Genomic DNA, 113,982 nt, shown 5'->3' on the forward strand with positions numbered 1-113,982 from the left:
GGGTGGACGAAGGGGATCGAACCCTCGACAACGGGAGTCACAATCCCGTGCTCTACCAACTGAGCTACGCCCACCATCTAGCGCTACTTGTGCCAAAGCTGCCTAATGGCGCACCCGGCAGGACTCGAACCTGCGACCATCCGCTTAGAAGGCGGATGCTCTATCCAGCTGAGCTACGGGCGCCTTATTAATCTGTACTCTTTGAGGATTACAAACTAAGTGCTTTCCAGCCTTGCAAAATAACCATTCTGCTCGACCTTCTTAACCAGTGCTAGGCTGTGCCCGACAAGTGCGACGAATAGTATAGAGGGCCTCGAAACCCGTCAAATCTTTTTTGAAAAAAATTCATTTTATTTAAGGGGTTAGGCCAATTTGCAGACCAAGCGCCTTTGCCCTCACGTCATGGCGTGCGAGAATGCGCGCACTTTTCTTCCCCCTCTCGATGGTTAATCACGCGTAATGACTGCACAACTTATCGACGGCAAATCAATCGCCGCCAGCCTGCGCCAGCAGATCGCCAAACGAGTCACCGAGCGCAGCCAGCAAGGCCTGCGCACGCCTGGCCTCGCGGTGATCCTGGTCGGCAGCGATCCTGCCTCTCAGGTTTATGTCTCGCACAAGCGTAAAGACTGTGAAGAGGTTGGCTTTATTTCCAAGGCCTACGACTTGCCTGCCGACACCACCCAGCAGGCCCTGGCCGACCTGATCGACAGCCTCAATGATGATCCGGCGATGGACGGTATCCTCCTGCAACTGCCGCTGCCCGAGCACCTGGACGCGTCCAAGCTGCTGGAGCGCATCCGCCCGGACAAAGACGTCGACGGCTTCCACCCCTACAACGTCGGTCGTCTGGCCCAGCGTATTCCGCTGCTGCGCCCCTGCACGCCGAAAGGCATCATGACCCTGCTGGAAAGCACCGGTGTCGACCTGTACGGCCTAGACGCCGTGATCGTCGGCGCGTCCAACATCGTCGGTCGCCCGATGGCCATGGAACTGCTGCTGGCCGGCTGCACCGTGACCGTCACCCACCGTTTCACCAAGGATCTGGCCGGCCACGTCGGCCGCGCCGACCTGGTGGTGGTAGCAGCCGGCAAGCCGGGCCTGGTCAAGGGTGAATGGATCAAGGACGGCGCCATCGTCATCGACGTGGGCATCAACCGTCAGGCAGACGGCAAGCTGGTTGGCGATGTGGTGTACGAAACCGCCCTGCCCCGCGCCGGCTGGATCACTCCGGTGCCGGGCGGCGTTGGCCCGATGACCCGTGCCTGCCTGCTGGAAAACACGCTGTACGCCGCAGAGACTCTGCACGGTTAATAACCAGGCGTACTTAAAAAGCCCTGCCTTAGCGCAGGGCTTTTTATTGCCCGCCAGAAACTTGTTTTTTCTTAGTTTTTAAGCACTTTCGTCTGGATATAGAAGAACATTCGACAGTTTCTGATCCATACTCCTAAAATGTAACGTCATTTTTCACAAAATCCGTTTTCCAACGGTATTCATTACTTTTTTAGCGAGTTCATCCGCGTGAAAATTCGTCTTTCCATTGTCAGCCTGTTTTTTGCGTTCACCGGCACCTTTGCGCACGCCGCCGAATCCACCCTGGCGCCGCGTGATCCCTCCAAGCTGCAAATCGCGTCCGGCAGCGCCATGCTGGTCGACCTGCAGACCAACAAAGTCATCTACGCCAGCAACCCCGACGTGGTGGTGCCGATTGCATCGGTGAGCAAATTGATGACCGGCCTTATCGTGCTTGAGGCCAAGCAGAACATGGATGAGTACATCGACATCAACATCACCGACACCCCAGAGATGAAAGGTGTGTTCTCCCGCGTGAAAATCGGCAGCCAGATGCCGCGCAAGGAAATGCTGCTGATCGCCCTGATGTCCTCGGAAAACCGCGCCGCCGCGAGCCTGGCGCACCACTATCCAGGCGGCTACGCAGCGTTCATCGCAGCCATGAACGCCAAGGCCAAGGCCCTGGGCATGACCAGCACCCACTACGTCGAGCCTACCGGCCTGTCGATTCATAACGTGTCGACCGCCCGCGACCTGAGCAAGCTGCTGGCCTATGCACGCAAGTTTCCGATGCTCAGCCAACTGAGCACCACCAAGGAAAAGACCGTTTCGTTCCGCAAACCCAATTACACCCTGGGTTTCTCCAACACCGATCACCTGATCAACCGCGCCAACTGGGACATCAAGCTGACCAAGACCGGCTTTACCAACCAGGCCGGCCATTGCCTGGTGCTGGTGACCAGCATGGGTAATCGCCCGGTGTCGCTGGTGATCCTCGATGCGTTCGGCAAGTTCACCCACTTTGCCGATGCCAGCCGTATTCGCAGCTGGGTCGAAACCGGCAAGGGCGGTTCGGTGCCGGATGTGGCATTGCGCTACAAGGCCGACAAGAACCTTAAAAGCCGTCCGAATACAGCGGAAGTTCGTCGCTGACCGACACACCTATTGAACCCAACAGGTCCAATGTCAGCGGGAGGGAGCTTGCTCCCTCCCATATTCTCATTTGTGTTCCGCCAGCACCTTGAGCGCCTGCGCCGCCGCCCGCTCCTGCCCGGCCTGGGCCGTCGCATTCGCCGCCTCGCGCCAGCGCTGCGCATCCACATTCGCCGGCAACTGGCTCGGCCGCTGGGTAAGAATCGCCCAGTGTCCGGCGCTCGCCCACTTCGATTCAAAGTCGCTGAAGCTCATCAACAAACGCCGGTCCATGCCCGAGCGCAACAGCACCGTGCTTTTCTGTTGGTTGAAACCCACCACGACCACGTAGCGCGCGTCAGACCACAGCCCACCGCCCAGACGCGCCATCACCGGATAACCCGCCGCCACTTGCGCCAGTACCGCCGTCAGTTTGGCGTCCAGCGGGTACACCATCAGCCCGTATTCACGCGCCAGCACCTGCATGTTGCGCTCCAGGTCCGCTTCGCCGCCCGGTAAACGCAGCGGTTTATCCAGCAAGCCCGGTGTCATCACAATGCCTTGTTGCGACAGCATGCTGGCCAAAGCCGTAGGACCGCTCTGATAAGCCTCGCTACGAAAGGTCGGCACGCCGTTGAGTTCGACGCGTTCAGGCAGGCCGGGCAGTTTCGAAGGGTGCCCGGAACAGGCGGCAAGCCCCAGGGTGCAGGCCAGCAATAGGGAAGTTGTAACGTTCGACCGTAACCGCAATTTTTTACTCTCTATGATCAACTGCCGGTAAGGGCCCTGATCATAGGACGCTCCGTCACGCGGGTATAGCCCAAAGCCATGGTTCGCCGTGCGGCATAGAGCAAACAAGTTGGACGAACACGACCATTGGTCAATAGCAGGCAACCGTCAGGTAGCTAGACTGTCCATTGAGAAGACTGTGTGTGCCCCGTGCGGGGCGAAAGGAGGCCCGAATGAGCCTTGTAACGACGATCATGATGTTGATCCTGGGCTGGCTGGCGGTCGCCGGCGCCATGTTGTGGGGGGTGTTGCGCATTACCCGTCGGCACCATCACCCCCACGTCAAATCCGCCAAGCCGCATAAGGCGACGGCGCACCATGCCTAGCCAGGCATGCAATTGAAGTCCTGCGTCGCCGCAACTTCCTTGCCGTGGCCATCCTTCAAGGTTGCGCGCACGGTGGTGCCCAAGCTGGATTCTTCCAGGGTGTAGTGCTCACCCGCCTTGAAGTGCTTGTACTCGACGCGGCCCTGGCAATCCTGCTGGTTGTCGTCACCGGGTTCCTCCTCAAACAACGTCACGTCCAACCGATGATCGCCCGGCGGCACTTCAAAGAAGCGCCCGTCATCCACGCGCTTGCCATCCAAGCGTTCGGCCATCAGGTCGTTCGGCGCTTCCTCCTTTAAACCAATCCAGGCTTCGCTCGGGTCCGCCTTGGGAATCGGGCCGGCGCACGCCGACAGCAGCAGGACGGCACCGAGTGCGGGAATCAACAACAAGGGTTTAAGTGACATGGCAGGGCTCCAAAAAGACGATGTGTCCGATGGGCGACAAGCTTGGCGAGCGGTCCTGTGTAGAACAAATGAATACCTATGAAACGTTCTTCAGCCTTGACCTAAATGTTCCTTCACCTGGCTGAAAGGTGCGTGTTAGGTGGGTCGGGCAAGACTGCCGGGGTTTGCAATCCTGCTTTTTCCGGAGATCACGCATGCTCGGGCTGGTAAAGACCGCACTGCAAAAGCCTTACACGTTTATCGTGCTGGCTATATTCATCTGCATCGTCGGGCCGATGGCGGCCCTGCGTACCCCCACTGACGTTTTCCCCGATATCGGCATCCCCGTGGTCGCCGTGGTGTGGCAGTACAACGGCCTGTCCCCGGATGCCATGGCCGGTCGGGTGATCTACACCTACGAACGCTCCCTGAGCACCACCGTCAACGACATCGAACACATCGAATCGCAATCGCTGCCCGGCATGGGCATCGTCAAGATCTTCTTCCAGCCCGGCGTGGACATCCGCACCGCCAACGCCCAAGTGACCGCCGTGTCACAAACCGTGCTCAAACAGATGCCGCCGGGCATCACGCCGCCGCTGATCCTCAACTACAGCGCGTCCACGGTACCGATCCTGCAAATGGCGTTTTCCAGCCCCAGCCTGTCGGAAGCCAAAATCCGCGACCTGGTGCAAAACAACATCCGCCTGCCCCTCAGCGCCCTGCCCGGCCTGGCCATGCCCACCCCCATGGGCGGCAAACAGCGCCAGATCACCCTCGACCTCGACCCCCAGGCGCTGGCCGCCAAAGGCTTGTCGGCACAAGACGTGGGTAATGCCCTGGCGTTGCAGAACCAGATCATCCCGGTGGGCACCGCCAAACTCGGCCCCAACGAATACACGATCCTGCTCAACAACAGCCCCAAGGCCATCGATGAGCTCAACGACCTGCCGATAAAAACCGTCGACGGCGCCCTGATCACGATCGGCCAAGTGGCCCATGTGCGTGACGGCTCACCGCCACAAACCAACATTGTGCGCGTCGATGGCCACCGCGCCGTGCTGATGCCGGCGTTGAAAAACGGCAGCATTTCCACCCTGTCGATCATCGACGGCATTCGCCAGATGCTGCCGCGCATCGACGAAACTCTGCCGCCATCGCTGAAGACCTCGCTGCTGGGCGATGCCTCGGTGTTCGTCAAGCAATCGGTGGGCAGCGTGGCCCAGGAAGGCATCATCGCCGCGCTGCTGACCAGTGCGATGATCCTGCTGTTCCTCGGCAGTTGGCGCTCCACCCTGATCATCGCCGCGTCGATTCCGCTGGCGGTGCTGTCGGCCATTGCACTGCTGGCGGCCACCGGGCAAACCCTCAACGTGATGACGCTCGGTGGGCTGGCGTTGGCCGTGGGGATCCTGGTGGATGACGCCACGGTGACGATCGAAAACATCAACTGGCACCTGGAACAAGGCAAGGCGGTGAAGACCGCAATCCTCGACGGCGCCGCGCAGATCGTCGGCCCGGCGTTCGTCTCGCTGCTGTGTATCTGCATCGTGTTCGTGCCGATGTTCCTCCTGCAAGGCATCGCCGGTTACCTGTTCCGGCCGATGGCGCTGGCGGTGATCTTTGCCATGGCCAGCTCGTTCGTTCTCTCGCGTACCTTGGTGCCGACGCTGGCGATGTTCCTGCTCAAGCCGCATATACCCGAGCAAGGCGCAGGTCATCACCCGGAAGATGCATTCATCAACCACCATGAGGGTGAGCAGCACAACAAACCGCGTAACCCCGCGCTGCAAGCGGTGCTGAATTTTCAGCAGGGCTTCGAGCGCCATTTCTCGAATATCCGCGATACCTATCACGGCCTGCTCACCCTGGCGCTGGGCCAGCGCCGCCGCTTTATCATCGGTTTCCTGGCCTGCGTCCTCGCCTCGTTCGTGTTGCTGCCGAGCCTGGGCCAGGACTTTTTCCCGGCCACTGACGCGGGCGCACTGGCCCTCCACGTTCGCCTGCCGCTGGGCACACGCATCGAAGAAAGCGCCGCCGCTTTCGACCGCATCGAAGCGCGGATTCGCGAGGTCATCCCCGCCGACGAGCTGGACACCATCGTCGACAACATCGGCATCCCGCTCAGCGGCATCGACATGGCCTACAGCAGCAGCGGGACTATCGGCCCGCAGGATGGCGACATCCAGGTCACGCTGAAAAAGGCTCATGCTCCGACAGCCGACTATGTGAAAAAACTGCGTGAAGCCCTGCCGCAAAGTTTCCCCGGCAGCCACTTCGCGTTCCTGCCCGCCGACATCAGCAGCCAGATCCTCAATTTCGGCGCACCGGCCCCGCTGGACGTGAAGATCTCCGGGCGCAACGACGCCGAAAACCGTGCGTACGCCGTCGAACTTGAACGCCGTCTGCAACACGTACCGGGCATCGCCGACCTGCGTATCCAGCAGTCCACCGGCTACCCGTCCCTGCAAGTGAATGTCGACCGCCTGCGCGCCGAAGGCCTGGGCATCACCGAGCGTGACGTGACCAACAGCATGGTGGCCTCGCTGGCCGGCAGCTCCCAGGTCGCACCGACGTTCTGGCTCAACCCGGCCAACGGCGTGTCCTATTCGATCGTCGCCGCCACCCCGCAATACCGCCTCGACAGCCTGCCGTCGCTGGAAGCCTTGCCGGTCACCGGCGCCGATGGCCAATCGCAGATCCTCGGCGGTGTGGCCAGCATCTCTCGGGTACAAAGCCCGGCGGTGGTTACCCACTACAACATCGAACCGACCCTGGACCTGTACGCCAACGTGCAAGGCCGCGACCTCGGCGGCGTGGCCCGCGACGTGCAAAAGGTGCTGGATGACACCGCGCACCTGCGCCCCAAAGGCGCGACGATCAGCCTGCACGGGCAGATCGATGCACTGCATGAAGCGTTCAGCGGCCTGAGCCTGGGCCTGCTCGGCGCGGTGGTGCTGATCTACCTGCTGATCGTGGTCAACTTCCAGTCGTGGGTCGACCCGTTCGTGATCATCACGGCATTGCCGGCCGCGCTGGCGGGGATCGTATGGATGCTGTTCCTCAGCGGTACCTCGTTGTCGGTGCCCGCCCTGACCGGCGCGATCCTGTGCATGGGCGTGGCCACCGCCAACTCGATCCTGGTGGTGAGCTTTTGCCGCGAACGCCTGGCCGAACATGGCGATGCGCTCAAGGCCGCGCTGGAAGCCGGCTACACGCGCTTTCGCCCGGTGTGCATGACCGCCCTGGCGATGATCATCGGCATGTTGCCGCTGGCCTTGTCCGAGGAACAAAACGCGCCGTTGGGTCGTGCGGTGATCGGTGGCCTCATCTTCGCCACCGTCGCCACCTTATTGTTTGTTCCCGTGGTCTTCAGCCTGGTCCACGGTCGTCACCCTACTCGCGCAGTTGTTGGAGAAACCCCACATGTCGTCTGATCACACCCCCTCGCGCAAGCGCCTGATGCTCCTGGGTATCGGTGGCCTGACCCTCGCCGCCCTGCTGGTCGCCAACGGCCTGCACGCCCGCACCTTGCACGAACAATCCGTCACTGCCTGGACCGAAACCGCAGCCGTGCCCCAGGTAATGGTATTCCAACCCAAACAGAACGCCGCCGGCGATACCCTGCGCTTGCCCGCGCACCTCGAGGCCTGGAGCAAGGCGCCGATTCATGCACGAGTCAGCGGCTACCTCAAGGATTGGAAAGTCGACATCGGCAGCCCGGTCAACGCCGGGCAAATCCTCGCCGAAATCGACAGCCCGGACCTGGACCAACAGCTTGCACAAACACATGCAAGGCTGGTGCAGGAACAGGACAATGCGCGCCTGGCGCAAACCACCGCCACGCGTTGGCAGAACCTGGTGGCCAGCCATTCGGTATCGCGCCAGGAAGCCGATGAAAAAACTTCCAACGCCGCAGCCGCCAAAGCCAACGCCGAAGCCGCCGCGGCCGACTTCGCGCGGCTCTCGGCACTGGAAAGCTACAAGACGATTCGTGCGCCGTTCGCCGGCACCATCACCGCGCGCAACACCGATATCGGTCAGTTGATCAAGGCCGATACCGACAGCGATCCGGAGCTGTTCAACATTGCCGACACCCACCAGTTGCGCCTGTACGTGCCGGTGCCGCAGAACTACGCGGCGGTGATCCACCCCGGCCTGGAAGCCGAGCTGACCGTGCCCGAACACCCCGGCGAGCATTTCAAGGCGCGCCTGATCGGCGACTCCACCGCCATCGACCGCCGCTCCGGCACACTGCTCGCGCAGTTCGTGGTCGACAACCCCAGCGGTGAGTTGCTGCCCGGTGATTACGCCGAAGCCACCCTGCCGATCCCCGCCGACACCCACGGCGTGAGCATTCCGGCCAGCGCCTTGATCTTCCGCGCCCAGGGCACCCAGGTTGCGGTGTTGGATGCGCAGAATCATGTGCACCTGCAAACCATCCACATCGGCCTGGACCTGGGCGAACGCCTGGTGATCGACCAAGGTTTGAAACCCGCCGACCGTATTGTCGACAACCCGCCCGACGCCCTGCGCGAAGGCGATCCGGTGCAACTGGCCGACGCCTCGGGAGGTGCGCATGCGCCCAAGGCTTAAACCTCTCGCGGCGCTAGTGCTGCTGGCGCTGCAAGGCTGCTCGATGGCGCCGGCCTATACAGCGCCGTCGGTTGAACTGCCCGCGAGCTATCGCGAACAGACCAGCGATGGGCCATGGCACAGCTCGCAACCGTCCGACTCACTGGCGCCCGCATGGTGGACGCTCTACAACGATTCACGTCTCGACAGCCTGCAACAGCAATTGCTCAAGGCCAACCCGGACTTGGCGGCGGCACTCGCGCACTTCGACGCCTCACAGGCCTACGCCAGCCAGCTGCATGCAGGGTTGTTCGCGCAAATCACCGCCAGCGCGCAGCCACTGCGCCAGCGCCAATCGGACTCGCGGCCGTTGCGCGGCACCACCCAGCCGTCGGTGTACAACAGCAACACCGCCGGTTTTTCATTGAGTTACGACCTGGACCTGTGGGGCAAAATCCGCAACCAGGTGGCGGCCGGCGATGCCCAGGCGCAAGCGAGCGCCGATGACCTGGCGGTGGCGCGCTTGAGCCTGCAACACCAATTGGCGAGTTTGTATGTGCAGCTCAATGGGTTGGACGCGCAGAGCCGAATCCTGAGCCGTTCGCTGGAGGATTTCAGCCAGGCGTTGCAACTGACCCGTAGTCGGTACGAGGGCCAGATCGCGTCGGAACTGGACCTGACCCGTGCACAAAATCAACTGGCCGAAGCCAAGGCGCAGCTGGATGAAGTGCAGGGGCAACGCAACCTCACCGAACACGCCATCGGCGAATTGGTGGGCGTGGCGGTCAGTGATTTTTCATTGCCGCCAAGCCAGGGGTTGATGGTGTTGCCGGGCATTCCTTCACAACTGCCAAGCCAGCTGCTGCAACGTCGCCCGGATATCGCAGCGGCGGAGCGACGCGTGTTTGCCGCCAACGCCACGATCGGCGTGGCCAAGGCCGCATGGTTCCCGGATTTCAGCTTGACCGGCTTGATCGGCGGGCAGACGCAGGGCGTGGGCAACCTGCTGTCCGCCGGCAATCGGTACTGGGCGCTGGGGCCGCTGATGAATCTGCCGATCTTCGACGGCGGGCGCCTGAGCGCCAATGAACGCCAGGCCAGGGCCGAGTTTGAAGAAGCGTCGGCGCAGTACCGCAGCCAGGTGTTGAAGGCCGTGCGCGAGGTGGAAGACAACCTGGCGCAACTGCGCGATTTGCAGCAGGAAGCACAGGACGAGCAAGCAGCGGCGGATGCGGCGCAGCACACCCAGGCATTGGCGATGAACAGCTATCAAGCGGGCGCAGTGAGCTACCTGGACGTGGTGACGGCGCAGACGGCGGCATTACAGGCGCAGAGGACACTGCAGGCGGTGCAGACGCGGCAGTTGCAGGCGAGTGTGGGGTTGATCACCGCACTCGGCGGCGGCTGGCAGCCGGGGGCCTGACATCTAACGACGCTGTGATTGAAACACCGCCATCGGGGGCAAGCCCCCTGTGCCAGACACACCTTGCATGAACACCGCTGATCCAGTGTGGGAGGGGCTTGCTCCCTCCCACATTTTTACTGCATTTCAGGCCGCGAGTTTGCCGCTGGCGATGGCTGCCGATGCAGCAACCATCGCACGCAACAACACCGCGCACCCCGCCGCCAGGTCATCCGGGTTGGCATTCTCGATTTCGTTATGGCTGATGCCGCCTTCACACGGCACGAAAATCATCCCCGCCGGGCCCAGCTCGGCGACGAAGATCGCGTCGTGCCCCGCCCCGCTGACGATGTCCATGTTCGACAAGCCCAAGCCATTCGCTGCATTCCGCACGGCGTCCACGCAGCCTTTGTCGAAGTAAAGCGGCGGAAAATCGGCGGTGGGTTCCATCTCGAAGCTCAACCCATGCTTGGCACAGGTGTCGTCGATCACCTTGCGCACCTGGGCGATCATCGAATCCAACCGCGCCGGTTCCAGGTGACGGAAATCCAGGGTCATGCGCACCTCACCGGGAATCACATTGCGTGAACCGGGGTACGCCTGCAGGCAACCGACCGTGCCGCACGCATGGGGCTGATGCCCCAACGCCGCCGCATTCACTGCCGCAACCACCGCCGCCGCGCCTACCAGGGCGTCCTTGCGCAAGTGCATCGGCGTCGGCCCGGCATGGGCTTCGACGCCGCGCAGTTTCAGGTCGAACCATTTTTGCCCGAGCGCGCCGAGCACCACGCCGATGGTTTTTTTCTCATCCTCAAGAATCGGCCCTTGTTCGATATGCGCTTCGAAATACGCACCGACTTTATGCCCACTGACAGGCCGCGTCCCCGCATAGCCAATCGCATTCAGTGCCTCACCCACGCTGACACCGTCCACATCCCTCTTGGCCAAGGTGTCCGCCAATGTGAATTTCTCGGCAAATACCCCTGATCCCATCATGCACGGCGGAAAACGCGACCCCTCTTCGTTGGTCCACACCACCACTTCCAATGGCGCCTCGGTTTCGATCTTAAGATCATTCAGGGTGCGCAGCACTTCCACGCCGGCCAGTACACCAAAACACCCGTCGAACTTGCCGCCGGTGGGCTGGGTGTCGATATGGCTGCCGGTCATCACCGGCGGCAGATCGGGATTGCGCCCCGGACGGCGCGCAAAAATATTGCCGATGCCATCCACCGTCACGGTGCAGCCGGCCGCCTCGCACCACTGCACAAACAGATCGCGGGCCTTGCGGTCCAGATCGGTGAGCGCCAGGCGGCACACACCGCCCTTGGGCGTGGCACCGAGTGTGGCCAGGTCCATCAGCGACTGCCACAAGCGGTCGCGGTTGACGTGCGGGTGGCTCGATTGCAGAACGTCGAGGGCAGCGTTCATGGGGGATCTCCTCAGGCTACATTTTTTATGGATAGACTTCGATTCCACTTTTTTACAACGGCGATTTGGCGGCGACCGGACTGACTCCACGCTTGGCATTCAACCCGTAATACAACACCCCACCCAACGCCGAACCGGTAAACCAGCCATAGCTGTAGAACCAACTGAACACATCGCTGCCCAGCGACAGCAAGGTCAGCACCACCGGCACGCCAAAGGCGATAAAGCCCGTCCAGTTCCACGCCGGGTACACGTCGTCGCGGTAAAGACCGGCCAGGTCCAGTTGCTGTTTGCGGGTGATGAAGTAGTCCACCACCATGATCCCGGCAATCGGTCCCAGCAGGCTCGAATAGCCCAGCAACCAATTGGAATACACCGTCTCCAGGCTCACATCGGAGACGATCAGCCCGAGTTTTTTCAGCAGTTCATGCCCCATCAACACCAGCCCCACCAACCCGGTGAGGATCACCGCCGTGGTGCGGTTGATCAGCTTGGGCGCGATGTTCTGGAAGTCGTTGGTGGGCGAGACGATGTTCGCTGCCGTGTTGGTGGACAACGTGGCCACAATGATCAGCGCCATGGCCACGGCCACCCATACCGGGCTCTGGATATGCCCGATCAGGGTCACCGGGTCGGACACGCTCACGCCCACCAGTTTCACCGACGCGGCGGTCATTACCACGCCGAGGGCGGCGAACAGGAACATGGTCAGCGGCAAGCCGAAAATCTGCCCGAGGATCTGGTCCTTCTGGCTTTTGGCGTAACGGCTGAAGTCGGGAATGTTCAGCGACAGGGTGGCCCAGAACCCCACCATTGCGGTAAGGCCGGCCATGAAGTAACCGGTGAGGCTCGCGCCTTCGGGACGCTTGGGCGGGATCGCCATCAGTTCGCTGAGCGACACACTGGGCATCGCCCACACCAACAGGCCAATGCCCACCGCCACCAGCAACGGCGCCGACAGGGTTTCCAAGCGCTTGATCGATTCGGCGCCACGCAGCACCACCCACAAATTGAGCGTCCAGAAAATCATGAAACCGATCACTTCCCCGGTACCGCCAAGGGCCTTCCATCCCTCGAAAATCGACCCAAGGAACAGGTGAATCGCCAGCCCGCCAAACATCGTCTGGATGCCAAACCAGCCACACGCCACCAGCGCCCGAATCAAACACGGCACGTTGGAGCCGAGAATGCCGAACGATGAACGCAACAACACCGGAAATGGAATGCCGTACTTGGTGCCCGGGAAGGCGTTGAGTGTCAGCGGGATCAGCACGACGATATTGGCCAGCAAGATCGCCATCAGCGCCTCGCCCACCGACAACCCGAAATACGCAGTGAGCACCCCGCCCAGCGTGTACGTCGGCACGCAGATCGACATGCCAACCCACAGCGCGGTGATGTGCCACTTGTTCCAGGTGCGTTCGTGCACCTTGGTCGGTGCCATGTCGTGGTTGTAGCGAGGGCTGTCGAGGACGTCGGGGCCGGCGTCGAGTTCGTACAGGCCGTTGCGTTCAATGACTTGCGATCTGTTCTGTTGCATGGCTGCTCCACGGTTTTTTCGAATTATTTTTTGCTCACCTGCGGGGTTAACGCAGCTGGCCGGAGTACCTCGTAAACAACATGACATCACGGGACCGGCCAGTCGGCATCGCACTCAATAACCGTGCCGAAAACCACCAGCGCACCCGCACCGCTTATATAACGTGCTGATATCCATCAGCTTTCCGATCACACCTTGGGAACTTGCAACGTCACTCAGGCTGGATGACGTGGAAGTTGCCCGAACTGTCAGGACTCAATCTGGTGCAACACAATTATTTTTATTTCCTACTGCCGTCAAGCGGCATATCTCAAGCACCTGATTTGCAATAAGAAATGTTGCTCATATTGGGAACCTGTCAAGTGCGTCAAAATGGTGAACGCACGCCGCATTTTGGTGATTTTTATTTTTTATGTTTATAAATCAATAAGTTAATACATGAATAAGCTTATAAAAAATCTTCTTGCCCAATCTAAAAACTCGGGCTAGTTTCTATTCCTGTCACCGATGACAGGAATTAATCCACTCATCGGCAAGCCACATCAAAACACTTAGAACTGGCATAAGCCGGTCAAGCCTGTGAGGAACTCGACATGTCGCTGTTGATCCGTGGCGCCACCGTTATTACCCATGATGAAAGTTACCGCGCCGATGTTTTATGCGCGGGCGGTCTGATTCGCGCCATCGGCACGGACCTGGATATTCCCGCCGGCACCGAAGTACTCGATGGCAGCGGCCAATACCTGATGCCCGGCGGCATCGACCCCCATACCCACATGCAACTGCCCTTCATGGGCACCGTGGCCAGCGAAGACTTTTTCAGTGGCACGGCGGCGGGTTTGGCGGGGGGCACCACCTCGATCATCGACTTCGTGATTCCCAACCCGCAGCAATCGCTGATGGAAGCCTTTCACCAATGGCGTGGCTGGGCCGAAAAGTCCGCGGCCGACTACGGCTTTCACGTGGCGATCACCTGGTGGAGCGAGCAAGTGCGCGAGGAAATGGCCGAGCTGGTCAGCCATCACGGCGTCAACAGTTTCAAGCATTTCATGGCCTACAAGAACGCGATCATGGCGGCGGACGACACCCTGGTCGCCAGCTTCGAACGCTGCCTGGAACTGGGCGCGGTGCCCACCGTGCATGCGGAAAACGGCGAGCTGGTGTACCACCTGCAACGCAAGCTGATGGCCCAGGGCATCACCGGGCCGGAAGCGCATCCGCTGTCGCGCCCGTCCCAGGTAGAAGGCGAAGCAGCCAGCCGCGCGATCCGTATCGCCGAGACCCTCGGCACACCGTTGTACCTGGTGCATGTGTCCACCAAAGAGGCGCTGGATGAGATCACCTACGCCCGCGCCAAGGGCCAGCCGGTGTACGGCGAAGTGCTCGCCGGCCACCTGCTGCTGGACGACAGCGTCTACCAGCACCCCGACTGGCAAACCGCCGCCGGCTACGTGATGAGCCCACCGTTCCGCCCGCGCGGGCACCAGGAGGCGCTGTGGCATGGCCTGCAAGCGGGCAACCTGCACACCACCGCCACCGACCACTGCTGCTTCTGCGCCGAGCAAAAAGCCGCCGGGCGTGACGATTTCAGCAAGATCCCCAACGGCACCGCCGGTATCGAAGACCGCATGGCGCTGCTGTGGCACGAAGGGGTCAACAGCGGGCGTCTGTCGATGCAGGAATTCGTCGCACTCACCTCCACCAATACCGCGAAAATCTTCAACCTCTACCCACGCAAAGGCGCCATCCGCGTGGGGGCCGATGCCGACCTGGTGCTGTGGGACCCCGAAGGTACGCGGACCATCTCCGCCAAGACCCACCACCAGCAAGTCGATTTCAACATCTTCGAAGGCAAGACCGTGCGCGGCGTACCCAGCCATACCATCAGCCAGGGCAAACTCGTGTGGGCCGACGGCGACCTGCGCGCCGAGCACGGGGCCGGGCGCTATGTGGAGCGGCCGGCGTACCCGCCGGTGTTCGAGCAGTTGAGCAAGCGGGCGGAGCATTCCAGGCCCACTGCGGTGAAACGATGAGACCGCTATCGGAAGCAATTACAGGCAACACAAAAACCAATGCCCATCAGAGGCAGCACCTCAATAACCGTGAGGCCACCACCGTGATCCAGACCCTGACGCACCTCCCCCACCCCCGTGAAGATGGCGCAACCCTCGCCGGCCATTTCACCGACCTGGCGCCCCCACTCAACGCCCGCCAGGCCCAACTGGAAGCCTCGCGCTGCCTGTATTGCTACGACGCACCGTGCGTGAATGCGTGCCCCAGCGAGATCGACATCCCTTCGTTCATCCGCAACATCCACACCGAAAACGTGCAGGGCGCGGCGCAGAAAATCCTCTCGGCCAATATCCTCGGCGGCAGTTGCGCACGGGTGTGCCCCACCGAGATCCTTTGCCAACAGGCGTGCGTGCGCAACAACGCCGAAGAGTGCGCTCCGGTGCTGATTGGCCTGCTGCAACGTTACGCCATCGACAACGCGCACTTTGGCGAACACCCCTTCCAACGCGCCGCGCCGACCGGCAAGCGCATCGCCGTGGTCGGTGCCGGCCCCGCCGGTCTGGCTTGCGCTCATCGCGCCGCCTTGCACGGCCACGACGTGGTGATTTTCGAAGCACGGGAAAAGGCCGGCGGCCTGAATGAATACGGGATCGCCAAGTACAAGCTGGTGGACGACTTCGCCCAGAAGGAGCTGGAGTTCCTGCTGCAAATCGGCGGCATCGACATTCGCCACGGCCAGCGCCTGGGTGACAACCTCACCCTGAGCGAACTGCACCAGCAATTCGATGCGGTGTTCCTTGGCCTGGGTCTCGCCGCCAGCAAGCAACTCGGCCTGCCCCATGAAGACGCTCCCGGCCTGCTGGCCGCCACCGACTACATCCGCGAACTGCGCCAGGCCGATGACCTGACCCAACTGCCCCTGGCCGACCGCTGCATCGTGCTCGGCGCCGGCAATACCGCCATCGATATGGCCGTGCAGATGGCCCGCCTGGGTGCCCGCGACGTGAATCTGGTCTACCGTCGCGGCCTGGCGGACATGGGTGCCACGCACCACGAACAGGACATCGCCAAGGCCAACCAGGTACGCCTGCTGACCTGGGCCCAGCCTGAAGAAGTGTTGCTCGACGACAACGGTCATGTGCGCGGCATGCGCTTTGCTCGCACACGCCTGGAAAACGGTCGCCTGAGCGCCACCGGGGAAACCTTCGAACTGGCCGCCGATGCGATCTTCAAGGCCATCGGGCAAGGCTTCGATAACGCGGCGTTGCACGACCCGCTGGCCCAACAGCTGCACCGCGTGGGCGAGCGGATTTTCGTCGACGAGCAGCTGCGCACCAGCATTCCCGGGGTCTACGCCGGCGGCGATTGCGTGAGCCTCGGCCAGGATCTCACCGTGCAGGCGGTGCAGCACGGCAAGCTGGCCGCCGAAGCCATGCACGCTCAACTCGTGCTTAATGTGGAGGCTGCGTAATGGCCGATCTCTCGATTGTGTTCGCCGGTATCAAAGCCCCCAACCCCTTCTGGCTGGCCTCCGCGCCGCCCACCGACAAGGCCTACAACGTGGTCCGTGCCTTTGAGGCCGGCTGGGGCGGCGTGGTGTGGAAAACCCTGGGTGAAGACCCGGCGGCGGTCAACGTGTCGTCGCGCTACTCTGCGCACTACGGCGCCAACCGCGAAGTGCTGGGCATCAACAACATCGAACTGATCACCGACCGCTCCCTGGAGATCAATCTGCGGGAAATCACCCAGGTCAAAAAGGACTGGCCGGATCGTGCGCTGATCGTGTCGTTGATGGTGCCGTGCGTTGAAGAATCGTGGAAAAACATTCTGCCGCTGGTGCAAGCCACCGGCTGCGACGGCATCGAGCTGAACTTCGGCTGCCCCCACGGCATGCCCGAGCGCGGCATGGGCGCGGCGGTGGGCCAGGTGCCGGAGTATGTGGAACAGGTGACGCGCTGGTGCAAGACCTATTGCTCACTGCCGGTGATCGTCAAGCTCACGCCGAATATCACCGACATCCGGGTGGCCGCCCGTGCCGCGTATAGAGGCGGTGCGGATGCGGTGTCGCTGATCAACACCATCAACTCCATCACCAGTGTCGACCTGGAACGCATGGTTGCCCTGCCCACCGTCGGTACGCAAAGCACCCACGGCGGTTATTGCGGCTCGGCGGTCAAGCCGATCGCGTTGAACATGGTCGCGGAAATCGCCCGCGACCCGCAGACCCAAGGCCTGCCGATCTGCGGCATTGGTGGCATCGGCAACTGGCGCGACGCGGCCGAATTCGTCGCCCTGGGTTGCGGCGCGGTGCAGGTGTGCACAGCGGCGATGCTGCATGGCTTTCGCATCGTAGAAGAGATGAAGGATGGGCTGTCGCGATGGATGGACAGTCAGGGCTACACCCGCCTGCAGGATTTTTCCGGGCGAGCGGTGGGCAACACCACGGATTGGAAGTACCTGGACATCAACTACCAGGTGATAGCCAAGATCGATCAAGAGGCCTGCATCGGCTGTGGCCGTTGCCATATTGCCTGTGAGGACACCTCGCACCAGGCCATCGCCAGCTTGAAACAGGCGGACGGCACGCATGCCTACGAGGTGATCGATGATGAATGCGTGGGCTGCAACCTGTGCCAGATCACCTGCCCGGTCGCGGACTGTATCGAGATGGTGCCGGTGGACACGGGTAAGCCGTTTTTGAACTGGACACAGGATCCGAGGAATCCTTACCGGGAGGCTGTGTAGTCCTTCAGACCGCTATCGGGAGACTTGCTCCCGATAGGGCCATCAGCCTCGCCACAGGGCTCAGGGCTCCAACCCAATCCCCCGCAAAATCACACTGGTCACCGTCTGTATCGCCCTCTCGAACTGCATATCCGACAACGGCTGGTGATCATTCAAGATCTTCACCTGGTGATCAAAGTCGGCATAGTGCTGGGTCGAGGCCCAGATCATGTACAGCAGGCTCGACGGCTCCACCGGCGAGATGCGTTTGTCTTCCACCCACTGGCGAATTTTCGCTTCTTTCATCTTGGCCCAGTCGTACAGGCTCTCATCCAATGCCTCACCCAGTGTTGGCGCGCCGTGGATGATCTCGTTGGCCCAGACTTTGGAACCATACGGCCGCGTGCGCGAACGCTGCATCTTGGCGCGAATGTAGCTGCTGAGCACCACACGGGGATCATCGAAGGTTTCAAAGCTCAAGGCATCCTGCTTCCACACATCGAGCAGGTCGAACAGCACCGCACTGTACAGCTCGCTCTTGGTGGTGAAGTAGTAATGCAGGTTGGAGCGCGGCAGCTGCGCTTCCTTGGCGATGTCGGCCATGGCGGTGCTGCCATAGCCTTTCTCGGCGAAGACTTTCTCCGCCGCCAGCAGGATTTTCTCGACGTTGACCCGACGAATTCCGATCTTGTGATTGCCCATAAGGGCTCCCTGACAACAACTTGGCTCAGAGACTACCATCCGCTCTAGATCGGGGCGACAGGCGCAGTCGAAACTTCGTACACTGCCCGCTCCTGCCCATTGATTGGTATTGAACGATGTTGATCAAGAACTCCCTCGCCACCCTCGCCCTGCTTGCTTCCTTGCTGGGTGCCTCGGCGGCCTTTGCCCACGCCCATCTGAAAAGCTCGCAACCCGCCGCCGACAGCAGCGTCACAGCGCCGAAGAAGCTGCGCCTGACCTTCAGCGAAGGCGTCGAGGCCACCTTCACCAAGGTGTCCCTGAGCAAGGACGGCACCGAAATCGCCATCAAGGGCCTGGAAACGCCGAACGCAGACAAGAAAGTCCTGGTGGTCACACCTGCCGCTCCGCTGGCAGCCGGCAACTACAAAGTCGTGTGGAACGCAGTGTCGGTCGACACCCATAAAAGCAGCGGTGAATACAGTTTCAAGGTCGGCCAATAACCTATGGCAACGCTGCTGGTGCTGTGCCGCTTCGTGCATTTCATCGTGGTGTTGCTGATGTTCGGTGCCTGTGCGTTCAGGCCCTGGCTGTTGGGCGCTGCGCCGCAGCCGCCACTGGACCGCACACTGCTGCGCACGATCCGGGCGCTGGCCTGGGTGGCACTGATTTCCGGCGTGGCATGGCTGCTGTTGATCACCGCGAGCATGGCCGGCAGTTGGCACGCAGCGCTGCAACCGGCCACGGTGCAACTGGTGCTGGGCAAGACCTTTTTTGGCCAGGTGTGGATCTGGCACTTGCTGCTGAACCTGCTGCTGGTGATCGTGCTGGTCAAACCCTGGCCGGCCGTGCGCCTGCCGTTGCTTGCGCTGTTGCTGGCGACCCTGGCCCCGGTCGGCCATGGCGCCATGCTCGACGGGCTGAGTGGGCAACTGCTGATCCTCAACCAGGTGGTGCACCTGGCGTGTGTGGGTGCATGGCTGGGTGGGTTGTTGTTGCTGGTGTTGATCCTCAGGCAAATGCCCGGGTTTGCGCTGGCGCCGATCCTGCGGCGCTTCAGCGGTGTGGGCTATGGCCTGGTTGCCGGCCTGCTGGTCACCGGGCTGATCAACGTACGCGTGCTCACCGGACAACTGTGGCCCACGCCGCTGTTCAGCGGGTTTGCGCTGATTCTGTTGATCAAGGTGATGCTGGTGCTGGGCATGGTGGCGCTGGCCTTGCTGAACCGGTTGCGCCTGGAGCAGTGCGAGCAGCGCCTCGCCGCCCTGAAGACCAGTGTGATGCTGGAATGGGGGCTGGGTGTTTGTGCGGTAGCCGCCGTTTCAGTGCTTGGCACCTTGCCTCCGATGGTCTTGGCTGGCTGAATCCCACCGATCTCAAGTTTGAATGCAACTCCATTGAGCCTGCCCACTTTAGGTCATCTCACATTTAGTCATCGTATAACTTCCGCTTGACACTCCACGGAAACCCCGTAAATATCCGCTCAATGTTGTACGACGACGTATAACAAATAATAAAAACAACAAAACAGAAGGGAGCACCGCTGTGAGTCAATTCGTCCGCAATTCCTCCTCACGCCTGGGCCTTATCGGCCTCGGCAGCCTGGCCTTCACCCTGCCTCTCGGCGCGCATGCCGATGGTTTTGTCGACGACGCCAAGGCCACGCTCAACCTGCGCAACGCCTACTTCAATCGCAATTTCACCAACCCGGCCAACGCCCAGGGCAAGGCTGAAGAGTGGACGCAAAGTTTCATTCTCGACGCCAAGTCCGGCTTCACCCAAGGCACCGTGGGCTTCGGGCTGGATGTGCTGGGCCTGTATTCGCAGAAGCTCGATGGCGGCAAAGGCACCGGTGGCACCCAGTTGCTGCCGATCCACGACGACGGCCGTCCCGCCGATAACTTCGGGCGCCTGGGCGTGGCGTTGAAGACCAAGCTGTCGAAGACCGAACTGAAAGTCGGCGAATGGATGCCGGTGCTGCCGATCCTGCGCTCCGACGATGGCCGTTCCCTGCCCCAGACCTTCCGCGGCGGCCAGGTGACGTCCAACGAGATTGCCGGCCTGACCCTCTACGGCGGTCAGTTCCGTGGCAACAGCCCGCGCAACGACGCGAGCATGGAAGACATGTTCATGAACGGCAAAGCCGCGTTCACCTCCGACCGGTTCAACTTCGGCGGCGGCGAATACAGCTTCAACGACAAACGCACCCAGGTCGGCCTGTGGTACGCCGAACTCAGCGATATCTACCAGCAACGCTACGTCAACCTGACCCACAGCCAACCCGTGGGCGACTGGACCCTGGGCGCCAACCTCGGCTTCTTCAGCGGCAAGGAAGACGGCAGCGCCCTGGCCGGCGACCTCGACAACAAGACCACCTTCGCCCTGCTTTCGGCCAAATACGGCGGCAACACCTTCTATGTGGGCCTGCAAAAACTCACCGGCGACAGCGTGTGGATGCGCGTCAACGGCACCAGCGGCGGCACCCTGGCCAACGACAGCTACAACTCCAGTTATGACAACGCCAAGGAAAAATCCTGGCAGGTACGCCACGACTTCAACTTCGTGGTACTCGGCGTACCGGGGCTGACCCTGATGAACCGCTATATCAGCGGCAGCAACGTGCACACCGGGGCGATCACCGATGGCAAGGAGTGGGGGCGCGAATCGGAACTGGCCTACACCGTGCAGAGCGGCGCGTTGAAGAACCTCAACGTGAAGTGGCGCAACTCGACCCTGCGTCGGGATTTCAGCACCAACGAGTTCGATGAGAATCGGATTTTTGTCAGCTATCCAATCTCCTTGCTTTAAAGGTTGATGATCGTTCCCACGCAGAGCGTGGGAACGATCATCTCACTCGTCGGGAAGAACGTTGACAACCTGGGGCTCCCTAACAATACTTCGACACAGTCATACGACAACCTACAACAAAAAAATTGGAATTCCCATGACCACCACTACCCCAGTTCCCTTCAACCGCCTGCTCCTCACCGGCGCCGCCGGTGGCCTTGGCAAAGTGCTGCGCGAACGCCTGCGCCCCTACGCCCAGGTATTGCGCTTGTCGGATATCGCCGATATGGCCCCGGCCGCCGATGCCTCGGAAGAAGTACAGCCTTGCGATCTGGCCGACAAACAAGCCGTGCACCATCTGGTGGAAGGCGTCGACGCCATCCTGCATTTCGGTGGTGTATCGGTAGAGCGTCCGTTTGAAGAAATCCTCGGCGCCAATATCAGCGGCACCTTCCATATCTACGAAGCGGCGCGTCGCCATGGCGTGAAGCGGGTGATCTTCGCCAGTTCCAACCATGTGATCGGCTTCCACAAACAGACCGAAACCATCGACGCCCACTCCCCGCGCCGCCCGGACAGCTACTACGGCCTGTCCAAGTCCTATGGCGAAGACATGGCCAGTTTCTACTTCGACCGCTACGGCATCGAGACCGTGAGCATCCGCATCGGCTCCTCGTTCCCGCAGCCGCAGAACCGCCGGATGATGCACACCTGGCTGAGCTTCGATGACCTCACCCAACTGCTCGAACGTGCGCTGTACACGCCGAATGTGGGCCACACCGTGGTCTACGGTGTGTCGGACAACCTCGCCACCTGGTGGGACAACCGCTACGCCGCGCACCTGGGCTTTGTGCCCAAGGACAGTTCCGAAGTGTTCCGCGCCCAGGTCGAAGCTCAACCGCCGGTGCCCGCCGATGACCCGGCAGCGGTGTATCAGGGCGGCGCGTTCTGCGCGGCCGGGCCGTTCGGTGACTGAGTTCATACCAACCCAAGGGAATGTGTTGCCATGACCGCTGAATTGATCGTCGACGCCCGCAATGCCGTGGGCGAATGCCCGGTGTGGGTGCCGGAGGAAAACGCGTTGTACTGGGTGGATATCCCCAACGGCGGCTTGCAACGCTGGAGCGCCGACACCGGCCACCTCGCCGCGTGGAAAGCCCCGCAGATGCTCGCCTGCATCGCCCGCACCGATGCGGGCAATTGGGTCGCCGGGATGGAAACCGGCTTTTTCCAGCTCACCCCGCACCACGACGGCAGCCTCGACACCGCGCCCCTGGCCAGTGTCGAGCACCCGCGCGAAGACATGCGCCTGAACGATGGCCGCTGTGATCGCCAGGGTCGCTTCTGGGCCGGCAGCATGGTGTTGAACATGGGCGAAAATGCGGCCGAGGGCATCCTCTACCGCTATGCGTCAGGCGCGGCGCCCCACGCCCAGCTGGATGGCTTTATCACCCTGAACGGTCTGGCCTTCAGCCCCGATGGCCGCACGATGTACGCCTCCGATTCGCACCCGCTGGTGCAACAGATCTGGGCCTTCGACTACGACATCGACACCGGCACGCCGTCCAACCGCCGCGTGTTCGTCGATATGCACCACCACCTCGGCCGCCCCGACGGCGCAGCAGTGGACGCCGACGGCTGCTACTGGATCTGCGCCAACGACGCTGGTTTGATTCACCGCTTCACCCCTGACGGTCGCCTGGACCGCTCCCTGAGCGTGCCGGTGAAAAAACCCACCATGTGCGCCTTCGGCGGCAGTCGCCTGGACACGCTGTTCGTCACCTCGATTCGTGACGACCAGAGCGCCCAGTCCATCGCCGGCGGCGTGTTCGCCCTCAACCCCGGCGTTACCGGATTGCCGGAGCCTAGGTTCACCCTCTAGCTGCATCGCTGTGCCTTGAATAAAAAAATAACAAGACAGGAGACACCCCCCATGGACTTCAAACGCACCTTGCTGGCCGCCGCACTTCCACTCTCGTTCGTCTTCGCCAGCGCCGCCCACGCGCTGGAAATCAAATTCGCCGACATCCACCCCGCCGGTTACCCCACGGTGGTCGCCGAAGAGAACATGGGCAAGGCTCTGACAAAAGAAACCAACGGCGAACTGACCTTCAAGTATTTCCCGGGCGGTGTGCTCGGCTCCGAGAAAGAGGTGGTCGAACAGGCCCAGGTCGGCGCCGTGCAGATGACCCGCGTCAGCCTCGGCATCGTCGGCCCGGTGGTGCCGGACGTGAATGTGTTCAACCTGCCGTTCGTGTTCCGTGACCAGGCGCACATGCGCAAGATCATCGACGGTGAAATTGGTGATGAAATCCTCGCCAAGATCACCAACTCCGAGTTCGGCCTGGTGGCCCTGGCCTGGATGGACGGCGGCACGCGCAACCTCTACACCAAGAAACCGGTGCGTAAGATCGAAGACCTCAAGGGCATGAAGATCCGCGTACAAGGCAACCCGATCTTCATCGAAGCCTTCAACGCAATGGGCGCCAACGGCATCGCCATGGACACCGGCGAGATCTTCAGCGCCTTGCAGACCGGCGTCATCGACGGCGCGGAGAACAACCCGCCGACCATGCTTGAGCATAACCACTACCAGAACGCCAAGTACTACACCCTCACCGAACACCTGATCCTGCCCGAGCCCATCGTGATGTCGAAAATCACCTGGAACAAACTCACCCCTGCCCAGCAGGACATGCTGAAAAAAGCCGCCAAGGCCGCCCAGGCCGATGAGCGCACGCTGTGGGACGCCAAGTCCGCCAGCAGTGAGGAGAAACTCAAGAAGGCCGGCGTCGAGTTCATCACTGTCGATAAAAAACCCTTCTACGACGCCACCGCAGCGGTACGTGCCAAATACGGCGCGCCTTATGCCGACCTGATCAAGCGTATCGACGCGGTGCAGTAACGCCCTCCTCCTGACAAGGCCCGGCGCGGCAGGTACTGACGCGCCTGGTTACGGTGAACGCCATGAAGAATTTACTGCTGCGCATCAACGACCGCATCTACATGACCTGCATCTGGGTCGCCGGCCTTTCGGTTCTCGGCGTCGCACTGATCATCCCCTGGGGCATCTTCGCCCGCTACGTCCTCGGCACCGGCTCCAGCTGGCCGGAGCCCACCGCGATCCTGCTGATGCTGGTATTTACCTTTATCGGCGCCGCCGCCAGCTATCGCGCCGGCGCGCATATGTCGGTCGCGATGGTGGTTGACCGTCTGCCGGCCACCCAACGCCGCATCGTCGGCATCTTCTCGCAACTGCTGATGGGCACCATTTGCCTGTTCATGGCGATCTGGGGCACCAAGCTGTGCCTGTCCACCTGGAACCAGTTCATGAGCGCCATTCCCACCCTGCGCGTGGGCATCACCTATATGCCGATCCCGATCGGCGGCGTGCTGACGCTGATCTTCGTGGTGGAAAAACTCCTGCTCGGTGACCAGAGCAACCGGCGCGTGGTGCGCTTTGACCTGGTGGAAGAAAGCGAAGGGGCTGCCTGATATGGACGCATTGATTCTGTTGGGCAGCTTTATCGCCTTGATCCTGATCGGCATGCCGGTGGCCTACGCCCTGGGCTTGTCGGCGCTGATCGGCGCGTGGTGGATCGACATCCCCTTCCAGGCCCTGATGATCCAGGTGGCCGGCGGGGTGAACAAGTTCTCGCTGATGGCGATCCCGTTCTTTGTACTGGCCGGGGCGATCATGGCCGAGGGCGGCATGTCGCGGCGCCTGGTGGCGTTTGCCGGGGTGCTGGTGGGCTTTGTGCGCGGTGGCCTGTCCCTGGTGAATATCGTCGCCTCGACCTTTTTCGGCGCCATCTCCGGCTCGTCGGTGGCGGATACCGCCTCGGTCGGCTCGGTGCTGATCCCGGAGATGGAACGCCGCGGTTATCCCCGTGAGTTCGCCACGGCGGTGACGGTCAGCGGCTCGGTGCAGGCGCTGTTGACGCCGCCCAGCCACAACTCGGTGCTCTACTCCCTGGCGGCCGGCGGCACGGTGTCCATCGCCTCGCTGTTCATGGCCGGCGTAGTGCCGGGGCTGTTAATGAGCGCGTGCCTGATGGTGCTGTGCCTGATCTTCGCCAAGAAACGCGACTACCCCAAGGGCGAAGTCATACCCCTCAAGCAGGCGTTGAAGATTGCCGCCGATGCGCTCTGGGGCCTGATGGCCATGGTGATCATCCTGGGCGGCATCCTCTCCGGGATCTTCACCGCCACTGAATCGGCCGCGATTGCCGTGTTGTGGGCGTTCTTCGTGACTATGTTCATCTACCGCGACTACAAATGGAGCGAACTGCCCAAGCTGATGCACCGCACGGTGCGCACCATTTCCATCGTGATGATCCTGATCGCCTTTGCCGCCAGCTTCGGCTACATCATGACCCTGATGCAGATCCCGGCGAAAATCACCACGCTGTTCCTGACCCTGTCGGACAACCGCTACGTGATCCTGATGTGCATCAACGTCATGCTGCTGTTGCTCGGCACAGTGATGGACATGGCGCCGCTGATCCTGATCCTCACACCGATCCTGTTGCCGGTGGTGCTCGGTATCGGCGTCGATCCGGTGCACTTCGGCATGATCATGCTGGTCAACCTCGGCATCGGCCTGATCACCCCGCCGGTGGGCGCGGTGCTGTTTGTCGGCGCGGCGGTGGGCAAGACCACTATCGAGAAAACCGTGAAGGCGCTGGTACCGTTTTATGCGGTGCTGTTCCTGATCCTGATGGCGGTGACCTACATCCCTGCCCTGTCGCTGTGGTTGCCGAGCGTGGTGTTGTAATGATTGAACTTGAAGATAACCTGACCCACCTCAGCCTTAAACCGGCCGTGGGTGGCAGCCTGGTCAATTGGACCGTGCGCGCCAGCGGGCAACCGTTGTTGCGGCCTAACGACCCGCACAGCGAGCTGCCCGGAAAGCTGGGCTGTTATCCCTTGGTGCCCTGGTCCAACCGTATTGCCGAAGAAGGATTCGACAACCCCCACGGCTGGCTGGCCCTTGCGCCCAACAGCCCCAACGACCCGTTTCCGATTCACGGCTCGGCCTGGCAGCAAGCGTGGCAGGTGGTCAGTCAAACGGCGGATGAAGTGGTGCTTGAGGTGCTGTGCGAGACACCGTTTACCTATCGCGCCGAGCAGCGGATTCGGTTGAGCGACGGGACATTGAGTATCGAATTGCGCGTCACCCACCTGGCGGAGAAAGCCGCGTGGCACGGGCTGGGGTTGCATCCCTACTTCCCGCGACGGCCGGACACACGATTGCAGGCGTCGGCGGCGCAGGTGTGGTTGAGTGATAGCACGAAGTTGCCGACAGGCTTGGCGCCAGTACCGCCCGAATGGGATTTTCAGGTATTGAGCGAGCTGCCCGAAGGCCTGGTGGACAACGGCTTCTGCCAGTGGGACGGCCATTGCCGGATCGAACAGCCGGAGTTGGGTTACGCCCTGGAATGCCAGGCCAGCGGCGCCGATTACTTCCTGCTGTACTGCCCGCCGGGGCTGGGGTTCTTTTGCATCGAGCCGGTGAGTCATCCGGTGAATGCCCATCACTTGCCGGGGCGGCCGGGCCTGAAACTGTTGGAACACAATCAATCGGTCCAACTCGATTTCAACCTGAAATACATTCCAAATGTGGGAGGGGCCCCCCGATAGCGCTGAATCAGTCATACATCAGCTGACTGACATACCGCTATCGGGAGCAAGTCGAATCGTCGCACCGCCCCTCCCACAATTTGCTCCTGCGTGTATCAGGGCGGACTGTTTTTCAGGCGCCCCGCTGTATCAATACTGACCACCACCGACAACCCCGGCCGCAGCCGTTCGCTCTCGGCCTGATCCGGGTCGACGGTAATCCGCACCGGCACCCGCTGAGCAATCTTCACAAAATTGCCGGTGGCGTTGTCCGCCTGCAACAGGCTGAACTCCGAACCTGTGGCCGGGGAAATATGCTGCACCGTGCCGTGAAACTTGCGGTGGCTCAGCGCATCCACGGTGAAGGTCACCGGTTGGCCGACCTGCACGTTGTCCATCTGGGTTTCTTTCATGTTCGCGATCACCCACAGTTGCTTCGGCACCAGTGCCATCAACTGCGCGCCGGAATTGACGTAGGCCCCCAGACGCACGCCGATCTGCCCCAGTTGCCCGTCACGCGGCGCGGTAATGCGCGTGTTGGACAGGTCGATGCGCGCCAGCTCCACCGCCGCGTCGGCACTCGCGACCGCCGCTTCCAGGGAGCCGCGATTGACAATCACCGTCTGCAAGTCCTGCCGTGCAATTTCCAGGCTGGCCTGGGCTTGGGCCACCGCTGCAATGGTCTGCGCATTGGCGGCGCGGGTCACGTCCAGCTCGCGCCTGGACACCGAACCGTCGCTGATCAGCTCTTCGTTGCGGCGCAAGTCGGCGGTGCTCTTGCGCGCCTGAGCCTGGCTGTCCACCAAGGCCGCCTGGCGCAGCTTGATGGTGGCTTCGGCGCTGTTGCGTTGCTGCACCACATTGGCCAGCGCGGCCTTCTGCACCGCCAACTGTGCCAGGGCCTGGTCCAGGCGCTGCCGGTAGATGCGGTCGTCCAGGCGCACCAGCAGATCACCGGCCTTGACGTACTGGAAGTCCTGCACCGGCACCTCGAACACGTAACCGCTGAGCTGCGGGCCGATGATCGTCACCTGGCCGCGCACCAAGGCGTTTTCGGTGGTTTCCACCGCGCTGCTGAACGGCGGCAGTTGCCAGGCATAGAGCACAATCAATACGCCGACGACGGCAATCGCGGCAAAGCCCAGGGACGAGAGAATACGCACCCGCAGCGAACGCGGCTCGGTGACCGTCGCGCCCGGCGGTGTAGTGCCTTCCGGGGTGGAAGCGATGGCGTTGGTGGTCGTGGTCGTGGGTTCGGTCATGAAGGGGCGCCGCTGGGTTGAACGGGAGTGGTTGCTCGGGTGGTGCTCATCAGCCACAGACTGCGGATAAAGATCCAGGTCATGGTCAGCATCGCGATAATCGCGATCAACATGAAGACATCGTTGTAGGCCATCACGTTCGCCTCACGCGTCGCCGCCGTGGCCAGGCTGCGGATGCCCATGAGGTTGCGCAGTTCCGGGTCGGCGACAATGCCGCCATAGGCCGAGCCACCGCTCTGCACTCGCGCGGCCATACGCGGATCGAGCAGGCTGAGGTGTTCGACGATCATGCTGGAATGATATTTCTCGCGCACAATCTGGAAAGTACCGAGCAAGGCTGCGCCAATCAGCCCGCCGAGGTTCTGGCAGATGCCGAACATCACTGAAAAACTCACCAGGTTGCGCGGGTTGGCCAATACGTTTTTCGTGCCCAGCACCATGGTCGGCCCCAAGAAGAACGTGCCGCCAAAGCCTAGCAGGAACTGGCTGATGTACAGGTTCTGCGGCCGGGTGAGGTTGCTGGAGAAACTGTCCATCACCGAGCCGGTTGCCATCAGCGCCAGGGAAATCACCAGCGGCATCAGCAGATGCGCCGGGTTAATCGTCAACGCGCTGACCACCAAGCCACTGATCGCGCCGGCCAGCATCACCACGTACAGGGTGTGCATCTGCTGGTAGCTCATGTTCAGCATCTGCATGAACCCCACCGCTCCGGTGGATTGCTCGGACAGCACCATGCGGATCAGGATCACCGCCAAGGCCAGGCGAATCATGGTGCCGCTGCCCAGCCAACGGGTCATCAACATCGGGTTGGCGCGGTTATGTTCGATTGCCAGGCCGGCCATGATCAACACCAGCGAACAGGCCGAGGCGACTCCGATCCATGGCGCTTCCAGCCACCAGTCGATACGCCCCAGGGACAGTACCGCGCAGAGCAGCGCGACGCCGCTGGCGAGAATCGCGAAAGTGAGAAAGTCGAGCTTTTCAAAGGTCTTGAAGCGGTCGCCGGGCGGCAGCTTGAGCAAAAACACACAGCCCAGGCAGATCAGCGCCAGGCCCAGTTCGAACAGATACAAACCGCGCCATTCGGCGATTTGCAGCAGGTCTTCAGAGAACAGGCGCGCCAGCGGCAACGCCAATTGCGCCGTGCCCAGGCCCAGCACCAGCGACTTCAAGCGCCATTTCGCCGGGAACGCCTGGATCATGTAGTACAAGCCCAACGAACTCAGCGTCGCCCCCACCATCCCATGCGCCGCGCGCACCGCGATGGCTGAACTGAGATCGTTGACGAACAAATGGCCGAAGGTCACCAGTGCATACAGCACCAGGAACACCTCGGTGAACGCACGCAGGCCGAACTGCTGGCGGAACTTCACCAGCAGCAGGTTCATGCACACGTTGGTCATCACATAGGCGGCGGGCAGCCAGGCCATTTCCGCCGTGGTCGCGCCGAGGGCGCCTTGCAGGTATTGCAGGTTGGCGATCACCAGGGCATTACCCAGGCCGCCGGTGATGGCGACCAGCACACCCACCAGCGCATACAGCCAACGCTTATGCGTGGGGTGCAACGGCGTCGACGGCGAACCCGGCAAGCTCGGACGCTCGTGGGGTTCCCAGGTGTGGGGGGTGTATTTGTCCATTCGATGACCTGGATGAGCCGGCGGGTTGGGTCGCCGGGGGGCTTTACTCAGGGAGTAGTAAACCTGAGTGGAGTTCATCTTGTCATGTTGGGGATGGAATTGAGATCAAAAGCCGGAGCCAGAGCCAGAGCCAGACTGAGGCCGATCTGATGTATGGAGATCAAAATTGTGGGAGGGCTTGCCCCTCACCCACACTGGATATCATCGGTGTCTAAAGCGCATTCCAAATCAGACCCAACCGAGCCAACTCCAGTAGGTCGCCGCAAACACCAACATCAACCCGTACCCGATCAGCGTCACCAGGATGCCCACCTTGGCAAACTGCCGCGCCGTAAACGTCCCCGTGCCCAGGCACACCATATTCTGCGGCGCATTGATCGGCAGGATAAACCCGTAGCTCATCACAAACCCCAGCAGCATGGTCATCCCCAACCGGCTGAAATCACCGGGCAAGGTCTGCAGCACCGCAATCAATATCGGCAGCAACGCCGAGGTCAAGGCGGTGGCGCTGGCGAACCCCAGGTGAATCACGATCAAAAACGCTGCGAGGATCGCAAACACCCCCAACGGGCCCACCTGATCCAGCCCCGTGTGGGCCACCACCGTAGCCCCCAGCCACTGCCCGGCCTGGGTGGTCAGTAACGCCGTGCCCAGGCTGATGCCCACGCCGAACACAATCACCGTGCCCCACGGAATCCGCGACTGCACGTCCTTCCAGGTCATCACGCCGATGCCCGGCAGCAGCAGGAATACCAACCCGGCGTAGGTGGTCGAGGTGGTGTCGAAATGATGCAGGCGCCCTTCCGTGGCCCAGGCCAGCAGCAGCAACAGCGACACGCTCAGCAGGCGTTTCTGTGGGCCGGTCATGGGGCCGATGTCAATCAGGGACTGCGCCACCGCCTCCTTGCCACCGGGGATGCTGTCGGTTTCCGGGGGCAGCAACTTGAGCACCAGAAACAGCAGCACCGCCGACATGATCAGCGCCCACGGCGCGCCGGCGATCAGCCAGTCGATCCACGACACGCGCTGGCCGAGCATTTTGTCCATGAAGCCCACGGTCAGCAGGTTCTGCGCGGCGGCGGTCTGGATGCCGACGTTCCAGATGCTGGTGCCCTGGGCCACCACGATCATGATCCCGGCGGCGATGTTCGAGCGTTTGTCGACGCCGAACGCGGCGATCACGCCCATCATGATCGGTACCACACAAGCGCTGCGTGCGGTGGCGCTGGGCACCACCAGGCTGAGCAGGATCGTTACCGCAATCGCCCCCAGCAGGATGCGCCGGGTGCTGGTGCCGACGCGGCTCAAGGTAACCAGGGCGATGCGCCGGTCCAGGCCGGTGTGGGTCATCGCGGCGGCGATAAACAACGCGCCCGCCACCAGCGCCAGCGCCGGGTTGGAAAACCCGGTGAGGGCCATGCTGATCGCCGGGCTGCTGCCGATCAGGTGCGCAGGGTCTTGCAGCGACGGCGCGGTGCCAAGCAAAAACGCCATCAGCGAAGTGATCATGATCGCGCTGGCCTCATAGGACACCGCTTCGGTGATCCACACCACCACCGCAAACGCGAGGATCGCCAGCATCCTCTGCCCCGCCACCGGCAAGTCGGCAGGCAGCGGCAACAGCAGCACTCCGGTCATCACCAGCACGGCGACCACCAGGCCCAGGGGTAATTTGAAGGATGCCGCGCTCATGGGGTGCTCCAAGGCTCTAGATCAGGCCTTGAGCATGAGGCAAAGCGCCGCGCCGCGTGTTGACAGGTGTCAATGAGCTAGCCCAATAACTGGCTCAACACCGCCCGCAACTTGCCGGGCTTGACCGGTTTGTTCAACAGCGGCGCATCCAGCCGGCGCAGTGCGCGACGGCACTGGTCGGTGCGGTCGGCGGTGATGATCACCGCCGGGATCTTCTGCGCGAAATGCTCGCGCAACTGCCGCACCACCTGGCAGCCCAGCATTCCGTGGTCCAGGTGATAGTCCGCCAGGATCAGCTCCGGCGCCCTGCCCTGCAACGCCAGCAACGCGCCGGCCTGGTCGGTGGCGATGACCACGTCGCAGCCCCACTGGCCGAGCAAGGCGCGCATGCTTTCGAGGATGCTGGTTTCGTTGTCGATCACCAGCAACCGCCGGCCCGGCAGCGGGTTACCCGTGGTCGGTTGCACCGGCAGTTGGCTGATCGCCGCCGGCATCTCGGCGCTCAGCGGTACTTCGATGCTGAACATCGAGCCCCGCCCCGGCCACGAACGCACGGCGATGCAATAGCCGAGCACCTCGGCGATACGCTCGACAATCGCCAGGCCCAGCCCTACACCTTTGCGGTCGGACGCTCGGCCCACGTCCAGTTGGTTGAACTCGAGGAAAATCGCCTCCAGCCGGTCGGCCGCGATGCCGCGCCCGGTGTCCCACACCTCCAGGCGCAGGTAATCACCGCGACGGCGTGCGCCGAGCAGGATGCAGCCCTCGTCGGTGTAGCGGCAGGCGTTGCTGAGGAAGTTACGCAGGATGCGTGTGAGCAGGCGCAGGTCGGTACGCACCGCGTAGTGCCCCATGCGCACCCGCAGGTTGAGCCCGGCGGCCTGGGCCACCGATTGAAATTCCGAGACCAGCGGCGCAAACACCTCTTCCAGCCGATACAGGGCCACATCGGGCTTGACCGCCGCCTGGTCCAGTCGCGAGATATCCAGCAAGTCCGTCAGTAAATCCTCCGCGCCCTCCAGGGCCTGGTGGGTACGTTCCACCAGCACCTGTTCGACGCTGGGCAAGCTGCGCTCACGCAACGTGGCGATCAGCAGCCGCGCCGCATTCAGCGGCTGCAGCAGGTCATGGCTGGCGGCGGCGAGGTATTTGTCCTTGCTGCGGTTGGCGGCCTGGGCGGCATCGCGGGCGTCGCGCAGGGCCTGCTCGACCTGTTCGCGCTGGGCGATCTGTTGTTGCAGGTTACGGTTGGCTTCCAGCAGCTCGTCGGTGCGCGCGGCCACGCGCTGCTCCAGTTCATCGTTCAGCCGGATGTAGCGCTTGCGCTCGTCCTCCAACTCATCCAGGCGCGCCGTCAGCTCCGGGTAGTGGCTCTTGCGCGCCGACTGGTCGCCCAGCCCCAGCAGCCCGGCGAGGGCGCGTTGCTGCTCGTCAGAGCGCTTCGCCATACACGACCTCGACGTCACGCTGGCTGGACTCACGGGGGTTGGTGAGGATGCACGGATCGTCCATCGCATGCTCGGACAAAAACGGTATATCCGCCACACGCACCCCATGCAGGCCGAGGGTTTCGTGGAAGCCGATGGCGTGCTTCAACGCGATCAGGTGCTCCACCAGCCGGCCGCAGATCTGCCGATGGTTGAGGCCGCGGCAGTCGATGCCGAAGGTCTCGGCAATCACCTTGAAGCGCTCGGGCGCCGAGTTGTAGTTGAACGCCACCACATGCTCCACCAACACCGCGTTGCACAGCCCGTGGGGCAGATCGAGAAAGCCGCCGAGGCTGTGGGACATGGCGTGCACCGCGCCGAGGATCGCATTGGAAAACGCCAGGCCCGCCTGCATGCTGCCGAGCATGATTTTTTCCCGCAGGGCGATGTCGCTGGGGTTGGCGATCATCTGCACCAGGTTGCCGTTGATCAGGCGCATGGCTTCCAGCGCATGGGGGTCGGTCAATGGGCCATGGCCGGTGGACACGAACGCCTCGATGGCATGCACCAGCGCATCAATGCCGGTACAGGCCGACAGGAACGGGTCCATGCTGGCCGTGGTCTCCGGGTCGATCAGCGACACGTCCGGCACCACCGCCTTGCTGACGATGGAAAACTTCATGCGTTCCTGCTGGTTGGAAATGATCACGAACTGCGACACATCCGCCGAAGTGCCGGCGGTGGTGGGGATAAGGATCAGCGGGGGGCTCGGCACGCGGATGGTGTCCACCCCTTCGAATTCAAGGATGCTGCGCCCGTGGGCGACTACAATGCCGATGGCCTTGGCGCAGTCCATGGGGCTGCCGCCGCCGATGGCCACGATCACGTCGCAATGGTTTTCGCGATACACCTCGGCGCCGAGCATCACTTCTTCGACACGGGGGTTGGGCGACACGGCGCTGTACAGGCAATAGTCGATGCCGATGGCGTGCAGGCTGGCTTGCACATCCGCCACCCAGCCGGCGGCGATCACGCCGGGGTCGCTGACCACCAGCACCTTGCGCGCGCCGAAGGTCTTGGCGTAATTGCCGACGTTATGCCGGCAACCGGCACCGAAGATGATTTCAGGCGAGACGAATTTACGCAGGAGGCTCAGATTGGGGCTCATTGGAAAGCCTGTTGTTATTATTTTGGAAGATGCGCTCCACACTAACCGATCCGGCTGCGAATGCAATCAGACCAAAGAGGCATCCTCCGTGCAGTGCCCGCGATCAGCGGCTGGCGAAGTACATGGTCACTTCGAAGCCGATACGCAGGTCGGTGTAGGTCGGTTTAGTCCACATGGGGGTAGTCCTCTTGTTGTGCCGGAGGGTTCCGGTAGAGGCATTAATGCATGAGCGGATGAGGGAGCGAATGCTACTTTCGAAGGAGTGAATGCACTGCATTAGTCGCGAATGTACATAGAACAAAATGTGGGAGGGGCTTGCGCCCTCCCACAGGGGACCGCGTTGTAATCAAGGGATCAGAAGAACCCCAGCGGATTGATGTCGTAGCTCACCAGCAGGTTCTTGGTCTGCTGGTAATGATCCAGCATCATCTTGTGGTTCTCACGCCCCACCCCCGACTTCTTGTACCCGCCAAACGCCGCGTGGGCCGGGTACAGGTGGTAGCAGTTGGTCCACACGCGCCCGGCCTTGATCGCCCGGCCCATGCGGTAGGCGCGGTTGATATCGCGGGTCCACAAACCGGCACCCAGGCCGAACTCGCTGTCGTTGGCAATCGCCAGGGCCTCGGCTTCGTCCTTGAAGGTGGTGATGCCCACCACCGGGCCGAAGATTTCTTCCTGGAACACACGCATCTTGTTGTGCCCCTTGAGCAGGGTCGGCTGGATGTAATAACCGCTGGCCAGGTCGCCGTCCAAACGCTCGGCCGCGCCGCCGGTGAGCAGCTCGGCGCCCTCTTCCTGGGCGATCTTGAGGTAAGAGAGGATCTTGTCGTATTGCTGCTCGGACGCCTGGGCGCCGACCATGGTCTCGGTGTCCAGCGGGTTGCCGCGCTTGATCTTGACGATCTTTTTCATCACCACTTTCATGAAGTCGTCGTAGATCGACTCCTGCACCAGCGCCCGCGACGGGCAGGTGCACACTTCGCCCTGGTTGAAGAACGCCAGCACCAGGCCTTCGGCGGCTTTTTCGATGAATGCAGGCTCCGCCCGCATGATGTCTTCGAAGAAGATGTTCGGCGACTTGCCGCCCAGCTCCACGGTCGACGGGATCAGGTTCTCGGCGGCCGCATGCATGATGTGCGCGCCGATCGGGGTCGAGCCGGTAAATGCGATCTTGGCGATGCGCTTGCTGGTGGCCAAGGCCTCCCCCGCTTCGCGGCCAAAGCCCTGGACGATGTTCAGCACGCCCGGTGGCAGCAGGTCATTGATCAGTTCGGCAAACACCATGATCGACAGCGGCGTCTGCTCGGCCGGCTTGAGCACGATGCAGTTACCGGCGGCCAGGGCCGGCGCGAGTTTCCAGGCGGCCATCAACAGCGGGAAGTTCCACGGGATGATCTGCCCGACCACGCCCAGCGGCTCATGGAAGTGGTAGGCGGCGGTGTGTTCGTTGATCTCGGCGGCGCCGCCTTCCTGGGCGCGGATGCAACCGGCGAAGTAGCGAAAGTGGTCGGCGGCCAGCGGCACGTCGGCGTTGAGGGTTTCGCGCACGGCCTTGCCGTTGTCCCAGCTTTCGGTCACGGCCAGTACTTCGAGGTGTTGCTCGATGCGGTCGGCAATTTTCAGCAGCACCAGGGAACGGTCCTGGGGCGAGGTCTTGCCCCAGGCATCGGCGGCGGCGTGAGCGGCATCCAGGGCCTTATCGATATCAGCGGCGTTGGAGCGCGGGAACTCGGCGATCGCTTCACCGGTGACCGGCGAGGTGTTGGTGAAGTATTCGCCGCTGAGCGGTGCAACGAACTCGCCGCCGATGAAATTGCCGTAGCGCGACTTGAAGCTGACGATAGCGCCAGGGGTGCCAGGTTGTGCGTAGATCATGTTGAAGCCTCTGTCTGGGTCCGGGCCTGTCGGTCAACAGGCGATGACCCGATAGTAAAGAGCCCCCGCTGCCGGGCGAATGCGCCGTTGGCAGGGGGGTAACGGTCATTTGGTCGTAGATTCAGTGTTTGGCGACCAGCTCTTTGGGCAGCTTGAAGGTCCAGAGCATGCCGCCCTGGTTGAAGTCCTTGATGCGCTTGGCTACTTCGCCGCCCCACAACGGCACCGCGCCGCCCCAGCCGGAGAGCACCGACACATACTGTTCGCCGTCCATTTCCCAGGTGACGGGCGAGCCGAGCACGCCGGAACCGGTCTGGAATTCCCAGACTTTTTCGCCGGTCTTGGCGTTGAACGCCTGCAAGAAACCTTCCGGCGTGCCGGTAAACACCAGGTTGCCCTTGGTGGTCAGCACGCCACCCCACAGCGGCGCGAAGTTCTTGTGGCGCCAGACTTCCTTGCCGGTCTTGGGGTCGATGGCGCGCAGCACGCCGATGTAGTCTTCGTTCAGTGGCTTGATGGTGAAGCCCGCGCCCAGGAACGCCGCGCCTTTCTTATAGGCGATGCCTTCGTTCCAGATGTCCATGCCCCACTCGTTGGACGGCACATAGAACAGCCCGGTGTCGCGGTTGTAGGCCATCGGCATCCAGTTTTTCGCGCCAAGGAACGCCGGCGCGACGAACACCGAAGTGCCCTTGGTTTCGCTGCCCGGCGCGCCGGGACGGCTGGCTTCGTTGTAGATCGGCCGGCCGTCCTTGTCCAAACCGGTGGCCCAGGTGATCTTGTCGACAAACGGGAAACCACGGATGAACTTGCCGTTGGTGCGGTCGAGCACATAGAAGAAACCATTACGGTCGGCGGTGGCCGCCGCTTTGATTTCCTTGCCGCCTTCGCTGTAGTTGAAGGAGACCAGCTCGTTCACGCCGTCATAGTCCCAACCGTCGTGGGGCGTGCTCTGGAAATGCCACTTGATCGTGCCGTCGTCCGGGTTCAGCGCCAGGCGCGAGGAGGAATAGAGGTTATCGCCGGGGCGCAGGTGCGAGTTCCACGGGGCCGGGTTGCCGGTGCCGAACAGCAGCAGGTTGGTTTCCGGGTCGTAGTAGCCGCCCAGCCAAGGGGCCGCACCGCCGGTCTTCCACAGGTCGCCGGGCCAGGTCTTGCCCGCCTCGCCACCGGAGATACCGTTTTCCACGGCCTTGCCGTCCTTGTAGACGTAGCCCATATGGCCTTCGACGGTCGGACGGCTCCACAACAGGTCGCCGTTTTTCGGGTCATAGGCTTCAATCTTGCCCACTACACCGAACTCGCCCCCGGCCACGCCAGTGATCAGTTTGCCGTTGATCACCAAGGGCGCGGCGCTGATCGAGTAGCCTTCCTTGTGGTCGGCGACCTTCTTGCTCCACACCACTTTGCCGGTGTCTTTGTTCAGGGCCACCAGCTTGGCGTCGAGGGTGCCGAAGAACACCAGGTCGCCATACAGCGCCACGCCCCGGTTGATCACGTCACAGCACGGACGGATGTCATCGGGCAGGCGCGCATCGTATTGCCAGAGCTTCTTGCCGGTGCGCGCGTCCACCGCAAACACCCGCGAGTAGGAACCGGTGAGGTACATCACCCCGTCCTTGACCATGGGCTGTGCCTGCTGCCCACGCTGTTTCTCGCCGCCAAACGAAAACGCCCAGACCGGGCGCAGGTCCTTGACGTTGTCGACGTTCAGGCTGTCGAGCGGGCAGTAGCGCTGGCCCTGCACGCCCAGGCCATTGGTGACGATCTGCCCGGGGTTTTTCGGGTCCTGGAGGATGTCCTCATCGGTGACCGAGGCCATGGCCTGGCCGGATAACAGGATGGCACCGAGCAACACACTCAAGGCGAAGGGTTGGCGACGTGCGGGTTGGGTCATGACGGCTACCTCTGCGGTTTTTTGTTATACCCGGGAAATTTTCCCGGTCTGGTGCCGATTCTTGGGCGCAGGGGGCATTGTCACAATTGACCGCAGTATCGAGATTGCTAGTTCCTTAGTAGCGGGTATCCAGCCGCTGCATCTGCGCGCGCTCGTAGCGCGGGTACAGGTGGCTGACACTGCGGATCAGTTCGTAGCGGCTCAGGCTGATCGCGGCGAAACGCGCGGGGATGGGGCTGCGGATCATCTCGGCCATGTCGCTGCCATGGGCGGCACCGTCGCGCAGCAGTTGGTCGAGCCAGGTGAGGTAGTCGCGCATCTGCACGAAAGGCTGGGCGTCGCTGGCCACCGGGCCATGGCCGGGCACGACCAGGGTCCAGGGCAAGGCTTGCAGGGTGTCGAGATCGGCCAGCCATGCCGCCAGCCCTGGACTATTGGGGGTGGTGAGGGCGCGCTGATAGAACACTAGGTCACCGGTAAACAGCACGCCGGTGCTCGGGTCGAGAATCGCCAGGTCGGCGCCGGTGTGGCCGGTGAGTGCGAGCAAGCGCAGGTCGTGGCCGCCCACGCTGAGCACGCCGGGTGTCAGCACCTGGGTGGGCAACACCACTTCGGTGCCACGCATCCAGTCGCCGACCATGCGGTAGAGGTTTTCCGCCATGCCGTCGCCCTGCTCGCGCAGCAGCCGCGTAGTGTCGGCCAGGGCGCCGATGGGCACGTCCTTGAAGGCCTGGTTGCCCAGCGCGTGGTCGGGGTGATGGTGGGTGATCAACACCTGGACCACCGGTTTGGCCGTTACCTTGGCGATCGCCTGGCGCAGGGCTTCGCCGTAGCGCCGTGACGGGCCGGTGTCGATCACCACCACGCCGGCTTCGGTGACGATAAAAGCGGTGTTGACGATATTGCCGCCGTTGGCCTTGGCGAAGTTGTCGGTGCTGCCTTCGAGCAGCCAGGTATCGTCGGCGATCAACCGTGGCTGGAGGGCGTAGTCGAGGTCTGCCAGGACGGGCAGGCTCAGGCCCAGGCACAGCAAGAGGATCCAGCGCATGCCGCGCTCCTTCTGGTCAGGGGATGGCGGCGTCGAACTGGTTGCCGCTGTTGTCACGCAGCACCAGGCGGGTGGGCCCTGGAGCATCGATGTCGAAGGCCAGGTTGGGGTTTTCGCTGACCGCCGGGAACAGCTCCAGCTCGGCCAGCACCTGATCGTCCTGGCCACGCAGTTGCGCATGGTTGATAAAAAATTCCGGAATGCCGCTGACCATGCCGTTGTCCATCGGGTGAGCAACCTGGACCCGCACCCGGCTGAATTCGCCACGCGGGTAACGGCCGCCGAGCACTTCGCCGATATGCTCCTCCCACCCGGGTTGGGTGCGCACCACGCTGGGTGCGGTGCAGCCACCACCGGCGGCGTCGATCAGGGTAGAACCGACGTGCCACAGCCCATCCTCGGTGAGCACCGCCGCGCGCAACGGCGTGGCCTGTTCGATGCGGATGCGGATCGACAGCCAGGGCAACACACCGGCCTTGGGTTGGAAGTCGACGATTTTCGGCAATGGGTTGAGTTCGGCCCAGGCGAGGATTTTCACCACCTGCCCTTTGAACGCACGGGCGTCGATTTCCAGCGGCACCTGGCGCGCATCTTCGGCGAAGGGTGGCGCCAACAGCTTGACCCGCTCATCGAACACAAACGGCGCATCCGCCAGGAACTGCTTGTGGTAGAAGGCCCACATCACCGACGGCACCGGGTCGACTTCCACGGCGTGAGCCGCCAGCGGCAGCCAGCAAGCCAGGATGCAGCTCAATCGCCAGTTCATCGCCTGCTCCTATTGATACATCTGCGGCACTTCGTACTGCAGGCCGTAACGGGCATAGATCGCTTGCACCGCACCGTCGCGGATCAGGCCTTCCAGCGCCTCCTCTACCGCATAGGCCAACTGGCGATTGCTCTCATGCACCGCCATGCCGATCTCCCAGCGCTGCTTGCCCATATTGGGGTAGGCGTTTTGCGCCAGGGCCAGTTGCGGGTCGTGGGCCTCGTGCACCTGCCAGTCGATTTCACCGCGCATGGCCATCACCGCGTCGACCTCGCCGGCCTTCATCGCCGCAAAGGCCTGGGGCACGTCGGGGTAGTGGCGGGTCTTGCCGGCGAGCATGCCGTTGAACACCGAGGTGAGGTAGAACGACGGCACGCTGTCGACTTCGACGCCAATCGGGTGCTGCTCGAACACCGCCACGCTGGCGACCTTGTCCAGCCGTCGACGGTCGTAGGCCACCTGCCATTGTTCGTTCTGGTACGGCCCGAACATCACCACATGGCCGTTTTCCAGTTCGCCCTGGTCATTACGCTTTTGCGCATAGGCGTGGTCGTAGGGGGCACGCATCATCAGGTCGGCCAATTGCTGGTTGTGCAATGGGCTGCCGCGCCAGATGTAGTCGCGCAGGTCGTCGTCGAGCTTCTCGCCAGCCGGCGCCCAGATCAGTGTGAGCTGCACCCCCAGCGCCTTGGCCAAGGCCTGGGCCAGCTCCACGTCGACACCCCGTGGGGTGCCGCCGTCCTGGAAGCTGTAGGGGGCAAAATCCTTATAGACCGCCACCTTGATCTCACCGGCGGCGATCATCTGGTCGTAGCTGCGCACCTGCGCCTGTGCCGTCTGGCAACACAGCAGGGCCAGGCCAAGCACATACGCGAACAGGCGCATGGCTTACTCCTCGACGCGCACGGAGTCCAGGTAGGTACGCACCGCCCACAAGGCTTCCTGGCTCAGGTAGTCGGCCATTTTCGGCATGTACACCCGGCCGTCGCGCACGGCGCCATGGCGCACACGCTCGACAAACCACTCATCACCGGCCTCACCCGCATCCAGCATGCGCAGGTCCGGGGCGATACCACCGGACTTGGCTTCCAGGCCGTGGCAGGCGGCGCAGTTCTGGTTGTAGGCGGACGAGCCGATTTCCACTGCCTTGTCATGTTCCGGCGAGGTGCGGTACGGGTTCACCGCCGCCCAGCCATCGGCGTCCACCGGTACTCCGGCGTCCTTGACCGAGGTCAGGCCCTTGGTTTCCACCGCTTGCGGAACGACGTTGCCATGGGCCCAGGCGGAGCCGGCACCGATCGCACCCACCAACAGGCCAGCCACGAGCCAGGCATTGTGTTTTGTTGTCATTATTTTGCCCTCAGGATTGCACGCAAAACCTCATTGCAGAGGCTATGGCAACCATCTTAGAAAGCCCTGGGCATGGCCCGTATGCTGCTTTGGTGGCCGCCCTATCCTCCCTTGGTAGTAGGGCTTGTGGGGCACGCCTAAAACAGAGGCGGTCCGGGAAGTCTTCCCGGCCACAGCGGGACTTTTTCCGTATCCGCCCAATGCCGCGCGCTCCACCCTGTGCAGGCCAAAACCTCCACTGGGAACCGCAACCATGACAATAAGATCGCTACCCGCCCTTTCACCGTTGAGCCTTGCCCTGCAGGCCTTGCTGCTGGTCGGCAGCCTGTCGTTGAGTGCGACAAGCTTCGCCGCCGCCGAACCGACCCCTTCTACTCAAAAGCCGACGCGCAACGTCACCTGGGAAGACATCGCCAACGACCACCTGACGACCAAGGACGTGCTGCAATACGGCATGGGCACCAACGCCCAGCGCTGGAGCCCGCTGGCCCAGGTCAACGACAAGAACGTGTTCAAGCTCACCCCGGCCTGGTCCTATTCGTTCGGCGACGAGAAGCAGCGCGGCCAGGAATCCCAGGCCATCGTCAGCGACGGCGTGGTCTATGTCACCGGTTCCTACTCCCGCGTGTTTGCCCTCGACGCCAAGACCGGCAAGCGCCTGTGGACCTACAACCACCGCTTGCCCGACAACATTCGCCCGTGCTGTGACGTGGTCAACCGCGGCGCGGCGATCTTCGGCGACAAGATCTACTTCGGCACTCTCGACGCGCGCCTGATCGCCCTCGACAAAAACACCGGCAAAGTGGTGTGGAACAAGAAATTCGGCGACCACGCCGCCGGCTACACCATGACCGGCGCGCCGGTACTGATCAAAGACAAAGTCAGCGGCAAGGTGTTGCTGATCCACGGCAGCTCCGGCGATGAATTCGGCGTGGTCGGCCAACTGTATGCGCGCGACCCGGACACCGGCGAAGAAGTGTGGATGCGCCCTTTCGTGGAGGGCCATATGGGCCGTCTGAACGGCAAGGACAGCACGCCGACCGGCGACGTAAAAGCACCGTCGTGGCCGGACGACCCGACCACCGAAACCGGCAAGGTCGAGGCCTGGAGCCATGGCGGTGGCGCGCCCTGGCAGAGCGCGAGTTTCGATGCCGAGACCAACACTATTATCGTCGGCGCCGGCAACCCCGGCCCGTGGAACACCTGGGCGCGCACCGCCAAGGACGGCAACCCCCACGACTTCGACAGCCTCTACACCTCCGGCCAAGTGGGTGTCGACCCGAGCACCGGCGAAGTGAAGTGGTTCTACCAGCACACCCCGAACGACGCCTGGGACTTCTCCGGCAACAACGAACTGGTGCTGTTCGACTACAAGGGCAAGGACGGCAAAGTGGTCAAGGCCACCGGCCACGCCGACCGCAACGGTTTCTTCTACGTGGTCGACCGCAACAACGGCAAGCTGCAGAACGCCTTCCCGTTCGTGGACAACATCACCTGGGCCAGCCATATCGACCTGAAGACCGGTCGCCCCGTGGAAAACCCCGGCCAGCGCCCGGCCAAGCCATTGCCGGGTGAAACCAAGGGCAAGCCGGTGGAAGTCTCGCCGCCGTTCCTGGGGGGCAAGAACTGGAACCCCATGGCCTACAGCCAGGACACCGGGCTGTTCTACATCCCGGGCAACCAGTGGAAAGAGGAATACTGGACCGAAGAGGTCAACTACAAGAAGGGCTCGGCGTACCTGGGCATGGGCTTTCGCATCAAGCGCATGTATGACGACCACGTCGGCACCCTGCGGGCGATGAACCCGACCACCGGCAAGGTGGTGTGGGAGCACAAGGAAGCCTTGCCGCTGTGGGCCGGCGTGCTGGCGACCAAGGGCAACCTGGTGTTCACCGGCACCGGCGATGGTTTCTTCAAGGCTTTCGACGCGAAAACCGGCAAGGAACTGTGGAAGTTCCAGACCGGCAGCGGCATCGTCTCGCCGCCGATCACCTGGGAGCAGGATGGCGAGCAGTATGTCGGCGTGACCGTCGGCTATGGCGGCGCGGTGCCGCTGTGGGGTGGCGACATGGCCGAGCTGACCAAACCGGTGGCGCAAGGCGGGTCGTTCTGGGTGTTCAAGATTCCGAGCTGGGATCAGAAAACCGCCCAAAAATAGCTCTGGATCATGCGGAGCGGCTTTTGTGGCGAGGGAGCTTGCTCCCTCGCCACAGGTATCACAGAGATCTCACGATGAACTACCTGCCCTTGTTACTCCTGCTCTCCCTGCCCCTGGCGCACGCCGACGATGGCGACGACGCCCCGCTGATCATCAACGGCTGCACCATCGCCGAACACAGCCAATGCCCCGGCGCCAACCTCAAGGACGCCAACCTGCGCAACCAGAACCTCGGCAAGATGAACCTGGCCGGCGCCGACCTGCGCGGAGCTGACCTGCGCCACGCCAACCTCGACCTGGCCAACCTGGAAAAAGCCCAGCTGCAAGGCGCCAACCTCACCCGCGCCAGCCTGCAACAAAGCAACCTGCGCCTGGCCGACTTCACCGGCGCCACGTTGATGGCGGTGCAAGGCTGGGGCCTGTTTGCCCAGGGCGCGCAGTTTGAAAACGCCAACCTCAGCGCGGCGTACCTGCAATTTGCGCGGCTGTCGGGAGCGAAGATGCACAAGGTCAACCTGCGTGCGGCGGATCTGGAAATGACGTGGTTGAGCAAGGCGGATTTGCAGGGGGCCGACCTGAGTGATGCGAATTTGCAGGAGGCCAAGTTTGGTGAAAGCAACCTGGAAAATGCGAAGCTCACCGGCAGTCGCCAGCACTATGCGAACTTTCAGGACGCCAATATGGAAGGCTGCATGGACTGCCCCACCACCTGGGACCGTTAGCACACCGCCATTCAAATGTGAGAGGGGGCTTGCTCCCGATAGCAGTACATCAGTTGCCGATACGTCAACTGACCCACCGCTATCGGGAGCAAGCCCCCTCCCACAGGCGTTACGCACTGGCCCGCCTATCCAGCCACCCGCACCACCCCCATGTCGATCCCCAAATGCACCAATTCAGCATGGGAACTCACCTGCAACTTGCTCTTGAGCAGGGTCAGGTGGTTGGACACGGTCTTGCTGCTGATATTCAGCCGGTCGGCAATCGCTCGGGTAGGCGTGCCCCTGGCCAGCATCAGGAAAATTTCCAACTCCCGCGGCGTCATGCCCTGCAAGCGTTGATCGCTGGGCGTATAGGCCAGTTCGGTAGCCAGCGCCTGTTCGATGTAGGCGTGGCCGTCGAGGATGCGCCGCACCGCTTCAATCAACACCTCAGGCGCCGAGCTTTTGGTCAGGTAGCCTGAGGCCCCTGCGTCCAGAGCCTGGCGTACCAGCGGCAATTCGTCGTGCATGCTGAAAAACAGCACACGCAACTGCGGCAGGCGCTGGCGCAGGCGGCGGGTGGTTTCCAGGCCACTGATGCCCGGCAGGCCGAAGTCCATGATCACTAGGTTCGGCACCGCTTCCTGTACTCGGCTCAAGGCCTCTTCGCCACTGGCCGCCTCGCGCACCTCGATAGCCGGCAGCAATGCGCGCAACAGGCTGGCGTAGCCCTGGCGCACCACCGCATGGTCATCCACCAACAGAATATTCATGTGGCCTCCAACGGCATGTTCACTGCCAACGCCCAGCCGGCGCCGGGGTGGCTGAGGATCTTCAATTCGCCGCCCAGGCAGCGCGCGCGCTCAGCCATGGAATACAGGCCCACGCCCGGACGCTGGGGCGTCTGTGCACCGCGCCCGTTATCGCGCACCCACAGGCGCAGACGCGAACCGCGATGCTGCAGGCGCACGTGCACCTGGCTGGCGTTGGCATGCCGCAGGATGTTGGTCAGGGCTTCCTGGAGCAGGCGATACAGGTGGGTCTTGCTGGCGCCGGATAACGTCGGCAAGTCGCTACTGACCTGCAACCGGCACGGGATGCCGTGGCTGGCCTGCCACTGCGTGACCAGCATGGCGAACGCCTCGGCCATCGGCAGGTGTTGCAGGGCCACCGGGTAAAGGTCGTGGACCAGCGCGCGGAACCCTTGCTGCAACTGTTCGCAGTGTTCCTCCAGCTGCCCTACCGTGCGCGTAAGCACCTGAGGCTGATCGGCCACCAGGCGCAACAGGCACGCCTGGGCGCGGATACCGGCCAGGTACTGGCCGAGGTCGTCGTGCAGGGTCTGGGCCAAGTGGGTACGTTCCTGTTCCTGCACCGCCAGCAAGGTTTGGGTAAGTTGGGTGTTGTCGGTGCGCGCCTGTTCCAGGGCGTCAGTCATGCGGTTGAAGTGCAGTGCCAGTTGCCGCGCTTCCGGCGAGCCATGCGTGTGCAAGCGCACATTGAGCCGGCCGGCGCACACCTGTTGCAGGGCGCGCAGCAGTTCGTCCAGCACGCCCATGCCACGGCGCACCGCCCAGCGGATGGTCAACAGGCTCAGCGCCAGCGCCATGATGCACAGGCCCAGCAGTTGCTGCAGGGAGTCCCAGACCTCGTCGATTTCATCCCGTGGGTCGACCGCGATGGCGACGCGCCGACCGTCCGGCAAGTCCAGCACCTGGGCCGTGCGCCGGGCCTCGACGAACAATAGGCGCCCGAGCCAGGCATCCAGGCCCTGCGCCGTGGGCGTGCGCACGGTCTCGCCCGGCTTGAGCCAGTGCACGCGCACATGGCGCAGGCTGGCGGTGAGTTTGGGTTGCAGGCTGGCGGGGTCGCGCGCGGCGGTCTCGCTCAGGTAGTGCACCACCGCTTCGGCCGACTGCAACTCGCGCTCCACGTCCGCCAGCGCCTGGTGCAACAACAGCGCGGTGCAGGCGCAGGTGACCAGGACGAAGAAGCCGCACACCCACAGGTTGATCCGCCACAAGGCCGACAAGACGCGCATGCTGGTGTCACTCCTGTGAAAAGGGCCTCTGGTGTTCCATGCTAAAACCGCACGGCGCGCGTGGGGCTACTACCTTGGTACTGGCCCGGCGGTACTTTCTGCATATTTGCAGCGCCCCCAAGGCTTCCTATGCTGGCGCTACCTGTCATGGAGTGCCTTATGCGCCAGCTCGCCCCTTATGCCGTGGTCTGCCTGATGGCGATCGCCTGGGCCACCACCGGCCAGGCCGCCGAGACGCCGTTGCAGGTGCAGATCGGCTACCTGGGCTATCGACCTGACCCTGGGCCGCTGCTGTCGAATGTGATTGCCGAACCCGCCGATGCCGGGCAACGCGGCGCCGAACTGGCGATCATCGACAGCAACAGCACCGGCGCCTTTCTCAATCAACGCTACAGCCTGGCCACCGCCACGGTGGACACGGCCGACGCGCTGCTCGCCGCCGCCAAGGCCCAACACGACCAGGGCCTGCGCCTGTTCGTGGTGAACGCCCCCGCCGCCAGCCTGCGCCAACTCAGCGCCGCCCTGCCCGACAGCCTGCTGTTCAACGCCGGCAGCCCCGACGACAGCCTGCGCAGCACCGACTGCCTGAACAATGTGCTGCATACCTTGCCCAGCCGCGCGATGCTCGCCGATGCCCTGGCGCAGTTTCTGGTGCTGCGCAAATGGCAAAAGGCGCTGCTGATCGTCGGCCCCACCGACGATGACCACGCCTATGCCGCCGCCCTGCGCCGCGCCGCCAGACGCTTCGGTGTGCAACTGGTGGCGGAAAAATCCTGGCGTTTCGATAACGACCAACGCCGCAGCGCCCAGGCGGATATGCCACTGTTCACCCAGACCGCCGAATACGATGTGGTGCTGGTGGCCGACGAACGCGGCGACTTCGGCGAGTACGTGCCCTATCAAACCTGGTACCCGCGTCCCGTCGCCGGGACCCAGGGCCTGACGCCCACCGGCTGGCACAAAACCGTCGAGACCTACGGCGCGGCCCAATTGCAAAAACGCTTCGAGGCCCTGGCCGGGCGCTGGATGAACGACCGCGACTTCGCCGCCTGGATGGCCGTGCGCAGCGTCGCCAGCGCGGTGAGCCGGTTGCGCCAGGCCGATGCCATGGCGATCCGCCAACTGGCGCTCAGCGAACACCTGCCGCTGGACGGCTTCAAGGGCCGCAAGCTCAGCTACCGCCCCTGGAACGGCGAGCTGCGCCAACCGATACCCCTCGTACAACCGCGCGCCCTGGTCAGCACCTCACCCCAGGACGGTTTCCTGCACCCCACCAATGAAATGGACAGCCTGGGCTACGACAAGCCCGAGGTGACTTGCCGCTTTCCCTGATCGCCGTCCCACAATAATAAGGAATCCGCCATGCGCCGCACCCTGCTCTCATGCGCCCTGCTGCTCGCCGCCGGGCACGCGGTGGCCAGCACCGCCTGGGTCTCCAACGAGAAAGACAACAGCCTGAGCCTGATCGACCTGCAGACCCTGCAAGTCACCGACACCCTCAAGGTCGGCCAGCGCCCGCGGGGCCTGCTGCTGTCCCATGACAACAAGCTGCTGTACATCTGCGCCAGCGACTCGGACCGGGTGCAGGTGATGGACGTGGCCACGCGCAAGATCATCAAGGAACTGCCCTCCGGCAAAGACCCCGAGCAGTTTGCCCTGCACCCCAATAATCGCTGGCTGTATGTGTCCAACGAAGACGATGCGCTGGTCACGGTGATCGACACCGAGACCGCCAAGGTGCTCGGCCAGATCAACGTCGGCGTCGAGCCCGAGGGCATGGCGGTGAGCCCGGACGGCAAGTGGGCGGTGAACACCAGCGAAACCACGAACATGCTGCACTGGATCGACACCAGCACCCAGACCCTGGCCGACAGCACCCTGGTGGACCAGCGCCCACGCTTTGTCGAGTTCAACCACGACGGCTCGCAGCTGTGGGCGTCGGCGGAAATCGGCGGCACCGTGACCATTCTCGACGTGGCCAGCCGCGCGGTCCTCAAGACCCTGACGTTCGCCATCAAAGGCGTGCACCCGGACAAGGTGCAGCCGGTAGGCATCAAGCTCAGCGCCGACGGCAAATACGGCTTTGTCGCCCTCGGCCCGGCCAACCATGTGGCGGTGATCGATGCCAAGACGTTCGAGATCCTCGACTACCTGCTGGTGGGCCGCCGCGTGTGGCAGATGGCGTTTACCCCGGACCAGAAACAACTGCTGGCCACCAACGGCGTGAGCGGTGATGTGTCGGTGATCGACGTGGACAGCCTCAAGGTGATCAAGTCGGTGAAAGTCGGGCGCTACCCCTGGGGCGTGGTGGTGACGCCATGAGTGCCCTGGAGGTCCGTGCGCTGAGTTTCGCCTACGGCTCGCGCGAGGCCTTGAGCGCGGTGAGTTTCAGCCTGGCCGCGGGACAGTTTGCGGCATTGCTGGGGCCCAACGGCGCGGGTAAATCGACATTGATTGCCCTGCTGACCCGCCTGTATGACCTGCAGACCGGCGATATCCGCGTGTGCGGGCATTCCTTGCGCGGGGCACCGCGTGCCGCCCTCCCCCAACTGGGCGTGGTGTTCCAGCAAAGCACCCTGGACCTGGACTTGAGCGTGGAACAGAACCTGCGCTACCACGCCGCGCTGCACGGCTTGTCGCGGCGCCGGACCGACGCACGGGTCGAGGCCGAACTGGCGCGCCAGGGCCTCACCGAGCGGCGACGCGAGAAGGTTCGCGAACTCAACGGCGGGCACCGTCGGCGCGTGGAAATTGCCCGGGCGTTGCTGCATGAGCCGCGCGTGCTGCTGCTCGACGAAGCCAGCGTCGGCCTCGACCCCGCCAGCCGCCTGGCCCTGAACCAGCATGTGCGCAGCCTGTGCGCCGAACACGGCATCAGCGTGCTGTGGACCACCCACTTGCTGGATGAGGTGCAGGCCAGCGACGCACTGATGATTCTGCATCAGGGCCGCTTGGTGGCCAGCGGGCAAGTCGATGTGCTCACTCAACAACAGGGCGATGATCTGGGCAGCCTGTTCGCCCGGCTGACGCGCCCCGCCATTGCGGGGGCCGCGGCATGAGCGCTTATTGGCAATGCCTGCGCGGCATCGTGCTGCGTGAATGGCTGCGCTTTGTGTTGCAGCGCACGCGGTTTCTCAGCGCCCTGGTGCGCCCGCTGCTGTGGCTGGTGGTGTTTGCCGCCGGGTTCCGCGCGGCCCTGGGTATCTCGGTGATCGAGCCCTACGACACCTACATCCCCTACGAGGTCTACATCATCCCCGGCCTGGCCTGCATGATCTTGCTGTTCAATGGCATGCAAGGTTCGCTGTCGATGGTCTACGACCGCGAGATGGGCAGCATGCGCGTGCTGTTGACCAGCCCGTTGCCGCGTACGTTTTTGCTGTGCGGCAAACTCTTGGCCACAGCGTTGATCTCGTTGTTGCAGGTATACGGCTTCCTGGCGATTGCCTGGGTGTATGGCGTGCAACCGCCGGCCATGGGGCTGTTGCTCGCCCTGCCCGCGTTGCTGCTGGTGGCGTTGATGCTCAGTGCCCTGGGCTTGTTGCTGTCGAACGCGATTCGCCAATTGGAAAACTTCGCCGGGGTGATGAACTTCGTGATCTTCCCGTTGTTTTTCATGTCTTCGGCGCTGTACCCGCTGTGGAAGATGCGCGACTCCAGCGAGTGGTTGTACTGGCTGTGCGCGATCAACCCGTTTACCCATGCGGTGGAGCTGGTGCGCTTTGCCCTGTATGAGCGCTTCGCCGGGCTGGCACTGGCGGTGTGCCTGGGGCTGACCGTGCTGTTCACGCTGTTGGCGGTGCTGACCTTCAACCCCCAGCACGCGGCGCTGCGCAAAAAAGGTTGAGGGCGGCAAAACTACTACTTTAGTACTGGTTTTGCTGTCTATCGTCGCATTCCCAAGGCAGCGCGACTCACGTGTAATGGCGGCATAACGATAAGGACTACACCGTCATGCTGCCTTCACGACTGCCCCTGTTGGCGTTGCTGTGCCTGCTCTGCGTCAACGCTCAGGCCGACACCCCGCTGTTTTCCATCGACGGCTATCGCATCGGCCTGTACCGCAGCCCCACGCCCGACCACCTGCCGGGCGCCACGATTGTCGACACCCCTGCCCTGCAAACCCTGCTCAACCAAACGCCGCCACCGGTGCTGATCGACGTGTACCGCCGCCAGTGGCTGCAAGGTCGCTTCATCGAAGACCAACCCCACGCCAACCTGCCCGGCAGCCACTGGCTGGCCAACACCGGCGATGGCAACCTCACGCCCGAGTGGCAAGGCTACTTCGTGCGCCACCTGTACAGGCTCACCGGCGGCAACCTCGCACGCCCGCTGGTGTTCTACTGCCGCTCCGATTGCTGGCTGAGTTGGAACGCGGTAAAACGTGCCGCCAACCTGGGCTATACCTCTGTGTATTGGTATCGCGATGGGTTGGACGCGTGGGAAGCGGCAAAGCTGCCGGTGACGGCTGCGACACCCGAGCCTTTTCAATAAAAACCCACAACAAGAAGGTGAACGGCCATGTACAAAATCCTGATAGCCGACGATCACCCGCTGTTTCGCGAGGCGATCCACAACGTCATCAGCGACGGCTTCCCCGGCAGCGAGGTGATGGAAACCGCCGACCTGGACAGCGCCCTTGTCCTGACCCAGGAACACGATGACCTCGATTTGATCCTGCTGGACCTGAACATGCCCGGCATGCACGGCCTCAACGGTTTGATCAACCTGCGCAACGAGGCACCGACCATCCCGGTGGTGATCGTCTCGGCCGAGCAGGACAAGCAGATCGTGCTGCAAGCCATCACCTATGGCGCGGTGGGCTTTATCACCAAGTCCTCGCCACGCCTGCAAATGACCGAGGCGATCCAGCAGATTCTCAACGGCAATGTGTACTTGCCGCCCGACATCATCCGCACCCAGAAAACCGGCACCCACAGGCGCCTCAACGAAAACCCGGGCTTTGCCCCTGAACTGTTGCAGGCCCTGACGCGCAAGCAGTTGCTGGTGCTGGAGCGCATGACCAAGGGCGAGTCGAACAAGCAGATCGCGTACACCCTGGAAATTGCCGAGACCACGGTGAAGGCCCATGTGTCGGCGATCCTGCGCAAGTTGAATGTGCATAACCGGGTGCAGGCGATCCTAAGTGCCGGGGATATCGATTTCGGCTCCTACCTGCGCCGCTGATCCCCAGACACAACACAGGTCAAATGTGGGATCTCCATTGGAGGGTACTTCGCTGTTCACTTGCCGAGCAGGTGGCTTATCGCGATTTTGAGCTTCATCGGGCGCACCGGTTTGTGCATCAAGGTGTGCCCCAACTCGCGGATCTGCTGCTTCAATTCGTTGCTGTAGTTGGCGGTGATCATCAGCGCAGCTATCGCGCGACCGCGTCGGGCGTTGATGCGGGCGACGGCGTCAACGCCGTTCTGGTCGTCGTCGAGGTGGTAGTCGGCGATCAGCAAATCCGCCTCGGCATGGTAGTTGTCCACCTGCCGTGCCAGGTCTTGCTCGGACAATGCGGTAATCACCTGGCAGCCCCAGCCTTCGAGCAAAGTGCGCATTCCCGCGCAGATCGCCGCGTCGTTATCCAGCACCCACACCCGTGCGCCTTGCAGGCGTTCGAGCATCGGTTCACTCATGGCCAGCGTCGGCAGCGACTTGGGCGCGGTGGCGCTCAAGGGCACCTCCACCGAGAACATCGAGCCCTTGCCCGGCCAGGATTTGACACTGATGCGATGACCAAGAATCCCGGCGATTTTCTCCACGATCGCCAACCCCAGGCCCAAGCCACGATCCTGGTCTGGACGCTGCACATCGCCACGCTTGAACTCCTGGAAAATCTCTTCCAGACGCTCCTCGGCGATGCCCATGCCGCTGTCCCACACCTGGATCGACAAGCGCTGATGCTGGCGTCGACACCCCAGCACAATGCGCCCTTGATAAGTGTAGCGGATCGCGTTGCTCAGCAGGTTGCGCAGGATCCGCGCCAATAGCTGGATGTCGCTGCGCACCAGCGCGGAACAGCCGATGAAGTGCAGCTCCAGCCCTTCGCTGCGGGCCAATTCGGTGTACTCGGCGGCCAGGTTATCGAGCAATTCGCTCAAGGCGAACGGCGCGATATCGGCCTTGATCACCCCGGCGTCCAGCTTGGAAATATCCACCAGGGTGCCCAGCAGGTTTTCCACGTCTTCCAGGGAATTGCTCACGTTGCGCACCAGTTTTTCACTCGGGCGCTCCAACAAGGCGCTGGTGAACAGCCGTGCGGCGTTGAGCGGTTGCAGCAGGTCGTGGCTGACGGCCGCGAGGAATTTGGTTTTTGACAGGTTGGCCTGTTCAGCCTCCAGCTTGGCCTCGCGCAGGCGGCTTTCCATGCGCCGGCGCTCGTCGATTTCCTTGAGCAATTGGTCATTGAGCGCCGTGAGTTCCGAGGTGCGCTGGGCGACGCGCTGTTCCAGGTGCTGATAGGCCTGGTGCAGGGCTTCGGCGGTGCGGCGGCGTTCGGTGATGTCGCGGATCAACACAAAGATCCCCACCACTTCGCCACTGGCCAGCATGTTCGGCACGTAGGAGCGCAGCATGTAGCGTTCCTGGTTATTGATATTGGTCTCGGCGAATTCGAAGGTCACGCTCTCGCCGGCCAGGGCGCGGGCGACGTAGGCGTCCAGGCGCTGGCAGTGCTGTTCGCTGTGCACTTGGCGCAGGCTCTGGCCGAGCATCATGCCGCGCGGCCAGCAGTACCATTCTTCGTAGACTTTATTGGTGAACTCATAGACCAGGTCGGCATTCAGGTAGCCGATCAGCGCCGGTACGTTATCGGTGATCAGGCGAATCCAGCGCTCGCTTTCCTGGGCTTTCTGCGCCGCCACTTGTTCGCCGCGCAGGGTTTCGGCGCGCAGCCGGGCGTTGATCAGCAGGTGGTTGCTGGCCTTGAGTTCGGCCATCGCCTGGTTCAGCGCATCGGTACGTTCGCGCACTTGCTCGGCCAGCACCACCGAATGCTGGAAGGTGGTGTACGGGTTATTGCCCTGGCTCATGCCGGACTCGATGCGCTCGATCAGCGCCGCGTTGATCCGCGCCAGCTTGTGATTGTCCTGTCGCAGCTGGGCCAACTGGGCGAGCAGTTCAGCGCCGGCCGCGGGCAATGGCGACCCCGGTGAAGGTCTGGTTGATATGCATGCCATTGAACTGTTCTCCGTAGGTGTTGAAACCCATCACCCGCTTGGCTTGCAGGAAGCTGCCGATCTGCTCCAGGTCGCCGGCGTCTTCCAGCTCCAGGCGGCGCAGGAAGCAGTCGCAGCCGAGGGTCAGCAGCAAGTCGCCAAGGCGTGAGTGCAGGCCGTCGAACAGGCTTTCCAGGTTGGGCAGGATCGGGCCGGGCGTCATCACGGTCAGCACGATGCCGTTTTCCACCGCACAGTAGAAACTCAGGCTCAGGTCTGCGTGCACCTGTTGGATGGCGCGCACGTAGTACTGGTCATGGATACGCACCGCCAGCGGGTGGGCGGCGAAGGTGCGGTGGTCGAGGTCGGCCACCGCCACGCCGATATGCCGGGCATACTCTTCGGCGGCGGGTTCGGCGTTGAGTTCATAGACCCGGCGCGAGGGGCTGTCGGCACCGGTCACCACCAGTTTCTCCGCTCGCGGCAGGATGTGGTGGGTGGTGAACACCTCGAAATCCAGCCAGGTATTGACCAACACCACCACCGCCGCGCCGCTGTGGAACGCGCCGTTGAAGTAAACGTGGGTGTGGGTGAGAAAGTTGTCATCGCCAGCCGAGCCGCCAAAGTGCGGGATATCGCCAAGGGCGGCGCTGAGGGCGGCGAGCACCATCTCTTCGCGGCTGGACAGACCATCGAGCAGGGTCAGGGCAAACGTGTTGCCTTTGATGGGGGCCAGGGTATTGCTGCGGCAACCGCCGACCAGCCGTTCGACCATGTGCTGGGCGTCGATCAGGCTGAAGTGCTCGACCTGGTCGATCAGCTCGGTGGCGATGGAAAAGTGCGCATGGTTGAAACCCATCGCGGTAATGCAATTGCGGCCGTAGCCTTGGGGCGTGATCTCGCCGGCGCTGGTGCAACCCACCACGCGCACATTGCCGAAACACTGTTGCAAGGCCTGGCCCAACGCCTGCAAATCGTAGGAAGCCGAACAGAAAAACAGCACAAACCCCAGGTAGGGGTGCAGCAGTTGGCGGGCCAACTCCTCAGCCGCCTGCCCCGCGTCGGTGGCCTGGGACATGGCGCTGACTACGCCTTCACTGTTATGCATCGTTGGTTCCCCCTCTGAGGCATGAGTGTACGAAGGGCTGGGGGCGGGACCTATGCTACTTGTGTACTGGGTAGGGGGATGCGATGGGATGACTCTCTCAAGACTGATGGAGATCAAAATGTGGGAGGGGCAAGTCGAATCGTCGCACCGCCCCTCCCACAGTTAACCGCATTACCAAGTCAAGACAGCACCGACGGCGAAGGTATCGGTGTCTTCATTCTGGGCGCTGGTGTCATGCCCCTTGATCTGGAACTGGTTGTACTCGGCCACCAGCTTCAGGTTGTCGTTCACGTCATGAAACAGCGCAACCCCGCGCGTCTCATAATCCGCGCCACTGCCCACCACGCCGTTGCCGTCATCCTTTGTTTTACCGTAGGACAGCGCCAGGCGGTTCTTGCCCAGTTTGTACGAGCCCTGCACCAGGTAGCCGTTGCTGTCCACATTACGCAGGGTGGCCTCCCCGGCATTGTTGGTGAAGAACGGGTTGATGCCCTTGGCCTGGAAGCCGGAACCGGTCAGCGACAAGCCGCCCATTTTGGCTTGCACGCCATAACCCAGGCCCTTGGAGGTGACCGAGGCCACGGAGGAGTCGGTGTTATCGGAGGTCTGGTAGCTGCCGTTGAGCCAACTGTAGATCTTCGCCCCGCCCAGGTCGAACTGGTAGGTGACCTCGCTTTCGGTGCGCGGGTTCTCCTGGTAGGCCTTGCCCACGGCGCTGCTGTCGTTGGTGTCGACCGGGTCCATGATGCCGACGGCCACGCGCAGGCCGTCCATCACCGGAGTGCGATAGGTGATCTGCGAGGTGGGGAACGGGTATGGGTAACCGCTGCCGATATTGCCGAACGACGCCCCGCCGCCGTCCACCAGGCCGAGGCTGTCGCTGACCTGGCCGTAACCGGCTAGCAGTTCATCGAGCAGGATGTTGGAGCGGGCGAACAGGCCGAAGTCCTTGCCGATCAGCACTTCGCCCCACTCGGGGTTGGCCACGGTGCCGTAGAACTGGCGCACGTCGATGGCGGTGTCGGTGCCGTTGGTTTCGCTGTCGTTGATGGTGACCCAGAACGAGGCGCGGGCGCCGAGCTTGAGGTCGTCGACCTGCTTGCTCATGTTGAAGCCCAGGTAGTTGGGCAGGAAGCCCATCTTCACGCGGGATTGACGGCGGTCGTACTGGTCGCCGGCGCGGTCCACATCGCTGTTGACGTAGAAAGCGTTGATGTAGCCGTCGGTGGAAAAGGTGGTTTCGTCCTTGTCGTACAGCATGATTTCGGCGCCAGCCAACGGGCTGAGGCTCAGGCCGACGATAAACGCAGGTAACAGACGCAGGGGGACATTTTTATTGTTATGCATAACGCGCTCCGCAACGGGGACTTGATGTCGGAGGCGATTATCGAAAGGCGCCAGGCCACGGCCTACGCTGCCTTGGCCGTGGTTTGAAGGTGCTTTGGGTGGGCAGCGGGTGCCCGGCAATTCTGGCGTAAGACGGGCCCGCTCGCAGGCCCGGCACTTAATGCGTAAGACCGGCCTTGGCCAACATGCCCACGGCAACCAGTACACAGAGGCCGGCAAACCCCACCTGCAAGGCGCGCGCGGGAATCACCGAACACAGGCGTCGGCCGACCAGCATGCCGACGATGCTCGCGCCGATGAACATCCACCCGACCGACTCGATGCGCACGCCCGCACGCAACGCCCCCGCCACGCCGATCAGCGAAATCAGGCTGATGACCATCAGCGACGTGGCGACGATGCCGCGCATCTGCACGTCGGTGAGCTGCTTGAACGCCGGTACGATCAGGAAACCGCCACCCACGCCGAGCAGGCCGGACACCGCACCGGTCACGGCGCCCAACGCGGCCAGGGTGGCGCTGCACTTGGCGGTCCAGGCCAGGCGCCCGGTCTGCTGGTTGAGCATGCAGTTCTTCTGACCCCAGGACGCGGCGCCGTGGTCGCTCGGCCCGACCTCGAGCTTTTCGCGCTGCAGCATGCGCCAGGCCACCAGCACCATCAGCGCACTGAACAGGCCCATCAGCAGTGGTTCCGGCAATTGGTGGGCAAAGAACACGCCCAGCGGCGAAAACAGCCCGCCCAGCAACGCGATCAACAACGCGGCGCGGTAACGCACCAGGCCATGGCGCAAGCCGTCAATCGCCCCGACGGCCGCCGCCGCGCCCACCGCGAGCAGCGAGATTGGCGCGGCCTGGGTCATGCTCAACCCCAGGCCCAGCACCAACGCCGGCACCCCGAGGATGCCGCCGCCCGCACCGGTCAGGCCCATGACCAGGCCCATCAACAACCCCAACACACTGGCCAGCAGCATTCAGTCCACCTTGCTCAGGCGGGTCAGCCACTCGCGGCCCTTGAGCATGCCGTTCCAGTAGAACCACGGCAGCAAGGTGGCCTTGAGGAACCACATCGAACGCCGCGCACGGGTCGCATCGAGGGGGAACGTCGGCAGCAACTTGCCGCCGTAGCCGAACTCGGCCAGTACCACCTTGCCCTTCTCCACCGTCAACGGGCAGGAACCGTAGCCGTCGTACTTGAGCGGCAGCGGCGCCTGTTTGCGCAGGGCCAGCAGGTTTTCGGCAACCACCACGATTTGCTTGCGCACGGCGGCGGCAGTCTTGGCATTGGTGGTGCCGCACACATCGCCCAGGCCGAAAATGTGCGGGTAACGCAGGTGTTGCAGGCTGTGGGGGTTCACGTCGCACCAACCGGCGGCGTCGGCCAGCGGGCTGTGGCGGATAAAATCCGGAGACACCTGTGGGGGGACCACGTGCAGCATGTCGAAGGATTTCTCCTCGACGGTGCCATTGCCTTCGGCATCCTTCACCTCGAACCAGGCCTTGCGCGCCGGGCCATCGACCTTCACCAGGTTGGAATTGAACGCCAGGCGCGCGTTGTATTTTTCCACGTACTTCATCAGCGGCGGCACAAAGGTCGCCACGCCGAACAACGCCGCGCCGGCCAGGTTGAATTCGACGTCGATGTGCTTGAGGTTGCCCTGCTTGAGCCAGTGATCGCAGGACAGGTACATGGCCTTTTGCGGCGCACCGGCGCATTTGATCGGCATCGCCGGCTGAGTAAACAGCGCCTTGCCGCCCTTGAGTTGCCGCACCAGTTGCCAGGTGTAGGCCGCGTGTTCGTAGCTGTAGTTGGATGTGACGCCGTGCTGGCCCAGGGTGTTTTCCAGGCCTTCGATTTTTTCCCAGGCCAGGCGCAGGCCGGGGCAGACAATCAGGTTGTTCCAGGTGACGCGCTGGCCGCTGTCGAGCACCAGGGTCTGCTCGTCCGGCAGCAGCTCAGTGACGGCCGCCTGCACCCAGGTCACGCCATTGGGCAGCACGTCAGCCAGGGGGCGACGGGTCTTTTTCACGTCATAGGCGCCACCGCCGACCAGGGTCCAGGCTGGCTGGTAACAGTGATAGTCGCTCGGTTCGATCAGGGTGATGTTCAGGTGCGGGTCGCGCTTGAGCAAGCTGGCCAGCAGGCCGATGCCCGCCGAACCGCCGCCGATGACAACGATATCGCCACTGATGGTTGGGCCCCAGTGTTGGTCGGTCATGGTCTATTGCCTTTTATCGTCAATGCACACAAGGGTCGCTGCCGTATGGCGTCACGCCCAGCTTTTTATCACCGCGCCGCAGTACAGGCCGGACAGGGTCTTCATCACTTGAATCACTTCGTGGCTGGCCAATCCGTAGAAAATATATTTGCCTTCCCGACGGGTGGCGACCAACCCTTCATCGCGCAAAATGCCCAACTGTTGCGACAGCGTGGGCTGGCGTACGCCCGTCAGGGCTTCCAGCTCGCCGACGTTGCGCTCGCCCTGGGTCAACTGGCACAGGATCAGCAAGCGGTCCTCATTGGCCAACGCCTTGAGCAACGCGCAGGCCTTGGACGCCGACGCACGCAACTGGGCGACTTCGCCTTCACTCAGAGTAGATTCCATTTGCCTCGGGTCCTTTGCGTCACTTAAGCTCGAAACATTATGTGTAAATGTAAAGTGATTGTAATCACTTTTTTCCGCAGCAGGGGTAGCCGTCATGTCAGCGTTGATTCATTCCTTTTTGGACGAGGCGTCGTCGACCTACACCTACGTCGTCTATGAAACAGACGGCGGCCCCTGCGCCATCGTCGATTCGGTGCTCAACTACGACCCGGCCTCCGGGCGCACCGACACGCGCCAGGCCGACAAGGTTATTGCCTTTGTCCGCGAACACCAGCTGCAGGTCGAGTGGTTGCTGGAAACCCATGCCCACGCCGACCACTTATCGGCCGCGCCGTACCTGCGTCGCACCCTGGGCGGCAAGATCGCCATCGGCCAGAGCATCAGCAAGGTGCAGGACGTGTTCAAGCACCTGTTCAACCTGGAGCCGGAATTTCGCGTCGACGGCTCGCAGTTCGATCACCTGTTCGCGCCGGATGAGGTCTTCCACATCGGCAATTTGAAGGCTCAGGCCCTGCATGTTCCGGGACACACCCCCGCCGACATGGCCTATTTGATCGACGGGCGCTTGATTCTGGTGGGTGACACGCTGTTCATGCCCGACGTGGGCACCGCCCGCTGCGACTTCCCCGGTGGCGATGCCCGGCAGTTGTATGCGTCGATGCGCACACTGTTGGCCTTCCCGCCCGAGACGCGGTTGTACGTGTGTCATGACTACCCGCCCGAAGGTCGCGAGGCCCAATGCTTAACCACCGTGGCGCAGCAGCGCGCGGGGAATATTCATGTGCATGACGGTGTGGATGAGGCCGCGTTCGTGGCGATGCGCACCCAGCGGGATGCGGGGCTGGGGATGCCGACGTTGCTGCTGCCGGCGATCCAGGTGAATGTGCGGGCGGGGAATCTGCCGCCAGCAGAAGAGAACGGCGTGACTTACCTGAAGATCCCGCTCAACCAACTTTGAAATGCGGTTAAAACTGTGGGAGGGGGTTTGCTCCCTCCCACAGTTTTTAACCGAGTTGAGTCAGGAACCGAGGCTGATGCCGTTGGCCGGCAGGGGCAGCGCGGTTTTATAGCGCACCTGCTTGAGCGCAAAACTCGACCGAATGTTCGCCACCCCCGGCACCTTGGTCAAAAAGTCCATCATGAAGCGCTCCAGCGACTGGATCGTCGGCACCAGCACACGGATCAAATAGTCCGGGTCGCCCGCCATCAAATAGCACTCCATCACCTCGGGGCGGTCGGAAATCGCCCCTTCGAACTGCTGCAACGCCAGCTCGTTCTGCTTTTCCAGGCTCACGTGGATGAACACGTTGACGTGCAGCCCCAGCAGATCGGCGTCGAGCAGGGTGACCTGCTCGCGAATCAGCCCCAACTCTTCCATCGCCTTGACCCGGTTGAAGCACGGCGTGGGCGACAGGTTGACCGAGCGGGCCAGGTCGGCGTTGGTGATGCGGGCATTCTCCTGCAGAGCGTTGAGAATGCCGATGTCGGTACGGTCCAGTTTGCGCATGAGACAAAATCACCTGTTTATTATGTTTATGCAGTTTTTTTATCCGCAAATGATCCCAAGCGCAACGAAACACAGATAAATATTCTTCTACGCCCCGCCTATGATTGTTGTAGGACAGGATTTCTTCTACCCGAAGACTGACTGTCAGCTAGCGCGCCCACTACAAGAAATTCACAAGATCGAGCGTAGAAGCCATGAACCAGCCGTATGCACCATTGCGCCTGCACGTCCCCGAACCCTCGGGACGACCAGGCTGCAAGACCGACTTTACCTACCTGCGCCTATCCGACGCCGGCCTGGTGCGCAAACCCGCCATCGACGTAGAACCCGCCGACACCGCCGACCTGGCCAAGGGCCTGATCCGTGTGCTCGACGATCAGGGCCAGGCCCTGGGCCCATGGGCCGAAGGGGTTCCGGTAGACATCCTGCGCAAGGGCATGCGCGCCATGCTCAAGACGCGCATCTTCGACAACCGCATGGTGGTCGCCCAGCGTCAGAAAAAAATGTCGTTCTACATGCAGAGCCTTGGCGAAGAAGCCATTGGCAGCGCCCAGGCCCTGGCCTTGAACATCGACGACATGTGCTTCCCCACCTACCGCCAGCAAAGCATCCTGATGGCCCGCGACGTGCCGCTGGTGGACCTGATCTGCCAGTTGCTGTCCAACGAACGCGACCCGCTCAAGGGCCGCCAGTTGCCGATCATGTATTCGGTGAAAGACGCGGGTTTCTTCACCATTTCCGGCAACCTCGCCACTCAATTCGTACAGGGTGTGGGCTGGGGCATGGCCTCGGCGATCAAGGGCGATACCAAGATCGCCTCGGCCTGGATCGGCGACGGCGCCACCGCCGAGTCCGACTTCCACACCGCCCTCACCTTCGCCCACGTGTACCGGGCGCCGGTGATTCTCAACGTGGTCAACAACCAATGGGCCATCTCCACCTTCCAGGCCATCGCCGGCGGTGAAGCCACCACGTTCGCCGGACGCGGCGTCGGTTGTGGCATCGCCTCTTTGCGCGTGGACGGCAACGACTTTATCGCGGTGTACGCGGCCTCCGCCTGGGCCGCCGAACGTGCGCGCCGCAACCTCGGCCCGACCCTCATCGAATGGGTCACCTACCGCGCCGGCCCGCATTCCACCTCCGATGATCCGTCCAAATACCGCCCCGCCGACGACTGGAGCCACTTCCCGTTGGGCGATCCGATTGCGCGCCTCAAACAGCACCTGATCAGGATTGGCCAGTGGTCCGAAGAGGAACACGCGGCAGTCACCGCCGAACTTGAAGCCGAAGTCATCGCGGCGCAAAAACAGGCCGAACAGTACGGCACCCTGGCCGGCGGCCAGATTCCAAGCGCCGCGACCATGTTCGAGGACGTCTACAAAGAGATGCCGGAGCACTTGAAGCGCCAGCGTCAAGAGCTGGGGGTTTGACATGAACGATCACAACAACAGTATCGAACTGGAAACCGCCATGACCACCACCACCATGACCATGATCCAGGCCCTGCGCTCGGCCATGGACGTGATGCTCGAACGCGACGACAACGTGGTGGTGTTCGGCCAGGACGTCGGCTATTTCGGCGGCGTGTTCCGCTGCACCGAAGGCTTGCAGACCAAGTACGGCAGCTCGCGGGTGTTCGACGCACCGATTTCCGAAAGCGGCATTATCGGCGTGGCCGTGGGCATGGGTGCCTATGGCCTGCGTCCGGTGGCCGAAATCCAGTTCGCCGACTACGTCTACCCCGCCACCGACCAGATCATCTCCGAAGCCGCGCGCCTGCGTTACCGCTCGGCCGGCCAGTTCACCGCGCCGCTGACCATGCGCATGCCCTGCGGCGGCGGCATCTACGGCGGCCAGACCCACAGCCAGAGTATCGAAGCGGTGTTCACCCAGGTCTGCGGCCTGCGCACGGTGATGCCATCCAACCCGTATGACGCCAAAGGCCTGTTGATCGCCTCCATCGAAAACGATGATCCGGTGATCTTCCTGGAGCCCAAGCGTCTGTACAACGGCCCGTTCGACGGCCATCACGACCGCCCGGTAACCCCGTGGTCGAAACACCCGCAAGCGCAAGTGCCGGACGGTTACTACACCGTGCCGCTGGACGTGGCCGCCATCGTGCGTCCGGGGTCGGCCGTGACGGTGCTGACCTACGGCACCACCGTGTATGTGTCGCAAGTCGCCGCCGAAGAAACCGGCATCGACGCCGAGGTCATTGACCTGCGCAGCCTGTGGCCGCTGGACCTGGAGACCATCGTCAAGTCGGTGAAGAAGACCGGCCGTTGCGTAGTGGTGCACGAAGCCACGCGTACCTGCGGTTTTGGCGCCGAGTTGGTGTCGCTGGTGCAGGAGCATTGCTTCCACCACCTGGAAGCGCCGATCGAACGCGTCACCGGCTGGGACACCCCCTACCCGCACGCGCAGGAGTGGGCGTATTTCCCAGGGCCGTCCCGAGTGGGCGCGGCGTTGAAACGGGTCATGGAGGTCTGAATGGGCACGCACGTTATCAAGATGCCGGACATCGGCGAAGGCATCGCGGAAGTTGAATTGTCGCAGTGGCATGTGAAGGTCGGCGACCTGGTCGTCGAAGACCAGGTGCTGGCGGATGTGATGACCGACAAGGCGATGGTGGACATTCCCTCGCCCGTGCACGGCAAGGTGATTTCCCTCGGTGGCGAGCCGGGCGAGGTCATGGCCGTGGGCAGTATTCTGATCAGCATTGAAGTGGAAGGCGCCGGTAACGCCAAGGACGCGCCGGTGGCGGCTGAGCCGCCGAAGGCCGCGCCTGTGGTTGAAGCCAGACCGGCACCGGTCGAACACAAACCCGCGCCGGTCGCGGTGAAAGCCCAGGCGCCGCAGGCCCGTGCAGCCGATGAACGTCCGCTGGCCTCGCCGGCGGTGCGCAAGCATGCGCTGGATGCGGGGATTCAACTGCGCCTGGTGCAAGGCAGCGGCCCGGCGGGCCGGATTCTGCATGAAGACCTTGAGGCCTATCTGCAACAAGGCTCATCCACGCCCTCCACAGCGGCCAACCCCTACGCCGAACGCAACGACGAAGAACAGATCCCGGTGATCGGCATGCGCCGCAAGATCGCCCAGCGCATGCAGGACGCCACCCGCCGCGCCGCGCATTTCAGCTATGTGGAAGAGATCGACGTCACCGCGCTGGACGAGCTGCGCGTACACCTCAATGAGAAACACGGCGCCACACGCGGCAAGCTGACGCTGCTGCCGTTTATCGTACGGGCCATGGTCGTGGCGTTGCGCGACTTCCCGCAGATCAACGCGCGTTACGACGACGAAGCCCAGGTCATCACCCGACTCGGCGCGGTGCATGTGGGCGTCGCCACCCAGAGCGACGTCGGCCTCATGGTGCCGGTGGTGCGTCACGCCGAGGCACGCAGCCTGTGGGGCAATGCCGAGGAAATCGCGCGTTTGGCCACGGCCGCGCGCAACGGCAAGGCCAGCCGCGATGAGCTGTCGGGCTCAACCATCACCCTGACCAGCCTGGGCGCCTTGGGCGGCATCGTCAGCACGCCGGTGCTGAACCTGCCGGAAGTGGCGATTGTCGGCGTCAACCGCATCGTTGAGCGGCCGATGGTGATCAAGGGCCAGATCGTGGTGCGCAAGATGATGAACCTCTCCAGTTCGTTCGATCACCGCGTGGTCGATGGCATGGACGCGGCGCAATTCATCCAGGCCATTCGCGGCCTGCTCGAACAACCCGCCAGCCTGTTCCTGGAGTAAGGGCATGACCCAGACATTGCAAACAACGTTGCTGATTATCGGTGGCGGCCCCGGCGGCTATGTGGCGGCGATCCGCGCCGGCCAGCTGGGCATCCCGACCGTCCTGGTGGAAGGCCAGGCGTTGGGCGGTACCTGCCTGAACATCGGCTGCATTCCGTCCAAGGCCTTGATCCACGTGGCCGAGCAATTCCAGCAGACCGTGCACCACAGCCAAGGCTCGCAACTGGGCATCGAAGTCGACGTGCCGACCCTGGACATCCGCAAAAGCGTGGAATGGAAGGACGGCATCGTCGACCGCCTGACCACCGGCGTCGCCGCGCTGCTCAAGAAGCACAAAGTGCAGGTGATCCACGGCTGGGCCAAGATAGTCGATGGCAAGACCGTCGACGTCGGCGACCAGCGCATCCAGTGCGAACACCTGCTGCTGGCGACCGGTTCGACCAGCGTCAACCTGCCAACGCTGCCGATTGGTGGGCCGATCATCTCGTCCACCGAAGCCTTGGCGCCGACGCGGGTGCCCAAGCGCCTGATCGTGGTGGGCGGCGGGTATATCGGCCTGGAACTGGGGATCGCTTATCGCAAACTGGGCGCCGAGGTCAGCGTGGTCGAGGCGCAGGATCGCATCCTGCCGGCCTACGACGCCGAGTTGACGCAGCCGGTCAGCGAATCCCTCAAACAACTGGGGGTCAAGCTGTACCTCAAGCACAGCGTCACCGGTTATGCCGACCACTGCCTGCAAGTGCGCGACCCGAATGGCGACACCTTGTCGCTGGAAACGGATCAAGTGCTGGTGGCCGTTGGTCGCAAACCCAACACCCAGGGCTGGAACCTCGAAGCGCTGAACCTGGACATGAACGGCGCGGCAATCAGGATCGACAGCCGTTGCCAGACCAGCATGCGCAATGTGTATGCCATCGGCGACCTGAGCGGCGAGCCGATGCTGGCGCACCGGGCCATGGCCCAGGGTGAAATGGTGGCCGAACTGATCAGCGGTCAACACCGCGAATTCAACCCCGCGGCGATCCCGGCAGTGTGCTTCACCGACCCGGAGCTGGTGGTGGTCGGCAAGACCCCGGACGAAGCCAAGGCCGCCGGACTGGACTGCATCGTGTCGAGCTTTCCGTTCGCCGCCAATGGCAGGGCCATGACCCTGGAGTCGAAAACCGGCTTCGTGCGGGTGGTGGCGCGACGCGACAACCATCTGATTGTGGGCTGGCAAGCGGTCGGCGCCGGCGTGTCCGAGCTGTCCACCGCCTTCGGACTGAGCCTGGAAATGGGTGCGCGCCTGGAAGATGTGGCCGGCACCATTCACGCTCACCCGACGTTGGGTGAAGCGGTGCAGGAAGCCGCACTCCGGGCGTTGGGCCACGCGCTTCATCTGTAGCTTTTGTGGCGAGGGCGCTACAGGGGATGCGAACGGGCCAGCGAATGAAGTATTGTTGCGCCCATTCAGAAAAAATCCGACTTGACCAGAGATAGAGGGTGTCATGGGTAACGAAAGCATCAATTGGGACAAGCTGGGTTTTGACTACATCAAGACCGACAAGCGGTTTCTCCAGACCTGGAAAAACGGCGAATGGCAAGCTGGCACCCTGACCGACGACAACGTGCTGCACATCAGCGAGGGCTCCACCGCCCTGCACTATGGCCAGCAGTGCTTTGAAGGCCTCAAGGCCTACCGCTGCAAGGACGGTTCGATCAACCTGTTCCGTCCGGACCAGAACGCCGCGCGCATGCAGCGCAGCTGTGCCCGCCTGCTGATGCCGCACGTGTCGACCGAAGACTTCATCGACGCCTGCAAACAAGTGGTCAAGGCCAACGAGCGCTTTATCCCGCCGTACGGCAGCGGCGGCGCGCTGTACCTGCGCCCGTTCGTGATCGGCACCGGTGACAATATCGGCGTGCGCACCGCGCCGGAATTCATCTTCTCGGTGTTCTGCATCCCGGTCGGCGCCTACTTCAAGGGCGGCCTGGTGCCCCACAACTTCCAGATCTCCACCTTCGACCGCGCCGCCCCACAAGGCACCGGCGCCGCCAAAGTAGGTGGCAACTACGCCGCCAGCCTGATGCCGGGCTCGGAGGCGAAGAAATCCGGTTTCGCCGACGCGATCTATCTGGACCCGATGACCCACTCGAAGATCGAAGAAGTCGGTTCGGCCAACTTCTTCGGGATCACCCACGACAATAAGTTCATCACGCCGAAGTCGCCTTCGGTGCTGCCAGGCATCACTCGCCTGTCACTGATCGAACTGGCCCAGACCCGCCTGGGCCTGGAAGTGGTCGAGGGCGAAGTGTTCATCGACAAGCTGGATCAATTCAAGGAAGCCGGCGCCTGCGGCACCGCAGCGGTGATCTCGCCGATCGGCGGTATCCAGTACAACGGCCAACTGCACGTGTTCCACAGTGAAACCGAAGTGGGCCCGGTCACCCAGAAGCTCTACAAAGAGCTGACCGGTGTGCAGACCGACGATGTTGAAGCGCCAGCCGGCTGGATCGTAAAAGTCTAACCCAGCAACACTGCAATACCCTGTGGGAGGGTCGCACCGCCCCTCCCACATTGGATTGCCTGCGTCTTCAAGACCGTTTGGGGATATTCTCCGCAATCTTCTTGCCCATACTGATCCTCGGCTCCACCCCATACCCCAGCGCCTCATAAAACCCCACCACCGCCTCATTGCCGCCGCTGATCTGCAGGTTGATCTTCATGCAGCCCAACGCCGTCAACGCCTGCTCCGCATAGCGCACCAGCGACGACCCCAGGCCATGACGCCGATAGTCGGCGTGCACCGCCACCGAATACAGCCAGCCACGATGCCCGTCGTACCCGGCGAGAATTGTGCCGATCACGGTTTTTTTATCGGTTGCAACAAAGAACAGCCCATCATCGACCGCCAACTTCTTATCGATCGCCAGGCTCGGCAGGTTATGGGCGGTGTCATAGCCAAACGCCTCCTGCCACAACGCGACCACCTGTGCGCGGTGTTGACGGTCGCGATACGGCCCGATGGGATGGCGCGACAGCAGCGTCTTTTCCATCACCAGCGTGCGCTCGTTGCCGTGGTAAACGTCACGCACCGTATGAAACCCCAGCTTGGCGTAGAACGGCTCGGCCGTCAGCGAGGACGGCACGCTCAGTACCGTCACCCCGGCTTCGCGGGCACGCAATTCGATTTCAATCATCAATAGCCGGCCGATGCCTTGCCCCTGCAGCGCCGGGTTGACGAACACCGAGCGCACCACGTTCGCATCGAGGGCGGCCGTGGCGACAATCAATTGATCCTGGATCGCTACCAGTACGACACGGCGCTTGAGCAGTTCCAGTACAGCGTCGGCGGTGAAGTTGCTCGCCACTCGGGCGATCACCTGCGCCGGGTAATCCCGCGCATTGCTGCTGTGCAGGGCCGCGAGGATGACTTGGCTGATTCCCTCGGCATCGGTGGGCTGAGCGAGACGAACGGCGGTAGACATGACTCCTCCAGGCTGACGGCACTTTTACAGTGGCCACTGTACCAATGTGGAAGGGGGCGGTGCGACGATTCGACTTGCCCCCTCCCACAGTTTGACCGCATTTCAATCCGGCAGCCGATTCGGCCGCCGAACCCACCGTTTCAGCTTTCCCGGCTGAGCCACTTCGCTTTTTCAGCCGGGATTCACCCCGTATAACGCCCAGAATAGCGGCACAAGATCCCCCATGGACCCGTGCCCCCATGCAAACCACCAATACCGTCCTGATGATTCGCCCGGCGCGCTTTGCCTTCAACCCGGACACCGCGATCAACAACCGTTTCCAGCGCCCGCCCCTGGACCCGCTCAGCGCGCAGCAGAAAGCGCTGGAAGAATTCGACGGTTACGTCGACACCCTGCGCCGGCACGGCGTGGAAGTACTGGTGGTGCAGGACACCCCGGCGCCCCACACCCCCGACTCGATCTTCCCCAACAACTGGTGGAGCAGTCACGCCGACGGCAGCCTGGTGCTGTACCCGATGGAAGGCCAGAACCGACGCCTGGAGCGCAACAAGGGTGTGCTGCAAGTGCTGGAGCAGCGTTTTATGGTCAAGAACACCATTGACCTGAGCCATCTGGAACAGCACGACATCTTTCTCGAAGGCACCGGCAGCATGGTCCTCGATCGCCAGCATCGCATCAGCTACGCCTGCCACTCCGGGCGCACCCACCACGACGCGCTGCGCCAATTCGCCGAACGCCTCGACTACCAGTTGTGCGTATTCCACGCGGTCGACCGCCATGACGCGCCGATCTACCACAGCAATGTGATGATGAGCGTCGGCCGCGATCTCTCGGTGGTGTGCCTGCAAGCGCTGCCGGACGAAGCTGAACGCCTGGCCCTGGAACGCTCCCTGCGCGACACCGGCAAGGACATCCTCGCCCTCGACTTCGACCAGTTGGAAGCCTTCGCCGGCAACATGCTCGAAGTGCACGACCGCGACGGCCAGCCGCTGCTGGTGATGTCCGCCAGCGCCTGGGGCGCATTGCAACCGACGCAGCGCCAGCATGTGGAGCGCCATACGCGACCGGTGGTGGTGAATATCGACAACATCGAACGCATCGGCGGCGGCAGTGCTCGCTGCATGCTGGCGGAAGTGCATTTACCCGCCCGCCCCTCATTTCAATAAGGAGTATTGCCATGACCCGCTATATCGACGTCAACGACCTCAGCTACCTGGTTTCGCAAAAAGGCCTGCAAACCTGCATCACCGAGATGGCCGAGTACATCCACGCCGACTACCTGCGCTGGCAGGATTTCGAAAAATGCGCACGCCTGGCCAACCACTCGCCGGATGGCGTGATCGAACTGATGCCGGTGTCCGACGCGTCGCTGTACGCCTTCAAGTACGTCAACGGTCATCCGAAGAACACCCTGGCTGGCATGCTCACCGTGATGGCCTTCGGCGCGCTGGGCGATGTCGACACCGGCAAGCCGGTTTTGCTGGCGGAAATGACCCTGACCACCGCCATTCGCACCGCCGCGACCTCGGCGCTGGTGGCACGCTACCTGGCCCGCGACAACAGCCGCAGCATGGCGTTGATCGGCAACGGCTCGCAGAGTGAATTCCAGGCCCTGGCCTTCCACGCCATGCTCGGCATCAATGAGATTCGCCTGTTCGATATCGACGCCAAGGCCACCGCCAAGCTGGCGGCCAACCTCAAGGCGTTCCCGGCGATCAAAGTGATCCTGGCCGCCAGCGTGGCCGAAGCGGTCAAAGGCGCGGACATCGTCACCACTGTCACCGCCGACAAGGCCTACGCCACCATCCTCACCGACGACATGATCGAACCCGGTATGCACCTCAACGCCGTCGGCGGCGACTGCCCGGGCAAGACCGAGCTGGACCGCCGCATCGTCGAACGCGCCCGTGTGATCGTGGAGTACGAACCGCAAAGCCGCATCGAAGGTGAAATCCAGCATATGCCGGAAGACTCGCCGGTAACCGAACTCTGGCAGGTGATCAATGGCCAGCAACCCGGCCGCGAAAACGCGCGCCAGGTCACGCTGTTCGACTCGGTGGGCTTTGCCATCGAAGACTACTCGGCCCTGCGCTACGTGCTGGACGTGGCCGAGGCCCTGGATGTAGGCAGCGAGCTGGAACTGGTGCCTGAACTCGCCGACCCCAAGGACCTGTTCGCACGCCTGGCCCACCAGCCGGGCGCACAGCACAAAAAGCGCGCCTGAGACCGCTCTGGCCTGCCGCTTTGCGCCCAGGCCAGGGCAGATTTCGATGCGTAAAAAGCCGATTTAGCGCGTGCGGCAGCCGATTCCGCTGCATTGCGCTTTTTAACAGCGCAATTAGCACTTTGCGCACCGGGTAAACGACACAAAAAACGCACCATCATAAAGCATTCTGAGCCCGGCCAAAGCGTCACCCACTGAATGCATGCCGCACCCTTTTTTACTGCCCTGACATCAATTACAAAATATAGGGACTACACCATGACTCCATTGCGATCACTCTTCGCTGCGTTGCTGTTGCCACTGTGCGCCACCGCCGCCCACGCCCAGGAATGGAAAGAAATCCGCTTCGGCGTGTTCCCCGAATACCCTCCCTTCGAATCCGTCGCCGCCGACGGCAGCCTGCAAGGTTTCGATATCGAATTGGGCAATGCGATCTGCGCCAAGCTCGAAGTGAAATGCACCTGGGTGCACAACGAATTCGACGGCATGATCCCGGCCCTGCGCGCACGCAAGTTCGACGCCATCATGTCGTCCATGGCCGTGACCCCGGCCCGCGAAAAACAGATCGACTTCACCGACCGCCTGTTCCTCAGCCCGACGTCCGTGATCACCCGCAAAGGCACCGACTTCGGCGACACCCCGGAATCTCTCAAGGGCAAGCAGGTCGGCGTACTGCAAGGCTCCCTGCAGGAAGCCTATGCCCGTGCGCATCTGGCCAAGCTCGGTGCCCAAGTCAAGGCGTACCAGTCCCAGGACCAGAACTACGCCGACCTGCAGAACGGTCGCCTCGATGCCACCCTGACCGACAAGCTCGAAGCCCAGCTCAACTTCCTGTCCAAGCCTGAAGGCGCCGACTTCAAGACCGGCCCGGCCTTCAAGGACCCGACCCTGCCGCTGGACATCGCCATGGGCCTGCGCAAGAACGACCAGGAACTGCGCGATCTGATCAACAAGGGCATCGCCGCCGTACAGGCCGATGGCACTTATGCGCAGATCCAGAAGAAGTACTTCGGCGACCAGGACATCTACCACGAGTAAGTCCTCACAATTCCCTGTGTGAGGTGGCTTATGAGGGAGGGGGCAAGTCGAATCGTCGCACCGCCCTCCCACACAAGCCTGCTCCGACACGGACTGTCCGCGCCTTCCTTTTAGAGATATCCCCGATGAACGACCTCCTCAACCTGCACGGCTACGGCCCGATGCTGGCGCAGGGTGCCTGGATGACGCTCAAGCTGGCGTTCCTCGCACTGGCCCTGAGCCTCACCCTGGGCCTGATCGCCGCCGGCGCCAAGCTATCCGCCGCCAGATGGCTACGGGTACCGGCCACGCTGTACACCACGCTGATCCGCAGCGTGCCGGACCTGGTGCTGATCCTACTGATTTTCTACAGCCTGCAACTGTGGCTGAACGACCTGACCGAAACCTTCGGCTGGGACTATTTTGAGATCGACCCGTTTACCGCCGGGGTGATCACCCTGGGCTTTATCTACGGCGCGTATTTCACCGAGAACTTCCGTGGCGCGATTCTCAGCGTGCCGGTCGGCCAACTGGAGGCCGCCACCGCCTATGGCCTGAGTCGCTGGCAGCGTTTTCGCCTGGTGTTGTTCCCGCAGTTGATGCGCTTTGCGCTGCCGGGCCTGGGAAATAACTGGCTGGTGCTGCTCAAGTCCACGGCGCTGGTGTCGATCATCGGCCTGTCGGACCTGGTCAAGGCCGCGCAAAACGCCGGCAAGACCACCAGCGAGCCGCTGTACTTCCTGATCCTTGCAGGCCTCGTGTACCTGGTGATCACCACCCTTTCCAACCGCATCTTCAAGCGCCTCGAACGGCGCTACAACCTCGGCATCAAGGGGATGGCGCGATGATCGAACTGTTCCAGCAATACGGCCTGGCCTACCTGTTCAGCGACGGCGCGGGGTTGTCCGGCGTGGCCATGACCCTATGGCTGTTCATTATCTCGGTGGTGCTCGGCTTCTTTCTGTCGATCCCTTTGGCGCTGGCCCGGGTCTCGGCGCATTTCTGGCTGCGCTGGCCGGTCGAGATGTATACCTACCTGTTCCGTGGCACGCCGTTGTATATCCAATTGCTGATTTGCTACACCGGGCTGTACAGCCTGGAAGTGGTGCAGGACAACGCCCTGCTCAACCAGTTTTTCCGCAATGCATTGAACTGCACCCTGCTGGCCTTTGTGCTCAACACCTGTGCCTATACCGTGGAAATCTTCGCCGGGGCGATCCGCAATATTCCCCATGGCGAGATCGAAGCCGCGCGCGCCTATGGCCTGCACGGCTGGCGGTTGAACCTGTTTGTGGTGGTGCCGGCGGCCTTGCGTCGCGCATTGCCGGCCTACAGCAACGAAATGATCCTGATGCTGCACGCCACCTCCCTGGCGTTCACCGCCACGGTCGCCGACATCCTCAAAGTGGCCCGCGACGCCAATGCCGAAACCTTCCTGACCTTCCAGGCCTTCGGTATCGCGGCCCTGCTGTACATGCTGCTGTCCTTTGCACTGGTGGGCCTGTTTCGACTGGCCGAACGTCGCTGGATGCGCTTTCTCGTTCCTACCCGAGGCTAACCCATGAATCAGTCCGCGCAGGCCCTGGCCGCTTATCCTGTCGATACTCCCGTTGCCAACAGCGCAACCGCTGCCGTCAAGCTTCAAGTCGAAGGCATCCATAAACGCTACGGCGAACATGAAGTGCTCAAGGGCGTGTCCCTCAACGCCCGCCACGGCGATGTGATCAGCCTGATCGGCGCCAGCGGCTCGGGCAAAAGCACGATGCTGCGTTGCATCAACTTTCTGGAACAGCCTGACGCCGGGGTGATCACCCTGGACGGCATCAGCATCGAAATGCAGCAAGGCCGCGCCGGCACCCGCGCGCCGGACCAGGCGCAATTGCAGAACCTGCGCACACGCCTGGCGATGGTGTTCCAGCACTTCAACCTGTGGAGCCACATGACTGTACTGGAAAACATCACCATGGCCCCGCGCCGGGTGCTGAACGTGAGCGCCGCCGAAGCAGAGAAACGCGCGCGGCTGTACCTGGACAAGGTCGGCCTGCCGAGCCGCGTGGCGGACCAATACCCGGCATTCCTGTCCGGCGGCCAGCAACAGCGCGTGGCCATCGCCCGCGCCCTGGCGATGGAGCCGGAAATCATTCTGTTCGATGAGCCGACCTCAGCGCTGGACCCGGAACTTGTAGGAGAAGTCCTCAAAGTCATACAGACGTTGGCCGAGGAAGGTCGTACCATGCTGATGGTCACCCACGAGATGGGCTTTGCCCGCCAGGTGTCCAGCCAAGTGCTGTTCCTGCATCAGGGCCGTGTCGAAGAACAAGGTGGCGCCGCAATCCTCGACCACCCCAACAGCGAGCGCTTGCAGCAATTTCTTTCCAACCGTTTGAAGTGAAACCCATGGATACCAAGGCCAACGGACCCCATACCTCCCCCGCGCTGGACCGCATCGATGAGGCGATCATCGAAGTGCTGCGGCATCAGGGTCGGATCACCTACGAAAAACTCTCGTCGCTGGTGCACCTCACGCCACGCCCCTGCCTGGAGCGGGTGCGCAAGCTGGAGCGACGTGGGGTGATCCGTGGGTACGGGGCCATCATCGATGTGCAGATGGTTTCGCCAGGGCTGTCGCTGCTGGTACTGGTGGCCTTGTCCAACCAAAGCGGGCGCTCGGCGCAGAGGGCGTTCGAAGCCTGCGTGAAAGCCTGCCCCCAGGTGTTCGAATGCCAGCTGATCAGCGGGCCGTTTGACTACAGCCTGAGGATGCGCTGTCGGGACATGGAGCATTACCGGGTGCTGACCGAGACCTGGCTGAACAATGATGAGCTGCATATCGACAAGCTGGTGGCGCATCCGGAGCTTGCGGTGGTCAAGAACACCGCCACTGAACTGACCTGATGGCCTTTCCCAAAACACTGGAAATTTAAAAACCGAGTACATATCCATTTCTGCGGTAACGGCTTCTTATGGTTCCGCTCTTACAGCGGCTCACTTTTGGAAAGACCCAAAAGTAAGCAAAAGGTCTTCGCCCCAACACTCGGCACCTCGCTTAGGCTCGGTGTGCCCGCAATTCGACATTGATTTGGGGGGCCGCCGCCACGCGCCATCCATGGCGCGGGGCGGCTAAACCGGCATCCCTGCCGGTTTACCCCCCAAATCAATATCGAATTGCGGCCAGCGTGTTTGACGGGGCGCCTGACATCAAGATCAAAAGCCAGAGCAACAGCAACAGCCAAAGAGCAAGCAGTTGTGTCGATACCTCTGGCCATCCGGGGCAAACCGAATCGTCGCACCGTCCCTCCCACTTTTCTAACCGTGCCCACTTGAAATACGTTTGCCGGGTTTAGTGCCAATCAGCTTCGCCTGTCCATCCTTCTGCTTGCCCGTGCGGGCCTCGCTGATCAACCCCGGGATCAACTTACCCTCCGGCAGATTCTTCCAGAACCGGCTCGGCAGGTGCCCCTCCATTACCTTGGGATTGAGCCGCGCCGGGTTGAAAATATGGCTGTAGTAGGTCAACCACATGGCGCTGTGCGGGTCTTCGACACTCTGCGCCAACTGGCGCCAGGCCTCAGGGCATTGGCGCTGATGAATCAATTGCTCACCGTCGTGATACACCCCGTCCAGTGGCGTGGCGATCATCCAGCGATGACGCCCCATGCGCCCGACAAAATGCTGGCTGGCGGACTTCAGGATGTCATGGGCCGGCTCATGCCAGGCCACATACTCCGGCAACTCAGGCCCCGCCTCGGGCGGCAGCGCAATAAACCGCACAAACGCATGCAAATGATGGGCTTCACGGCTCACCTGCTTGATACGCCGCTGCAACTCGCTGCCCAGTTTGTCGCCCGCCAGCATGGCCGTGCGGTCGCCATGGCTGACCCGCCACAGCACTTCATACAACAGGCTCCAGCGCTGGTCACCGTGATAACAGGCGGCCGACTCCAGCAGTTCCAATAGCGCCTTGGGAATACGTGCCTGGAACGGCCCAAGCCCGGTGGGTATCGGTTCGTCGGTGGCAAACAGGTCCGCCACTTCGGCCTCGCCCCAACTGACCTGGCTGGGGTCGACCTGATGGCTGAGCAGCCAGCGCGCCTGTTCGCGCCAGGTGCTGAACAGGTTGTCGCATTCCAGGCTGATCATCCCCACAACCCCATCTGCTGCGGCTGCGGACGGTCGCGCAGTTGCTCGCGCAACAGCACGCTGGTGCTTTCAGCCTGTTGCGGATGGTAGTCGCTGGTGATGAAAAACGGCTTGGCCTTGGCCAGCACGCAACGCATGCGCGCCAGGTCTTCGAAGCGGATCTTGCGCTCGCGGCGCAGGTCCACCAGACGCTGGGTGGTGCGCAGGCCGATACCGGGGATTCGCGCGATCAGGGTGGGTTCGGCGCGGTTCAGGTCCAGCGGGAACACCTCGCGATGCTCCAAGGCCCAGGCCAGCTTGGGGTCGATATCCAGCGCCAGGTGGCCAGGGCCTTCGAACAGTTCATTGGCGCTGAAGCCGTAGCTGCGCAACAGGAAATCCGCCTGGTACAGACGATGCTCGCGCATCAGCGGCGGCGCGGCCAACGGCACGCTTTTCGGGCTATTGGGGATAGGACTGAACGCCGAGTAGTACACGCGACGCAGCTTGAAGTTGCCGTACAGCGCCTCGGCACCATGGAGGATGGTGCTGTCGTCGGTGTCGTCGGCGCCGACGATCATCTGCGTGCTCTGCCCGGCCGGGGCAAACCGCGGGGCGCGGGGCTCGTTGAGCACGGTCTGCTCGCCGGTGTAGATGGTCTGCATGGCCTGCTTGATCGAACCGATCTGCTTCTCGGGCGCCAGGGTCTGCAGGCTGGCGTCGGTGGGCAACTCGATATTCACGCTGAGGCGATCGGCATAACGCCCGGCCTCGGCAATCAGTGCCGGGTCCGCTTCGGGAATGGTCTTGAGGTGGATATAGCCGCGAAAGTCATGTTCTTCGCGCAGCAGCCGGGCCACCCGCACCAGTTGTTCCATGGTGTAGTCGGCCGAGCGGATGATGCCCGAGCTGAGAAACAGCCCGCTGACGCAATTGCGCCGGTAGAAATCCAGGGTCAGGGTGACCACCTCTTCCGGGCTGAAACGCGCACGGGGCACGTCGCTGGAGCGGCGGTTGACGCAGTATTGGCAATCGTAGAGACAGAAGTTGGTGAGCAGCACCTTGAGCAGCGATACGCAGCGGCCGTCGGGCGTGTAGCTGTGGCAGATGCCCATGCCGTCGGTGGACCCCAGCCCCGCCTTGCCCTCGGAACTGCGCTTGGGCGCGCCGCTGCTGGCACAGGACGCGTCGTACTTGGCGGCGTCGGCGAGGATGCTGAGTTTTTCGATCAACTGCATTAAGGGCTACCGATACTGGTTTTTTGTACAGTATCAGGCAGCCCTGTGGGTCACAAGTGCAGTCTGTCAGCTGGCGGTGGCCAGCAGCAGGTCCTGCATCGCACGCGCCTTGTCACGCCCACGGTCCAATGCGTGCAACGACGCCGCAATTTCGTCGGCGCGAATCGGCAATACCGACAGTAACGTATCGCTCAAGCCATGGCTGGCCTGGCTGAAGCCCTGAATGTAAATGCCCGCCTTGCAGCGCTCGTCAGTGACGATGCGGTAGTCGCGCGCCACCTCGAAGTCGCCCATGTAGGCGTGCAGCGGGGCGAGCAATTCACGGTGCATCCGGCGCTCGTAGCCGGTGGCCAGGATCACTGCGTCGTAGTGGTGGGTGCTGGTGGCGCCGGTGGCGTTGTTGCGCAGCACCAGTTCGATGCCCAGCGGGCCGGAGGTGGCTTTCTCGACCACGGTCATCGTGCGGAAGGCATGGCGGGCGATGCCGGAGACTTTCTGGCGATAGAAAATCCCGTAGATGCGTTCGATCAGGTCCAGGTCCACCACCGAATAGTTGGTGTTCTGGTACTCGGCCACCAGACGCTCACGTTCGGCACCGACTTGCTGGAACACCAGGTCGGTAAACGCCGGCGAGAACACTTCGTTGACGAACGGGCTGTCATCCGCCGGCTTCAATGCCGAACCGCGCAGGATCATGTCCACTTGCACCGACGGGAAGCTGTCATTGAGGTCGATAAAGGCCTCGGCCGCGCTCTGGCCACCGCCGATGATCGCAATGCGCATCGCCTTGCCGTCGACACAGGGCTGGGCGGCCATGCGTTCCAGGTACTGGCAGTGATGGAATACCCGGCTGTCGCCCTTGAGCGCCTTGAATGCCTCGGGAACGCGCGGTGTACCGCCGGCACTGACCACCACCGAACGGGTGGTGCGCACATGCTGCTCACCCAGGGCATCGCGGGAAATCACGCGCAGCGCCTCGACCTGCTGCTGATGCAGGATCGGCTCGATGGCCAGCACTTCCTCACCGTAGCGGCTCTGGGCCTGGAACTGCCCCGCCACCCAGCGCAGGTAGTCGTTGTACTCCATGCGGCACGGGTAGAAGGTGCCCAGGTTGATGAAGTCCACCAGACGGTCGTGGGCCTTGAGGTAATTGACAAAGGAGTACGGGCTGGTGGGGTTGCGCAGGGTCACCAGGTCCTTGAGGAAGGAAATCTGCAATTCACTCTGGGTGACCAGGGTGTTGCCGTGCCAGCGATAGTCGGCCTGTTTGTCGAGAAACAGCACGTCCAGTTTGCCCTGCGCCTTTTCACGCTCCTGCAGGGCGATGGCCAGCGCCAGGTTCGAAGGGCCGAAACCGATACCGATCAGGTCGTGAACCGCGGGCGAAGCAATTGCCTGTGTCATTCCAGTGTCCTCTGGATAAGCCCCATGGCGGTCGGGGCGGGAATACCTTCAAGACCTGCAAAACAGATCATGTGTTGATAGGAAACGAGGACAGCGAAATAAAATTTAACTAACGGCTCATCAGCGCGCGTCCGATTCGCCCATTGCGTAATGGCAGTTTGAGCATGTGCCGGCCAGCATCGCTTTGTACAAGGCATCGGGTGGCGGCTGGCAAAGCTGAATCCGATAAACAAAAATCCGTTTTCGTACATCAGTCGCCTGCTAAGCCTACATTCACCGCCCAGGGTACTTGGTAAAAAAGCCGCCACCACACGGCCGCCCTGGACCTTTTGATGACGCTTGCAAAACACCTCGCGTGCAGCGGCCTCTGGCTGGCAGCCAGCCTTGGTCATGCCGAGCCGCTGATCAAGCCCACCGCTATCGATTGGCAGTTGGATTGCTCGCTGCCTGGCGTTGAACGCCTGGACCCAAGCGTACTGGAGCGCACCCAGTGCGGCCTGGTCAGCGTGCCGCGCAATTACGCCGCGCCAGGGCAAGGCAACCTGCGCCTGCGGGTGACCCGCGTCGGCGCGCGCCAGCCGCTGAGCCGCGAGGGCCTGATATTCGTCCAGGCCGGCGAGGCACCGTCAAACAAAACAGCCGGTACCTTCGCCGTGCACCTGGCCAGCCGCTGGGGCAGCTACGCCACCCAGGCCTATCGCACCCTGCTCAACCGCTACGACATCATCGAACTCGACCCGCGCAACCTCGACCAGGCCAACGCCGTGGAACAGGCCGCGCAAGACATGGAGTTCGTACGCGCCCAACTGGGTGACGCGCAACTGCATTACCTGGGCAACGCCGAGGCGACTCGCCTGGGCAGCCGCTACGCCGAGCTGTTTTCCGAACGTGTGGCGCGCATGGTGCTGGTCAACGCCGCCCCGTTCGCCCCCAGCGCCGCACAGGTGCAACAGGTGCATCTCAAGGGCGCCAACAACTGCGTCATGCAATGGATCGGCGACTTTCTCGCCTACGGCAAACAGCCGCCGCCGTCCACGCGCTGCCTGGATTCGAGTGGTGGAAATGACACCCTGCGTTGACACCTGGCTCAGCGCGGTTCTCGCGCCATCAACGTTTTCCGGAGTTTTACGCAACGTGCTCCCGATAGCCTTGCGTGTAGCATTCCAATTCCTAACCTTTACACTGTCGCCCATTCTTCTCCGGGGGCTTCATGGACATCGAACTGGCACGCACTTTCCTCGAAATCACCCGCTGCGGCAGCCTGGCCGCGGCGGCTGAGAAACTGCACGTCACCCAGACCGCCATCACCGCACGCGTCAAGAACCTGGAAAACCAGCTGGGCTGTACGCTGTTCGTGCGCAACCGCGCCGGCGCCCGGCTGACGGCCGACGGCGAGGCCTTCGTGGTTTACGCCAATCAGTTGCTGCAAACCTGGGAAGCCGCGCGCCGCGACCTGCCGTTGCCCGATGGCTATCGCAATGTGCTGCATATCGGTGGCGAGGTGAGCCTGTGCAACCCGTTGATGCTCGGCTGGGCCCAGGCCCTGCGCGAACACATCCCCGGGCATGCGCTGCGCACGGAAATCCGCGAAGGCGAATACCTGCTGCGCCAGCTGGAGCTGGGCGTGCTCGACGCCGCGCTGGTGTTCCAGCCGCAATACTGGCCGGGGTTGCAGGTGGAGCAGGTGCTGGAAGAAAAACTGATCCTGGTGCAGTTGGTGAGCCAGCCCGAGCCCTACGTGTACATCGATTGGGGCCCGGGCTTTCGCCAACAGCATGACGCCGCCCTGCCCGACAAAGCTCGCGCGGCGGTGAGTTTCAACCTGGGGCCGTTGGCGTTGCAGTACATCCTGGAAAATGGCGGCGCCGGTTACTTCCGCACACGGGTGGTGCAAAGCTACCTGGACAGCGGCGTGATGCGGCGTGTGCCCAAGGCCCCGGAGTTCAGTTTCCCGACGTACCTGGTGTACTCGCGGGCGCGGGATTCGGCGGTGTTGCAGCGTGCGCTGGAATTGCTGCGCGGGGTGGTCAAGGCCGAAAGTGACTGGTCGCAACGCTGGGACCCGCTGATGTGAGCCCCATAGCCCGAACCACAGTGCCTACGTTGCAGGTTTGCCGAGGTCAATTTTCATGCGACTCACCCCAGGAATACTCACCCATGAGCCAGTCTTTCGTTGAGCGGTAACTGACATCATCACCCCATCATTGGTTATAAAGGTCGGCCGCGCCATATTGCCGCCTTCGAGGCTAGTGGAGAACGCATTTTTAAAGGTCAGTGCTCGCTCCTGCGGGCCTGTATCCAGATCATTATCCACAGTCAATTTGACGGTCAAATCGCCAGAGGGCGAAACGCTCCAACCTGTAACCTGCTCAGCGGAATAATCCAGTTTGACCGTACTGCTGCCAGGGTCATCAATTGTCACCGCCTCGTGGTGCTTGTTGACGATATAAGTATTTGTCCCGCCCTGCCCGGTGACATGGGCGCCGCCGTTTATAGTCACGAGGTTGTTGCCTTGGCCCGTAAAGACCTCATCCTTAGTGCCGTTGAGGACAAACCAATTATTCTCATGATTGCCCTGGATGTAGCTTTCCCCTTTCTCAACCGTAGCCACATTGGAGAAGGATTGGAAATGAGCGATTTTTTTCACGCCCTGTGTATTTGAACGCTCGGTTTTAACCGATACCGTATTGTTATTCATATCAATCACATGCCCCTGGTACCTCGCCGCTTTTTTCTCGCCATTCTCCTCATAATCGACACTCAAAGCGCCCGAAAAAGACAGCGTATTGCGTCCCCCACCGCCATTGAGTGAAGTTTGCCGTGGGCTGAAGCCCGCCTTTTCGGTTTCAGAGACTTGCTGAGCCTGTTCAAGTACCTGCCGCGCATCGGCATTGAGGACCACCGTGTCGTCCGCGTCCCCTCCGTTAATTCCTTTCTTGCCTGCTCCCAATAAAAAGTAATTTGGCTTTTTCTGCATGCCTGTGACCCAGTCATCGCCGTCGCCCAGATCCCAGAGCGTGGCCTTGTTCTCCCCCGGTTCGCCTTCAACGGCGTTAACAGGCTTACCGTTCCATGATTTGAAAGGACTTGAAATATGGTCGTTGCCGCCAGTGATGCCAACACTCGGCACCTCGCCGTCAATTTCGCCCAGGTTCAGCACCCAAGTAATGGGTGAGTACCAGAGGAAGGGCGTCAGCGGAACTTTGCCTGGGACCAGCTTTGCCTCGACGTCGGTGGAACCAAAGACAACGCGTTCAAAATGCTGGCCGGCCGGGCCTTTCAAGAATGTTTTGTGGCGAATCCAGTTTCGAGACTCGTGTTCCTTGGAATACTTCGCTTCCAGATAGGGTTTTATGATGTCGAAGCCCGGCTCAAATCCAAGAAATGACTTCATGCCAATCGAGAATTTCTGCTCATCCGTAAGCGGTGTATGTTCATCAATGTCCTCAACCGTACGCACCGCCGAGTAAATCGCTTGGGCAGCCATCAAAGTGCCCGCCACGATAAGTCCCGCCGGTCCTGCTGCACCGGCACCGGCCAAAAATGCAGCCCCCAGAGCAATCGACGTGACTGCGTTGACGACCGCAGAAGCTCCGTGGACATAATGATCCTGAGCTTCCTTGCCGGTGCTGCGGCCCGCTTTATTGAATGAATCGATGGCATTGTAGGCATCAAAGGGAATGCTGATGGCGGCTCCGGCAACGCCGGCGATTTTACCGATCATCTTGCCAAAACTGGACGACTTGAAGTCGAGCACGGTCGACGCGCTGGCGTTGACCACCTTCTGCGCCAACTTATTCGCGCCAACCTCTATCCCTGCCCCGACAAAATCCGATGCCACTGCGCCCAGACCTAGTGCGCCTGCCGTCGTATCACCACGCTGAAGCGCCTCTATGGAAGTGCGCAGTCCCTGAAAACTGCTGAACGCCTGAAAGGCGAGTCCGCCCGCCCTGCTACCTGCCTGTGGACCTGGATTACCCGAAGAGAAAAAATGCTCAGGCATCGGTTGCTTACTGTGCTTCAGCGCCTTTATCGAAGCGTGATGCTCGCGCAGTTCATGGACTTGCTTTTGCAATGCCTCAGCGATCGTCGACCCATCGCCCCGCTGGATCAGCGGTTCCGAGACCGGTGAACGGTGCGCCGCGATCTCGGCGAGTACATTGGCCACACGATCGGCGGCCTCACCCGGCTCCGCTCGCAGGTGGGCCGCAAAACGGGGATAGTCGATCTGCAACTGGCTGATCAGCTTGCTGCCATCGGTGTCACCGGCCAGTGCAGCTTCAACCGGACGGCCGTTGATACTGCCCCCCATTTTGTAGAGCTCGACACGGCTGACGTCCAACTCGCCGATTCGGAGAGGGCCGTGGCTCGCATCGAGTTTCTGTAGATGCTTCACTTGCGCTTCGTCAATCGGAACCACTCCAGGGGTCGTTGGTTTTACCGGAACTGGCTTCGGGTCTTTTTCTGCGCGAGGGGACAATAGTTTTTTGCGTGATTCCTCGGCAGAACTGTCGAGCTTTCCATCGTAAAGACCGGCGACGAAAGACTCCTCCAAAAAATCAAACTGACTTCTGGAGGCCCGAGCACTGAGTTGATGGCCGCCGTCGCGAAACGGTTCAGTGTTATTCATCGCGCTCAGGAATTCTTTGGGCGTGGCCTTGTAGTAACCCACCATTCCCAGCTTGCCGGCGATCATCGCGGCTTGCTTTTGGGCCGTACCGTCAGCGCCCTTGGCCAGAGCCTCGGAGCCGACTCGATCAGCAACAGTGTCGCCGCGTGCAGAGGCAGGGGCAAAGAAATCGTCACCCACAATTAACGTGGGAGGGTTGTCCAGACGCAGCTGCGACTGCGGTTGATCACCAGGGTTGGCAATGATCACCTTGATCTCTTTACCCACAGACTTGGCTGCGTCGGGGTCACTGTGTTGAAGTTTCAATAGCGCTGCCCGAATGGCATCGGTCACTTTTTCTGGCCGGTTCGGGTCGCCGTCATCATGGCTTGATATCTGAACCTTGACCCCCGCGATATCCTCCACATGGAACCGTTTTGGCTCATGAATACTGTCGCGGGCAAGGTTTGTGCGCTCGCGCTCCATACGCTCGAATACAAAAGGGTATTGCGCGGGCGCGGCGGACTCGTTGATCACATTGACCAAGCGTTGTTGAAGATTTTTCGTGACAGATACAAGCGGGGAGTTTGGGTAGCTGGCAATAAAAGTCTTGACCGAGTCGAGTACCTCCAACGCTTGGTGAAACTGGGGCATCCCCTTGGCGTCGTGCAGCTTTTTCAGTCCCTGTGTCACACGATCGTAATCGGCCTTTTGCGCAGGTTCAGGGGCCGGCGACTGGGCACGAAACTCGTCAAGCGTAGGCAGGCGGGAAGCATCGATCACCTTGACGGTATCGAGCCCTGCAAGGGGAGCGTCGTACATGAATTTGATGCTGTTGGAGGCACCGTTCACCTCAGGGACATGGTTGGAATTGAACACACTGATCAAGTACTTGGGGCCGCCCGGTCCGCTTTGTACAGGAGAGGTCAGATGACTAAGTTCGGGACTGGTAAATATCTTTTTCAACCCTTGCTCAAAGGCTTTGAGAGACGAAAACTCAACCAAACCTATATTGGGATCGCTGTAGTAGTAAGTGCGTTTACCCTGCGGGTCGACAATTACACCGGCCGACAAGCGGTGGCCTTTGCTGCTGATCAATAATGTTTGGGTGGCGGGCGCGTCCTGCAATCGCGAAGCGATGGTGGCATAGGCTTCCAGCTTCACCGTCGCAGGATCATGTGCGATACCACGCTCCTTGACTCGGCTCTGGACCTTGGCTATCTCGTTGAAAAACGCTTGGGATTCGGGAGTGTCCGGGTGAGCGATCGCCTGATAAGCGTTGCTCATGAACGTGTGATGTTTACCTTCCGCCACGGCCAACGACAGCAGATGTGAGAACCCTGCGCATTCCCCACCGGACAACTGATTGACCATGCTCAGAAAGTAGCTTTGAGGTAAAGGGGTCAGCTTGACCCCTTCGCCCGACACAATCTTCGAGAACACGCGGACATTATTTTGAACGCTGGAGATAATACGCTGCTCGACGATGCGCTGCAGAGCACCCAATTGCTCCGGACTGAAGTGTTGATCCAGCGCCAACCTCATGAGCTGCACGTCATTCATCGATTTGACGTAGCCAGGCAGATTGACTGAGGAGGGTGTCTCATAGCCGTTTCTGTAGTCTTGGCTTTTAACCCCTAACTTGCCCTGACTCATCTTGGCTTGATAAATCATGAGAACCTCCTCATCCGACATGCCTGCGGTAAAAGCCGGCTGCCCAGGCCCTTGCGCGCGCGGCACTTGCCTGCGGGTGCGATCCATGACCGGAGGGTCTTGCTGCTCTTGGGGTGATGTCAACGTGTCGACAACCGGGGCGGGGGGCGGCAGAGAAGTCGGTATCGGAGGTTGAACGGTAATTGAATTCATGGATACATCTGCCCTAATGCAAGACTATCAATCCAGGCATCCTTGACGCAGTGAGCATCCTTGCCAGGCAAACGTATCAACTCAGTGAAAAAACAAACTATCAGACTTATCCGGCAAAACTTGAAACGTGCATTGCGGTGCAGCCTGTGCCAACGCCAAAAGTTTGAAATCAGTGCGGGCCTGCTCCACCGCTTTTTCGGCAGCGTCTACTTCCTGTGAGACGCATCCGAGTAACGCCATGGGTCTTGAGACAATTTGAATAAAAAAGGGGCAGCCGGTTCAGGCTGCCCCTTTTCATTTACCGCGCTGTATCAGTGTTTGATGTCCTGGGTGCAGATATGCCCCAGGCTCACGTAGGGAACGTTATCACCGCCCACCCCCACACCTGGGAACTCGTCCAGCTCGATCCGCCAGCCGCCGAAGTTGAAGGTGGTGTCCCAGTTGTACGCCACGCCGGTGCTGCTGTCCGGGATCACCACACGGTAATCGCCGAAGCACTCACCCAGGCCGGCACTGGCCAAGGTCGCGCCCGCGCTGTTGGTGGTGGCCTTGAAGTCAGTCCAATGGAACTCGGCACCGTCAAAACGCTTGTCGACGCGCAGGATCGGCGTCACACCCAGCAACGGCACGCCCGTGGAATCGGCCCATTGGGTCGACCAGTTCAGCGTACGCGCAGTCTGTGTTGCCAGCGGGAACACCGACACCGGCACGCGCACAATGTGGTCGCCCTTCACATCGAAACTCTTCAAGCTCGGCGCCGACCCCAGGGTCAGTTTGTATTGGGCATTCGGGTCCTGGGTGACGCCAGGGTTGGCACGGATGCGCACCTGCGCCACAGCGCCTGGCGCCAGACCGGAGGCAACCAGGTTATCGCCGGCCGGTACCTGGACCCAGTTGTTACCTTCCAGACGCTCGAAAATCCACTGGTCACGGACGCCTTTCTTGTCATCGCTGAGGGACATCGCCACGTTCTGTCCACGGGTGGCCTGGAACGCGAAATAGTCGACATCGTTGGGGTTATCGAGGTTGCCGGTCACCTTGTTCAACGCGTCGGGCAGCACGAACGAGGCTTGCGGGGTGTCGTTGGGTTCGTAGGCGTCGATGTTGGTGTCCACCGCCACGCCAAAACTGAACTGCGCGTTGCTCGCCTCGTTGGCCACCATGTACCAGTAGTAATCCCCCGGCGGCAGCACGCCGCCCAGGAACTCATCGGCATTGCCCGCGTTGTCGGAAGTATCGACCAGCTGCGGATTGCCCTGGCCGTCATCCCGGAACAGGCTCAGCGACATATTGGCACCGGCACTTTGATCGATCAGTTGCACCAGCACGCGAGCGCTTTGCGGCAGGTTGAAGTGGTAGGGAAATTCCTGGCCTGTCTGCACATCGGTGATGGTGTAGAGGGTGTTGACGTCCAGCGTCGGGAACAGCGGCACGAACTCGGCAACCGCCGTTTTCAGCTGGTCCTGGGCGGGTTTCTTCAACTCGCTGTCAGCGCTGACAACCTGGGTGGTTTTGGCCGGTTGCCTGGCCACGGCCTTGGATTTTGCGGCCGCCTTGACCGCCATCGCCGCCTTGAGTTTTTGCTGCAACTGCGCGGAGATGGGCTTGGCCTGGAGCGTGCCGCCCGCCTTGAGGGCTTTTTGCGCGGCCTGCTTGACCGCCTGCGCAGTCAGCTTGGGGGTGGGTTGCGAAGGGTACTGCTCGGCCAGGGCAAAGGCCGAAACGAAGCAGGAGGCCGCCATGGCCGCGCCCAGCATAAAGGCTTTTTTCGATTTCATTTTTTATCCATCCATAGTTAAAAACTGAAGGTCAGGTGACATCCGGTCACCTGGGATGGAATCTAGCCAAATACTGTATGCATGTCCAGTATTTTTGTAGGAAATTTTACCTCTTCAATACCCGGTCATTTCCAGATACCCCACCCCCCCGTCGAACCGCACCGGCCCTTCCCAATACGGAACACTCAGGTTCATCCAGGCATTCGGGTTGACGGCTTCGGTGGTGATATCCAACTGTTTGCCGGGAATCTTCAGCGACCAGCGCGTCGGCAGCTTGCGCCCCTCGATGGCCGTGGTTGCCAGCGGTGCCAGTTGAATATCGGCGTTGTGCAACGTCTGCGCATGGCCTTGCGGGTCGATCCAGGTGCCGGTGAGGTAACCGGCGCCGTCCTCCTGGCGCACGCGGAACAGCATCAGTTGCGCCCCGCTGTCCAGGTGCAGGGAGAACCAGTCCCAACCGGTCTGGCTGGCGCTCAGGGGTTGGCTGCTCCACTCGCGATCAAGCCAGGCGGGGCCGGTGACCTGATACACCTTGCCATCCAGGCTCAGGCTGCCGCTCGCGCTGAAGAACGGCTGGCTGTAGTAGTACGACGCCTGGCCCTGGTCGGATTTTCGGCTGTAGCCGTTGTCGCCTTGCAGCACCAGCGGACGGCTGGAGGTCAGGTGCAGATCGTAGGCGAATTGCGCACCGCTGGCCTTGAGTTGCATATCCGCCAAGGCACTGGCGGCACCGGGACGACTGGCAAAACGCCAATCGTCGATCCAGGCGTTGAAAGGCACCGCCTCGGCGCCGGCCTGGCCGACGCCGCCGCGGGCCAGGCGTTCGGCGGCGTAGTGGCGGCTGGCGGAGGTGACGGCGGCGTGGCCAAGCCACACGGTGGAGTCACGCCAGCCCGCTTGCGTCGGCCCGGCCTTGAGCGCGTTGCGAAACAGCGTCCATTGCACGCCGAACTCATTGCCCTGGGCATCCTTGAGGTTGGCGGTGACGTACCACCACTCGATGCGAAAGCCATCATGGGGCCCGTGATCTTCGGGAAAGCTGAAGACTTTGCCCGGCACCACCTGGGCAAAATCCGCCGCATCACTGCCCAGACCCGCGAAGCTCTGCGCCGGCGCGGGGGCTTTGTCGCAGCCGGCCAGCAATAACACCGCGCACAGCAAGGCTTTAATCTTCATGGGCGAACGTCCTCAACAAGTCCGCCGGACGGCTGCGGTACAGCTGCCACAGCGGCCACGCCGATGCCAGCAATGTCGCCAGCAATGCCAGCCCGAGCAACTGCGCCAACTGCCACGGGAATACCTGCAACGGCAGGCGCCAGCCAAAGGCTTGCACGTTGATCACCGCATCCAGGCACCATGCCAGCAGCAGGCCCAACGGCACCGCCAGCGCCAGGGTGAGTACCGCCAGCAACCAGGTCTGCCCCAGGTTCAACAGCATCAATTGCCGGCGCGTCACGCCCAGCGCCCACAGCGGTGCGAGTTGGCCCAGGCGGCTCTGGCTCTGGGTCAGCAAACTGATGAACAGCGCCACGCCGGCCACGCCGAGGGTGAGACTGTTAAGGGCACTGGTCGCGGCGAACGTACGCTCGAACACCTGGCTCGACCAGCCCTTGAGTTGCTGTTGATCGACGATGCGGCTGTCCTCCAGAGCAAAGGCGCGCTGCACCTCGCGCACCAGCGGCGCCACATCGGTCGGCGCGACGCGCAGGTTGAAACGCGCCGGCGAAAGGTTCGGCCAATGCGCGAGCAGGTGCTCGGCGTTGACCAGCAGGTGGCCCTTGGGATTACCGTAATCGGCGTAGATCCCCACGATCCTCGGCGACCACACGCCCTGGGGCGTAGGAATGTCGAGCGTATCGCCGAGCGTGATGGATAACCTGCGCGCCAGCTGCTCGCTGAGCATCAGGGTGTCGTCTTTATGCAACCGGTCCCACGGTTCGTCCACCGCCGCCAGCAACGGCCAGTGCTGACGGTAGGTCGGGTCGTCGACCACCCCGAACATGTCCGCCGGCCAGCCGCGCACTTGCACGTCGACCTGCCAGGTGGGCAGTACCCTGCGCACCAACGGCTGTTGCGTCAGCCAGCGGCTGAGTTGCTCCGCCTGGGCCGGGCTTTGCGGGTTCAGGTACAGCTCGGCGGTGAGGCGTTGTTCCAGCCAGTGGTTGAAGGTCGAACGGAAGCCGGAAGTCATGGAGCCCGCACCGATGTTCGCGGCCAGGGCCAACAGCAGCGCCATCAAGGCCAGGCTCAGCGCCGGCAATTGCTGGCGACAATCGGCGAGAAACCACTGGCCGAGCACCGAACGGCTGCGTCCCAGCACGGCCTTGAGCAAAGCGTTGAGCAGCACCGGCAAGCCCAGGGCTGCGCCGAGCAGCAACGCCGCCATCAGCACAAAGCCTGCGACCAGGCTATCGCCCAGCCACAGCGCCAGCAGCGCGATGAGCAATGCCGCGCCCGCCACCCAAGCCTGACGTCGCAACCAGCGCCCATGGGCCTCATGCCAGGCCTGGGCATTGGCCAGCGCCAGCAACGGCAAACGCGCCGCGCGCCACAGGCTGCCGGCACCGGCGAGCAGCGCACCCAGCAGGCTCAAGCCCAACCCCGCCAGCCACCACCCTGGGCTCAGGCTCAATTGCCCCGGCACCTCAGCCCCATACAGCCCACGCAAACTGGCGGCCACATCCGGCAGCAACGCGCCGGCCAGCAGGTAACCGCTGGCAACGCCAAGCACGCCTCCCAGCAGCGACAACGCCCCCAATTCCACGCCCAGGCTGAGAATCAGCAAGCGCGCACTCACCCCACAGGCGCGCAACGTACGCAACAGCCCGCGTCGCTGCTCCAGGGCCAGGCCAATGGCGGCATGCACAATAAACAGCCCCACCACAAAGGATAAAAAACCCAGCGCGTCGAGGTTCAGGTGAAAGCTTTCGGTGAGACGCGCAAGGTTGTTGTCCTCGCCCTGCTGCAATTGCAGCCCGGCAGGTGGCGTGGGGTGGCCGGCGGCGAAGGCGTTGTCGAGCAGCAAGCGCGACACCTGCCCCGGCATCTCCAGCAACGGTTGGGCGAAGCCGATATCGGTGAGCAACAGGCCCGGCGCCATGTCCGTTTGCGCCTGCAGCGGCGGCAGGCGTTGCCCATTGAGCAACTGCGGTTGCTGGCCCTCCCGCAGCCCCAGGGCCTGCAGGGTCTGCACGGCGATCCAGGTGCGGCCCGGCGGCTCGAAGAACGCCAACAGTTGCGCCTGGCTCAAGCGCTGCCCCGCCACCGCGCCGCTGCCGGGCAATGACAGCGGTTCGATACCCATCAATTGCAAGCGTACATCCGCCTGCCCCTGGAGCTGCACACGCCCCTGCACCACCGGCGACACCGGCCAGCCCGCTCGGCGCAACTGGGCGAACAGGCTTTGCGGCAAACGCGCAGCGTCCGGCGCGGTGAGGCTGGCCTGGGGTTCGCCGCCGATCAGTTGGCTGGCGCGGGCATAACTGTCACGTGCCTGGCTATTAAGCGCCTGCACCCCGGTCAACAGCGCGGTGGCCAGCCACAGGCCGGTCAGTACGCTGAAAAACTGCACCGGGTGGCGCCGCCAATGGCTGAGCAGTGCACGCAGCGCCCAATAAAACACCGCCATCTCAGTGCGCGTCCGTGGGCATGACATGGCCGCGATGCAGCACCATCTGGCGGTCCAGGCGTGCCGCGATGCGCGGGCTGTGGGTGACCATCAACAGGCTGGTGGGGCTGTCGCGCAGCACCTCCAGCAGCAGTTGCAGCACCTCGTCGCTGGTGGCTTCGTCGAGGTTGCCGGTGGGCTCGTCGGCCAACAACAATCGCGGGCGCGACGCCAGGGCCCGTCCCACCGCGACGCGTTGTTGCTGGCCGCCGGAGAGTTGTTCCGGATAACGCTTGAGCAAGTCGCCCAGGCCCAGGCGTTCCACCAATTGCGCCTGCCACGCAGGGTCAAAGCGCCGCGCCAGGCGCGCCTGGAAGGCCAGGTTGTCGTCGACGCGCAGGCTGCCGATCAGGTTGAACTGCTGGAACACCAGGCCGATTTCGGTACGCCGCCAGTGGGCCAGCTGCGGCTCGCTCAGCCGGTCGAGGCGCTGCTCGCCGACGCGAATGCTGCCGCCGTCCACCCGGTCGAGCCCGGCCACCAGGTGCAACAGGGTGCTCTTGCCACTGCCCGACTCCCCCATCAACGCCAGGCTGCTGCGTGCGGCCAGGTGCAAATCCACACCCGCCAACACCGCCAACGGGCCCTGCGGCGTGGCATAGCTTTTGAACACTCCTTGCACCTGCAACATGGCAACACTCGTTTGATGGGCGGCAATCGAGAATAACGGCTGCGGATTGAAGCCACGCAAATTTTTCACATGGATTTCACCGGTTGCCCACCCACCGAACTCTAAAGTTCCGACCCAAGCGTCACGCGTCGGTAACTTTTCAGTGACCACGCCTGGCAACTTTTTAAGCGCGACCTATTCAGCGAAAAGACAGCAGCGCTGTGACAGCCTCGCGCTTCACTGCGGTGACTTGCCATTACGTTGCGCCCAATTAATACAACATTGCCAACAGCGCCCATGGTGAATGAAGTGGTTGACCTTACCCTGACCAAACCACGCTCGCGTCGGGCTGCGCTCAAACGCCTGCGACGCCGGGGACTGGGCATTGCCGTGATCGCCCTGCTGCTGACCGCCAGCGTGTTCTGGCCGAACTCGCCGCGCAACCTGGGGGTGGGTGATCGCCTGCTGACCTCCGAGGTTTTACCCCTGTGGCGCGACGGCGACTTGATCGTCCTGGTGCGCCATGAAGAACGCTGCGACCGTTCGACCAACCCGTGCCTGGGCCCGGAAGAAGGTCTGACCATCAACGGCAGCCAACAGGCACAGAACCTCGGCAAAGCCTTTAAAAGCCTGGGCATGGACGGCAGCGACATCCTCGCCAGCCCCGCCATTCGCACCGCCCAGACTTCACGTTTCATGTTCGGCAAGAGCGACGTCACCTCGGGCCAGCAAGCAGTCTGCGGCGCGGCCATGGGCGAAGAATTGCTGAGCCACAAGCAGCCGGGGCGCAACCTGGTCTTCGTCACCCACAGCGGTTGCATCGCCGACTTCGAAACCGCTCTGGGCTACCCCCGTGCCCGTTTCCCCGAGTACGGCAGCGCCCTGTTCGTACAAGTGCTGCCCAACGGCAAGTTCAAGGCCCTGGGCATCATGAACAACCCCGACTGGCCGGCCGCACTCAAGCAACTCTAACCCCCCTGGCCATTACAGCCTCGGTCCATGTTCAGCAAAAAGACAGCCCTGTTCTGGCATGTTGAGTTGCCTCTTTCAATCAAGGACGTCATGACGACCTCCTGTTATTCAGTGAATACCGTGACCGCTTACGTTAATACTTCGCTACTTGAACATGATGAATATGAACGTCAAGAAGCGACGTGTTCATGAGCCGCCTGAAACCCCTGCCGTTATTGTTGCTGGCCTTCGCCGCGTTTTATCTACTGCCCCTGGGCCTGCACGGTTTGTGGACGCCGGATGAAACCCGCTACGCCCAGATCAGCCAGGAAATGCTGCTCAGCGGCAACTGGGTGGCGCCGCACTTCATGGGCATCCGCTATTTTGAAAAACCCGCCGGCGGCTATTGGCTGATTGCGCTTGGCCAGGCGCTGTTCGGTCAGAACCTGTTCGGCGTACGCATCGCCTCGGCCCTCACCACCGGCTTGAGCGTGCTGCTGGCCTACCTCATCGCCCGGCGTCTGTGGAACGACCCGCGCAAAAGCTTTGCCTGTGCTTTGCTGTACTTGAGTTTTGGCTTGGTCGCCGGGCAAGCCGGGTATTCCAACCTCGATCCGCAGTTCACGTTGTGGGTCAACCTCAGCCTGGTAGCGTTGTGGTTTGCCCTCGACAGCAGCACCCCGCGCAGCCGCCTGGGTGCCTGGGTGGTGCTGGGGTTCGCCTGTGCCATGGGGTTCATGACCAAGGGCTTCCTGGCCTGGGTGCTGCCGGTACTCATTGCCGTGCCCTATATGCTCTGGCAACGGCGCCTGGGCGAGCTGCTGCGCTATGGCCCGCTGGCGGTGGGCGTCGCGGTGCTGGTGTGCTTGCCCTGGGTGCTGGCGATCCACAACCAGGAGCCGGACTTCTGGCGCTTCTTCTTCTGGAATGAACACATCCGCCGCTTCAGTGCCGACGATGCGCAGCACGTGCGGGCGTGGTGGTTCTTCCTGCCGATCATCGCGGTGTCCTGCCTGCCCTGGGCCGGGTTGTTGCCCAGCACCCTGCGCGCCACCTGGCAGCAGAGACGTCAACCGCAGATCAGCTTCCTGGCCCTGTGGCTGCTGCTGCCGCTGGGGTTCTTCAGCCTGAGCAACGGCAAGCTGCCGACCTACATCATGCCGTGCCTGCTGCCGCTGGCCTTGCTGATGGGGCATACCTTGAGCGACTTGCTACGCCTGCACCGCGCCCGCCCGATCTGCCTCAACGGCCTATTCAACTTCGTATTCGGCATGGCGGGCATGATCGGCCTGATCTACCTGCAAATCGCCAGGCCCGTGTACAGCAACAGCCACGCCGAGATGTTCAGCCTGTCCCTGGGCTTTATCGTGTTGTTGGCGTGGATACTCGCCAACCTGCTGCAAGCCTTCCGTCCCCTCACGTTGTGGGCGATGCCGGCGCTGGGGATTGGCGTGCTGGTGATCCTGCTGCCGGCGAGCATGCCCGCGCCGATCGCCGATAACGAAATGCCCGACACGTTCGTCCTGGAACATCAGCAACTGCTGCAGGAAACCCACGCCCTGCTCAGCAACGACCTGAGCCTCGCCGCCGCCCTGTCCTGGCGCCTGCAACGTCCGCAGGTGACGCTGTATGACACCGAGGGCGAACTGCGTTATGGCCTGCAATATGCCGATTCGGTTCAACGCAAAGTCAATCTGGACCAAGTACAGGCCTGGCTCAAGGACGCCCGCCAACACGGCCCGGTCGGCGTGCTGATGCGGGTCGGCAGCACCAGCGAAATGCGCGAGGTCGGGCAACTGCCGCCGGGGGGCAAGCGGTATTCAAAGGGGGTGTTGGCGTTGATTGTGTATCCGCAATTGCCCATTACGAACGCAGGCTCGCCGCCTGAATAAAAGCCTCATCCAGACTCTTTGCCTCGTAGGCACGCATAAAGCTTTGCGCGTCATTGAAGCGATTGAAGCGCCGCTGGCTGAGCATGTAAAAATCATCGCAGTGCGTGACGATCTCATCGACGTTGTGCGATGAAACCAGCACCGCGACACCGTCCGCCGCCGCCCCCTCCAGGCATTGCCAGATGTGATAGCGAAACTCAGGATCTACCCCTGCGGTGGGCTCATCCAGTATCACAATATCGGCATTGGCGCAGAGCAGCGACAAGGTGAAAAACCAACGCTTTTCCCCGTAGCTGCAGAGAGAGGACTTTTTGTTCCAGAGTTCGCAGTAACGCTGCGCAATGCCAGGGCTCCATTTCTCGATTTGATCGAGCGCATGTTGTTGGGTGACTTTCGTTTCGGCGCAAAACAGCATGGTCATCTTGAAGATGTCGAACATACGCAATACAGCGGGCGTGCTGATGATTTGGGAGAGGTAAAGCAGCTTCGAAAAAGAGTTGTTTATCTCGCCGCCATCGATTTTCTTCAGGCCACAAAGCACGTCAAAAAACGTGGTTTTACCGGAACCGTTAGGCCCCAGCAGACCCGAGATCGAACCAGCCTCAACCTCCAGCGAGGCGTTATGAAGCAAGATATGAGATGCATATCGAACATCAAGCGAGTCCACAATAAGCCGTGCCATCAATAACGACTCCAAACGGGATTAATCAGTAAAAAGCGAAACATCACCCACAATGAAAGTACGAGGCAAATGACCACTACCACAACAACCCACCCACACTCCGCCACCCCTACCAACATAATTCTATTTGCCCACCACATCGGATTAAAAAACCTGACGATGGCAAGCATCGGATTTAGGGAACCGATGCTTACGATACCAAGCGCCAACATCGTTAGGGACAACATGGAAAAAAGCGTACTTGCATTCTGAAAACCCACTGGAACCAGCGTCAACAAAAGCGCAGGTATGGAGAACAGCAGAAAGCAAACATAAAACCGCCCAACAATAACGAGATATTCGGCAAGACCAGCGACTCCGGAGGAATGACGTGTCATTACGTAGAAGACAGAGCAATACAGCATGGAAACAATCGAATAGGCAAAAAACTGTCCAGCAAGAAAAATAATTTTCGTCCGACCTGTGTAAACGAAGGATCGTAGGAAACCACTTTCTCTGCGACCCACTATGTAAAATGCCAACCCGAATAATGCAACACTTGAAGCGACAAAAGCGTAGAACCAGGAAGTACTGGACAAATAATCGGTAGCCACCTCAGTTACCGGTGCCCTTGTGTAGGTAATCAGGTAGTAGGTAACGACTGGGGAAATCACCGTCCAAAATAACGCGACAGGTTCTTTTAATTGTTCTTTGATAAACAACAGTGCTAACAGAAAGGGCTTCGACAGGGAATACAGGGTCATGATTCACCTCATGAAAACGGAACCATCTTTGCCAAGCCAGACTGGCGTATCGAGGACTTAAACCGACAAAATCAAATCTAGCCCCTGAGAAAAAAATCGCAATATCTATAAAAAATCCATGTAGGAAATTTAACCTCAAGCATTGGGAAGTTTCACTCAACAATTTCGGACGATCAATAGTTGCGAAAACACTAAAAACCACTTCTCGCCGCGCATCAAAAACTTGTTTCTTTACTAAATTAATAAGTTACGCACAATCAAACTATAAGAAGCAATAGGCGCCTGCGCAGACGTTTTCTTTAGGAAAAGGTTTCCCCCTCAAAGATGCAGATGATTAATCCGACAAATGGCAAACCTTAGGCTCTTTCAGGGCTCACCCAGAATGCGTAATTACCCACATTTGGATCGCGGGGGCTTCAAGTAAATGTCTGCCAGCTGTCAGACCGCCACGGGGCAAGAGCCTTCACTGAGGACCAGAAACCGGGGACTAACAGCGGCGTCGCTGGCATTTGGTCATGCTTTGTAAAAGGCCAGCAGGCTGCATCCCTTTTAATTGCAGGACGTTTCCGAGACAATCCCTGCCGCCTTGCGCCTGCTGGAATCGGTGGCTAGTCTGCGGTCCGTCACTGCTTATCAGTGATCGGGTTTAGTCGCCCGGATTCTGAACAGGCGCACGCTCCCATGAGGCTTTATGGTGGCTGTGCGCAGGGCGCCCTCGGGCGCGCCGGGTTCCTGTTCTGACCGGTCGACTAACCTGCGTACAGCCGCCACCTTCGTTTAGTCGCGAAACGTGTCGGTTCCTTGAGATTCAGACAGGAGCTACACCATGAACAAAGCCCTACCCGATCCACCTATCGACCCCGCCAAAGACCGCGCCGCCTTCAACCGCGCCATCGACCATTACCTGCCCACCCAAGGTTTTCACACCGTCAACGAAGACCTGAGCTTCGAAGATGCCCTGCTCTACACCGCCAGCCTGCTCGATAGCGCTTCGGCCACCGCGCTCGATTGTGGCGAGCAATTGGCAAGCCCCGAACGGGCGAAGATTTTGGCGGTGTGGCATTTGCTGGAGATTGCCAAGACCACGGTGGATCGTTCGATTGATTGCCTGAAACCCTCAGCCTGAACGCGGTCAATGTCGGAGGGGCATCGCACCGCCCCTCCAACGCGATCACCCACCAAACAACTCCCCAATCAAATTGAACAACGTGCTCTTTACCGCGCTGTCCAGCTCGGTCCAGGCCAACCCGGTGCTGGCCTGGAACGCGCCGAGTTCCAGAGGCCGCGACACACAGTTGGCCGGCAACGCCCGCGCTGCCTGCTGGGGCAATACGCCAATGCCCAGTCCGGCGCAGACCAGTGCCAGCATGGTGGTGAACTCGCCCAGCTCGGCAGCAACCCGCAAGGGCACGCCCAGTGCCTGGATAAACTCATCGTAGAACCCTGGCGCATAACGGCGCGCGAGGATATACACCGGCAGGTCACGTAAATCGGCGGGGAAGATGGATGCCTGCGCCGCCAAGGGGTGATCCGCCGGCAACGCCACGCAGAAACTCTCCCGCAACACCACACGCGTCTGCACCCCCGCATGCGCGGCGGGCAGGCGCATCAGGCCAAAATCCAGCAGGCCGCTTTTCAATGCGGCGGCTTGATCGGGCCCGGGCATGTCCTTGAGTTCCAGCTCGATACGCGGGTAGCGCTGGTGCACCGCGCGGATCAACTCGGGCAGCAACTGCGGCAGCACCGACGACACAAAGCCCAGGCGTACACGCCCGATTTCGCCACGGTTGGACGCCCGCGCCGCGTCCGCCGCCCGCGCCGCCTGGTGCAAGGTGGCCTGGGCTTCGGGCAAGAACACGCGGCCGGCTTCGGTCAGCGTCACCGAGTGGCGATTGCGGTCGAGCAGGCGCACACCCAAGCCACTTTCGAGCAATTTGATCTGCATGCTCAGCGCCGGCTGCACGATCGACAACTGCGCCGCCGCCCGGCCGAAGTGCAGCTCCTGGGCCAGCACCACAAAGGCGCGCAAGTGCTTGAGCTCCATCGGACCTCCTCGGTGATCACGGATATTGATCAGCCGATCATAAATGAATATTGGCCTCTCCCCGCACCCTAGGGTGAACTAAGGTTACTAACGAGCGTTAACAATGAGTTTGGCTTATCACAATAAGCACGTCAGGAGACAGGGCCCATGCACAGCGTTTTAGATAACTTGCGCCTCGACGGCCGCCTCGCGTTGATCACAGGTTCCAGTGCCGGCATCGGCCTGGCCATCGCGCGTGGGCTGGCCCAGGCCGGGGCGCGGGTGGTGCTCAATGGGCGCAACCGCAGCACGTTGCGTGACGCGGCCGAGCTGCTCACGCAGGAGGGCCTGGAGGTGCACACCCAGGCGTTCGATGTGACCGACAGCGCGGCGATCCAGACCGCCGTGGCGAGTATCGAGGAGCGCCTCGGCCCGCTGGAGATTTTGGTGAACAACGCCGGCATGCAACGCCGTGGGCCGCTGGAAGACTACAGTGAGCAGCACTGGCGCGAGCTGATCAGCACCAACCTCGACAGCGCGTTCCTGGTCGGCCAGGCCGTGGCGCGGGCGATGATCCCGCGCAAGCGTGGGCGCATCATCAACATCTGCTCGGTACAAAGTGAGCTGGGCCGCCCCGGCATTGCGCCGTATGCGGCGAGCAAGGGCGCGCTGAAGATGCTGACCAAGGGCATGGCGATTGATTGGGGCCCGCACGGGCTGACGGTCAATGGCATCGGCCCCGGTTATTTCAAGACCGAACTGAACGCCAACCTGGTGGCCAATCCCGAATTCAGCGACTGGCTGGTGCAACGCACCCCGAGCCGACGCTGGGGCGACGTGGCCGAACTGGCCGGCGCGGCGGTATTCCTGGCCAGTGACGCGGCCAGTTTCGTCAACGGCCATATCCTGTATGTCGACGGTGGCATCACCGCATCGCTGTAACCCGGAGAACATCATGCACGCTATCGTCTGCCACGCTTCAAAAGACCTGCGGGTGAGCCCTCAGGATGAACCGCAAACCCTCGGCCCCGACCAACTGCGCGTGCGCATCGCCCGGGGCGGCATCTGCGGTTCGGATTTGCATTATTACCAGCACGGCGGCTTCGGCACCGTGCGCCTGCGCGAACCGATGGTGCTGGGTCATGAAGTGTCGGCGGTGATCGACGCCGTGGGCGCGGACACCGGGTTGTTCAAGGTCGGCCAGCGCATCGCGGTCTCGCCGTCACGTCCCTGCGGCGCTTGCCGTTACTGTCATCAGGGCCTGCCGAATCATTGCCTGGACATGCGTTTCTACGGCAGCGCCATGCCCTTTCCGCATATCCAGGGTGCGTTTCGCCAGAGCCTGGTGATCGAGACGCACCAGGCCCATCGCCTGGCCGACCACGTGAGCCTCGCCGAAGGTGCGCTGGCCGAGCCGTTGTCGGTGGGTTTGCACGCGATCCAACGCGCCGGCGCGGTGTTCGGCAAACGCGTGCTGGTGACCGGCTGCGGCCCCATCGGCAATCTTTTGATCGGCAGCTTGCGGGCAGCCGGCGCGGCTGAAATCGTTGCCGTGGACTTGTCGGCCAGCGCCCTCGCCTGCGCCGAAAAAATGGGCGCCAGCCGCACCCACAACCTTGCCGACGGCAACGACGCGCTCAAGCGCTACACCACCGAAAAAGGCTACTTCGATGTGATGTTCGAAGTCTCCGGCAGCGCCCAGGCCTTGCGCAACGGCCTGGAATGCATTGCGCCACGTGGTGTGCTGGTGACGGTCGGGTTGGGCGGCGATGTGACGCTGCCGCTCAACCTGCTGGTCAGCCGCGAGATCGACCTGCGCGGCACCTTCCGCTTTCATCCGGAGTTTGCCCAGGCGGTGGATTTATTGAATCGCCGGATCATTGATGTACGGCCGGTGATCTCGCACACCGTGCCATTCGAGCAGGCGGTGCAGGCGTTTGAGTTGGCGGCGGACAAGACCCAGGCGATGAAGGTGGTGTTGGATTTTGGCGTACCGGATCGACCCTAACCCCCGGCAAGCCCCCAGACAATTAGTCCTAGCAGCGGGAAGATGATCAGACCGATAGCCCAAGCTGCTTTTATTCCCACAGTTTTATGGCTGCGGCGGCACAGGGCCCTAAGTGTTTGAAGCACACGGCAGCATCGATCATGAGAGTCGCCAGCTCCTCCCAATCTTCAACGGCGACCGCTGCCCGCGTGCCTCTGGTGTAACCGGGCTACGTTCTGATCGATGCGGTCTTGGATCGTTCGCAAGGTGTCTCGAGTAATAACCTGTGGGTATAAGCTCTCGGCGATGGTTGCAAATTGGCTCGCCACATCACAAATGCCGTCAATCACTCTGCCTGCTGCGTCCGGAGCCACCTCAGCTTCCTCGGCAAGCCGAAGCATTTGCGTGCGAGAAATCGACAGGGCTTCCCCCATCACATCCATCTGATGATATCCACTCGGCCCCTCGCAGAAGGTCACGTCGTAAGCCGGCGACAGTCTCCACTGACCGTCCTGCGACATGATGTAGGCAAAGTTCTTGGGGTGATCGTCTCGGTTGTTGAACGCAACATTGAAGACGACACGTTCGAAGGCCACCGCCATCTCGCGCACGTCGTTGGTGCACATCTGTGTTGCCCGCAAGAAGTTGACGTAGTCCAACACCCCCGGAGACCGGTAATTTGCCCCCGTAAAGGCCGCGAGGCTTTGCATGGGTACGCGCAGACCATCCCGGCGGTCAAATCGCTTACTGGCAAACGCTGCCAACCCATTAGGCAGACTGAAGTACTGCGTGTCAGGGGTTTCGATACCGCACATGCGCAGGCACTCGGCGTAGACCATTTCGATAGCGCACACCTCGGCATGTTCTTCTTTGGCCGGGAACTTAATCAACCAGGCTTCAAAGCCCGGCGTGACGGCAGTGGTAAACCCGCCAGTTTCGGGATCGCGATAGACGAGGGCCTTAGGCCTTGCACCTTGAGGCGAGCCGCCCACCAGCAGCAACGTCTGCAGGAATTCGCCACCGTCTCCATGGAGCACTTCCTGCACTTCGCCAGCAAGCTGTTCCAGCGGGATGTGGACTTCAGATTCCTGACCTTCGGGCGCCACGGGCTCAAACGTCATGGCACCCATCGCATTGCTACCGATGTAGGCTAGCCGTTCCAGTGAGCCGATGCGCGCAGTGGTGAGCCCGCGGCGCCTGAACATACGGTCCATCAGCAACATGCCCCACCCATCCGGCAACGAGTCGTAAACAGGCCCTGGCAAGTACAGCTGGTGGTCTGGAAAATCTCGGCGCAACTGGGCCCCCTCCAGCGGCAGCGTGTAGGAGGACAGTTCCAAGCCCCTTTGCCTGGCTTCATTGCGGTACTCGAACACGATCAGCGGGCGACCGGTCAGGGCGGTCGTGGAGACCAGCGTGCCCCATTGCCATCGCTCACCCCAGCCTTCGTAGAAGACGTTCACCTGCTCAAGCATTGCCGGACTTCCTCTTTGTACGAAGACGATTGGCACTGTTTTCGTAGCGCCGAATATCCTCGATGCTTTCCAGCTTTGGCAGGAACAGGCCTTCGAGTTCCTTGGTACGGCCAAGGGCCATCGCCACCCGGACCACGTTCTCGAACCCGACATTGCGCCCGGCTTCAAGGTTGGACACGGTGTTGGTGCCGATGCCGGCACGCCCGGCCAAGTCGGCTTGTGTCATGTCCAGCGCCAAGCGCTCTGTGCGCAAGCGATCGCAGAGGCGCTTGACGACCTCACCCGGCTTGCTGAAGCTTAAATCCAACATAGTGTGTATCCAGCCCATTCTTTGCCAGTTAACTCACAAAATTATAGAATTAACCTAGAGCCCTATCAAGCGACGTTATTTCCCCGGTGTCAGGATAGTTGTCGCCTCTGCGGTTTTTCCTGAAAAAGAACATCGGGGGGCGGAAAGAAAAAATACCGTAAAGCCCACCAGCCAATATCCGACTTTCATCAGTCACTCTCCTTGAGCGCCAAACAACGCTTGGCGTTCGCAGAGCATAGCCGGGGTTTATCGACCTGCTGATCAGCTCAGGCGCACTGGTGAGGCGGGTGGTGCGACCTTTTCATTCAAAAAAATCAAACTATCGCAACCTGCGCGGCTCAGACCTTCAGGGTCTGCCGCACCGCCATCGCACGCCGGCCCCACCTTTGGTCACTATGAAACCTCAAGACAGGAGCCCACCCTTGATCGCACAAATCATGATCGCCGCGCTGGGCGTTGTCGCCATCTGGTTCAGCCAGAGCAAACGCTTGAAGGTGCGCCGCTACGCGTGCCTGTTCGGCATGGCGGGCCAGCCGTTCTGGTTCTGGTCCTCGATCAATGCCGAGCAATGGGGCATCGTCTTGCTCAGCTGTTTCTATACCGTGGCGTGGGCCAAGGGCATCAAGACTCACTGGATTGATCGCAAGCCCGACGTACACGCCTGATTTGCAATCGCTCACCGCACTGCCTATATTTGCCGCCTGGCGCTCTCTACGCCACCTTCCGCGGAAAGGGCTGCGCCCAAGACAGTGAAGCACCCTCTTATTTCTACGACTCCCAACCTTGAAGCGGAAAAGGTTTGTGCAAGGAGCTCGTATGTCGCAACGTCCTTTATCCTCCAACACCGACGGCCGTCTGAACCTTGAGCAGCAGCGCAAGCGCGCCAAGGAACTGTTGGCGCACCTCAAGACCCAGGACCCAAACGCCACCCTGTCCCAGGCCCAATGGCAGCTCGCCAAACAGCTGGGTTTCAGCAGTTGGCCCAAGCTCAAGGCGCATATCGACGCCCTCGACTTCGCGGCTCGCCACCCGGATTTCGACGCCAGCGATGAAGCGCGCACCAGCCACTGGCGCTGCGGCAGTGACATCGCCCACAGCCTGAAGCTGGCAGGGTTCAAGGGCCACTTCCGGATGCTCACCGACCCGCTGTGCATGGGCCCGGTGCGTGACCTGCCCCGCCAGGCATTCCGTGACATGCGCAGCGCGTTCATCAGCCGGGCCTTCGCCATGGACGAAACGGACACAGCGCGCCGCGTGGCCGACGAATACACCCAACTTGAAACCCTGGCCAGCGCCGAACACAGCGTGCTCTGGTGCGAGGCCGATGCCTATGACCAACTGTTTCTGATCCGCGCACTGGCCGGCCTCGAACAGGCGCCGGTCAGGCTGGAGCTGGTCGAAGTGGAGCGCATCCCCGGCGTCGAGCGTTTTATCGGCATTGGCCAACTGGCGCCGGATGTATTGGCGTGGTTGTGGCCGCAACGGCGCGTGATCGATGCCGCCGCGGTGCACCTGGCCAAACAGGCCTGGGCGGCGTATTGCGACAGTTCACCCCTCGCCTGGGCGCAATTGGCCCACGGCAAGCACGCCGCCCTGCCCTTGCTGGCGCCGGCACTGTTGCGCCAGTTGCAGGAATTGCCGGGGCTTGAGGATGGCCTGTCGCTGACCGAACGCCTTGCGCTCACCTACATCGCCGAAGCCGGGCCGGTAGCGTTCGGCCGGGTGTTCGCCGAGTTGATGGCCAAGCGCGAGCCGCTGCCGTTTCTGGGCGACATGATGTTTCATGCGCTGCTGCGGCCGTTGATTGACGGGGAACAGCCGTTGCTGCTGGAAACCGAGGCCCATCTGCAATGGCCTCAGCGAAGGTTGGCGTTGACGCCATTGGGAAAGGACGTACTGAGCGGCAACGCCAACTGGATAGCGCACACCTGCCACGAGCGATGGGTAGGTGGTGTGTGCACGCGGCCGGGTGAGGCTCATTGGGCGTTGGATCGCAACCTCAAGCCGGTGTGGCGTGACCGCTAGCGACACACCCCCTCAGTGCCGCAGCAACTTGCGCAGCGGCACGCCATCCTTGAGCACCGGCGATTTGATCACGATGTAGCTGAAGTACTTGGAGATGCCGATGTTCTTGTCCAGCAGGCTTTCCACCACTTCCTGGTAATGCTGGATGCTGCGGGTCATGAAGCGCACCAGGTAGTCGTAGCCACCGCTGATCAAGTGGCATTCGAGCACTTCGTCCACCAGGCGGATGTTGGACTCGAACTTGGCGAAGTCTTCGCGCTTGTGGTCGCTGAGGGTGATCTCGGTGAACACCGTGACCGAGTCGGTGATCTTGGCCAGGTTCAAGTGCGCCTTGTAGCTGGAAATATACCCCGCCGATTCCAGCCGCTTGACCCGTTGCAGGCATGGGCTGGCCGACAGGCCCACGGCGTCGGCGAGGCTGACGTTAGTCATCCGGCCGTCTTTTTGCAGTTCAACCAGAATGCTGATGTCGATCCGGTCCAGCTTGACTAGCCCTTCCATTGCGTACCTCTTGACTGCCGTTTGTAAGCAATCTTCTAGCAAAATCAGCGCCGTAAAGACAGCTGATGCTGCGCCACCAGGTCCGCCATGCTGTTGATGCAGTACTGCGCCGCGCAGGGCGAAGGCTGCCGGGCCCGGTGGCGGCCGATCAAACAGCGGTCCAGCGAGCCTTGTGCGCCGACCGACGGGCCGGTCACATGCAGCACCGGTTGCACCTCTTGCGCCGGATCATTGAGCCATTGCAGGTCATCGGCCAGGGAAATGAAATCTTCCGGTGCAATGCCCAGCCGTTCGCACAACACGCCGCGATCCTGCGCATCACGGTCCCCACGCACCAGCAACCGGTAGAACTTGCGCAGATACAGCATAGCCCCCGGCGCGTCCTCGAACAGTGACCAATTACCCACCGACCGGGCAAAGCTCATGCCCTCCTCCCAACTGGCGTGTACCCCCCAGCGCTCGGCGAGCTGGCGATGGGCGAAACACAGCACGCCACTGAAGCCCAGCTCCGCGAAGCGCGGGTATAAGGCTGCGACCACCGCGTTGTATTCGACCTGCACCTGCTCCCTGGGCGGCTGCCCGCCGCGACTGTCGAGCAGTGGTTGCAAGGCGGCCCATACCCCCGAATCGCGGTCCACCAGCACTTCATCGCAATCGATCAGCAGCGCTCGATAATCTGTCAGTCCCATGTGCGGTCAAGCCTCCAATGATGCAGTTCACCTTGAACAGGCACAGGCTCAGTTCAAGACCCGTGCCAAGGCGCCATCCAGAATTTTCACGGCTTCGTCGACCTGGGCTTCGGTGGTCACCAACGGCGCGAGGAAGCGCAGCACGTTGCGGTGCACGCCGCATTTGATCACCAGCAAGCCACCGGCGCGGGCCTCGTCGATCACTCGTTGGTTGAGGTCGGCATCGGGCGTGCGCGCCGGGTCATCCTTGACCAGCTCGATGGCCAGCATAAAGCCGGTGCCGCGTACATCGCCGATGCGCGGATAGCGGGCCTGCAAACCGAGCAGGCCGTGGCGCAGGCGCTCGCCGAGCGCTTGGCTGCGGGCCAGCAAGTGTTCCTGTTCGAAAGCCTCGATCACTGCCAATGCCGCCGCGCATGCCAGGGCGTTACCGCCATAGGTGCCGCCCAGGCCGCCGGGCAGCGGTGCATCCATGATGTGCGCCTTGCCAACCACGCCGGATAACGGCAAGCCACCGGCCAGGCTCTTGGCGACGGTGACCAGGTCCGGCTGGATCCCGGCGTGCTGGAAGCCGAACCAGGTGCCGGTGCGGCCGAAACCGGTCTGGATTTCATCGAGGATCAACACAATGCCGTGCTTGTCGGCCAAAGCACGCAGGGCCTGAAGAAACGCTGGCGGCGCGGTGAGGAAACCGCCATCGCCCTGCACCGGCTCGATGATGATCGCCGCCACGCGCTCCGGCGCTACCTGGGTCGCGAACAACTCATCCAGCGCCTTGAGCGCCAGCTCGCTGGTCACGCCGCGATAAGCGTTCGGATACGGCGTGTGAAACACCTCCGGCGCGAACGGCCCGAAGTTCTGTTTGTAGGGTTGGCTCATGCCGGTGAGTGTGGTGCCCAGCAGCGTGCGGCCGTGGAAACCGCCACGAAAAGCGATCACCGCCGAGCGATTGGTGTGGGCACGGGCGATCTTTACCGCGTTTTCCACCGCCTCGGCGCCGGAGGTGAAAAACGCCGCCTTATAGGCCTCCTGTCCACCGATCATTTCACACAGGCGCTGGGCCAGATCAAGGTAAGGCGAGTAGGCCACCACCTGGAAACACGCGTGGGAAACCTTCTGCAATTGGGCCTGCACCGCCGCGACCACCTTGGGATGGTTGTGACCGATGTTCAACACGCCGATGCCGCCGACAAAATCCAGGTAGCGCTTGCCATCCACGTCCCACAGTTCGGCGCCCTGGGCGCGGTCGATCACCAGCGGGTGCGCGGTGATCAGGCCTCGGGGCACGAATTGCTCGCGCTGACGGAGCAAATGAGGGGTTTCGTCAACTTTGCTGTTCATGGCATTTCCCATTGTGAATGCGGCAACCGGAAGGTGGTTGCGATGCTGTCCAGCGTACGGCGTGCGGGCAACCAACTACGCCGAACTTGGCCCGTGAGAAATGCGGATCGACTGTTTTGCCCTGGCCTTTCAACAGATCCTGCGCCGGGCTTTGGGTGATCATGAGCGTCTTCTTTCATCCAGCAGGAAATGCCCATGGCCTTGCTCTACAAAGCCGACCCGGTGCGCGGCCAACACTGGCAGGCGCTGTTCGCCGAACACGCGCCCGATATCGAATGGCGCGCCTGGCCGGACATCGGCAACCGCGCCGACATCGAATACCTGGCCGCCTGGCAGGCACCGGACGACGTGCAGCAGGTACTGCCCAATCTGAAAGTGTTGTTTGCCTTATCGGCCGGCGTCGACCAACTGGACCTGTCGCGCCTGCCCCCCGAACTGCCGGTGGTGCGCCTGCTCGATCCCGGCATCACCCGTGGCATGTGCGAATACGCCAGTTGGGCCGTGCTCAGCCTGCACCGCGACATGCTGCGCTACCGCCAGCAACAGGCTGCGCGCTGCTGGCAGGCGCACCTGCTGCAGCCGGCGGCGAATCGGCGCGTCGGTGTGATGGGGTTGGGGACACAAGCCCAGCAGATTCTGACGACCTTGGCGCCGCTGGGGTTTGTCTTATCGGGCTGGGCGCGCAGTGCGCACCAATTGGCGGGCGTGACGTGCTACGCAGGCGAGGCACAACTGCCGGCGTTTCTCAGCCAGTGCGATATTTTGCTGTGCGTGCTGCCGTTGACCGAGCAGACCCAGGGCATTCTCAACCGGCGTCTGTTTGACCAACTGCCCCGTGGCGCCGCATTGATCAACATGGGCCGTGGTGGGCATCTGGTGGAGGCGGATCTGCTCGAGGCGCTGGGCAGCGGGCAATTGAGCGCTGCGGTGCTGGATGTGCTGCAGGAAGAACCGGCGCCGCACGCGCATCCTTTCTGGGATCACCCGCAGATCCTGCTCACACCGCACATCGCCGCGATGACCCAGCCGGCGAGTGCGTTTGGGGTGTTGCTGGAAAATATCCGGCGGTTCGAGCGCGGTGAGGCGATGGTGGGCGAAGTGGATCGCCACAAAGGCTACTGATGCCTGGAGATCAAAAAAGTGGGAGGGGCGGTGCGACGATTCGACTTGCTCCCTCCCACATTTTGAAGCGTGCCCGCTTTTAGGGCTGGAGCCTTTCGGCAATCGCCAAACCCACCTCCTGGGTTGAGGCCCGCCCCCCCAAATCCGGCGTCACCTGCCCCGCCGCAATCACCCCTTCAATCGCCTGCAAAATCCCATCATGCGCGGCCCGGTAACGCTCGTCGCCATGGCCGAGAAAATCCAGCATCAACGCCCCCGACCAGATCATCGCAATCGGGTTGGCGATGTTCTGCCCATAAATATCCGGCGCCGAACCATGCACTGGTTCGAACAACGATGGGAAGCGCCGTTCGGGATCCAGGTTGGCCGACGGCGCAATGCCGATGGTGCCCGCACAGGCCGGCCCCAGGTCGGAGAGGATGTCGCCGAACAGATTCGACGCCACCACCACATCGAAGCGGTCCGGCTGCAGCACAAAGCGCGCGCACAGGATGTCGATGTGCTGCTTGTCCCAGCTCACCTCGGGGTAGTTCGCCGCCATCAACGCGGTGCGCTCGTCCCAGTAAGGCATGCTGATGGAGATGCCGTTGGAGTTGGTCGCCGCCGTCAGTTTTTTACGCGGACGAGTCTGGGCCAGGTCGAAGGCGAACTTGAGGATACGGTCGACGCCGCGCCGGGTGAACACCGACTCCTGCAGCACGAATTCATGGGCGGTGCCTTCAAACATCTTGCCGCCTACCGATGAGTATTCGCCTTCGGTGTTTTCACGGATCACCACGAAGTCGATGTCCCCCGGTTCGCGCCCGGCCAGCGGGCACGGCACGCCGGGAAACAACCGCACCGGGCGGATGTTCACGTACTGGTCGAAGTCGCGGCGGAACTTGAGCAGCGACCCCCACAGTGAGATGTGATCCGGGACTTTGTCCGGCCAGCCCACCGCGCCGAAGTAGATCGCGTCATAGCCCTTGAGCTGCTCGAACCAGTCGTCGGGCATCATCTGCCCGTGCGCCAGGTAGTAGTCGCAGTGAGCCCAGTCGAGCACGTCGATGCTCAGGTTCAGGCCCCAGACTTTGGCCGCCCGTTCCAAAACCCGCAGGCCTTCAGGCAAGACTTCCTTGCCGATGCCATCGCCGGCAATCGCGGCGATTCTGAATGTTTTGCTCATGGAGCCTGCCTCGCTAGTTCAACCCGCCAATGTGGAACGCCTTGATTTCAAGGTATTCATCCAGACCGTACTTGCTGCCCTCACGTCCCAGCCCCGACTGTTTGACGCCGCCAAACGGCGCGACCTCCATGGAAATGATCCCGGTATTGAGCCCGACCATACCGAACTCCAGGGCCTCGCCGAAGCGCCACGAGCGTTGCAGGTCCTGGGTGAAATAGTAGGCGCCCAGGCCGTACGGCGTGGCATTGGCCAGGGCCAGCGCCTCGGCTTCATCGGTAAAGCGCAGCAGCGGTGCCACCGGGCCGAAGGTTTCTTCGTTGGCCAGCAGCATGCCGGCGTGGCAGTCACCGAGCACCGTGGGTTGCACGAATGGGCTGTCACCGGTGGGGATCGCGCCGCACAGTAAGGTGGCGCCCTGGCCCAGGGCATCGTCGATATGTCGCGCGACTTTGCTCACCGCGGTGGGGTTGATCAGCGGGCCGATGGTCATGCCCTCCTCCAGGCCATTGCCGACCTTGAGCTTGCCCACCTCCTGCACCAGCCGCGCGGCGAACCGTTCGTAGATCCCGGCCTGCACCAGGATGCGGTTGGCGCACACGCAGGTTTGCCCGGCGTTGCGGAACTTGCTGATCATCACCCCGGCCACCGCCTGCTCCAGGTCGGCGTCATCGAACACCACAAACGGCGCGTTGCCGCCCAGCTCCAGGCTCAGGCGCTTGATGTGTTCCGCGCTCTGGCGCATCAGCAGGCGGCCGACGGCGGTGGAGCCGGTGAAAGAGATCTTGCGCACCGCCGGGTTGCCGGTCAGTTCCCCGCCGATGCCGGCGGGCAACCCGGTGATCACATTGAACACGCCGGCAGGAATCCCCACGCGTTCGGCCAGCACCGCCAGGGCCAGGGCCGACAACGGCGTGAGGTCCGAGGGTTTGACGATGATCGGGCAGCCGGCGGCCAGGGCCGGTGCGCATTTGCGTGTGATCATCGCGTTGGGAAAATTCCACGGGGTGATGGCGGCGCACACGCCCACCGGCTGCTTGAGGGTCAGCAGGCGGCGGTCGCCGCTGGGCGCCGGCATGGTTTCGCCGTAGACCCGTCGTGCTTCCTCGGCGAACCATTTGACGAAGCCCGCGCCGTAGCGCACCTCGCCCTTGGCTTCATAGAGCGGCTTGCCCTGTTCACAGGTCATGATCAGTGCGAGGTCATCGAGGTTATCGAGCATCGCCTGGTACCAGCGCTCCAACAGCGCCGCGCGTTCGGCGGCCGGGCGCGCGCGCCAGGCCGGCCAGGCGCGTTCGGCGGCAACGATAGCGCGGCGCGTGTCCACCGCGTCCATGGCCGGCACCCGTGCCAGCAACTGGCCGGTGGCGGGGTCGTGGACATCCAAAGTCGCGCCGCTGTCGGCGGCGATCCATTGGCCATCCACATAGGCGAGTTCAGCCAACAGGCTGGGGTCTTGCAAGCGAGTCGTGAGCATGGTCGAGTCCTGATCCGAGACACGCTCCAGTCTAGGGAGGTGCCACGGATGAGGATGCCGAAAGCGCGATCCAGGCAGTGTGCCGTGCTGAAATTGAGCCGCGGACGGCAGGCTCTGCTACGCCGTAAGCGAGCCGAGCAAGCCTTGCAGAAAGCGCTCACCGGCGTCCATCTGGCTGATCTCGATAAACTCATCGGGCTTGTGCGCCTGCTCGATGGAACCGGGCCCGCACACCACCACCGGTACGTCCAGGCGCTGCTTGAACAAGCCGCCTTCGGTGCCGAACGAGACCTTCGAAGTCCCGGTGCCGGGCGCAGCGAATTGCTTGAGAAAACGCACCGCTTCGACGCTGGGATGGGTGTCCAGGCCGGGGTAGATATTGAGGGCTTCGATCTCGATGGCCGCCACGCTGGAGAGCTTCTGCGCCTCACGCACGATGACTTCGGCGCGCTCGCGCATCTGCTCCAGGAACGCGTCCAGGTCATCGGCGGGCAGGTTGCGCACTTCGAAATCCAGGGTGCACAGGTTGGGCACGATGTTCAGCGCCTTGCCACCGACGATCTGCCCTACATGCACGGTGCTGTAGGGTACATCGTAGTCGGTGTCCTGGGCGCCGTGGCGTTGCAGTTGCTGCTGGCTGTCGCGCAGGGCGGCGATAAAGTCGCAGGCCACATGGATGGCGTTGACCGAGCGCGGCGCCAGCGACGAATGTGCTTCCAGGCCGCGACAATAGGTGCGGTAGGAACCCTTGCCCTTGTGGCCCAGCACGAACTGCATGTTGGTCGGTTCGCCGATCACGCACAGAAACGGGCGCACCGGCGCCAGGTGCAGCACATCGAGCAGGCGCCGCACACCGACGCAACCGATTTCCTCGTCATGGGACAACGCCAATTGCAACGGACGGTTCAACCTGTGGCCGGCGGCGTCGAGCAAGGCGTCGATGGCCAGGGCGATAAAGCCCTTCATGTCGCAACTGCCACGTCCATAGATGCGCCCGTCCTGCACGGTGGCGGCGAACGCGGGAACGGTCCACGCCTGCCCCGCCGCCGGCACCACGTCGGTGTGCCCGGAGAGCAGCACACCGGGTTGGTCCTTGGGCCCCGTGCTGGCGAACAGGTTGGCCTTCTTGCCGCTCTCGTCCTTGACGATCAGCGACTCGATGCCGTGGCTTAGCAAGAGATCGCGCACGTACTCGATCAAGGCCATGTTCGACTCGGACGACACCGTGTCGAACGCCATCAGTGTTTTCAGGATATCCAGTACGCGGGGCTTCATGAGGCCTGGCTCCGTTGCGCGGCAGAAAGGGCAAAGCGGGTGATGGAAAACGCTGCGATCGGCGTGCTGGTGCTGCCGGTGGCGAGCAGTTCGGCCATCACATCGCCCACGCCGGGGCCGAGCTGGAAACCATGCCCGCAAAAACCGAACGCGTAGTACAACCCGTCAACCGTGCCGCTGGCGCCCATTACCGGCAGCGAGTCCGGCAGGTAGCCTTCGATGCCGCTCCACACGCGGATGATATTGAGGTTGCCCACCCCCGGCAGCAGGCGGCGCATCTGGCTGATCTGGTTGAGGATGCTGCGCGGTTCCACATAAGCGCGGCGGTTGAGCATGTCCGGTTTGCTGCGATAACCGCCGCCGATGACGATATTGCCGCGCGGGATCTGGCGGAAGTAGATCACTTCTTCGGGGATTTTGGTGTACACGCCGATGACCGTCGGCAAAGCATAGGGCACCGGTTCGGTCACCGCCATCTGCGGGCCGTGGGTGTCCAGCGGCACGGGCTCGCCGAACTGCGCCGAGAGTTTCTGGCCCCAGGCGCCGGCGGTGATCAACAGCTGCGCGGCCTGGAATTGGCGGCCGTCGGTGGTGGTGATCTGGAAGTCGGCGCCGACCTTGCCCACCTCGGCCACCTCGGTACGTTCTTCAATCTGCGCACCCAGGCGCCGCGCCGCGCGGGCAAAGGCCGGCGCCGCCAGGCGTGGGTTGGCGTGGCCATCGTGGGGGGCGTAGGAGCCGCCCTTGACGTCCGGGCCGAGGAAACCGAAACGCTGACGCAGCTCGGCACCGCGATAAATCTTCAGGTCCAGTTGCTCGGCTTCCGGCGCGGCCGCGTAGGCCTCAAGCTCGGCGATTTCATCGTCGCGATAACACACGCGCATATGCCCGCTGGGAATAAATTCCAGGTCGTCGCCGATCAATTCCGGCAAGCGTTTCCACAACGCCCAGGAGCGGTTGGCCAGGGCCAGTTGCCCCAGGAAGCGGCCCTGACGGCGCACATTGCCGAAGTTGACGCCGCTGGCGTACTGGCCGATCTGGTCGCGCTCGAGCAGGATCACCGTCTGCCCGCGCCGACGCAGGAAAAACGCGGTCGCCGAGCCCATCACACCACCGCCGACAATCACCACATCAGCTTTTTGCACGCTCATGGCGAGACCTCCTCGGTGATCAGCATCGATAACGGTTTGACCGGCGCCTGACCACGCTGGCGCCCGACCTCCTGCACCTGCACGCCGGCAGCGGCGGCAATCACTTCGGCCCCGGCCTGGGAGCAATAACGGCCCTGGCAGCGGCCCATGCCGACCCGGCTGAACGCCTTGGCGCGGTTGACTTCGCAGGCGCCCTTCTCACTCACGGTACGGCGCAGTTCGCCGGCGCTGATCATCTCGCAGCGGCACACAATGGCGCTGTCGGGCAACGCCTTGGCCTGTTCGCCGGGCCACGGGAAAGCCTGGGCCAGGCCGAGGCGAAACTGGTCCATCACCGCCAGTGCCTGCTGTTGTTCATCGCGCAGGCCGCTGTCCAGCGGCTGCCCCAGGTCTTCCAGCAGCGCCAGGGCCACCAGGCGCCCGGCGTGCTCGGCGGCGTCGGCCCCGCGAATCTTCGCGCCGTCCCCGGCCGCGTACACGCCCTTCGCCGAGGTGCGACCGGCGTCATCGGTGGCCAGCCACCATTGGCTGGAAGCGTGATCAAACGTCATCGCGCAACCGGCCAGGTCACCCAATTGAGTCTCCGGGCGCAGGTGATAACCCAGCGCCACCGCATCGGCCTGGACCGTCTCGGTGCGGCCGCTGCCGGTGCTGAATCGCACGCCCATCACGCCAGTGGCCGCATCGCCCAGCACCTGCAACGGCTTGATCCCCAGGTGCACGGCGACCCTGGCCCGGTACAACTGCGCCAGCAGCTTGATCCCGGTGAACAGCACACCCGGACGCGCCAGCAGCTTGGGCAAGGCCTTGATCCGCAGGCTCAACGGCGAGGTATCCAACACCGCCGCCACCTCGGCGCCAGCCTTCACGTATTGGCTGGCGACCAGGTACAGCAGCGGCCCACTGCCCATGAACACCACGCGATGGCCGATGGACACGGCCTGGTTTTTCAAGGCGATCTGCGCCCCGCCCAGGCTGTAGGTGCCCGCCAGTTGCCAACCCTCGATGGGCATCAGGCGGTCGGTGGCGCCGGTGCAGAGGATCAGCGCGTCGTAGTCCACCGTGCTGTGGCGGCCCTGGCTCACGCAGCACAACTGCCCCGGCGTGAGGTTCCACACCAGAGTGTCGGGGCGATAGTCGATGGCACCGCGCAGGCGGTCGAAACTCTGGTGCAAGGCCTGGGCCTTGGCGGCTTCGCTGCCGTAGAGGGTGCTGTAGTCGCGGGTAAAGCCGTCGGGCTGACGGCGGTAGATCTGCCCGCCGTCGCGGCGGTTTTCGTCAATCAGGATCGGCTTGATCCCGGCCGCCAGCAGGGTTTCGGCGCAACGCACGCCGGCCGGGCCGGCGCCCACGATAACTACCCGTGCAGTGGCCATGTTGCCTCCGGTTGTGTGGTGACGATGTCCAGCCCATCGCGGACTTCGCTGGAACAGGCGCGCAGGCGTTCGCCGCTGCGGGTCCACACCCAGCAGTCCTGGCATGCGCCCATCAGGCAGAAACCGGCGCGACGGCCGCTGTCGAATTCCGACTGGCGCAACGCATTGCCGTGGGTCAGCAGCGCGACCATCAGGGTGTCGCCCTGCAGGGCCTCGACGGCCGCGCCATCCACGGTCAGGCTGACCGTCGGCCGGCCCTGTTCGGCCAGCCTCACAAAACGCCCTTTCATGCATAGGCTCCCAAGTTCATGGTGGTGACGCCGTGCTGGGTATCGAGCAACTGGGCGCCGTCGTGATGGCAGAGGATTTCACTGCCGTTGTCCAGGTTGCGCCGGGGTGGCGCGGTGCGGTTGCACAGGCCGTCGACACGCACCGGGCAGCGATTGAGGAAGGTGCACAGTTGCGCCACATTCGCCCGCTCGCCCAGCGCCGGCAGGCTGTCGCACGCCGTGCCGCAGGTTTCCAGCCAGCCTTGGCGCAACTCGGGCACCGAGTGAATCAACAGGTCGGTGTAGGGGTGGAACGGTGGCTCGGCAAACGACTCGCGGCTGCCGGCCTGCACCTTGTGGCCGCTGTACATCACCACAATGTCGTCGCACAGCGCACGCACGGTGGAGATGTCGTGGCTGATGAACAAGTAGGACACGCCCAGTTGCTGGCGCAGGTCGCGCAGCAGTTCGAGGATCGCCGCGCCCACCACGGTGTCGAGGGCCGAGGTCACTTCATCGCACAGGATCAGGTCCGGCTTGGCCGCCAGTGCGCGGGCCAGGTTGACCCGCTGTTTTTGCCCGCCGGACAACTCGTTGGGGCGCCGTTCGGCGAGGTCGCGTGGCAGGCGCACCAGATCGAGCAACTCGCCGATACGCGCCTGCAGCGCCGCGCCTTTGAGGCCAAAATACATTTTCAACGGCCGACTGATGATGGCCGCCACGCTGTGCATGGGGTTGAGCGCGGTGTCGGCGTTCTGGAACACCATCTGGATGCGGCGGAATTGTTCCGGGGTGCGCTCGGCAAGGCTGCCGCCCAGCGGTTGGCCGTCGAACGTCAAACCGCCGAGGGCCGGGGTCAGCAGCCCGGCCACCACACGCGCCAGGGTGGATTTGCCGGAGCCCGACTCACCGATCACGCCAATGGCCTGGCCGCGTCGCACGGTCAGCTCGATGTCTTCGAGCACCCGAATGCTCGGCATGCCTTGCAGGTTCTTGTTGCCGTAGCCGGCGGTCAGGCCGCTGATGGTCAGCAGCGGTACGTCTCCGGCCACCCCGCACGGCGGGCGAATGGTGGTGTCCGGGCGTGCGGCGGCCAGCAGACTGCGGGTGTAGGCGTGGGCCGGGGCCTTGAGCAGCGGCGCGGTGGCGCTTTGCTCAAGGATCTGCCCGCCGTTGAGCACCACGATCTGGTCGGCCATCTGCGCCACCACCGCCAGATCGTGGGACACGTACACCGCCGTGGCGCCGCGCTCGCGCACTACGCGTTTGAACGCGCGCAGCACGTCGATCTGGGTGGTCACGTCCAGCGCCGTGGTCGGCTCGTCGAGCACCACCAGCAGCGGGTCGCTGATCAGCGCCATCGCCGCCATCACCCGTTGCAGTTGCCCGCCGGAGACCTGGTGCGGGTAGCGTTGACCGATGCGCTCCGGGCCCGGCAGCGCGAGGTCGCGGAACAGCCCGATCGCCTTGGCGTACAACTCGGCCCGGGTGCCCAGGCCATGGATCAATGCGCCCTCCACCACCTGGTCGATAAGTCGTTTGGCCGGGTTGAACGCCGCCGCCGCGCTTTGAGCGATATAGGAAACCCGGTTGCCGCGCAGGCCTTGCAGCTGTTTTTCATTCAGGGCGAGCATGTCGTGCTCACCGACCCGCACGACGCCGCCGGACAGGCGACAGCCGCGCCGCGCATAGCCAAGCAGCGCCAGGGCGATGGTGGTCTTGCCCGAGCCGGACTCACCGATCAACGCCAGCACTTCACCTTTTTCCAGGGCAAAGCTCACGCCCTTGACGATCTCTACCTCGCCGCGCTCGCCACAGGCGACGACGCGCAGGTCTTCGACGCGAATCAATTCGCTCATTTCAATGGCCTCCCGTGCGTCGACTGCGTCTGGACGACAAATAGTCGATCAGCAGATTCACACCGATGGTCAGCGTGCCGATGGCCAGCGCCGGAATAATGATCGCCAGCGCCCCCTGGTTGAGGCCGCCGATGTTTTCCCGCACCAGCGAGCCGAGGTCGGCATCCGGCGGTTGCACACCGAGGCCCAGAAAGCTCATGCCGCTGAGCAGCAGCACGATGTAGCCGAAACGCAGGCCCAGGTCGGTCAGTACCGGGTTGAGCATGTTCGGCAGGATCTCCCTGCACGCCACGTACAAGCGGCGCTCGCCTCGGGTGCGCGCGACCTGCACATATTCCAGCGCCTCGATATTGACCGCCATGCTGCGCGCCACGCGGAACGAGCCGGGGATATAACTGATCACGGCCGTGCAGATCAGCAGCGTCACCGATGAGCCGAAGGCCGAGACCATAATCAAGGCGAGCATTTTGCTC

The 113,982-nt window shown here is 62.3% G+C and carries 102 protein-coding genes and 2 tRNA genes (1 of these 104 only partly in view); 49 read left to right on the forward strand and 55 right to left on the reverse strand.

Annotation, left to right across the window (positions count from 1 at the left end; all coding sequences use genetic code 11):
- Position 1: 1 nt before the first annotated feature.
- A tRNA-His gene (locus V6M90_RS23265) sits at positions 2-74 on the reverse strand.
- Between the two features lie 32 nt (positions 75-106).
- A tRNA-Arg gene (locus tag V6M90_RS23270) sits at positions 107-183 on the reverse strand.
- A gap of 276 nt (positions 184-459) precedes the next feature.
- Here V6M90_RS23270 and folD point away from each other — a divergent pair.
- Positions 460-1,314 (forward strand): bifunctional methylenetetrahydrofolate dehydrogenase/methenyltetrahydrofolate cyclohydrolase FolD, encoded by an 855-nt coding sequence (folD, locus tag V6M90_RS23275; protein WP_003174824.1) that lies wholly within the window; start codon positions 460-462, stop codon positions 1,312-1,314.
- A 207-nt stretch (positions 1,315-1,521) separates the two neighbouring features.
- Positions 1,522-2,445: a D-alanyl-D-alanine endopeptidase gene (gene pbpG, locus V6M90_RS23280; RefSeq protein WP_003174825.1), complete on the forward strand. Its 924-nt coding sequence runs from the start codon at positions 1,522-1,524 to the stop codon at positions 2,443-2,445.
- Between the two features lie 66 nt (positions 2,446-2,511).
- Here the strand turns inward: pbpG and V6M90_RS23285 are convergent, their stop codons facing one another.
- Positions 2,512-3,174 (reverse strand): peptidase C39 family protein, encoded by a 663-nt coding sequence (locus V6M90_RS23285; protein ID WP_003174826.1) that lies wholly within the window; start codon positions 3,172-3,174, stop codon positions 2,512-2,514.
- Positions 3,175-3,386: 212 nt separating this feature from the next.
- On the opposite strand from V6M90_RS23285, the gene V6M90_RS23290 reads away from it, so the two are divergent.
- Positions 3,387-3,539 (forward strand): hypothetical protein, encoded by a 153-nt coding sequence (locus V6M90_RS23290; RefSeq protein WP_003174827.1) that lies wholly within the window; start codon positions 3,387-3,389, stop codon positions 3,537-3,539.
- On the opposite strand, the gene V6M90_RS23295 is transcribed toward V6M90_RS23290, so the two are convergent.
- On the reverse strand, positions 3,536-3,946 hold the full coding sequence (locus V6M90_RS23295) for a PA0061/PA0062 family lipoprotein (protein ID WP_003174828.1): 411 nt from the start codon (positions 3,944-3,946) through the stop codon (positions 3,536-3,538). The two genes, V6M90_RS23290 and V6M90_RS23295, sit on opposite strands and share 4 nt — an antisense overlap.
- Positions 3,947-4,140: 194 nt before the next feature.
- Between V6M90_RS23295 and V6M90_RS23300 the strand changes: the two genes are divergently transcribed.
- From V6M90_RS23300 to V6M90_RS23310, 3 genes are read left to right on the forward strand one after another with little or no spacing between them, the layout of a single operon-like run.
- Complete coding sequence (locus V6M90_RS23300) at positions 4,141-7,362, forward strand: efflux RND transporter permease subunit (RefSeq protein WP_141064867.1); 3,222 nt, start codon at positions 4,141-4,143, stop codon at positions 7,360-7,362.
- Complete coding sequence (locus tag V6M90_RS23305; RefSeq protein ID WP_332847199.1) at positions 7,352-8,521, forward strand: efflux RND transporter periplasmic adaptor subunit; 1,170 nt, start codon at positions 7,352-7,354, stop codon at positions 8,519-8,521. The genes V6M90_RS23300 and V6M90_RS23305 overlap by 11 nt, the downstream gene beginning before the upstream one ends.
- Positions 8,505-9,923 carry an efflux transporter outer membrane subunit gene (locus V6M90_RS23310; RefSeq protein ID WP_332847200.1) on the forward strand — a complete coding sequence of 473 codons (1,419 nt, stop codon included), beginning with the start codon at positions 8,505-8,507 and terminating at the stop codon, positions 9,921-9,923. The genes V6M90_RS23305 and V6M90_RS23310 overlap by 17 nt, the downstream gene beginning before the upstream one ends.
- 126 nt (positions 9,924-10,049) lie before the next feature.
- Here V6M90_RS23310 and V6M90_RS23315 read toward each other — a convergent pair whose 3' ends face one another.
- A complete protein-coding gene (locus V6M90_RS23315) occupies positions 10,050-11,333 on the reverse strand; it encodes a Zn-dependent hydrolase (protein WP_003174832.1) in 1,284 nt (427 codons plus the stop codon).
- Positions 11,334-11,385: 52 nt separating this feature from the next.
- Positions 11,386-12,873 carry an NCS1 family nucleobase:cation symporter-1 gene (locus V6M90_RS23320; protein ID WP_141064864.1) on the reverse strand — a complete coding sequence of 496 codons (1,488 nt, stop codon included), beginning with the start codon at positions 12,871-12,873 and terminating at the stop codon, positions 11,386-11,388.
- A 593-nt stretch (positions 12,874-13,466) separates the two neighbouring features.
- On the opposite strand from V6M90_RS23320, the gene hydA reads away from it, so the two are divergent.
- The 3 genes from hydA to preA all read left to right on the forward strand — a co-directional run bounded on the left by hydA (position 13,467) and on the right by preA (position 17,631).
- Complete coding sequence (hydA, locus tag V6M90_RS23325; protein WP_332847201.1) at positions 13,467-14,906, forward strand: dihydropyrimidinase; 1,440 nt, start codon at positions 13,467-13,469, stop codon at positions 14,904-14,906.
- A gap of 83 nt (positions 14,907-14,989) precedes the next feature.
- Positions 14,990-16,357, forward strand: coding sequence for an NAD(P)-dependent oxidoreductase (locus tag V6M90_RS23330; protein WP_141064862.1), 1,368 nt, complete (start codon positions 14,990-14,992; stop codon positions 16,355-16,357).
- Positions 16,357-17,631, forward strand: coding sequence for an NAD-dependent dihydropyrimidine dehydrogenase subunit PreA (gene preA, locus V6M90_RS23335; RefSeq protein WP_003174836.1), 1,275 nt, complete (start codon positions 16,357-16,359; stop codon positions 17,629-17,631). The genes V6M90_RS23330 and preA overlap by 1 nt, the downstream gene beginning before the upstream one ends.
- A gap of 60 nt (positions 17,632-17,691) precedes the next feature.
- Here the strand turns inward: preA and V6M90_RS23340 are convergent, their stop codons facing one another.
- Positions 17,692-18,312, reverse strand: coding sequence for a TetR/AcrR family transcriptional regulator (locus V6M90_RS23340; RefSeq protein ID WP_003174837.1), 621 nt, complete (start codon positions 18,310-18,312; stop codon positions 17,692-17,694).
- 116 nt (positions 18,313-18,428) lie between these two features.
- On the opposite strand from V6M90_RS23340, the gene copC reads away from it, so the two are divergent.
- The 9 genes from copC to V6M90_RS23385 all read left to right on the forward strand — a co-directional run bounded on the left by copC (position 18,429) and on the right by V6M90_RS23385 (position 26,721).
- Positions 18,429-18,794 carry a copper homeostasis periplasmic binding protein CopC gene (gene copC / locus V6M90_RS23345; protein ID WP_332847202.1) on the forward strand — a complete coding sequence of 122 codons (366 nt, stop codon included), beginning with the start codon at positions 18,429-18,431 and terminating at the stop codon, positions 18,792-18,794.
- A gap of 3 nt (positions 18,795-18,797) precedes the next feature.
- Complete coding sequence (gene copD, locus V6M90_RS23350; RefSeq protein WP_332847203.1) at positions 18,798-19,655, forward strand: copper homeostasis membrane protein CopD; 858 nt, start codon at positions 18,798-18,800, stop codon at positions 19,653-19,655.
- A 181-nt stretch (positions 19,656-19,836) separates the two neighbouring features.
- A complete protein-coding gene (locus V6M90_RS23355) occupies positions 19,837-21,099 on the forward strand; it encodes an OprD family porin (protein ID WP_003174840.1) in 1,263 nt (420 codons plus the stop codon).
- Positions 21,100-21,235: 136 nt separating this feature from the next.
- Positions 21,236-22,054 carry an NAD-dependent epimerase/dehydratase family protein gene (locus V6M90_RS23360; RefSeq protein WP_003174841.1) on the forward strand — a complete coding sequence of 273 codons (819 nt, stop codon included), beginning with the start codon at positions 21,236-21,238 and terminating at the stop codon, positions 22,052-22,054.
- A 30-nt stretch (positions 22,055-22,084) separates the two neighbouring features.
- Positions 22,085-22,960, forward strand: a complete 876-nt coding sequence (locus tag V6M90_RS23365) for an SMP-30/gluconolactonase/LRE family protein (RefSeq protein ID WP_003174843.1) — start codon at positions 22,085-22,087, stop codon at positions 22,958-22,960.
- A gap of 51 nt (positions 22,961-23,011) precedes the next feature.
- The gene (locus tag V6M90_RS23370; protein ID WP_003174845.1) at positions 23,012-23,983 is read left to right on the forward strand and encodes a TRAP transporter substrate-binding protein; all 972 of its coding nucleotides are present in this window, start codon (positions 23,012-23,014) and stop codon (positions 23,981-23,983) included.
- Positions 23,984-24,045: 62 nt separating this feature from the next.
- Positions 24,046-24,573, forward strand: coding sequence for a TRAP transporter small permease (locus V6M90_RS23375; RefSeq protein WP_003174846.1), 528 nt, complete (start codon positions 24,046-24,048; stop codon positions 24,571-24,573).
- Between the two features lies 1 nt (position 24,574).
- Positions 24,575-25,855, forward strand: coding sequence for a TRAP transporter large permease (locus V6M90_RS23380; RefSeq protein WP_003174847.1), 1,281 nt, complete (start codon positions 24,575-24,577; stop codon positions 25,853-25,855).
- The gene (locus V6M90_RS23385) at positions 25,855-26,721 is read left to right on the forward strand and encodes an aldose 1-epimerase (protein ID WP_332847204.1); all 867 of its coding nucleotides are present in this window, start codon (positions 25,855-25,857) and stop codon (positions 26,719-26,721) included. Before V6M90_RS23380 ends, V6M90_RS23385 begins: the two co-directional genes overlap by 1 nt.
- Before the next feature lie 95 nt (positions 26,722-26,816).
- On the opposite strand, the gene V6M90_RS23390 is transcribed toward V6M90_RS23385, so the two are convergent.
- From V6M90_RS23390 to pedF, 12 genes are all read right to left on the reverse strand, one after another.
- Positions 26,817-27,962, reverse strand: coding sequence for an HlyD family secretion protein (locus V6M90_RS23390; protein WP_141064857.1), 1,146 nt, complete (start codon positions 27,960-27,962; stop codon positions 26,817-26,819).
- Positions 27,959-29,602: an MFS transporter gene (locus tag V6M90_RS23395; protein WP_332847205.1), complete on the reverse strand. Its 1,644-nt coding sequence runs from the start codon at positions 29,600-29,602 to the stop codon at positions 27,959-27,961. Before V6M90_RS23395 ends, V6M90_RS23390 begins: the two co-directional genes overlap by 4 nt.
- 228 nt (positions 29,603-29,830) lie before the next feature.
- Positions 29,831-31,294: a DASS family sodium-coupled anion symporter gene (locus tag V6M90_RS23400; RefSeq protein WP_003174851.1), complete on the reverse strand. Its 1,464-nt coding sequence runs from the start codon at positions 31,292-31,294 to the stop codon at positions 29,831-29,833.
- 77 nt (positions 31,295-31,371) lie between these two features.
- A complete protein-coding gene (locus V6M90_RS23405) occupies positions 31,372-32,742 on the reverse strand; it encodes an ATP-binding response regulator (RefSeq protein WP_332847206.1) in 1,371 nt (456 codons plus the stop codon).
- Positions 32,726-33,889: an alcohol dehydrogenase-like regulatory protein ErcA gene (gene ercA / locus V6M90_RS23410; RefSeq protein ID WP_042944966.1), complete on the reverse strand. Its 1,164-nt coding sequence runs from the start codon at positions 33,887-33,889 to the stop codon at positions 32,726-32,728. The genes V6M90_RS23405 and ercA overlap by 17 nt, the downstream gene beginning before the upstream one ends.
- A 103-nt stretch (positions 33,890-33,992) precedes the next feature.
- Positions 33,993-34,064 carry a pyrroloquinoline quinone precursor peptide PqqA gene (gene pqqA, locus V6M90_RS23415; RefSeq protein WP_074750225.1) on the reverse strand — a complete coding sequence of 24 codons (72 nt, stop codon included), beginning with the start codon at positions 34,062-34,064 and terminating at the stop codon, positions 33,993-33,995.
- Between the two features lie 179 nt (positions 34,065-34,243).
- Complete coding sequence (gene exaC / locus V6M90_RS23420) at positions 34,244-35,764, reverse strand: acetaldehyde dehydrogenase ExaC (RefSeq protein ID WP_003174854.1); 1,521 nt, start codon at positions 35,762-35,764, stop codon at positions 34,244-34,246.
- Between the two features lie 121 nt (positions 35,765-35,885).
- A complete protein-coding gene (locus tag V6M90_RS23425; protein WP_332847207.1) occupies positions 35,886-37,661 on the reverse strand; it encodes a PQQ-dependent methanol/ethanol family dehydrogenase in 1,776 nt (591 codons plus the stop codon).
- Between the two features lie 115 nt (positions 37,662-37,776).
- Positions 37,777-38,709 (reverse strand): quinoprotein relay system zinc metallohydrolase 1, encoded by a 933-nt coding sequence (locus V6M90_RS23430; RefSeq protein ID WP_141063131.1) that lies wholly within the window; start codon positions 38,707-38,709, stop codon positions 37,777-37,779.
- A 16-nt stretch (positions 38,710-38,725) separates the two neighbouring features.
- Positions 38,726-39,475 (reverse strand): quinoprotein dehydrogenase-associated SoxYZ-like carrier, encoded by a 750-nt coding sequence (locus V6M90_RS23435; RefSeq protein ID WP_003174857.1) that lies wholly within the window; start codon positions 39,473-39,475, stop codon positions 38,726-38,728.
- A gap of 9 nt (positions 39,476-39,484) precedes the next feature.
- On the reverse strand, positions 39,485-40,360 hold the full coding sequence (locus V6M90_RS23440; protein WP_305427445.1) for a substrate-binding periplasmic protein: 876 nt from the start codon (positions 40,358-40,360) through the stop codon (positions 39,485-39,487).
- Between the two features lie 3 nt (positions 40,361-40,363).
- Positions 40,364-40,825, reverse strand: coding sequence for a cytochrome c-550 PedF (gene pedF / locus V6M90_RS23445; RefSeq protein WP_003174859.1), 462 nt, complete (start codon positions 40,823-40,825; stop codon positions 40,364-40,366).
- 253 nt (positions 40,826-41,078) lie between these two features.
- Here pedF and exaA point away from each other — a divergent pair, with 253 nt between their 5' ends.
- Both exaA and V6M90_RS23455 read left to right on the forward strand, forming a co-directional pair.
- Positions 41,079-42,983 (forward strand): quinoprotein ethanol dehydrogenase, encoded by a 1,905-nt coding sequence (gene exaA, locus V6M90_RS23450; protein ID WP_003174860.1) that lies wholly within the window; start codon positions 41,079-41,081, stop codon positions 42,981-42,983.
- A 74-nt stretch (positions 42,984-43,057) separates the two neighbouring features.
- Complete coding sequence (locus V6M90_RS23455; RefSeq protein ID WP_003174861.1) at positions 43,058-43,705, forward strand: pentapeptide repeat-containing protein; 648 nt, start codon at positions 43,058-43,060, stop codon at positions 43,703-43,705.
- Positions 43,706-43,830: 125 nt separating this feature from the next.
- Here the strand turns inward: V6M90_RS23455 and V6M90_RS23460 are convergent, their stop codons facing one another.
- The gene (locus tag V6M90_RS23460; protein ID WP_003174862.1) at positions 43,831-44,457 is read right to left on the reverse strand and encodes a response regulator transcription factor; all 627 of its coding nucleotides are present in this window, start codon (positions 44,455-44,457) and stop codon (positions 43,831-43,833) included.
- A complete protein-coding gene (locus V6M90_RS23465) occupies positions 44,454-45,716 on the reverse strand; it encodes a sensor histidine kinase (protein ID WP_332847231.1) in 1,263 nt (420 codons plus the stop codon). Before V6M90_RS23465 ends, V6M90_RS23460 begins: the two co-directional genes overlap by 4 nt.
- A gap of 168 nt (positions 45,717-45,884) precedes the next feature.
- Between V6M90_RS23465 and V6M90_RS23470 the strand changes: the two genes are divergently transcribed.
- The 6 genes from V6M90_RS23470 to V6M90_RS23495 all read left to right on the forward strand — a co-directional run bounded on the left by V6M90_RS23470 (position 45,885) and on the right by V6M90_RS23495 (position 50,912).
- On the forward strand, positions 45,885-47,057 hold the full coding sequence (locus V6M90_RS23470) for an ABC transporter substrate-binding protein (protein ID WP_305427447.1): 1,173 nt from the start codon (positions 45,885-45,887) through the stop codon (positions 47,055-47,057).
- A 30-nt stretch (positions 47,058-47,087) separates the two neighbouring features.
- The gene (locus tag V6M90_RS23475) at positions 47,088-48,047 is read left to right on the forward strand and encodes a YVTN family beta-propeller repeat protein (protein WP_003174865.1); all 960 of its coding nucleotides are present in this window, start codon (positions 47,088-47,090) and stop codon (positions 48,045-48,047) included.
- Complete coding sequence (locus V6M90_RS23480; protein ID WP_332847208.1) at positions 48,044-48,784, forward strand: ABC transporter ATP-binding protein; 741 nt, start codon at positions 48,044-48,046, stop codon at positions 48,782-48,784. Before V6M90_RS23475 ends, V6M90_RS23480 begins: the two co-directional genes overlap by 4 nt.
- Positions 48,781-49,572 carry an ABC transporter permease gene (locus tag V6M90_RS23485; protein WP_332847209.1) on the forward strand — a complete coding sequence of 264 codons (792 nt, stop codon included), beginning with the start codon at positions 48,781-48,783 and terminating at the stop codon, positions 49,570-49,572. Before V6M90_RS23480 ends, V6M90_RS23485 begins: the two co-directional genes overlap by 4 nt.
- A 107-nt stretch (positions 49,573-49,679) precedes the next feature.
- Entirely contained in the window at positions 49,680-50,219 is a 540-nt protein-coding gene (locus V6M90_RS23490) for a PQQ-dependent catabolism-associated CXXCW motif protein (protein ID WP_003174868.1), read from the forward strand.
- Positions 50,220-50,246: 27 nt separating this feature from the next.
- On the forward strand, positions 50,247-50,912 hold the full coding sequence (locus V6M90_RS23495) for a response regulator transcription factor (protein WP_332847210.1): 666 nt from the start codon (positions 50,247-50,249) through the stop codon (positions 50,910-50,912).
- Positions 50,913-50,968: 56 nt separating this feature from the next.
- On the opposite strand, the gene V6M90_RS23500 is transcribed toward V6M90_RS23495, so the two are convergent.
- The 6 genes from V6M90_RS23500 to V6M90_RS23525 form a co-directional block, all read right to left on the reverse strand.
- Positions 50,969-52,909, reverse strand: coding sequence for a PAS domain-containing hybrid sensor histidine kinase/response regulator (locus V6M90_RS23500; protein WP_408637334.1), 1,941 nt, complete (start codon positions 52,907-52,909; stop codon positions 50,969-50,971).
- The gene (nosP, locus tag V6M90_RS23505) at positions 52,851-53,996 is read right to left on the reverse strand and encodes a nitric oxide-sensing protein NosP (protein WP_305427450.1); all 1,146 of its coding nucleotides are present in this window, start codon (positions 53,994-53,996) and stop codon (positions 52,851-52,853) included. Before nosP ends, V6M90_RS23500 begins: the two co-directional genes overlap by 59 nt.
- A 171-nt stretch (positions 53,997-54,167) precedes the next feature.
- Positions 54,168-55,343 carry a porin gene (locus V6M90_RS23510; RefSeq protein WP_332847211.1) on the reverse strand — a complete coding sequence of 392 codons (1,176 nt, stop codon included), beginning with the start codon at positions 55,341-55,343 and terminating at the stop codon, positions 54,168-54,170.
- Positions 55,344-55,500: 157 nt separating this feature from the next.
- The gene (locus V6M90_RS23515) at positions 55,501-56,313 is read right to left on the reverse strand and encodes a sulfite exporter TauE/SafE family protein (RefSeq protein WP_305427452.1); all 813 of its coding nucleotides are present in this window, start codon (positions 56,311-56,313) and stop codon (positions 55,501-55,503) included.
- Positions 56,314-57,558 (reverse strand): NAD(P)/FAD-dependent oxidoreductase, encoded by a 1,245-nt coding sequence (locus V6M90_RS23520; RefSeq protein WP_332847212.1) that lies wholly within the window; start codon positions 57,556-57,558, stop codon positions 56,314-56,316.
- Between the two features lie 51 nt (positions 57,559-57,609).
- Entirely contained in the window at positions 57,610-57,945 is a 336-nt protein-coding gene (locus V6M90_RS23525; protein WP_003174875.1) for an ArsR/SmtB family transcription factor, read from the reverse strand.
- A 94-nt stretch (positions 57,946-58,039) separates the two neighbouring features.
- On the opposite strand from V6M90_RS23525, the gene V6M90_RS23530 reads away from it, so the two are divergent.
- Positions 58,040-58,903: an MBL fold metallo-hydrolase gene (locus V6M90_RS23530; RefSeq protein WP_003174876.1), complete on the forward strand. Its 864-nt coding sequence runs from the start codon at positions 58,040-58,042 to the stop codon at positions 58,901-58,903.
- A 60-nt stretch (positions 58,904-58,963) separates the two neighbouring features.
- Here V6M90_RS23530 and bkdR read toward each other — a convergent pair whose 3' ends face one another.
- Entirely contained in the window at positions 58,964-59,452 is a 489-nt protein-coding gene (bkdR, locus tag V6M90_RS23535; RefSeq protein WP_003174877.1) for a Bkd operon transcriptional regulator BkdR, read from the reverse strand.
- Positions 59,453-59,646: 194 nt separating this feature from the next.
- On the opposite strand from bkdR, the gene V6M90_RS23540 reads away from it, so the two are divergent.
- From V6M90_RS23540 to V6M90_RS23560, 5 genes are all read left to right on the forward strand, one after another.
- Complete coding sequence (locus V6M90_RS23540) at positions 59,647-60,882, forward strand: 3-methyl-2-oxobutanoate dehydrogenase (2-methylpropanoyl-transferring) subunit alpha (protein WP_003174878.1); 1,236 nt, start codon at positions 59,647-59,649, stop codon at positions 60,880-60,882.
- 1 nt (position 60,883) lies between these two features.
- Positions 60,884-61,942 carry an alpha-ketoacid dehydrogenase subunit beta gene (locus V6M90_RS23545; RefSeq protein WP_065903963.1) on the forward strand — a complete coding sequence of 353 codons (1,059 nt, stop codon included), beginning with the start codon at positions 60,884-60,886 and terminating at the stop codon, positions 61,940-61,942.
- Positions 61,943-63,199: a dihydrolipoamide acetyltransferase family protein gene (locus V6M90_RS23550; protein ID WP_305427453.1), complete on the forward strand. Its 1,257-nt coding sequence runs from the start codon at positions 61,943-61,945 to the stop codon at positions 63,197-63,199.
- Positions 63,200-63,203: 4 nt separating this feature from the next.
- Positions 63,204-64,583 carry a dihydrolipoyl dehydrogenase gene (gene lpdA / locus V6M90_RS23555; RefSeq protein WP_332847213.1) on the forward strand — a complete coding sequence of 460 codons (1,380 nt, stop codon included), beginning with the start codon at positions 63,204-63,206 and terminating at the stop codon, positions 64,581-64,583.
- 103 nt (positions 64,584-64,686) lie between these two features.
- Positions 64,687-65,706 (forward strand): branched-chain amino acid aminotransferase, encoded by a 1,020-nt coding sequence (locus tag V6M90_RS23560; protein WP_332847214.1) that lies wholly within the window; start codon positions 64,687-64,689, stop codon positions 65,704-65,706.
- A 67-nt stretch (positions 65,707-65,773) separates the two neighbouring features.
- On the opposite strand, the gene V6M90_RS23565 is transcribed toward V6M90_RS23560, so the two are convergent.
- On the reverse strand, positions 65,774-66,667 hold the full coding sequence (locus V6M90_RS23565; protein ID WP_003174883.1) for a GNAT family acetyltransferase: 894 nt from the start codon (positions 66,665-66,667) through the stop codon (positions 65,774-65,776).
- Positions 66,668-66,906: 239 nt separating this feature from the next.
- On the opposite strand from V6M90_RS23565, the gene ctlX reads away from it, so the two are divergent.
- From ctlX to V6M90_RS23600, 7 genes are all read left to right on the forward strand, one after another.
- On the forward strand, positions 66,907-67,833 hold the full coding sequence (gene ctlX, locus V6M90_RS23570; RefSeq protein ID WP_141063143.1) for a citrulline utilization hydrolase CtlX: 927 nt from the start codon (positions 66,907-66,909) through the stop codon (positions 67,831-67,833).
- Between the two features lie 11 nt (positions 67,834-67,844).
- Positions 67,845-68,891, forward strand: coding sequence for an ornithine cyclodeaminase (locus tag V6M90_RS23575; RefSeq protein WP_332847215.1), 1,047 nt, complete (start codon positions 67,845-67,847; stop codon positions 68,889-68,891).
- Between the two features lie 258 nt (positions 68,892-69,149).
- Positions 69,150-69,929: an ABC transporter substrate-binding protein gene (locus V6M90_RS23580; protein ID WP_332847216.1), complete on the forward strand. Its 780-nt coding sequence runs from the start codon at positions 69,150-69,152 to the stop codon at positions 69,927-69,929.
- Between the two features lie 125 nt (positions 69,930-70,054).
- A complete protein-coding gene (locus V6M90_RS23585; protein WP_003174887.1) occupies positions 70,055-70,756 on the forward strand; it encodes an ABC transporter permease in 702 nt (233 codons plus the stop codon).
- Positions 70,753-71,466, forward strand: coding sequence for an ABC transporter permease (locus V6M90_RS23590; protein ID WP_305427457.1), 714 nt, complete (start codon positions 70,753-70,755; stop codon positions 71,464-71,466). Before V6M90_RS23585 ends, V6M90_RS23590 begins: the two co-directional genes overlap by 4 nt.
- A 3-nt stretch (positions 71,467-71,469) precedes the next feature.
- Positions 71,470-72,300: an ABC transporter ATP-binding protein gene (locus V6M90_RS23595; RefSeq protein ID WP_181408574.1), complete on the forward strand. Its 831-nt coding sequence runs from the start codon at positions 71,470-71,472 to the stop codon at positions 72,298-72,300.
- Between the two features lie 5 nt (positions 72,301-72,305).
- Positions 72,306-72,803: an Lrp/AsnC family transcriptional regulator gene (locus tag V6M90_RS23600; RefSeq protein WP_017527026.1), complete on the forward strand. Its 498-nt coding sequence runs from the start codon at positions 72,306-72,308 to the stop codon at positions 72,801-72,803.
- A 411-nt stretch (positions 72,804-73,214) separates the two neighbouring features.
- On the opposite strand, the gene V6M90_RS23605 is transcribed toward V6M90_RS23600, so the two are convergent.
- The 3 genes from V6M90_RS23605 to V6M90_RS23615 all read right to left on the reverse strand — a co-directional run bounded on the left by V6M90_RS23605 (position 73,215) and on the right by V6M90_RS23615 (position 76,669).
- Entirely contained in the window at positions 73,215-74,048 is an 834-nt protein-coding gene (locus tag V6M90_RS23605; protein ID WP_305427458.1) for a TIGR03915 family putative DNA repair protein, read from the reverse strand.
- Positions 74,045-75,265, reverse strand: coding sequence for a putative DNA modification/repair radical SAM protein (locus tag V6M90_RS23610; protein WP_003174892.1), 1,221 nt, complete (start codon positions 75,263-75,265; stop codon positions 74,045-74,047). The genes V6M90_RS23605 and V6M90_RS23610 overlap by 4 nt, the downstream gene beginning before the upstream one ends.
- Positions 75,266-75,331: 66 nt before the next feature.
- A complete protein-coding gene (locus V6M90_RS23615; protein WP_141063147.1) occupies positions 75,332-76,669 on the reverse strand; it encodes a lysine N(6)-hydroxylase/L-ornithine N(5)-oxygenase family protein in 1,338 nt (445 codons plus the stop codon).
- A 332-nt stretch (positions 76,670-77,001) separates the two neighbouring features.
- On the opposite strand from V6M90_RS23615, the gene V6M90_RS23620 reads away from it, so the two are divergent.
- Together V6M90_RS23620 and V6M90_RS23625 are read left to right on the forward strand one after the other, a co-directional pair.
- On the forward strand, positions 77,002-77,748 hold the full coding sequence (locus tag V6M90_RS23620; RefSeq protein WP_332847217.1) for an alpha/beta fold hydrolase: 747 nt from the start codon (positions 77,002-77,004) through the stop codon (positions 77,746-77,748).
- Positions 77,749-77,879: 131 nt separating this feature from the next.
- Positions 77,880-78,743 carry a LysR family transcriptional regulator gene (locus tag V6M90_RS23625; protein WP_003174895.1) on the forward strand — a complete coding sequence of 288 codons (864 nt, stop codon included), beginning with the start codon at positions 77,880-77,882 and terminating at the stop codon, positions 78,741-78,743.
- 24 nt (positions 78,744-78,767) lie between these two features.
- On the opposite strand, the gene V6M90_RS23630 is transcribed toward V6M90_RS23625, so the two are convergent.
- The 5 genes from V6M90_RS23630 to V6M90_RS23650 form a co-directional block, all read right to left on the reverse strand.
- The gene (locus tag V6M90_RS23630) at positions 78,768-83,039 is read right to left on the reverse strand and encodes a hypothetical protein (protein ID WP_332847218.1); all 4,272 of its coding nucleotides are present in this window, start codon (positions 83,037-83,039) and stop codon (positions 78,768-78,770) included.
- Positions 83,040-83,455: 416 nt separating this feature from the next.
- Complete coding sequence (locus tag V6M90_RS23635; protein ID WP_332847219.1) at positions 83,456-84,922, reverse strand: hypothetical protein; 1,467 nt, start codon at positions 84,920-84,922, stop codon at positions 83,456-83,458.
- Positions 84,923-85,036: 114 nt separating this feature from the next.
- Entirely contained in the window at positions 85,037-86,098 is a 1,062-nt protein-coding gene (locus tag V6M90_RS23640; RefSeq protein WP_332847220.1) for a lipocalin-like domain-containing protein, read from the reverse strand.
- Positions 86,088-88,550 carry an ABC transporter permease gene (locus tag V6M90_RS23645; protein WP_332847221.1) on the reverse strand — a complete coding sequence of 821 codons (2,463 nt, stop codon included), beginning with the start codon at positions 88,548-88,550 and terminating at the stop codon, positions 86,088-86,090. The genes V6M90_RS23640 and V6M90_RS23645 overlap by 11 nt, the downstream gene beginning before the upstream one ends.
- Before the next feature lies 1 nt (position 88,551).
- Positions 88,552-89,220, reverse strand: coding sequence for an ABC transporter ATP-binding protein (locus tag V6M90_RS23650; protein ID WP_042944977.1), 669 nt, complete (start codon positions 89,218-89,220; stop codon positions 88,552-88,554).
- A gap of 276 nt (positions 89,221-89,496) precedes the next feature.
- Between V6M90_RS23650 and pmrG the strand changes: the two genes are divergently transcribed.
- On the forward strand, positions 89,497-90,171 hold the full coding sequence (pmrG, locus tag V6M90_RS23655; RefSeq protein ID WP_141063152.1) for a lipopolysaccharide core heptose(II)-phosphate phosphatase PmrG: 675 nt from the start codon (positions 89,497-89,499) through the stop codon (positions 90,169-90,171).
- 188 nt (positions 90,172-90,359) lie between these two features.
- A complete protein-coding gene (gene arnT, locus V6M90_RS23660) occupies positions 90,360-92,042 on the forward strand; it encodes a lipid IV(A) 4-amino-4-deoxy-L-arabinosyltransferase (RefSeq protein WP_332847222.1) in 1,683 nt (560 codons plus the stop codon).
- On the opposite strand, the gene V6M90_RS23665 is transcribed toward arnT, so the two are convergent.
- Positions 92,014-92,724, reverse strand: coding sequence for an ATP-binding cassette domain-containing protein (locus V6M90_RS23665; RefSeq protein WP_332847223.1), 711 nt, complete (start codon positions 92,722-92,724; stop codon positions 92,014-92,016). The genes arnT and V6M90_RS23665 overlap by 29 nt on opposite strands.
- Positions 92,724-93,467, reverse strand: coding sequence for an ABC transporter permease (locus V6M90_RS23670; RefSeq protein WP_332847224.1), 744 nt, complete (start codon positions 93,465-93,467; stop codon positions 92,724-92,726). Before V6M90_RS23670 ends, V6M90_RS23665 begins: the two co-directional genes overlap by 1 nt.
- Before the next feature lie 826 nt (positions 93,468-94,293).
- On the opposite strand from V6M90_RS23670, the gene V6M90_RS23675 reads away from it, so the two are divergent.
- Positions 94,294-94,593: a DUF6124 family protein gene (locus V6M90_RS23675; RefSeq protein WP_332847225.1), complete on the forward strand. Its 300-nt coding sequence runs from the start codon at positions 94,294-94,296 to the stop codon at positions 94,591-94,593.
- A gap of 45 nt (positions 94,594-94,638) precedes the next feature.
- Here V6M90_RS23675 and V6M90_RS23680 read toward each other — a convergent pair whose 3' ends face one another.
- Positions 94,639-95,511 carry a LysR family transcriptional regulator gene (locus V6M90_RS23680; RefSeq protein WP_003174910.1) on the reverse strand — a complete coding sequence of 291 codons (873 nt, stop codon included), beginning with the start codon at positions 95,509-95,511 and terminating at the stop codon, positions 94,639-94,641.
- 147 nt (positions 95,512-95,658) lie between these two features.
- Between V6M90_RS23680 and V6M90_RS23685 the strand changes: the two genes are divergently transcribed.
- Both V6M90_RS23685 and V6M90_RS23690 read left to right on the forward strand, forming a co-directional pair.
- On the forward strand, positions 95,659-96,432 hold the full coding sequence (locus V6M90_RS23685; protein WP_003174911.1) for a glucose 1-dehydrogenase: 774 nt from the start codon (positions 95,659-95,661) through the stop codon (positions 96,430-96,432).
- 13 nt (positions 96,433-96,445) lie between these two features.
- Positions 96,446-97,498 (forward strand): L-idonate 5-dehydrogenase, encoded by a 1,053-nt coding sequence (locus V6M90_RS23690; RefSeq protein WP_332847226.1) that lies wholly within the window; start codon positions 96,446-96,448, stop codon positions 97,496-97,498.
- On the opposite strand, the gene V6M90_RS23695 is transcribed toward V6M90_RS23690, so the two are convergent.
- From V6M90_RS23695 to V6M90_RS23705, 3 genes are read right to left on the reverse strand one after another with little or no spacing between them, the layout of a single operon-like run.
- A complete protein-coding gene (locus V6M90_RS23695; protein WP_269745208.1) occupies positions 97,495-97,623 on the reverse strand; it encodes a PLDc N-terminal domain-containing protein in 129 nt (42 codons plus the stop codon). The genes V6M90_RS23690 and V6M90_RS23695 overlap by 4 nt on opposite strands.
- A gap of 42 nt (positions 97,624-97,665) precedes the next feature.
- Entirely contained in the window at positions 97,666-98,952 is a 1,287-nt protein-coding gene (locus V6M90_RS23700) for a type II toxin-antitoxin system HipA family toxin (protein WP_003174914.1), read from the reverse strand.
- A complete protein-coding gene (locus V6M90_RS23705) occupies positions 98,945-99,262 on the reverse strand; it encodes a helix-turn-helix domain-containing protein (protein ID WP_003174915.1) in 318 nt (105 codons plus the stop codon). Before V6M90_RS23705 ends, V6M90_RS23700 begins: the two co-directional genes overlap by 8 nt.
- A 422-nt stretch (positions 99,263-99,684) precedes the next feature.
- Here V6M90_RS23705 and V6M90_RS23710 point away from each other — a divergent pair, with 422 nt between their 5' ends.
- Positions 99,685-99,927, forward strand: a complete 243-nt coding sequence (locus V6M90_RS23710; protein WP_050784877.1) for a hypothetical protein — start codon at positions 99,685-99,687, stop codon at positions 99,925-99,927.
- Between the two features lie 151 nt (positions 99,928-100,078).
- Positions 100,079-101,287 (forward strand): DUF1835 domain-containing protein, encoded by a 1,209-nt coding sequence (locus V6M90_RS23715; RefSeq protein WP_305427465.1) that lies wholly within the window; start codon positions 100,079-100,081, stop codon positions 101,285-101,287.
- Positions 101,288-101,299: 12 nt separating this feature from the next.
- Here V6M90_RS23715 and V6M90_RS23720 read toward each other — a convergent pair whose 3' ends face one another.
- The 4 genes from V6M90_RS23720 to V6M90_RS23735 are packed head-to-tail and all read right to left on the reverse strand — an operon-like array spanning position 101,300 to position 103,981.
- Positions 101,300-101,788, reverse strand: coding sequence for an Lrp/AsnC family transcriptional regulator (locus V6M90_RS23720; protein WP_003174918.1), 489 nt, complete (start codon positions 101,786-101,788; stop codon positions 101,300-101,302).
- A gap of 44 nt (positions 101,789-101,832) precedes the next feature.
- Positions 101,833-102,477 carry an HAD family hydrolase gene (locus tag V6M90_RS23725; protein WP_003174919.1) on the reverse strand — a complete coding sequence of 215 codons (645 nt, stop codon included), beginning with the start codon at positions 102,475-102,477 and terminating at the stop codon, positions 101,833-101,835.
- Between the two features lie 48 nt (positions 102,478-102,525).
- Positions 102,526-103,818 carry a 4-aminobutyrate--2-oxoglutarate transaminase gene (gabT, locus tag V6M90_RS23730; RefSeq protein WP_141063161.1) on the reverse strand — a complete coding sequence of 431 codons (1,293 nt, stop codon included), beginning with the start codon at positions 103,816-103,818 and terminating at the stop codon, positions 102,526-102,528.
- Positions 103,802-103,981: a hypothetical protein gene (locus tag V6M90_RS23735; RefSeq protein ID WP_141063162.1), complete on the reverse strand. Its 180-nt coding sequence runs from the start codon at positions 103,979-103,981 to the stop codon at positions 103,802-103,804. Before V6M90_RS23735 ends, gabT begins: the two co-directional genes overlap by 17 nt.
- 32 nt (positions 103,982-104,013) lie before the next feature.
- On the opposite strand from V6M90_RS23735, the gene V6M90_RS23740 reads away from it, so the two are divergent.
- Positions 104,014-104,940 carry a 2-hydroxyacid dehydrogenase gene (locus V6M90_RS23740; RefSeq protein WP_332847227.1) on the forward strand — a complete coding sequence of 309 codons (927 nt, stop codon included), beginning with the start codon at positions 104,014-104,016 and terminating at the stop codon, positions 104,938-104,940.
- Positions 104,941-105,019: 79 nt separating this feature from the next.
- Here the strand turns inward: V6M90_RS23740 and V6M90_RS23745 are convergent, their stop codons facing one another.
- The 8 genes from V6M90_RS23745 to V6M90_RS23780 form a co-directional block, all read right to left on the reverse strand.
- The gene (locus tag V6M90_RS23745) at positions 105,020-106,105 is read right to left on the reverse strand and encodes a tartrate dehydrogenase (RefSeq protein ID WP_332847228.1); all 1,086 of its coding nucleotides are present in this window, start codon (positions 106,103-106,105) and stop codon (positions 105,020-105,022) included.
- A gap of 13 nt (positions 106,106-106,118) precedes the next feature.
- Positions 106,119-107,579: an NAD-dependent succinate-semialdehyde dehydrogenase gene (locus V6M90_RS23750; protein WP_332847229.1), complete on the reverse strand. Its 1,461-nt coding sequence runs from the start codon at positions 107,577-107,579 to the stop codon at positions 106,119-106,121.
- Positions 107,580-107,696: 117 nt separating this feature from the next.
- Complete coding sequence (gene argE, locus V6M90_RS23755; RefSeq protein WP_003174924.1) at positions 107,697-108,854, reverse strand: acetylornithine deacetylase; 1,158 nt, start codon at positions 108,852-108,854, stop codon at positions 107,697-107,699.
- Positions 108,851-110,005, reverse strand: a complete 1,155-nt coding sequence (locus V6M90_RS23760) for an NAD(P)/FAD-dependent oxidoreductase (protein WP_003174925.1) — start codon at positions 110,003-110,005, stop codon at positions 108,851-108,853. Before V6M90_RS23760 ends, argE begins: the two co-directional genes overlap by 4 nt.
- Positions 110,002-111,381, reverse strand: a complete 1,380-nt coding sequence (locus V6M90_RS23765; RefSeq protein WP_141063165.1) for an FAD/NAD(P)-dependent oxidoreductase — start codon at positions 111,379-111,381, stop codon at positions 110,002-110,004. Before V6M90_RS23765 ends, V6M90_RS23760 begins: the two co-directional genes overlap by 4 nt.
- On the reverse strand, positions 111,363-111,671 hold the full coding sequence (locus tag V6M90_RS23770) for a (2Fe-2S)-binding protein (protein ID WP_141063166.1): 309 nt from the start codon (positions 111,669-111,671) through the stop codon (positions 111,363-111,365). Before V6M90_RS23770 ends, V6M90_RS23765 begins: the two co-directional genes overlap by 19 nt.
- The gene (locus V6M90_RS23775) at positions 111,668-113,509 is read right to left on the reverse strand and encodes an ABC transporter ATP-binding protein (protein WP_305427470.1); all 1,842 of its coding nucleotides are present in this window, start codon (positions 113,507-113,509) and stop codon (positions 111,668-111,670) included. Before V6M90_RS23775 ends, V6M90_RS23770 begins: the two co-directional genes overlap by 4 nt.
- A gap of 1 nt (position 113,510) precedes the next feature.
- Positions 113,511-113,982: the 3' portion of an ABC transporter permease gene (locus V6M90_RS23780; RefSeq protein WP_141063168.1), read on the reverse strand. The gene runs 404 nt beyond the window's last position; the window shows 472 of its 876 coding nt (coding positions 405-876); the start codon falls outside the window, past its right edge — the gene reads right to left on this strand; it ends in the stop codon at positions 113,511-113,513.

Origin of the sequence: Pseudomonas lactucae (assembly GCF_036688725.1) — a bacterium.
GTDB classification, from domain to species: Bacteria; Pseudomonadota; Gammaproteobacteria; order Pseudomonadales; family Pseudomonadaceae; genus Aquipseudomonas; species Aquipseudomonas lactucae.

What these genes read in the sequence shown, in the direction of transcription:
- folD (WP_003174824.1), top strand. Translation starts at nt 460, where the DNA reads ATGACTGCACAACTTATCGACGGCAAATCAATCGCCGCCAGCCTGCGC.
- V6M90_RS23290 (WP_003174827.1), top strand. Translation starts at nt 3,387, where the DNA reads ATGAGCCTTGTAACGACGATCATGATGTTGATCCTGGGCTGGCTGGCG.
- V6M90_RS23295 (WP_003174828.1), bottom strand. Translation starts at nt 3,946, where the DNA reads ATGTCACTTAAACCCTTGTTGTTGATTCCCGCACTCGGTGCCGTCCTG.
- V6M90_RS23300 (WP_141064867.1), top strand. Translation starts at nt 4,141, where the DNA reads ATGCTCGGGCTGGTAAAGACCGCACTGCAAAAGCCTTACACGTTTATC.
- V6M90_RS23305 (WP_332847199.1), top strand. Translation starts at nt 7,352, where the DNA reads ATGTCGTCTGATCACACCCCCTCGCGCAAGCGCCTGATGCTCCTGGGT.
- V6M90_RS23310 (WP_332847200.1), top strand. Translation starts at nt 8,505, where the DNA reads ATGCGCCCAAGGCTTAAACCTCTCGCGGCGCTAGTGCTGCTGGCGCTG.
- V6M90_RS23315 (WP_003174832.1), bottom strand. Translation starts at nt 11,333, where the DNA reads ATGAACGCTGCCCTCGACGTTCTGCAATCGAGCCACCCGCACGTCAAC.
- V6M90_RS23320 (WP_141064864.1), bottom strand. Translation starts at nt 12,873, where the DNA reads ATGCAACAGAACAGATCGCAAGTCATTGAACGCAACGGCCTGTACGAA.
- hydA (WP_332847201.1), top strand. Translation starts at nt 13,467, where the DNA reads ATGTCGCTGTTGATCCGTGGCGCCACCGTTATTACCCATGATGAAAGT.
- preA (WP_003174836.1), top strand. Translation starts at nt 16,357, where the DNA reads ATGGCCGATCTCTCGATTGTGTTCGCCGGTATCAAAGCCCCCAACCCC.
- V6M90_RS23340 (WP_003174837.1), bottom strand. Translation starts at nt 18,312, where the DNA reads ATGGGCAATCACAAGATCGGAATTCGTCGGGTCAACGTCGAGAAAATC.
- copC (WP_332847202.1), top strand. Translation starts at nt 18,429, where the DNA reads ATGTTGATCAAGAACTCCCTCGCCACCCTCGCCCTGCTTGCTTCCTTG.
- copD (WP_332847203.1), top strand. Translation starts at nt 18,798, where the DNA reads ATGGCAACGCTGCTGGTGCTGTGCCGCTTCGTGCATTTCATCGTGGTG.
- V6M90_RS23360 (WP_003174841.1), top strand. Translation starts at nt 21,236, where the DNA reads ATGACCACCACTACCCCAGTTCCCTTCAACCGCCTGCTCCTCACCGGC.
- V6M90_RS23365 (WP_003174843.1), top strand. Translation starts at nt 22,085, where the DNA reads ATGACCGCTGAATTGATCGTCGACGCCCGCAATGCCGTGGGCGAATGC.
- V6M90_RS23370 (WP_003174845.1), top strand. Translation starts at nt 23,012, where the DNA reads ATGGACTTCAAACGCACCTTGCTGGCCGCCGCACTTCCACTCTCGTTC.
- V6M90_RS23375 (WP_003174846.1), top strand. Translation starts at nt 24,046, where the DNA reads ATGAAGAATTTACTGCTGCGCATCAACGACCGCATCTACATGACCTGC.
- V6M90_RS23380 (WP_003174847.1), top strand. Translation starts at nt 24,575, where the DNA reads ATGGACGCATTGATTCTGTTGGGCAGCTTTATCGCCTTGATCCTGATC.
- V6M90_RS23385 (WP_332847204.1), top strand. Translation starts at nt 25,855, where the DNA reads ATGATTGAACTTGAAGATAACCTGACCCACCTCAGCCTTAAACCGGCC.
- V6M90_RS23390 (WP_141064857.1), bottom strand. Translation starts at nt 27,962, where the DNA reads ATGACCGAACCCACGACCACGACCACCAACGCCATCGCTTCCACCCCG.
- V6M90_RS23395 (WP_332847205.1), bottom strand. Translation starts at nt 29,602, where the DNA reads ATGGACAAATACACCCCCCACACCTGGGAACCCCACGAGCGTCCGAGC.
- V6M90_RS23400 (WP_003174851.1), bottom strand. Translation starts at nt 31,294, where the DNA reads ATGAGCGCGGCATCCTTCAAATTACCCCTGGGCCTGGTGGTCGCCGTG.
- V6M90_RS23405 (WP_332847206.1), bottom strand. Translation starts at nt 32,742, where the DNA reads ATGGCGAAGCGCTCTGACGAGCAGCAACGCGCCCTCGCCGGGCTGCTG.
- ercA (WP_042944966.1), bottom strand. Translation starts at nt 33,889, where the DNA reads ATGAGCCCCAATCTGAGCCTCCTGCGTAAATTCGTCTCGCCTGAAATC.
- exaC (WP_003174854.1), bottom strand. Translation starts at nt 35,764, where the DNA reads ATGATCTACGCACAACCTGGCACCCCTGGCGCTATCGTCAGCTTCAAG.
- V6M90_RS23425 (WP_332847207.1), bottom strand. Translation starts at nt 37,661, where the DNA reads ATGACCCAACCCGCACGTCGCCAACCCTTCGCCTTGAGTGTGTTGCTC.
- V6M90_RS23430 (WP_141063131.1), bottom strand. Translation starts at nt 38,709, where the DNA reads ATGCGCTGGATCCTCTTGCTGTGCCTGGGCCTGAGCCTGCCCGTCCTG.
- V6M90_RS23435 (WP_003174857.1), bottom strand. Translation starts at nt 39,475, where the DNA reads ATGAACTGGCGATTGAGCTGCATCCTGGCTTGCTGGCTGCCGCTGGCG.
- V6M90_RS23440 (WP_305427445.1), bottom strand. Translation starts at nt 40,360, where the DNA reads ATGCGCCTGTTCGCGTATGTGCTTGGCCTGGCCCTGCTGTGTTGCCAG.
- pedF (WP_003174859.1), bottom strand. Translation starts at nt 40,825, where the DNA reads ATGACAACAAAACACAATGCCTGGCTCGTGGCTGGCCTGTTGGTGGGT.
- exaA (WP_003174860.1), top strand. Translation starts at nt 41,079, where the DNA reads ATGACAATAAGATCGCTACCCGCCCTTTCACCGTTGAGCCTTGCCCTG.
- V6M90_RS23455 (WP_003174861.1), top strand. Translation starts at nt 43,058, where the DNA reads ATGAACTACCTGCCCTTGTTACTCCTGCTCTCCCTGCCCCTGGCGCAC.
- V6M90_RS23460 (WP_003174862.1), bottom strand. Translation starts at nt 44,457, where the DNA reads ATGAATATTCTGTTGGTGGATGACCATGCGGTGGTGCGCCAGGGCTAC.
- V6M90_RS23470 (WP_305427447.1), top strand. Translation starts at nt 45,885, where the DNA reads ATGCGCCAGCTCGCCCCTTATGCCGTGGTCTGCCTGATGGCGATCGCC.
- V6M90_RS23475 (WP_003174865.1), top strand. Translation starts at nt 47,088, where the DNA reads ATGCGCCGCACCCTGCTCTCATGCGCCCTGCTGCTCGCCGCCGGGCAC.
- V6M90_RS23480 (WP_332847208.1), top strand. Translation starts at nt 48,044, where the DNA reads ATGAGTGCCCTGGAGGTCCGTGCGCTGAGTTTCGCCTACGGCTCGCGC.
- V6M90_RS23485 (WP_332847209.1), top strand. Translation starts at nt 48,781, where the DNA reads ATGAGCGCTTATTGGCAATGCCTGCGCGGCATCGTGCTGCGTGAATGG.
- V6M90_RS23490 (WP_003174868.1), top strand. Translation starts at nt 49,680, where the DNA reads ATGCTGCCTTCACGACTGCCCCTGTTGGCGTTGCTGTGCCTGCTCTGC.
- V6M90_RS23495 (WP_332847210.1), top strand. Translation starts at nt 50,247, where the DNA reads ATGTACAAAATCCTGATAGCCGACGATCACCCGCTGTTTCGCGAGGCG.
- V6M90_RS23500 (WP_408637334.1), bottom strand. Translation starts at nt 52,909, where the DNA reads ATGGCATGCATATCAACCAGACCTTCACCGGGGTCGCCATTGCCCGCG.
- nosP (WP_305427450.1), bottom strand. Translation starts at nt 53,996, where the DNA reads ATGCATAACAGTGAAGGCGTAGTCAGCGCCATGTCCCAGGCCACCGAC.
- V6M90_RS23510 (WP_332847211.1), bottom strand. Translation starts at nt 55,343, where the DNA reads ATGCATAACAATAAAAATGTCCCCCTGCGTCTGTTACCTGCGTTTATC.
- V6M90_RS23515 (WP_305427452.1), bottom strand. Translation starts at nt 56,313, where the DNA reads ATGCTGCTGGCCAGTGTGTTGGGGTTGTTGATGGGCCTGGTCATGGGC.
- V6M90_RS23520 (WP_332847212.1), bottom strand. Translation starts at nt 57,558, where the DNA reads ATGACCGACCAACACTGGGGCCCAACCATCAGTGGCGATATCGTTGTC.
- V6M90_RS23525 (WP_003174875.1), bottom strand. Translation starts at nt 57,945, where the DNA reads ATGGAATCTACTCTGAGTGAAGGCGAAGTCGCCCAGTTGCGTGCGTCG.
- V6M90_RS23530 (WP_003174876.1), top strand. Translation starts at nt 58,040, where the DNA reads ATGTCAGCGTTGATTCATTCCTTTTTGGACGAGGCGTCGTCGACCTAC.
- bkdR (WP_003174877.1), bottom strand. Translation starts at nt 59,452, where the DNA reads ATGCGCAAACTGGACCGTACCGACATCGGCATTCTCAACGCTCTGCAG.
- V6M90_RS23540 (WP_003174878.1), top strand. Translation starts at nt 59,647, where the DNA reads ATGAACCAGCCGTATGCACCATTGCGCCTGCACGTCCCCGAACCCTCG.
- V6M90_RS23545 (WP_065903963.1), top strand. Translation starts at nt 60,884, where the DNA reads ATGAACGATCACAACAACAGTATCGAACTGGAAACCGCCATGACCACC.
- V6M90_RS23550 (WP_305427453.1), top strand. Translation starts at nt 61,943, where the DNA reads ATGGGCACGCACGTTATCAAGATGCCGGACATCGGCGAAGGCATCGCG.
- lpdA (WP_332847213.1), top strand. Translation starts at nt 63,204, where the DNA reads ATGACCCAGACATTGCAAACAACGTTGCTGATTATCGGTGGCGGCCCC.
- V6M90_RS23560 (WP_332847214.1), top strand. Translation starts at nt 64,687, where the DNA reads ATGGGTAACGAAAGCATCAATTGGGACAAGCTGGGTTTTGACTACATC.
- V6M90_RS23565 (WP_003174883.1), bottom strand. Translation starts at nt 66,667, where the DNA reads ATGTCTACCGCCGTTCGTCTCGCTCAGCCCACCGATGCCGAGGGAATC.
- ctlX (WP_141063143.1), top strand. Translation starts at nt 66,907, where the DNA reads ATGCAAACCACCAATACCGTCCTGATGATTCGCCCGGCGCGCTTTGCC.
- V6M90_RS23575 (WP_332847215.1), top strand. Translation starts at nt 67,845, where the DNA reads ATGACCCGCTATATCGACGTCAACGACCTCAGCTACCTGGTTTCGCAA.
- V6M90_RS23580 (WP_332847216.1), top strand. Translation starts at nt 69,150, where the DNA reads ATGACTCCATTGCGATCACTCTTCGCTGCGTTGCTGTTGCCACTGTGC.
- V6M90_RS23585 (WP_003174887.1), top strand. Translation starts at nt 70,055, where the DNA reads ATGAACGACCTCCTCAACCTGCACGGCTACGGCCCGATGCTGGCGCAG.
- V6M90_RS23590 (WP_305427457.1), top strand. Translation starts at nt 70,753, where the DNA reads ATGATCGAACTGTTCCAGCAATACGGCCTGGCCTACCTGTTCAGCGAC.
- V6M90_RS23595 (WP_181408574.1), top strand. Translation starts at nt 71,470, where the DNA reads ATGAATCAGTCCGCGCAGGCCCTGGCCGCTTATCCTGTCGATACTCCC.
- V6M90_RS23600 (WP_017527026.1), top strand. Translation starts at nt 72,306, where the DNA reads ATGGATACCAAGGCCAACGGACCCCATACCTCCCCCGCGCTGGACCGC.
- V6M90_RS23605 (WP_305427458.1), bottom strand. Translation starts at nt 74,048, where the DNA reads ATGATCAGCCTGGAATGCGACAACCTGTTCAGCACCTGGCGCGAACAG.
- V6M90_RS23610 (WP_003174892.1), bottom strand. Translation starts at nt 75,265, where the DNA reads ATGCAGTTGATCGAAAAACTCAGCATCCTCGCCGACGCCGCCAAGTAC.
- V6M90_RS23615 (WP_141063147.1), bottom strand. Translation starts at nt 76,669, where the DNA reads ATGACACAGGCAATTGCTTCGCCCGCGGTTCACGACCTGATCGGTATC.
- V6M90_RS23620 (WP_332847217.1), top strand. Translation starts at nt 77,002, where the DNA reads ATGACGCTTGCAAAACACCTCGCGTGCAGCGGCCTCTGGCTGGCAGCC.
- V6M90_RS23625 (WP_003174895.1), top strand. Translation starts at nt 77,880, where the DNA reads ATGGACATCGAACTGGCACGCACTTTCCTCGAAATCACCCGCTGCGGC.
- V6M90_RS23630 (WP_332847218.1), bottom strand. Translation starts at nt 83,039, where the DNA reads ATGGATCGCACCCGCAGGCAAGTGCCGCGCGCGCAAGGGCCTGGGCAG.
- V6M90_RS23635 (WP_332847219.1), bottom strand. Translation starts at nt 84,922, where the DNA reads ATGAAATCGAAAAAAGCCTTTATGCTGGGCGCGGCCATGGCGGCCTCC.
- V6M90_RS23640 (WP_332847220.1), bottom strand. Translation starts at nt 86,098, where the DNA reads ATGAAGATTAAAGCCTTGCTGTGCGCGGTGTTATTGCTGGCCGGCTGC.
- V6M90_RS23645 (WP_332847221.1), bottom strand. Translation starts at nt 88,550, where the DNA reads ATGGCGGTGTTTTATTGGGCGCTGCGTGCACTGCTCAGCCATTGGCGG.
- V6M90_RS23650 (WP_042944977.1), bottom strand. Translation starts at nt 89,220, where the DNA reads ATGTTGCAGGTGCAAGGAGTGTTCAAAAGCTATGCCACGCCGCAGGGC.
- pmrG (WP_141063152.1), top strand. Translation starts at nt 89,497, where the DNA reads ATGGTGAATGAAGTGGTTGACCTTACCCTGACCAAACCACGCTCGCGT.
- arnT (WP_332847222.1), top strand. Translation starts at nt 90,360, where the DNA reads ATGAGCCGCCTGAAACCCCTGCCGTTATTGTTGCTGGCCTTCGCCGCG.
- V6M90_RS23665 (WP_332847223.1), bottom strand. Translation starts at nt 92,724, where the DNA reads ATGGCACGGCTTATTGTGGACTCGCTTGATGTTCGATATGCATCTCAT.
- V6M90_RS23670 (WP_332847224.1), bottom strand. Translation starts at nt 93,467, where the DNA reads ATGACCCTGTATTCCCTGTCGAAGCCCTTTCTGTTAGCACTGTTGTTT.
- V6M90_RS23675 (WP_332847225.1), top strand. Translation starts at nt 94,294, where the DNA reads ATGAACAAAGCCCTACCCGATCCACCTATCGACCCCGCCAAAGACCGC.
- V6M90_RS23680 (WP_003174910.1), bottom strand. Translation starts at nt 95,511, where the DNA reads ATGGAGCTCAAGCACTTGCGCGCCTTTGTGGTGCTGGCCCAGGAGCTG.
- V6M90_RS23685 (WP_003174911.1), top strand. Translation starts at nt 95,659, where the DNA reads ATGCACAGCGTTTTAGATAACTTGCGCCTCGACGGCCGCCTCGCGTTG.
- V6M90_RS23690 (WP_332847226.1), top strand. Translation starts at nt 96,446, where the DNA reads ATGCACGCTATCGTCTGCCACGCTTCAAAAGACCTGCGGGTGAGCCCT.
- V6M90_RS23700 (WP_003174914.1), bottom strand. Translation starts at nt 98,952, where the DNA reads ATGCTTGAGCAGGTGAACGTCTTCTACGAAGGCTGGGGTGAGCGATGG.
- V6M90_RS23705 (WP_003174915.1), bottom strand. Translation starts at nt 99,262, where the DNA reads ATGTTGGATTTAAGCTTCAGCAAGCCGGGTGAGGTCGTCAAGCGCCTC.
- V6M90_RS23715 (WP_305427465.1), top strand. Translation starts at nt 100,079, where the DNA reads ATGTCGCAACGTCCTTTATCCTCCAACACCGACGGCCGTCTGAACCTT.
- V6M90_RS23720 (WP_003174918.1), bottom strand. Translation starts at nt 101,788, where the DNA reads ATGGAAGGGCTAGTCAAGCTGGACCGGATCGACATCAGCATTCTGGTT.
- V6M90_RS23725 (WP_003174919.1), bottom strand. Translation starts at nt 102,477, where the DNA reads ATGGGACTGACAGATTATCGAGCGCTGCTGATCGATTGCGATGAAGTG.
- gabT (WP_141063161.1), bottom strand. Translation starts at nt 103,818, where the DNA reads ATGAACAGCAAAGTTGACGAAACCCCTCATTTGCTCCGTCAGCGCGAG.
- V6M90_RS23735 (WP_141063162.1), bottom strand. Translation starts at nt 103,981, where the DNA reads ATGATCACCCAAAGCCCGGCGCAGGATCTGTTGAAAGGCCAGGGCAAA.
- V6M90_RS23740 (WP_332847227.1), top strand. Translation starts at nt 104,014, where the DNA reads ATGGCCTTGCTCTACAAAGCCGACCCGGTGCGCGGCCAACACTGGCAG.
- V6M90_RS23745 (WP_332847228.1), bottom strand. Translation starts at nt 106,105, where the DNA reads ATGAGCAAAACATTCAGAATCGCCGCGATTGCCGGCGATGGCATCGGC.
- V6M90_RS23750 (WP_332847229.1), bottom strand. Translation starts at nt 107,579, where the DNA reads ATGCTCACGACTCGCTTGCAAGACCCCAGCCTGTTGGCTGAACTCGCC.
- argE (WP_003174924.1), bottom strand. Translation starts at nt 108,854, where the DNA reads ATGAAGCCCCGCGTACTGGATATCCTGAAAACACTGATGGCGTTCGAC.
- V6M90_RS23760 (WP_003174925.1), bottom strand. Translation starts at nt 110,005, where the DNA reads ATGAGCGTGCAAAAAGCTGATGTGGTGATTGTCGGCGGTGGTGTGATG.
- V6M90_RS23765 (WP_141063165.1), bottom strand. Translation starts at nt 111,381, where the DNA reads ATGGCCACTGCACGGGTAGTTATCGTGGGCGCCGGCCCGGCCGGCGTG.
- V6M90_RS23770 (WP_141063166.1), bottom strand. Translation starts at nt 111,671, where the DNA reads ATGAAAGGGCGTTTTGTGAGGCTGGCCGAACAGGGCCGGCCGACGGTC.
- V6M90_RS23775 (WP_305427470.1), bottom strand. Translation starts at nt 113,509, where the DNA reads ATGAGCGAATTGATTCGCGTCGAAGACCTGCGCGTCGTCGCCTGTGGC.